Source organism: Pseudomonas juntendi, from assembly GCF_021560075.1.
In the GTDB taxonomy this organism is placed as follows: Bacteria; Pseudomonadota; Gammaproteobacteria; order Pseudomonadales; family Pseudomonadaceae; genus Aquipseudomonas; species Aquipseudomonas juntendi.
The window spans coordinates 1,136,372-1,247,780 of the sequence record NZ_CP091088.1; the positions used below are offsets into that span (position 1 = coordinate 1,136,372).

The following is a 111,409-nucleotide window of genomic DNA, read 5'->3' on the forward strand; positions in this document are numbered from 1 at the left end:
GGGGGCAGAGAACTGCACGCGGGTCTTGCGCCCGAGTATCAGTACGGTCAGCAGCCGCCGCAAACGCCCGGTCACTGCCCAACTGTCGGCAAACAGCAGTTTCCACGGGCTGGACTCGCTGGCCGGGGTCTGGCCCCAGAACACGCTGACTGGAATGATCTGCGCATCTTCCTCGGCATGCCGGGTAACGGCAGCTACCAGGCGCTCGAGGGTGGGCGGGGCGCCACGCTTGTCCTGGCGGCCCAGCCAGTCGGGGTCGGGGGTCAGGTAGAAGAACGCGGCGGGTTCCTGCAGCGGACCGACCGTTACCGGCAGCACCGGGCGCGGAAGCCCTGCCTTGGTGCACTCGTGGTCGAGTACGACCAGGTCGGTGAGCGCCGGCGTAGGCAAGGCGTAGATCACTGGCCGGCTGCGGTCCAGGTTCAACGACATGGCCGACTGGTTGATGGTTTCGGAGCGCACCCACAGGTACAACAGGCGACGCAGGGCGCCGAAAATCAGGCGGCGCAGGGGGGAACGGGTCATGGGGTGTGTGCCCTGGGTGTGATGTTCAGGTGAGTATCCAGTTAATTAGTCTGCCGTATGTGCGTAAGTTCAGCAAAAATCGGCCAACAGCGGGACCGTCATCAATTTTTTTTGTGCTGTGGCATATACTCGGCCTGCCACTTGCAGGTTATTTCGGCAAGCGGCGTTGGCACGGGGCAGGTAAGCCCATGCCTGCACGGCGATCTTCACAATAAAAAACCGGAGTAGTTCAGATGTCGTCTCGTGAGACTGGGAATGTAAAGTGGTTCAACGATGCCAAGGGTTATGGCTTCATTCAGCGCGAAGGTGGTGCGGATGTATTCGTCCACTATCGGGCGATTCGCGGTGAGGGGCATCGTACCCTGGTCGAAGGGCAGCGGGTTGAATACGCTTGCGTGCAGGGCCAGAAAGGCCTGCAAGCCGAAGACGTGGTAGGCCTCTGAGCCTTAAGCTATAAGCTTCAAGCTGCAAGTGACCGTGTACTTGCAGCCTGATGCGAGCCTTCTTGAAACTTGCAGCTTGAAGCTTCAAGCTCAAGACGTACGCCAGGTGATTTCCTCTTCACCGTCGGCGCTGATGCGGACCCAGCGGTCGGCATCTTCCTCGCCGTCTTCCTCGACCCAGCCACCCGGTGCGCAGCGTACTTCCACCCCCAGTGCGGCGAATGCAGCGCGGGCGCAGGCAATATCGTCGGCCCAGGGGGTCTGGTCGCTTTCCAGGTACAGGCTGTTCCATTTCCCTACAGCCTTCGGTAACCAAGTGACCGGAATGTTACCGGCCTGGCATTTGAAGGTCTGGCCTTTCTGCTTCCATTCGCTGCACGGGCCGATCGCCTGGGCAAGCCACCCGGCAATCTGTTTGTGGTCGACGTCGGCGTCCTTCAGGTAGATCTCGATATCAGGTTGGCGCATAAGGGCTCCGGGTGTGCTCAGTCTTGGCGCACAAAATAGTCATAACGCATGGAAACCGTTACCTCGAACGGCTCGGGCTGGTCGATTACCCGTGCACGTTTTTCGGCGCTGGCGCGCCAGCCGTGTGGGGTCATGGCCAGCAGGTCGGCGCGGGCCTTGGGGGCTGCCAGGCTCAGGCGCAACGCCAGGGTTTCGCTGTGGGCATGGACCATGCCCTCGGGGACCAGGGCCAGGTGCTTGTCGTCGGCGTAAGGGCGTACTTCATCGTAGAGCACTTCGCGCAGTTCCATCAGGTGGCCGCTGGTCGGGCCTACCCGCATCAGGCCACCGCCGGGGCTGAGCAGGCGTTTGGCTTCGGCCCAGTCCAGCGGGCTGAATACGCTGGCGATGAACTGGCAGCTGGCATCGGCCAGCGGCACCCGGGCCATGCTGGCGACCATCCAGGTGACAGCCGGTGCGCGGCGGCAGGCACGCTTGACCGCCTCGCGGGAGATATCCAGGGCGTAACCGTCGGCAGCAGGCAGGGCCTGGGCCAACTGCGCGGTGTAGTAACCCTCGCCGCAGCCAATGTCCAGCCACGCACCGGGCTGGCGCTCGGCGGCCAGTTCGGCCAGGCGCTGGGCCACCGGCGCGTAGTGGCCACCGTCGAGAAAGTCGCGACGCGCCTCGACCATGGCCTGGTTGTCACCCGGGTCACGGCTGTTCTTGTGCTGCACCGGCAGCAGGTTCAGGTAGCCCTGGCGGGCCCGGTCGAAGCGGTGGCCTGCCGGGCAGGCCACGCCGTTGTCGACTTGCGCCAGCGGCGCCTGGCAAAGGGGGCAGGCAAGCATCAGGCGAGCAACCGGACCAGGGTCTGGTAGTAGATTTCGGTCAGCAGGTCGAGGTCGCTGGCCAGAATCCGCTCGTCCACCTGGTGGATGGTGGCGTTGACCGGGCCCAGCTCGACCACCTGGGTGCCCAGGGTGGCGATGAAGCGGCCATCGGACGTGCCGCCGCTGGTCGACGGTTGGGTGTCGCGGCCGGTGACACTTTTGATGCTGGCCGAAACGGCACCCAGCAGCTCGCCCGGCTCGGTGAGGAACGGCAGGCCTGACAGCGCCCAGTCGATCGACCAGTCCAGTTCGTGCTTGTCGAGGATCGCCGACACCCGCGCCTGCAGGCCTTCGACGGTGGACTCGGTGGAGAACCGGAAATTGAACAGCGCAGTCAGCTCGCCCGGGACCACGTTGGTGGCACCGGTGCCGGAGTTGAGGTTGGAGATCTGGAAGCTGGTCGGCGGGAAGAATGCATTGCCTTCGTCCCAGTGCTCGGCTGCCAGCTCCGCCAGGGCCGGTGCGGCCAGGTGAATGGGGTTGCGCGCCAGGTGCGGGTAGGCCACATGGCCCTGTTTGCCGCGCACGGTCAGCTTGGCGCCCAGCGAGCCGCGGCGGCCGTTCTTGACCACGTCACCCAGCAGGGTGGTGCTGGACGGTTCGCCGACGATGCACCAGTCCAGGCGCTGGTTACGTGCTTTCAGGCGTTCGACCACAGCCTTGGTGCCGTGGTGGGCCGGGCCTTCCTCGTCGCTGGTGATCAGGAACGCGACCTTGCCGCGGTGGTCGGGGTAATCCTGCACGAAGCGTTCGCTGGCAACCACCATGCAGGCCAGGCTGCCTTTCATGTCGGCTGCGCCGCGGCCGCAGAGCATGCCGTCGGCGTCGATCAGCGCTTCGAACGGTTCATGCTGCCATTGCTGCACCGGGCCGGTGGGCACCACGTCGGTGTGGCCGGCGAAGCACAGTACCGGGCCTTCCTGCTGGCCATGGGTCGCCCAGAAATTGTCGACGTCTTCGATGCGCATCGGCTCGAGCTGGAAGCCCACGGCGCCGAGGCGGTTCATCATTTGCGCCTGGCAATCGGCGTCGACGGGGGTGACGGAGGGGCGACGGATCAGGTCGCAGGCCAGTTGAAGGGTAGGCGAGAGCTCGGCAGGGGCCGTCATGGGGAACTCCGGGGCAAGGCAAGGCGGGGAAATCTGAGGGGCGTTATCTTATAGCAAACCAGTCGCGAAAGGGGCGCCAAGCGCCCCCAACATCTCAAGCCTGCTGCGCCTCGGCAGCCTTGTGCGCAGGCTTGGGCAGCGACGACAGCAGCGCCATCACCAGTGCCGCCACGTACGGCAACGACTGCACCAGCAGCATGGCCATCCAGAAGCGCATGTCCGAACTCGGCAGCCCCTGCACCAGGTAGATACCCAGCGCTGCGCCCCACAACAGCAGCATGATGAACAGTTCCTCGCGCGCCTCGGCAATCGCCACCAGCAAGCCATGGCTGTCGGCATGCTTTGGCGTGCGGATGAACGGCATGCTGCTGGTGAAGAACCCGTACAGCACCGCTTTGGCGATGGTATGCGACAGCGCCAGCCCTGCCAGCGCCGCCGCGAAGGCATCCTTCATGTTCACCCCCACCGCACGCCGGTAGAGGAACAGGATCTTGCCGACCTTGAAGAAGAACAGCGCCAGCGGCGGGATGGCGAAAATCATCAGTGGCGGGTCGACCCGGTGCGGCACGATGATCATCGCGGCCGACCACAGCAGCGCGCCGATGGTGAAGAAAATGTTCATGCCATCGGCGATCCAGGGCAGCCAGCCGGCCAGAAAGTGGTAGCGCTGGCCGCGCGTCAGCTGGCTACCCGTGCCGCGCAGCAGGGCGCCGGCGTGGTGCTTGATGATCTGGATGGCACCGTATGCCCAGCGGAAGCGCTGTTTCTTGAAATCGATGAACGTGTCGGGCATCAAGCCCTGGCCATAACTGTTGTGGGCATAAGCGGCCGACAGGCCCTTTTCGAACACGCGCAGGCCCAGTTCGGCGTCCTCGCAGATACACCACTCGGCCCAGCCCAGTTCTTGCAGCACGCTGCGCCGGGTCATGGTCATGGTGCCATGCTGGATGATCGCGTCACGGTCGTTGCGGGTGACCATGCCGATGTGGAAGAAGCCCTTGTATTCGCTGTAGCACAGCTTCTTGAATGCACTTTCGTGTTGGTCGCGGTAGTCCTGCGGCGACTGCACCACAGCAATTTTCGGGTCGGCGAAGTGCGGCACCATGTGCTTGAGCCAGTTGCGGTCGACGCAGTAGTCCGAGTCGATCACCGCGATCACTTCGGCGTCTGGCGCGGTGTGCGGGATCAGGTAGTTCAGCGCGCCGCCCTTGAAGCCAGCCAAGGGCGCGACGTGGAAGAACTTGAACCGCTCGCCCAGTTTCTCGCAATGGGCCTTGAGCGGTTCCCACACGGCCGGGTCCTTGGTGTTGTTGTCGATCACCAGCACTTCATAATCGGGGTAATCCAGCGCGGCCAGGGCGTCGAGGGTCTGCTTGACCATTTCTGGCGGCTCGTTGTAGCACGGTACATGCACCGACACCTTGGGCCGGTAGGCGCTGTCGGCCTGTACCGGCAGGAACTCGCGGCGGCGCTTGTGGATCCACACCGCCTCGGCCAGTTCATGCGCCTCGGTGAGCAGCACGATGAACACCCCCAATGCGCCGAGCGCCAGCAACACGCCGACGGTCAGGCTGAACCAGGTGCTGTATTGCTGGCTGTAGTCGTAGGCGATCCACACCAGCACCGACCCGCACAGGAAGGTGATGAACGTCAGGAAGGTCCGGCCGCGTTGGCGCAAGGCCGAGCCGTCGATGAACAGCACCATCAGCGCGATCATGGCCAGCACCACCGACGCGACCGCCAGGGCGCGCCACTGCGGAATCGCCACCACGGGCCCCTCGAAGTTGAACTTCTGCTGGCGCTCGGCGTTGTAAACGCCCCAGTAAGCGCCTACCGAGCCTTCGTCACTGGCCTTCCAGGGCTGGTCATAGGCTTCGATGACGAAATAGTTGTAGCCACGGCGGTTGAGCGTGTTGACCAAGGTGCGCAGGTAGATGGCCTGATCGGCCTGGGTGGCATCGGCGCCCCCGCGCATGCGGCCATTGCTCGGCCAGCCGACCTCCGACAGCAGCAGCGGCTTTCGCGGGAACTGCTGCTTCAGCTCGCGGGCACGGTCGAGCACAAACTCCACCGAGTCTTTCATCGGCACGAATTCCCAATAGGGCAGGATGTGCGCGGCAATCAGGTCGACGTGCCTGGCCAGCTCCGGGTGTTCCTTCCAGATATGCCATTGCTCACTGGTGGTTACCGGGACCTTGACCGCGGCACGTACCCTGTCCAGGTACTTGATGAGGTTTTCCGGTGTCACTTCTTCGCGGAACAGCGCCTCGTTACCCACCACTACGCGCACCACGCTGCGCGAGGTATTGGCCAACTCGATGGCGGTGGCAATTTCCCGCTCGTTGCGTTCGAGGTCGGGGCTGATCCAGATGCCCAGTGTCACGCGCAGGCCGAACTCTTCGGCCAGCCGTGGGATGTCTGCCTGGGTGCCTTCCACGGTGTAGATGCGGATGCTGTCGGTCAGTTTGCTCAGTTGTTCCAGGTCCTGACGCATTTCTTCGTCACTGGGGTACTGGCCCTTTTGCGGGCTTTCACCCAGGCGGAACGGCGAATACGAGAAGCCAGAGATTTGTTCTGGCCAGGCGGGCGCGGAAACCGGGCGATTGATCAGCGCCCAGAAGCCGGTGAACAACGCAGCGATGGCCAGCACCACAACCAGGTTCAGGCCGAATTTACGTGAAGACATTGTCGTCCATTTCTGTCGAAGTGATAGGACATTAAAGCAGGGTTAGTAGTCCATTTCCTAACGGTGCAGGCCTTGGGCTCGCTGGCATATAATGCGCGCCGGTTTTTTGGGGTATGAACATGAGTACAGAAGATCCACGCTTCGCCGGCGTTGCCCGGCTGTACGGCGACCAAGGCCTGCAACGCCTGGGCCAGGCCCATGTGGCGGTGGTCGGGATTGGCGGGGTGGGTTCGTGGGTGGCCGAAGCGCTGGCGCGCAGTGGCGTGGGCGAAATCACCCTGTTCGACCTGGACGATGTCTGCGTCAGCAACACCAACCGCCAGGCCCACGCCCTGGAAGGGCAGGTGGGGCGCCCCAAGGTCGAGGTCATGGCCGAGCGCCTGCGGGCGATCAACCCGGCCTGCACGGTGCATGCAGTCGCCGATTTCGTCACCCGCGACACCATGGTCGAGTACATCACCGAACACCTGGACTGCGTGATCGACTGCATCGACAGCGTCATGGCCAAGGCCGCGCTGATCGCCTGGTGCCGCCGGCGCAAGATCGCCATCGTCACCACCGGGGGGGCCGGCGGGCAGATCGACCCCACGCAGATCCAGATCGCCGACCTCAACAAGACCTTCAACGATCCGCTGGCATCGCGGGTCCGCTCCACGTTGCGGCGTGACTACAACTTTTCGCGCAATGTCAGCCGCAACTATGGCGTGCCATGTGTGTTTTCCAGTGAGCAGCTGCGTTACCCCAAGGGCGATGGCAGCGTGTGCCTGCAGAAAAGCTTCGTTGGCGAAGGCGTGCGGCTGGATTGTGCCGGCGGCTTTGGCGCGGTGATGATGGTGACCGCCACCTTTGGCATGGTGGCAGCGAGCAAGGCGATAGAGAAACTGGTGGCCGGTGCGCGACGGCCATCGGAGCGGGTCAAGCCCGTGTAAATCCCTGTAGGAGCGGCCTCGTGTCGCGATGGGGCGCGCAGCGCCCCCAACGATGTTGGCCCCCACCCCAGTTAACGTTTGACCACCAGCTCTGCCATGCGCTGCAACACCGCATGTAGCCCGTTGCTGCGCGACGGCGACAGCTGGCGCTCCAGCCCCAGCTGGCTGAACCACCCCCGCAGGTCAAGCGCCAGCAGTTCACCGCTGGTCAAACCCTGCACCCGCACCAGCAACAAGGCCAGCAGCCCGCGTAACAAACGGGCATCGCTACCGGCCTTGAACCGCCATGCGCCATCGGCCTGCTCGGCCACCAGCCACACCAGGCTTTCGCAACCGTGCACCCGGTTGGCCTCGGTTTTTTCGTTGGCAGCCAGCGGCTCCAGCCGGTCGCCCCATTGCATCAGCAAGCGAGCACGCTGTTCCCAGCCCTTGCCCTGTTCGAACGCGGCCAGCGCCTTTAGCGCCTGTTCCGGCAGGCTCATCGCAACAACTCCAGGCCTTGGTCCAGCGCGTCGAAGAAGCGCTGCAGGTCGCTGCTGTCGTTGTACAAGCCCAACGACACACGGATCGCACCCTCCAGGCCCAGCCCCTTCAGCAGCGGCATGGCGCAGTGGTGCCCGGCACGCACGGCAATGCCCTGCTCGGTGAGCAGGTGGGCGATATCGGCATTGTGCACGCCCTCGATGACGAAACTGGCCAGCGCCGCCTGTGGCGTGCCCAGCACCCGGATACCCTCGCGGTCGGCCAGGCCGCGCAGCAGTTGTTGATGCAGGCTGGTTTCGTGGGCGGCGACCGCGTGGCCATCGAGGCTGGCCAGGTAGGCAAGGGTCGCGCCCAGGCCGATCACCCCGGCAATGGGCGGGGTGCCCGCCTCGAAACCCAACGGCGCCGGGCGGAAGCTGGCGCTATGGTAGTCGGCCAGTTGCACCATCTCACCGCCAAACTGCCAATGGCGCAGCAGCTCGAAAGCCTGGCTGCGGCCGTAGAGCACGCCGACACCGTCCGGGCCATACAGCTTGTGGCTGGAAAACACATAGAAGTCGCAGCCCAGCTGCTGCACATCATGGCGCCCATGGACCACGCCCTGGGCGCCGTCGACCACGGTCACGGCACCTTGCGCACGGGCATGGGCCAGCAGGGCAGGCAAGGGCTGCCAGGTGCCCAGCACGTTGGACAACTGGCTGACGGCCAGTACCCGGGTGCGTGGGCCTACCAACTGCAGGGCCTGGTCCAGGTCGATGTGGCCGTGAATGTCCAGCGGCAGTACCACCAGGCGCAGGTCGTGCCGCTGCGCCAGTTGCTGCCAGGGCAGCAGGTTGGCATGGTGCTCCAGCGCGCTGACGGCAATTTCGTCGCCCGCCTCGAAGCGGTGCTCCAGGCCATAGGCCAGCAGGTTCAACGCCGAAGTGGCGCCATGGGTGAACACGATTTGCTGGGCATCGGCGGCGTTGAGCCAGGCGGCCACCTTGTTGCGGCTGGTTTCGAAAGCCTGGGTCGCCAGTGCGCCGGGCAAGTGCTGGGCGCGGTGCACGTTGGCCGCGCCATGGGCGTAGTAATGGCCCAGGGCATCCAGCAAGGCTTGCGGCTTCTGGGTAGTGGCGGCGCTGTCCAGGTAGGTCTGGTGCTGCCGTTGCAGGGCGTCGATGGCGGGGAAATCGGCACGCCAGGGGGAGGGCTGGAACATGATCGCGGGGCCTGGAATGAAAAACGGGTCTGGCGTGTTGGCGCCAGACCCGATGTTAACACCTCAAACCGTGCAAGGTTCTCAGTTGTGGGCGTGCAATGCTTCGTTCAGCTCGATGGCCGACTTGTGGGTCTTGCATTCCACTGCGCCGTTCAGCGAGTTGCGGCGGAACAGCAGGTCGGTCTGGCCTGCCAGGTCACGCGCCTTGACCACCTTGACCAGTTCGTTGTTCTCGTCCAGCAGGTTCACCTTGGTGCCGGCAGTGATGTACAGGCCCGCTTCGACGGTGTTGCGGTCACCCAGCGGGATACCGATACCGGCGTTGGCGCCGATCAGGCAGCCTTCGCCGACCTTGATGACGATGTTGCCGCCACCGGACAGGGTGCCCATGGTCGAGCAGCCGCCGCCCAGGTCCGAGCCCTTGCCGACGAATACGCCAGCGGAAACCCGGCCTTCGATCATGCCCGGACCTTCGGTGCCAGCGTTAAAGTTGACGAAGCCTTCGTGCATGATGGTGGTGCCTTCGCCAATGTAGGCGCCCAGGCGCACACGGGCGGTGTCGGCGATACGCACGCCGGCGGGGACCACGTAGTCGGTCATTTTCGGGAACTTGTCCACCGAGAACACTTCTAGCAACTCGCCTTTGAGGCGTGCTTCGAGTTGCAGTTCGGCCAGTTCGCTCAGGTCGACCGCGCCTTGGTTGGTCCACGCCACGTTCGGCAGCAGCGGGAAGATGCCGGCCAGGCTCACGCCGTGTGGCTTGACCAGGCGGTGCGACAGCAGGTGCAGCTTGAGGTAGGCCTCCGGGGTCGAAGCCAGCGCAGCGTCTTCGGCCAGCAGGGTGGCGACCAGCGGCTTGTGGCTTTCGGCCAGGCGGGTCAGCAGCGCGGCCTGGGCGGCATCCACGCCTTTCACCGCTTCGGCCAGTTGGGCGGCCTGGGCGTTGCTGAAGGCGATGGCCTGGTTGCCACCCTGGTAACCAAGAACAGGCGCGACTGCGGCGACCAGTTCGGCGCTTGGGTTGAGCAGGGGTTGTGCGTAGAACACTTCCAGCCAGGCGCCCTGGCGATTCTGGGAGCCGACACCGAAGGCCAGGCTGAACAGGGTATTGGACATGTGATTACCTCGTGCGAAATAGGGTAGGGGCTCAGGCGAAGGCTGCGGCGTACAGGTCAGGCTTGAAGCCGACCAACGTGCGCGCGCCAAGGTCGAGCACCGGGCGCTTGATCATCGACGGCTGGGCCAGCATCAGCTCGACGGCCTTGGCCTGGTCGAGGTCTGCCTTGCTGGCGTCGTCCAGCTTGCGGAACGTGGTGCCGGCACGGTTGAGGATGACTTCCCAGCCGTGTTCGTCGCACCAGCGGTTCAGGCTGTCACGGTCGATGCCTTGGGTCTTGTAGTCGTGGAATTCGTAGGCGATGGACTGGTCTTCTAGCCAGGTACGCGCTTTTTTCATGGTGTCGCAGGCTTTGATGCCGTAGAGCGTGTAGGTCATTGTGTGCATTGGGGATCACAGGTTGCCCCAACCTCTCCGTTTTTCGATTTCAGTCGCGGGATTATGCGGGAAGCAACCTCGCGGCGCCACGCCTGAGACGTCCATGTCTATTGATCAAGGCGTGTTCAGGCGACCAGGCGCTGTACCGCCCCGATGATCTCTTCACCGTGTCGCTGTTCGGCGGTGCGCAGATCGAAGGCGGTCTGCAGGTTGAGCCAGAACTCGGGGGTAGTATCCAGGCAAATGGACAGACGCAGCGCCATATCGGCGGAAACACCGCCCCGTTCGCGCAGGATATTGTTGACGGTTGGAGTGGCGACGCCCAGCGCCCTGGCCAATGCCGCAGCACTGAAGCCCATTTCTTTCTGGAAGTCCTCACGCAGGACTTCACCGGGATGGATTGGACGCATACCGTTCTTGAGCATGATGCACCTCAGTGGTAATCGATAATTTCAACGTTGGCCGGCCCGTTGTCGGTCCAGGTGAAGCACAAGCGCCATTGGTCATTGACGCGAATGCTGTGCTGACCGGCACGGTTGCCGCTCAACGCCTCGAGGCGGTTGCCAGGTGGCGATCGCAGGTCTCGCAGCTCTGTTGCGGCATCGAGCATGGCCAGTTTGCGCTCCGCGACTGATTTGATATCTGACCAACGTCGCGTTTTTCCAGTAACAAATAGTGCTTCCGTGTCGGCACAGCTGAAGCTTTGAATCATGAGATTGAATGCATAACGTTATTCGTTACGCTTGATTATACGACTTCATCGCGGTAGTTCAAGGGCTTCGCTGCACGTTGCTCGGGTAACGCCGGCCATGATTGCTGGGTATCATCATGTTACATATTCATCCGCCACCTGCGACTATCGTGCAGCGGCCCTGGTTCGCCGATCGCCGCTAACATATTGTTTCAATGGCGATGTTTCGCCCTGTTGTCGTTTCTGGTTCACAAAGGAAGCCTTACCGGATGCAGTCCGCCTACACCGTCCTCATCCTGTTGACCTTGGTCAGCCTGTCGAAACTGGTCGGTCGCCTGATTCCGCTGCCCTTGCCGCTGGTGCAGATCGCCGCTGGCGCCTTGCTGGCGTGGCCGACCCTGGGCCTGCATGTGGCGCTGGACCCCGAGCTATTCCTGTTTCTGTTCCTGCCGCCACTGCTGTTCGCCGATGGCTGGCGGATTCCCAAGCGCGAACTGTGGCGCCTTCGAGGGCCGGTGGTAGCGCTGGCGGTAGGGCTGGTGCTGTTCACTGTGGTCGGAGCCGGTTACTTCATTCACTGGCTGATGCCCAGCATCCCGCTGCCGGTGGCCTTCGCCTTGGCCGCCGTGTTGTCGCCGACCGACGCCGTCGCCGTATCGGCCATTACCCAAGACCGCCTGCCCACCCCGCTGATGCATATGCTGCAGGGCGAGGCGCTGATGAACGACGCCTCTGGCCTGGTGACCTTCAAGTTCGCCCTGGCGGCGGCAATCACCGGGGCCTTCTCGCTGGCCGACGCCAGCTTCAGCTTCGTGCTGGTAGCACTGGGGGGCCTGGCAGTGGGCGTGGCCCTGAGCTGGCTGATCGGCCGCCTGCGCATGTGGATGATCACCCGGGGCTGGGACGACCCTGCGACCCATGTCGTGTTCATGCTGCTGTTGCCGTTCGCGGCTTATGTACTGGCCGAGCGCCTGGGCGTGTCGGGCATTTTGTCGGCAGTGGCCGCCGGCATGATGCAGAGCTGGCTCGACCTGCTGCCACGCCAGACCAGCACCCGCCTGCTCAACCGCAGCGTCTGGTCGCTGCTGGAGTTCGCCTTCAATGGCCTGATTTTCCTGCTACTGGGCCTGCAGTTACCGGACATCATCAAGGCTGTGGTCAGCCACGAAACCACCGTGTGGCCGACCCTGGCCTACCGCTGCCTGGATGTGCTGGCGATTTTTGCCGCGCTGATCCTGCTGCGTTTCATCTGGGTGCAGAGTATCTGGCGCGCGATCGGCGTGCTGCGCCGCTGGCGCGGTAAGCCGGCGCTGGTGCTGGTGCCTACGGCGCGCTCCTGCTGGCTGCTGACCTTCGGCGGCGTGCGGGGTGCAGTGACCCTGGCGGGTGTGATGTCGGTGCCATTGCTGATGGGGGCAGGCAAGGCGTTCCCGGAACGGGACCTGCTGATTTTCATCGCGGCAGGGGTGATCCTGCTATCGCTGGTCAGCGCCTGTATCGCCTTGCCGCTATTGCTGCGCGGGGTGACCAAAAGCGCCGACGAGCGCTTGCAACAGGAGGTGCAGGAAGCCTGGCGGCGCACGGCAGAAGCGGCGATCCATGCCCTGGAGGCGGAGGAAGTGATCGACAGCAATGCGCCGCAGGATGCAGACCAGGCAACCATGGCCACGGAACTGAAGGCGCGCCTGATGGCGGAGTACCGGGCTGAGCTGGACAGTTATAACGACACGGCCGAAGCCAAGGCACTGGCCGAGCAGATGGATTTGCTGGAGCGCCGCTTGCGCCTGCGGGCGCTAAGGGCGCAGCGGCTGGAGCTGTACAACCTGCATCGTCAGCACGAGGTGGGCGATGAAGTGGTACGGCAGGTGCTGGGCGAGCTGGACATGAGTGAGGCGAACCTGGGCCAGGTCAAATAAAGCGCTGGGGCTGCCTTGCAGCAACAGGTATCTCACCTACCCCGGTAGGAGCAACTGTTTTTACTGCAAATTTGAAAAGCCTGCGCGATTCACCTGTGGGAGCGGGCAAGCCCGCGAAGCAGGCGACGCGGTGTATGGCACCGGCTTTGCCGGTGTTCGCGGACATGCCCGCTCCCACAGGTCCTGCGCTGGCTTGGAGTTGCCGCCGTACTTGCAGGAGCAACTGTCTGGCTCAAAATTTGAAAAGCCTGCGCGATTCGTTGTGGGAGCGGGCTTGCCCGCGAAGCAGGCGACGCGGTGTATGGCACCGGCTGCGCCGGTGTTCGCGGGCACGCCCGCTCCCACAGGGCCTGCGCTGGCTTGGAGTTGCCGCCGTACTTGCAGGAGCAACTGTCTTGCTCAAAATTCGAAAAGCCTGCGCGATTCATTGTGGGAGCGGGCAAGCCCGCGAAGCAGGAGACGCGGTGTCTGGCACCGGCTGCGCCGGTGTTCGCGGGCACGCCCGCTCCCACAGGAACCGCGTACAAACCGCCCACCGATCCTGTCAGCGGCTTTGCAGAAACGCGCGAATGCGCTCGGCAGCTTCGATGCACTCGGCCAGCGGTGCAACCAAGGCCATGCGGACACGCCCGGCCCCCGGGTTCACACCATCCACTTCCCGCGAAAGGTAAGACCCCGGCACCACCGTCACATGCTGGGCTTCGAACAGGTCACGGGTGAACTCGGCATCGTCGCCAGGCACCTTGGCCCACAGGTAGAAGCTGCCGTCCGGGCGCTGTACGTCCAGTACCGGCTGCAGGATCTCCAGCACGGCATCGTATTTGGCGCGGTACTGGTCGCGGTTTTCGCGCACATGCGCTTCATCCTGCCAAGCGGCGATGCTCGCCAGTTGGGTTTGCACCGGCATGGCGCAGCCGTGATAGGTACGGTACAGCAGGAATGGCTTGATGATGTCGGCGTCGCCGGCAACGAAGCCCGAGCGCAGGCCCGGCAGGTTGGAGCGCTTGGACAGGCTGTGGAAGACCACGCAACGTTTGAAGTCGCTGCGGCCCAGCTCCGCGCAAGCGCTCAACAGGCCGGGCGGCGGGGCGTCTTCGTCGAAGTACAGTTCGCTGTAGCACTCATCGGCGGCGATCACGAAATCATGCTCGTCGGCCAGGGCAATCAGCGTTTTCAGGGTGTCCATGGGCACCAGCGCCCCGGTCGGGTTGCCCGGCGAGCACAGGAACAGGATCTGGCAGCGCTGCCAGACATCGGCCGGCACGGCGTCGAAGTCCGGGTTGAAGCCATTGGCCTCCAGGCACGGCAGGTAGTGTGGGGTGGCACCGGCCAGCAGGGCTGCGCCTTCATAGATCTGATAGAACGGGTTCGGGCTGACCACCAGGCCGTCATCGGCGCGGTTGACCACGGCCTGGGTGAAGGCGAACAGCGCCTCGCGGGTGCCATTGACCGGCAGGATATGACGGTCGGCGTCGAGCCAGCCGGCGGGCACGCCAAACCGCTGCTCGCACCACTGGCCAATAGCCTGGCGCAGCGCCGGCAGGCCGAGGGTGCTGGGATAGACAGCCAGCTTGTCGAGGTTGTCGGCCATGGCCTGGGCGACGAACGCCGGCGATTCGTGCTTCGGCTCACCGATCGACAGGGCGATGGCGCGTTTGTCCGCCGCAGGCTTCACGGCGCCCAGCAGGGCGCGGAGCTTCTCGAACGGGTAGGGCTGAAGCTGGGTCAAGGCATGGTTCATCGGCGCAAGGTCTCGTCAATCGTCTAATCGTTAAATGGTCAGGCGGCTCGGGCTGGTGTCGCTGCCTTGGCCGGCCTGCAGCTGCTGCACGATAGCTTCCTGCAGGCGGCTGCACAGTTGCGGGTCGGACAGCGGCTGGTTGTCGGCATCGGTGATGAAGAACACGTCTTCGACCCGTTCGCCGAGGGTGGCGATCTTGGCGTTCTGCAGTGACAGGTCGAACTCCAGGAAAATCCGCCCCAGCCGGGCCAGCAGGCCAGGGCGGTCGGGGGCCGTGATCTCCAGAATGGTCACCGGCCGTTGGGCATCGTTGAGGATGGTCACCTGTGGCGGGAAGTCGAAGTGCTTGAGCTGGCGGGGCACCCGGCGCTGAATGATGGTCGGGTAGTTCTCGGGGTTGCGCAAGGCTTCGCTCAGGCCGTCGCGAATCTGCCGCACCCGTTGCGGGTTGTCGCCAATCGAGCCGCCGTCGTTGTCCAGCACGATGTAGGTGTCGAGGGTGAACTGGCTGCTTGAGGTGATGATTCGCGCGTCGTGAATGTTCAGGTTCAGCTGCGACATGGCCGCTACTGTCACCGCAAAGAAGTCGTGCTGGTCCGGGGCGTAGATGAAGATCTGCGTGCCACCCTCGAACTCGCGCTGGGTAGTTTCCTTGATCAGCACCAGCGGGCCGCCATCGGCGGGCTGCTGCAGGATCGCATCACTGTGCCAGGCTACGTCGGCCGCAGTGTGCTTGAGGAAGTAGTCATCGCCCAGCTGCGACCACAATTGTTCGACGTCGTCCGGGTCGGTGCCCTCGCGCACCAGGATGTCCAGGGCGGCAGACTGGGTTTGGCGAATCTGCTCTTCGCGGTCCAGCGGGTTTTCCAGGCCACGGCGCAAGGCCCGCTTGGTCTCGGTGTAAAGCTGGCGCAACAGGCTGGCGCGCCACGAGTTCCACAAGCTGGGGTTGGTGGCATTGATATCGGCCACGGTCAGCACGTACAGGTAGTCCAGGCGCGTTTCGTCGCCCACGTGCAGGGCAAAGTCGTTGATCACCTGTGGGTCGGACAGGTCCTTGCGCTGGGCGGTGGTAGACATCACCAGGTGGTTGAGCACCAGCCAGACGATCAGCCGGCTGTCCCACGCGGGCAGTTGGTGGCGTTCGCAGAACTTCTGCGCGTCTACTGCACCGAGCTCCGAGTGGTCACCGTGGCGGCCCTTGCCGATGTCGTGGTACAGGCCGGCCAGGTAGATCAGCTCGGGTTTGGGCAGGCGCCCCATGAGCTTGCTGGCCAGCGGAAACTTCTCGGACACCGGTGTGTACTGCAGCTTGCGCAGGTGCTTGATGAGGTTGAGGGTGTGCGCATCCACGGTATAGATGTGGAACAGGTCGTGCTGCATCTGCCCGACGATCAGGCCGAACTCGGGCAGGTAACGCCCCAGGATGCCGTAGCGGTTCATTCGGCGCAGGTTGCGATGTATGCCGATCTCGCACTTGAACAGCTCGATGAACAGGCTGGTATTGCGGATGTCGGTGCGGAACGTGTCGTCGATCAGGTGCCGGTGTTCGCGCAGCAGGCGCACGGTATCGGCGCGTACACCCTTGATTTCCGGGTGCTGGGCCATCAGCACGAACATCTCCAGCATGGCGAACGGCGTGCGCTTGAACACGTTCGGCCGGGTGGCCTCGATATAGCCGTCATGCAGGCGGAAGCGCGCATTCAGCGGCTGGGTGCTGCCACTGTCCTCGTCGGCGAGGATGACCTCCTCGAAGTGCTGGATGATCAGGTCGCACAGCTGGCTGATGCTCATCACCACCCGGTAGTACTGGGTCATGAACTGCTCGATCGCCCGCTTGGGGTTCTCGTCGTGGTAGCCCAGCAGTTCGGCCAGGCTGCGCTGGTGGTCGAACAACAGGCGGTCTTCGGCGCGGCCGGCCAGCATGTGCAGGGCGTAACGCACCTTCCATAGAAAGTCCTGCGACGAGGCCAGCAGTTCGTTCTCGCTTTCCAGCAGGAAGCCTTCGCCAGCCAGTGCGAGCAGGTTCAAGGTGCCGTATTGGCGGCGCGCCACCCACAGTACGGTCTGGATATCGCGCAGGCCGCCAGGGGACCCTTTGACGTTGGGTTCCAGGTTGTACTCGGTGTCGTTGTACTTGTGGTGGCGGGCCTTGAGTTCGGCGCGCTTGGCCAGGAAGAACTCCTTGCTCGGCCACATGTGCGCGGTGCTGGTCACGTCCAGCATGCGTTGGCGCAACGGCTCCGGGCCGGCGATGGTGCGGCTTTCCATCAGGTTGGTGATCACCGTGAGGTCGGCGCGGGCCTGTTCGGCACACTCGTCCACGGTACGCACGCTCTGGCCGACTTCCAGGCCTATGTCCCACAGCAGGGTCAGAAACCGTTCGATGGCGTCGCGGTACTGTTCATGCTCGGCAGCGCCCAGGAGGATCAGCAGGTCGATGTCCGAATGCGGGTGCAGTTCACCGCGCCCGTAGCCACCCACCGCAACCAGGGCGATGCCGCTGTGGTCCCCCCAGTCGAACTGGTTCCAGGCCTGTTGCAGGATATTGTCGACCAGCCAGGCACGGGCCTCGATCAGCGGGCGAATGTCGCCGCCGGCGCGGAAACGCTTGTCGAGCACCTCGCCGGCCAGGCGGATGGCTTTCTTGAAAGCGGCGATAGGGCTCGCCTTGAGGGCCAGTTCCGCCTGGAACTGGCCGCGGTCGAACAGTTCGGGGTCCACCTGGGGCATCGCGTCACGTTCCTGTCGTGGGTTGGCCGGGCTCAGGCCGAGGTGCGCGGGATCGTATCGTCCTTGCGCAGGGTGAAGATCTCGTAGCCGGTCGCAGTCACCACCAGGGTGTGCTCCCACTGGGCCGAGAGCTTGCGGTCCTTGGTGATGGCGGTCCAGCCGTCGCCCAGCACCTTGGTGTCGGCCTTGCCCTGGTTGATCATGGGTTCGATGGTGAAGGTCATGCCTTCCTTCAGTTCCATGCCCGTGCCTGCGCGGCCGTAGTGGAGGATCTGCGGTTCTTCGTGGAACACCTTGCCGATGCCGTGGCCGCAGAATTCACGCACCACCGAGAAGCCGTTCTTTTCGGCGTGCTTCTGGATCACTTCACCGATGTCGCCCAGGCGGCACCCTGGCTTGACCAGTTCAATGGCCTTGTACATGCATTCCTGGGTCACCTTGGACAGGCGCTCGGCCCATGCCGGCACGGTGCCGACATGGAACATGCGGCTGGTATCGCCGTGGTAGCCGTCCTTGATCACGGTGACGTCGATGTTCAGCGTGTCACCGTCCTTGAGCGGCTTGTCATTGGGGATGCCGTGGCAGACCACATGGTTGATCGAGGTGCAGATCGACTTCGGGTAGCCTTTGTAGTTGAGCGGCGCCGGGATGGCCTGCTGAACATTGACGATGTAGTCGTGGCACAGGCGGTCCAGCGCTTCTGTGGTGACGCCGGGCTTGACGTGTTCCTCGATCATTTCCAGCACTTCGGCAGCCAGGCGGCCAGCGATGCGCATCTTTTCGATGTCTTCTGCGGTCTTGATGGTAACGGTCATTACAGGCTCTCTACGGCGCCGTGCACGGCGCGAACAAACGGGAAAGGGCTTATTCTATCAGAGCGTCAAGCTGCAAGCTGCAAGTGGCAAGTGGCAAGTGGCAAGTGGCAAGCTACAAGAAGAAGCGGATCGTGCGTCGGCTGCTTTTTGCTTTTTGCTTTTGCTTTTGCTTTTGCTTTTGCTTGCAGCTTGCAGCTTGCAGCTTGCAGCTTGCAGCTTGCAGCTTGCAGCTTGCAGCTTGCAGCTTGCAGCTTGCAGCTTGCAGCTTCCAGCTTCCAGCTGCTTCCACCGGGTTCCGTTTGCCCGCGGTCTGTGGTATAACATGCGCCGCTTTCGGGCACGACCCCGTCAGCATTTAACCCACACACGTGTCGACACGATGACCTGGGTGCCCCGAGTTGCAGAATTCGCGGGTTGGTCATTGGGATACGTGGAGGCCCAACCCGACTTATCAAGGAACTATCATGTCCCAAGTCAATATGCGCGATATGCTGAAGGCCGGTGTGCACTTCGGCCACCAGACCCGTTACTGGAACCCGAAAATGGGCAAGTACATTTTCGGCGCGCGTAACAAGATCCACATCGTCAACCTGGAAAAAACCCTGCCAATGTTCAACGACGCTCTGTCGTTCGTAGAGCGCCTGGCCCAGGGCAAGAACAAGATCCTGTTCGTCGGCACCAAGCGTTCCGCCGGCAAGATCGTCGCCGAGCAAGCTGCTCGTTGCGGTTCGCCATACGTTGACCACCGTTGGTTGGGCGGCATGCTGACCAACTACAAAACCATCCGCGCCTCGATCAAGCGTCTGCGCGACCTGGAAACCCAGGCCGAAGATGGCACTTTCGCCAAGCTGACCAAGAAAGAAGCCCTGATGCGCTCCCGCGACCTGGAAAAACTGGATCGCAGCCTGGGCGGCATCAAGGACATGGGTGGTCTGCCAGACGCTCTGTTCGTTATCGACGTTGATCACGAGCGCATCGCGATCACCGAAGCCAACAAACTGGGTATCCCGGTTATCGGCGTTGTCGATACCAACAGCAGCCCGGAAGGTGTTGACTACATCATCCCAGGTAACGATGACGCCATTCGCGCTATCGAGCTGTACATGACTTCGATGGCTGACGCTGTCATCCGCGGCCGCAACAACGTTGCCGGCGGCACTGAAGTCTACGCTGAAGAAGCGGCTGCACCTGCTGCTGAGTAATAGGCGCTAGCGTCTACTTGGCACGCGAAAAGGGGGCTCTGCCCCCTTTTTGCCACCTTGAAATCCTGCTGTCAGCATCGGCCCCGCATCATGGGCCTGCTGGAACACAAGCAGCGGATTTGCAGAATTTAACGCCCGTGACCAACGGGTGGAATGGTTGAAAAACTTTCCAAGAGGATTTTGAAATGGCAGCAATTACTGCAGCGCTGGTCAAAGAACTGCGCGAGCGTACCGGCGAAGGCATGATGGATTGCAAAAAGGCCCTGGAAAAGGCCGGCGGCGACATCGAAAAAGCCATTGACGACATGCGTGCCTCGGGCGCCATCAAGGCCGCCAAAAAGGCTGGCAACGTCGCTGCTGAAGGCGCTATCGCGGTCAAGACCGACGGTAAATCCGCCGTTCTGCTGGAAGTGAACTCGCAGACCGACTTCCTGGCCCTGCAAGACGACTTCAAGAACTTCGTTGCTGAAAGCCTCGAAGAAGCCTTCGCCCAGAAGCTGACCGACGCTGCGCCGCTGATCGCTTCGCGTGAAGCTGCTCGTGAAGCCCTGGTCGCCAAGTGCGGCGAGAACGTCAACATCCGCCGCCTGGTGCGCGTTGAGGGTGACGTTGTGGGTGCCTACCTGCACGGCAACAAGATCGGTGCCGTTGTTGTCCTGAACGGCGGCGACGTCGAGCTGGCCAAGAACATCGCCATGCACGTGGCTGCGTCGAACCCTGAGTTCCTGGATTCGTCGGAAATCTCCGCCGAGGCCATCGAGCGTGAGAAGGGCGTGTTCCTGCAGCTGAACGCTGACAAGATCGCCGGCAAGCCAGAGAACATCGTTGAGAACATGATCAACGGCCGTATCACCAAGTTCAAGGCTGAAGCCTCGCTGAAAGAGCAGGCTTTCGTCATGAACCCGGAAGTCAAAGTTGGCGAGCTGGCCAAGAAAGCCGGTGCTGAAATCGTTTCCTTCACCTACTTCAAAGTAGGCGAGGGCATCGAGAAGCCAGTCGACGACTTCGCTGCTGAAGTTGCCGCTCAGGTAGCTGCTGCCAAGCAGTAAGACAGCCCCGTCTGTCGCCCCAAAGAGGCTGCCCGCTCACGCGCGCAGCCTCTTTGTCAAAGCGGGAACGGTTTACAGAAACCGCTGCTCGCGGACGCAATCGTTGCGTCACGTTACAGTTACAAGCAGGCTCAAGCAGCCCGCAAGAATTTTACAAACGCCGCAGGAGAGATTCGCAATGGCTCAGCAGGGCAGTGGTCATCAGGCTCGCTATAAACGCATTCTACTCAAACTTAGCGGCGAGGCCCTGATGGGCTCGGAAGAGTTCGGGATCGACCCCAAGGTCCTGGATCGCATGGCGCTGGAAGTCGGCCAACTGGTCGGCATCGGTGTTCAGGTAGGCCTGGTGATCGGTGGTGGCAACCTGTTCCGTGGCGCGGCGCTCAGTGCAGCCGGCATGGACCGTGTTACCGGCGACCACATGGGGATGCTGGCCACCGTGATGAATGCCCTGGCCATGCGCGACGCGCTGGAGCGGGCGAACATCACTGCCATCGTCATGTCGGCGATCTCCATGGTGGGTGTTACCGATCATTACGACCGTCGCAAAGCCATGCGTCACCTCAACGCCAAGGAAGTCGTGATTTTCGCCGCCGGTACTGGCAACCCGTTCTTCACCACCGACTCTGCCGCTTGCCTGCGCGCCATCGAAATCGATGCCGACGTGGTATTGAAGGCAACCAAGGTCGATGGTGTATACACTGCAGATCCATTCAAGGACCCGCATGCCGAGAAGTTCGATCATCTGACCTACGATGAAGTGCTGGATCGCAAGCTGGGGGTAATGGATCTCACGGCAATCTGCCTGTGCCGCGACCACAAGATGCCGCTGCGCGTCTTCAACATGAACAAGCCCGGCGCCCTGCTGAACATCGTGCATGGCGGCGCGGAAGGAACTCTGATCGAGGAAGTCCAGAAATGATCAACGATATCAAGAAAGACGCGCAGGAGCGCATGACCAAGTCTCTCGAGGCCCTGGCTCGCAACCTGGCGGCCATCCGTACGGGTCGCGCTCACCCAAGCATCCTGGATACCGTCAGGGTCACTGCCTGGGGCAGCGAGATGCCGCTGAACCAGGTGGCTGCAATCACCGTCGAAGATGCCCGCACGCTGAAGATCGTCGCCCACGACAAGAACCTCAGCGCGGCTATCGAAAAAGCCATCCTCACCTCTGACCTGGGCCTGAACCCGTCCAGCGCCGGTACCACCATTCGCGTGCCGATGCCGGCCCTGACCGAGGAAACCCGCAAGGGCTATACCAAGCAGGCCAGCGCTGTTGCCGAAGACGCCAAGGTAGCCGTGCGCAACGTGCGCCGCGACGCCCTGGCCGACCTGAAGAAGCTGACCAAGGACAAGGAAATCAGTGAAGACGAAGAGCGTCGCGCCGCTGATGACATCCAGAAGCTGACCGACAAGTTCGTTGCCGAGGTCGATGCTGCCTTCAAGGCCAAGGAAAAGGACCTGATGGCCGTCTGAGGCCGGGGTTTTTTAATGGAAAAGACCAAGCCAGCGGTGCCGTCCTCGGTGCCGCGTCATGTCGCGATCATCATGGACGGCAACAACCGCTGGGCAAAAAAACGCCTGCTGCCCGGCGTTGCCGGGCACAAGGCGGGTGTCGACGCCGTTCGCGCGGTCATCGAAGTCTGTGCCCAGTCCGGGGTCGAGGTGCTGACCCTGTTCGCCTTCTCCAGTGAAAACTGGCAGCGCCCCGCCGAAGAAGTCGGTGCGCTGATGGAACTGTTCTTCTCGGCCCTGCGCCGTGAGGCCAAGCGCCTCAACGAAAACAATATCAGCCTGCGCATCATCGGTGACCGCTCGCGGTTCCACCCGGAGTTGCAGGCTGCCATGCGCGAGGCCGAGGCGCTGACCGCCGGTAACAACCGCTTCATCCTGCAAATCGCTGCCAACTACGGCGGCCAGTGGGACATTGCCCAGGCCGCGCAACGGCTGGCGCGGGAAGTGCAAGCCGGGCACCTGCGCCCGGACGACATCACCCCTGGCCTGCTGCAGACGTGCCTGGCAACCGGTGAGCTGCCGTTACCGGACCTATGTATCCGCACCGGTGGCGAGCATCGCATCAGCAATTTCCTGCTGTGGCAGCTGGCATATGCCGAGCTGTATTTCTCCGACCTGTACTGGCCGGACTTCAAACACGAGGCCATGCGTAAAGCCCTGGCCGATTTCGCTTCGCGCCAGCGCCGCTTCGGTAAGACCAGCGAGCAGGTCGAGGCTGGAGCTCGTGCTTAATGCTTAAACAACGCATCATTACCGCGCTGATCCTGCTGCCGATTGCGCTGGGTGGTTTCTTCCTGCTCAACGGTGGGGATTTTGCCCTGTTCATCGGCTTCGTAGTGACCCTCGGTGCCTGGGAGTGGGCGCGCCTGGCCGGCCTGATGGCCCAGCCGCTGCGCATTGCCTACGCCCTGGTGGTGGCCGGGGCGCTGATGCTGCTGTACATCCTGCCGGAGCTGGCCCCCTGGGTGCTCGGCGCCGCAGTGATCTGGTGGGGGTTGGCGACCTGGCTGGTGCTGACCTATCCACGCAGCAGCGAGTTGTGGGCCAGTGCTGCCTGCCGGCTGCTGATCGGCCTGCTGGTATTGCTGCCCGCCTGGCAGGGGTTGGTGCTGCTCAAGCACTGGCCGCTGGGCAACTGGCTGATTCTCTCGGTCATGGTGCTGGTGTGGGCTGCCGATATCGGCGCGTACTTCTCTGGCCGTGCATTCGGCAAGCGCAAGCTGGCCCCGCAGGTCAGCCCCGGCAAAAGCTGGGAAGGCGTGTATGGCGGGCTGGCGGTCAGCTTGTTGATCACCCTCGGTGTGGGCATAAGCCGCGACTGGGGCGTCGGCCAGGTGCTGCTCGGCCTGCTGGGTGCTGCGCTGCTGGTGATGGCCTCGGTGGTCGGTGACCTGACCGAGAGCATGTTCAAGCGCCGCTCCGGCATCAAGGACAGCAGCAACCTGCTCCCCGGCCACGGCGGTGTGCTCGACCGCATCGACAGCCTGACGGCAGCGATCCCGATCTTTGCCGTGTTGTTGTGGGCTGCCGAATGGGGTGTCATGTGACTCGCCCGCAACGTATCACCGTGCTCGGTGCCACCGGCTCCATCGGCCTGAGCACCCTGGACGTGATTGCCCGGCACCCTGATCGCTACCAGGCGTTCGCCCTCAGTGGCTATTCGCGTGTGGACGAACTGCTGGCCCTGTGCGTGCGCCACCGCCCGGCGTTCGCCGTGGTGCCGAGCAGTGAAGCGGCCATGCGGTTGCGTGCAGGTCTGGCGGCGGCCGGTTGTGCAACCGAGGTGCTCGAAGGCGACGCCGGGCTGTGCCAGGTGGCGTCGGCAAGCGAAGTGGACGCCGTGATGGCGGCCATCGTCGGGGCTGCCGGCTTGTGTCCCACCTTGGCGGCTGTCGAGGCGGGCAAGAAGGTCCTGCTGGCCAACAAGGAAGCGCTGGTGATGTCGGGGGCCCTGTTCATGGACGCCGTGCGGCGCCATGGCGCCGTGCTGCTGCCAATCGACAGCGAGCACAACGCTATCTTCCAGTGCATGCCTGGCGACTATGCCCGTGGCCTGAGTGCGGTGGGGGTGCGGCGGATCCTGCTGACGGCTTCCGGTGGCCCGTTCCGTGAAACACCCGTCGAAGCGCTGATGGGGGTGACCCCGGAGCAAGCCTGTGCGCACCCTAACTGGTCGATGGGGCGCAAGATCTCCGTGGATTCGGCCAGCATGATGAATAAAGGGCTGGAACTGATCGAAGCCTGTTGGCTGTTCGATGCTGCGCCGGCCAAGGTCGAAGTGGTGGTGCACCCGCAGAGCGTGATCCACTCGCTGGTCGACTACGTGGATGGCTCGGTCCTTGCCCAGCTGGGCAACCCGGACATGCGCACCCCGATCGCCAACGCCCTGGCCTGGCCCGAACGGATCGACTCCGGGGTGGCGCCGCTGGACCTGTTCGCGGTCGCCCGTCTGGATTTCCAGGCGCCCGACGAACAACGCTTCCCTTGCCTGCGCCTCGCGCGGCAGGCTGCCGAAGCCGGCAACAGTGCCCCTGCCGTGCTCAATGCCGCCAACGAAGTGGCGGTGCAAGCATTTCTCGAGCGGCGTATTCGCTTCCCGGAGATCGCGGGTATGATCGAACAGGTACTCGAGCAGGAACCTGTGGTGCCCCTGCCTTCCCTGGACGCGGTATTCGCCGCCGACCAGCGGGCCCGGGAGCTTTCCCGGGAGTGGCTGCGCCGCCACGGCCGCTGATGCAGGCTCGCTACGGTGCGTGGGGGGCAGGGTATTGCCCCGCCCCGCTGAATATCATTCGGAGATGGACATGACAGCGCTCTACATGATTATCGGCACCCTCGTGGCCCTGGGGGTGCTGGTGACCTTTCATGAATTCGGCCACTTCTGGGTCGCGCGCCGCTGTGGCGTGAAGGTGCTGCGTTTTTCGGTGGGTTTCGGCACGCCGCTGCTGCGCTGGCATGACCGCCATGGCACCGAGTTCGTCGTGGCGGCGATCCCGCTGGGCGGCTACGTGAAGATGCTCGACGAGCGCGAAGGTGATGTGCCGCCGGCGTTGCTCGGCCAGTCGTTCAACCGCAAACCGGTAGGCCAGCGTATCGCCATTGTCGCGGCCGGCCCGATCGCCAATTTCCTGCTGGCAATCGTGTTCTTCTGGCTGCTGGCGATGCTGGGTACCCAACAGGTTCGCCCGGTCATTGGTAGCGTCGATGCCGGCAGCCTGGCGGCGTCGGCCGGGCTGGCCGCAGGTCAGGAAATCGTCTCTGTGGACGGCAAGCCGACCAGCGGTTGGGCGGCGGTCAACCTGCAGCTGGTGCGGCGCCTGGGCGAGAGCGGCACCTTGCAGGTTGGCGTGCGCGACGATGGCGCCAGCGCCGAGCGCCAGTTGCAGGTCAAGCTGGACAGCTGGTTGAAGGGCGCCGATGAGCCAGACCCGATCCAGTCCCTTGGGCTGCACCCATGGCGCCCGGCGATTGCGTCGGTGCTGGCCGAGATCGACCCGAAAGGGCCGGCTGCCGCTGCGGGCCTCAAGAGCGGTGACAAGCTGCTGGCGGTCGACGGCGTTGCCGTGACCGAATGGCAGCAGGTGGTCGACAGTGTACGTGCCCGGCCGGATGCCAAGGTGCAGGTCCGCGTGGAGCGCGACGGTGCTGCCCTCGACGTGCCGGTGGTCCTGGCCCACAAGGGCGAGGGCAAGGCCGTTGCCGGCTACCTGGGTGCCGGGGTCAAAGGTGGCGAATGGCCTGCCAGCATGCTTCGCGAAGTCAGCTATGGCCCGCTGGAGGCGGTGGGCGAGGGCTTGTCACGCACCTGGAACATGAGTGTCCTTACCCTCGAATCGCTGAAGAAAATGCTGTTCGGGGAGCTCTCGGTAAAAAACTTGAGTGGACCGATAACCATTGCTAAAGTGGCGGGCGCTTCAGCCCAGTCCGGCATCGGGGATTTCCTGAATTTCCTCGCCTACCTGAGCATAAGCCTGGGGGTTCTTAACCTGCTGCCCATCCCGGTACTCGATGGGGGGCATTTGCTGTTTTATCTGGTCGAGTGGGCGCGCGGTCGTCCGCTGTCGGATCGGGTGCAAGGTTGGGGGGTCCAGATCGGTATCAGTTTGGTCATAGGGGTGATGTTGCTCGCCCTGATCAACGATCTGGGTCGACTATAAAGCTTCGCTCAATTGCGAACCCGCCGTTCTTTCACGGCGGGTTGTTTATTGCCAGTTGGAATAAAAGGACTTCATGAAACGTCTGCTGCTAACTGCGGTCATGTCCGCACTGATGATCGCTGAAGTTCACGCCGAGTCCTTCACCATCTCCGATATTCGCGTCAACGGCCTGCAGCGGGTTTCCGCCGGCAGCGTGTTCGGTGCCTTGCCGCTGAACGTCGGTGACCAGGCTGATGACCGCCGCCTGGTGGACTCGACCCGTTCCCTGTTCAAGACCGGGTTCTTCCAGGACATCCAGTTGAACCGCGATGGCAATGTGCTGATCATCAACGTGGTCGAGCGCCCGTCGGTGTCGAGCATCGAGATCGAAGGCAACAAGGCGATCAGCACCGATGACCTGATGAAAGGCCTGAAGCAATCCGGCCTGGCCGAAGGCGAGATCTTCCAGCGTGCCACCCTTGAAGGCGTGCGTAACGAACTGCAGCGCCAGTACGTGGCCCAGGGCCGCTACTCGGCCGAGGTCGACGCCGAGGTGGTGCCGCAGCCGCGCAACCGCGTGGCACTGAAGATCAAGATCAACGAAGGCACGGTCGCGGCCATCCAGCACATCAACATCGTCGGCAACAACGTGTTCGACGACGATACCCTGGGCCAGTTGTTCGAGCTGAAAACCACCAACTGGCTGTCGTTCTTCAAGAACGACGACAAGTACGCCCGCGAAAAGCTGTCCGGTGACCTTGAGCGCCTGCGTTCCTACTACCTGGACCGCGGCTACATCAACATGGACATCGCCTCGACCCAGGTGTCGATCACGCCAGACAAGAAGCACGTCTACATCACCGTCAACATCAACGAAGGCGAGAAGTACACCGTTCGCGACGTGAAGCTGTCCGGTGACCTCAAGGTGCCGGAAGACCAGGTCAAGTCGCTGCTGCTGGTGCAGCCTGGCCAGGTATTCTCGCGCAAGGTGATGACCACCACGTCCGAGCTGATCACCCGCCGCCTGGGCAACGAGGGCTACACCTTCGCCAACGTCAACGGCGTGCCACAGCCGAACGAACAGGACCACACGGTAGACATCATGTTCGTGGTCGACCCGGGCAAGCGTGCCTACGTCAACCGCATCAACTACCGCGGTAACACCAAGACCGAAGACGAAGTGCTGCGTCGCGAAATGCGCCAGATGGAAGGCGGGTGGGCGTCGACCTACCTGATCGACCAGTCCAAGACCCGCCTCGAGCGCCTGGGCTTCTTCAAGGAAGTCAACGTCGAGACCCCACCGGTGCCCGGCACCGATGACCAGGTCGACGTCAACTACAGCGTGGAGGAGCAAGCCTCCGGTTCGATCACCGCCAGCGTCGGTTTCGCCCAGAGCGCGGGCCTGATCCTGGGTGGTTCGATCAGCCAGAGCAACTTCCTCGGCACCGGTAACAAGGTGTCCATCGGCTTGACCCGGTCGGAATACCAGACCCGCTACAACTTTGGCTTCGTGGACCCCTACTTCACTGCCGACGGCGTGAGCCTGGGCTACAACGCCTTCTACCGCAGCACCAACTACGATGACCTCGATGTCGACGTGGCCAGCTATGCGGTGGACAGCCTCGGTGCAGGTGTGAGCCTGGGCTACCCGATCAGCGAAACTTCGCGCCTGACCTACGGCCTGAGCGTGCAGCAGGACAAGATCAAGACCGGCAAGTACACCGTGGACGAGATCTTCGATTTCCTCGACCAGGAAGGCGACAACTTCCTCAACTTCAAGGCGTCGATCGGCTGGTCCGAGTCGACCTTGAACAAAGGTGTGCTGGCGACCCGCGGTCACTCGCAAAGCCTGACCCTGGAATCGACCATTCCAGGCAGCGACCTGTCGTTCTTCAAGCTCGACTACCGTGGCCAGCTGTTCCAGCCGATCAACAATGACTACACCCTGCGCCTGCACACCGAGCTGGGCTATGGTGATGGTTATGGCAGCACCTCCGGCCTGCCGTTCTACGAGAACTACTTCGCGGGTGGCTTCAACTCCGTCCGCGGCTTCAAAGACAGCAGCCTGGGCCCACGCAGTACCCCAAGCCGCGGTGAGAACAATGGGGGTAAACCGGGGACTATTGCGGATCCGGACAAGGATCCACTACCGTTCGGCGGTAACGTCCTCGTACAAGGTGGCGTCGAGCTCCTGTTCCCGCTGCCGTTCGTCAAGGACCAGCGTTCGCTGCGCACCTCCGTGTTCTGGGATGTGGGTAACGTGTTCGACACCAACTGCGGCAAGAAGCCTGATTGCGAGAAGGTCGGTTTCTCGGGCATGGCCAGTTCGGTCGGCCTGGGCGTGACCTGGATTACTGCACTGGGCCCGCTGAGCTTCAGCCTGGCAATGCCGGTCAAGAAGCCGGACGATGCCGATACCCAGGTGTTCCAATTCTCTCTGGGCCAGACCTTCTAAGGTCGGCCCTTGCTTAACGACAACGGTTTATCCAGGAGTGCATCGTGCGTAAATTGGCTCAACTGGCCGTAGTGGCCGCGGCGCTGGTCGCCACCCCGGCTTTCGCCGAAATGAAGGTTGCCGTGCTGAACTATCAGATGGCCCTGCTGGAATCGGACGCCGCCAAGAAATACGCGGTGGATGCCGAGAAGAAATTCGGCCCGCAACTGACCAAGCTGAAAAGCCTGGAAAGCAGCGCCAAGGGTATCCAGGACCGCCTGATCAAGGGCGGCGACAAGATGCAGCAGCAGGAGCGTGAGCGCCTGGAGCTCGAGTTCAAGCAAAAAGCCCGCGACTTCCAGTTCCAGTCCAAGGAGCTGAACGAAGCCAAGGCCGTTGCCGACCGTGACATGCTCAAGCAGCTGAAGCCGAAGCTGGATGGCGCTGTCGAGGAAGTGATCAAGAAAGGCGGTTACGACCTGGTTCTCGAGCGTGGCGCGGTCATCGATGTCAAACCTCAGTACGACATCACCCGCCAGGTCATCGAGCGCATGAACCAAGCCCGTTGATATGAGTGTGACCATGACGCTAGGCCAGCTGGCCGAGGCCCTCGGTGCCACCCTGAAGGGGCCCGAGGCGCTGCAGATTACCGGGCTGGCCACCTTGCAAGAGGCTGGCCCCGGGCAGTTGACCTTCCTGGCCAACCCGCAGTACCGCAAGTACCTGGATAACTGCCAGGCCGGCGCGGTGCTGCTCAAGGCCGCGGACGCCGAAAGCTTTGCCGGCAATGCCCTGGTCGTGGCCGACCCGTACCTGGCTTATGCGCGCATTTCCCACCTGTTCGATCCGAAACCCAAGGCTGTGGCGGGAATCCATCCCAGCGCCGTGGTGGCCGAGGATGCCCAGGTAGATGCCAGCGCCAGCATCGGGCCGTTCGCGGTCATCGAAAGTGGCGCCCGTATCGGCGCCAACGTGAGCATTGGTGCACATTGCTTCATTGGTGCCCGTTGCGTGGTGGGTGAAGGCGGCTGGCTGGCACCGAGGGTCACGTTGTATCACGACGTCACCATCGGCAAGCGCGTGGTCATTCAGTCGGGTGCGGTGATCGGCGGCGAGGGCTTTGGCTTCGCCAACGAGAAGGGCATCTGGCGCAAGATCGCCCAGATTGGCGGCGTTACCATCGGCGATGATGTGGAAATCGGCGTCAACACGGCGGTCGACCGTGGCGCGCTGTCGGACACGCGCATCGGCGATGGGGTCAAGCTGGATAACCAGATCCAGATCGCCCACAACGTGCAGATCGGCGACCACACCGCCATGGCTGCGTGTGTCGGTATTTCCGGCAGCACGCGCATTGGCAAGCACTGCATGCTGGCGGGTGGCGTGGGGCTGGTGGGGCACATTGATGTTTGCGATAACGTATTCATTTCCGGAATGACCATGGTTACCCGCTCGATCACCGAGCCGGGCTCCTATTCTTCCGGTACGGCCATGCAGCCATTGGCTGACTGGCGCAAGAGCGCCGCGCGTATCCGCCACCTGGACGATATGGCCAAGCGCCTCCAGCAGCTGGAAAAACGCGTCGATACCGTGACCTCAGGTGGCCAGCCGGCATCAGAAGGCTGATACCATTCCCTGAGCAAGAGTGAACAGTCGCTAGCTGGCTCCTCTTTGGATTGCAAAAGGAGCGTGCGGTCAGCACCTGCGCTCCCTATTCTTATTACAGGCTTCCCCCCCGAAATGATGGACATCAACGAGATTCGCGAATACCTGCCTCACCGTTACCCGTTCCTGCTGGTGGACCGCGTGACGGAGCTGGACTACGAGGCCCAGAGCATTCGTGCCTACAAGAATGTCAGCATCAACGAGCCGTTCTTCAATGGCCACTTCCCGGCGCACCCGATCATGCCGGGCGTCCTGATCATCGAAGCCATGGCCCAGGCGGCCGGTATCCTGGGTTTCAAGATGCTCGATGCCAAGCCTGCCGATGGCACCCTGTATTACTTCGTCGGCTCCGACAAGCTGCGTTTCCGCCAGCCGGTGCTGCCGGGTGACCAGTTGGTACTGGAAGCCAAGTTCCTCAGCCGCAAGAGCATGATCTGGAAGTTCGAATGCCGCGCCCTGGTCGACGGCAAGCCGGTGTGCTCGGCAGAAATCACCTGCGCGGAACGCTCCCTATGAATTCGATTGATCCTCGGGCCATCATCGATCCCTCGGCCAAGCTCGCCGACGGTGTCGAGGTGGGCCCTTGGTCGATCGTGGGCCCCGATGTCGAGGTCGGGGAGGGCACCGTTATCGGCCCGCATGTTGTGTTGAAGGGGCCGACCCGCATCGGCAAGCACAACCGTATCTTCCAGTTTTCGTCGATTGGCGAAGACACCCCGGACCTCAAGTACAAGGGTGAGCCGACGCGCCTGGTGATTGGCGACCACAACGTGATCCGCGAAGGGGTGACCATTCACCGTGGGACCATTCAGGACCGTGCCGAAACCACCCTGGGTGACCACAACCTGATCATGGCCTATGCCCACATCGGCCACGACAGCGTCATCGGTAACCACTGCATTCTGGTCAACAACACGGCCCTTGCCGGGCATGTGCATGTGGGCGACTGGGCGATCCTGTCCGGCTACACCCTGGTGCACCAGTACTGCCATATCGGTGCCCACGCGTTTTCCGGCATGGGTACGGCGATCGGCAAGGACGTGCCGGCCTTCGTGACCGTGTTCGGTAGCCCGGCCGAAGCCCGTAGCATGAACTTCGAGGGCATGCGCCGGCGCGGTTTCAGTGCCGAAGTGATCCACGTGCTGCGCCGCTGCTACAAGATTGTCTATCGTCAGGGCCTTACCGTCGAAGACGCACTCAAGGAGCTGGCCGAGCCTGCTGCGCTGCACCCTGAGGTCGAGCTGTTCCGCCAGTCGATCGTGAACTCCGCTCGCGGCATCACCCGCTGACATGGCCCGGCTTTGCGTAGCGCTGGTGGCCGGTGAGGCCAGCGGCGATATTCTGGGTTCAGGCCTGATGCGTGCCCTCAGGGAGCGCCACCCCGACATACGCTTTATCGGGGTGGGCGGCCCCTTGATGGAAGCCGAAGGCCTGCAATCCTATTTCCCTATGGAACGCCTGGCGGTCATGGGCCTGGTGGAGGTGCTGGGGCGCCTGCGCGAGCTGCTCAAGCGGCGCAAACTGCTGATCCAGACCCTGATCGATGAAAGGCCGGATGTGTTCATCGGTATCGATGCGCCTGACTTTACCCTCAACATCGAGCTGAAACTGCGGCAGGCCGGGATCAAGACTGTGCACTATGTCAGCCCGTCGGTCTGGGCCTGGCGGCAGAAGCGGGTGCTGAAGATCCGCGAAGGCTGCGACCTGATGCTGACCCTGCTGCCGTTCGAGGCGCGGTTCTATGAAGAGCAGGGCGTGCCGGTGCGCTTTGTCGGCCACCCGCTGGCCGACACCATCCCGCTGCAGGCCGACCGCGCAGCTGCGCGTGCCACACTGGGCCTGGGCGAGGGCCCGGTGGTGGCCCTGATGCCGGGCAGCCGCGGCGGCGAGGTTGGCCGCCTGGGGGCGTTGTTCCTCGATGCTGCCGAGCGCCTGTGCCACCACGTACCGGGCGTGCGCTTCGTACTGCCGTGTGCCAATGCAGCGCGGCGCGCTCAGGTCGAGCAGATGCTCGAAGGGCGGCAGTTGCCGCTGATGCTGCTCGATGGCCAGTCGCACCAGGCCCTGGCCGCCTGCGATGCGGTGTTGATCGCTTCGGGTACCGCCACCCTCGAAGCCTTGCTGTACAAGCGGCCGATGGTGGTGGCTTACCGCCTGGCGCCGCTGACCTACTGGATTCTCAAGCGGCTGGTGAAAAGCCCCTACGTGTCGTTGCCAAACCTGTTGGCGCAGCGTGAGCTGGTACCTGAACTGCTGCAGGACGCTGCCACCAGCGAGGCGTTGGCCAATACCCTGGTACCGTTGTTGCGCGATGGGAGCCGGCAGACCGAACGTTTCGACGAAATTCACCGCACCCTGCGCCGCGACGCCTCCAATCAGGCGGCCGAGGCGGTGCTGGCCCTGCTCAAGGACCGCTGACATGCAATTTGGACTGGACTTCAACCTGGTCGAAGACCTGGTCGCCGGCGTTGACGAAGTGGGCCGTGGCCCGCTGTGCGGTGCGGTGGTAACGGCAGCGGTGATCCTCGACCCAACCCGGCCGATTCTCGGCCTGAACGATTCGAAAAAACTCACGCAAGCCAAGCGCGAGGCTCTTTTCGACGAGATTTGCGAAAAGGCCCTGAGCTTTTGCATCGCCCGTGCCGAGGTCGAGGAAATCGACCGGCTCAATATCCTGCAGGCCACCATGCTGGCCATGCAGCGCGCGGTCGAAGGCCTGCACGTTACACCGAAGCTTGCGCTGATCGACGGCAACCGCTGCCCGAAACTGGCCGTGCCGGCAGCGCCGGTGGTCAAGGGCGATAGCCAGGTCCCGGCGATTGCGGCAGCCTCGATTCTGGCCAAGGTCAGCCGTGACCGTGAAATGAGCGCGTTCGAGCTGATCTACCCCGGTTACGGTATCGGCGGGCACAAGGGCTACCCCACGCCGGTACATCTGGAGGCCTTGGCCCGGCTTGGGCCTACGCCCATTCATCGGCGTTCGTTCGCACCGGTGCGGGCCGCCTGGGACGCGCGTGAGGGCGTCATCGGTTCGCTGGTCTGACCAATGGGCCGTTATCCGGGGCCCTTGCAGGCGCTTTAGCCGCGAACACCGGCACAGCCGGTGCCGTGCACCGCGTCGCCTGGTTCGCGGGTAAACCCGCTCCTACACGCAGCCCCAAAACCCCCGCGCAATTAAGCTACAATCCCGCCCTTGTCGTTCAGCACTGCTACAGGATCTCCCATGTCGGTTCCCTTCGTTCACCTGCGCGTCCACTCTGAATTCTCGCTGGTTGACGGCCTGGTGCGGATCAAGCCGCTGGCCAAGGCGCTGGCCGGGATGAACATGCCAGCAGTGGCCATCACCGACCAGAGCAACATGTGCGCGCTGGTGAAGTTCTACAAGACGGCCATGGGCGCCGGCATCAAACCGATCTGTGGTGCAGACCTGTGGCTGGCCGGCGCCGACCCGGAAGCGCCGCTGTCGCGCATCTGCCTGCTGGCCATGAACCCCAAGGGCTATCGCAACCTCACCGAGCTGATCTCGCGCGGCTGGACCGACGGCCAGCGCAACGGCCTGGTGATCCTGCAGCGTGAATGGATCGCGCCGGCCAGCGAAGGCCTGATCGCCTTGTCGGCCGGCAAGGAAGGTGACATCGGCATGGCCCTGCTGGCCGGCCGTGACGACGAAGCCCAGGCCCTGCTGCAAGACTGGATGGGCATGTTCCCCGAGCGCTTCTACGTAGAAGTGCAGCGCACCAACCGCGCCCGCGACGAGGAATATGTGCATGCTGCCGTGGCCCTGGCCGACAGGCTCGGCGCGCCGCTGGTGGCCACCAACGACGTGCGTTTCATCAAGCAGTCCGATTTCGACGCCCATGAAACCCGGGTTTGCATCGGTGAAGGCTGGACCCTCGACGACCCCCGCCGGCCGCGTTGCTACAGCGACCAGCAGTACCTCAAGTCGTCCGAGGAAATGGCCGAGCTGTTCAGCGACCTGCCCGATGCCATCGCCAACACCGTCGAAATCGCCAAGCGTTGCAACATCCAGGTGCAGTTGGGCAAGTACTTCCTGCCCGACTTCCCCACGCCCAACGGCATGGGCATCGACGACTACCTGCGGCACGTGTCCCACGAGGGCCTGGAAGAGCGCCTGGCGGTCCTGTGGCCGAAGGAGACCACGCCCAATTACGAAGAGAAGCGCCAGGTTTACCTTGACCGGCTGAAGTTCGAACTGGACATCATCATCCAGATGGGCTTCCCCGGTTACTTCCTGATCGTGATGGACTTCATCAAGTGGGCCAAGAACAACGACGTGCCGGTAGGCCCTGGCCGTGGTTCGGGCGCAGGTTCGCTGGTGGCCTATGTGCTGAAGATCACCGACCTCGACCCGCTGGCCTATGACCTGCTGTTCGAGCGCTTCCTCAACCCTGAACGTATTTCCATGCCCGACTTCGACGTCGACTTCTGCATGGATGGCCGTGACCGGGTGATCGACTATGTGGCCGAGGCTTATGGCCGCAACGCGGTCAGCCAGATCATCACCTTCGGCACCATGGCTGCCAAGGCGGTGGTGCGTGACGTGGCACGGGTTCAGGGCAAGTCCTACGGCCTGGCCGACCGCCTGTCGAAGATGATTCCGTTCGAAGTGGGCATGACCCTGGAGAAGGCCTACGAGCAGGAAGAGATCCTGCGTGACTTCCTCAAGGGTGACGAGGACGCCCGCGAAATCTGGGACATGGCGTTGAAGCTCGAAGGTGTGACCCGGGGTACCGGCAAGCACGCTGGTGGCGTGGTGATCGCCCCGACCAAGCTCACCGACTTCTCACCGATCGCCTGTGACGAAGAAGGCGGCGGCCTGGTAACCCAGTTCGACAAGGATGACGTCGAGGCGGCGGGGCTGGTGAAGTTCGACTTCCTTGGCCTGCGTACCCTGACCATCATCAAGTGGGCCATGGAGATCATCAACCGCGAGCAGGCCAAGAAAAACCTGCCCGACGTGAATATCGACTTCATCCCGCTGGACGACCGCAAAACCTACGAGCTGTTGCAGAAGGCCGAAACCACGGCGGTATTCCAGCTTGAATCGCGTGGCATGAAGGAGCTGATCAAGAAGCTCAAGCCCGACTGCCTGGAAGACCTCATCGCACTGGTGGCACTGTTCCGCCCCGGCCCGCTGCAATCGGGCATGGTGGACGACTTCATCAACCGCAAGCACGGCCGTGCCGAGCTGGCCTACCCGCACTCCGACTACCAGTACGACGGCCTCAAGCCAGTGCTGGCCCCCACCTACGGCATCATCCTGTACCAGGAGCAGGTGATGCAGATTGCCCAGGTGATGGCCGGCTACACCCTCGGTGGCGCCGACATGCTGCGCCGGGCCATGGGCAAGAAAAAGCCCGAGGAAATGGCCAAGCAGCGCGGTGGTTTCATCGAAGGCTGCGTGGCCAACAATATCGATGCGGACCTGGCAGGCAACATCTTCGACCTGGTAGAGAAGTTCGCCGGTTACGGCTTCAACAAATCCCACTCCGCGGCCTACGGCCTGGTGTCGTACCAGACCGCCTGGCTGAAAACCCACTACCCGGCACCGTTCATGGCGGCGGTGCTGTCGGCGGACATGCACAACACCGACAAGGTAGTGGTGCTGGTGGAGGAGGTGCGCAGCATGAAGCTGCGCCTGGATGCGCCGGACGTGAACTTCTCCGATTTCAAGTTCACCGTGAACGACGACGGCCGTATCGTCTACGGCCTGGGCGCCATCAAGGGCGTCGGCGAAGGCCCGGTAGAGGCCATCGTCGAAGCCCGTGCCCAGGGCGGGCCGTTCAAGGACCTGTTCGACTTCTGTGAGCGCATCGACCTCAAACGGGTCAACAAGCGCACCCTCGATGCGCTGGTGCGCAGTGGCGCGCTGGACCGGTTGGGCCCGCATTTCCATGACGAAATCAAGGCCTACCATGCCCATATCGACATCAACCGGGCGACCTTGCTTTCGGCACTGGGTGAGGCCATCAAGGCCGCCGAGCAGGCCGCGCATACCGCGGACAGTGGCCATGTCGACTTGTTCGGGGGCATGTTCGACGCGGCGGATGTCGATGTTTACGCCAACCACCGCAAGGTGCGCGAGCTGACCCTGAAGGAACGCCTGAAAGGCGAAAAGGACACCTTGGGGCTGTACCTGACCGGCCACCCGATCGACGAGTACGAAACCGAGATTCGCCGCTTCGCCCGCCAGCGCATCATCGACCTCAAACCGTCGCGTGAAACCCAGACCATCGCCGGCATGATCATTGCGCTGCGGGTGATGAAGAACAAGAAGGGTGACAAGATGGGCTTCGTCACCCTGGATGACCGCTCCGGGCGGATCGAGGCCTCGTTGTTCGCCGACGCCTATATCGCGGCGCAGTCGTTGCTGCAGACCGACGCCATGGTGGTGGTCGAAGGGGAGGTCAGCAATGACGACTTCTCCGGTGGCTTGCGCCTGCGGGTCAAGCAGGTCATGACCATGGAAGACGCGCGCACCAAGCTGGCCGAAAGCCTGCGCCTGAAGGTGGCGCACGAAGCGTTGAAGGGCGACCGGCTGAAATGGCTGGGCGAACTGATCACCCGCCACCGCGGTGCCTGCCCGATCACGCTGGAGTACACCGGCAGTGACGCCAAGGCCATGTTGCAGTTTGGCGAGCAGTGGGCTATCGACCCTGCCGATGGGCTGATTCAGGCACTGCGTGACCAGTTCGGACGTGAGAACGTCTTCCTGCAATATCGTTGAACCGACAAAAATTTAATCTCGACCTGAATGCGCCTGATCCCTTAAGGTATGGCGCCAAACGGATCAACCGGCCGGCCGCCTGGCCGTAGACCCAAGACGGATGACTATGAACCCGAATTTTCTCGATTTCGAACAGCCGATTGCCGACCTGCAAGCCAAGATCGAAGGCCTGCGCCTGGTGGGTAACGACAATTCGCTGAACATCAGCGATGAAATTGCCCGTCTGCAAGACAAGAGCAACACCCTGACCGAAAGCATCTTCGGCAACCTGACCAGCTGGCAGATTGCACGCCTGGCGCGTCACCCACGTCGTCCCTACACCCTGGACTACCTGGAGCACATCTTCACCGAGTTCGAAGAGCTGCACGGCGATCGCCACTTCTCCGATGATGCTGCCATCGTCGGCGGCACTGCGCGCCTGGATGGCAAGCCGGTCATGGTTATCGGCCACCAGAAAGGCCGCGAAGTACGCGAAAAGGTGCGCCGCAACTTCGGTATGCCGCGCCCTGAAGGTTACCGCAAGGCCTGCCGCCTGATGGAAATGGCCGAGCGCTTCAAGATGCCGATCCTGACCTTCATCGACACCCCGGGTGCCTACCCGGGCATCGACGCCGAAGAGCGCAACCAGAGCGAAGCCATCGCCTGGAACCTGCGGGTGATGGCGCGCCTGAAAACCCCGATCATCGCCACCGTGATCGGTGAAGGTGGGTCGGGCGGTGCACTGGCCATTGGTGTCTGCGACCAGCTGAACATGCTGCAGTACTCCACCTATTCGGTGATCTCGCCAGAAGGTTGCGCCTCGATCCTGTGGAAGACCGCCGACAAGGCTGCCGATGCTGCCGAAGCCATGGGCATTACCGCCGAGCGTCTGAAGAGCCTGAACATCGTCGACAAGGTCATCCAGGAGCCGCTGGGCGGCGCCCACCGTGACCCGGCTGCGATGTCGGAAAGCATCCGCGCTGACCTGGTGCAGCAGCTGGACATGCTCGGCAAGTTCGACAATGACGCGCTGCTGGCCCGTCGTTACGAGCGCCTGATGAGCTACGGTCTCTGATTCCGTGATGTGATCCGGGGGCCGCTTTGCGGCCCATTCGCCGGCAAGTCCGCGCTCTCATGGTGTGGGAGCTGGCTTGCCGGCGAATGGAGTGCAAAGCACCCCCGGCGATCTCAAGCCATGTGAGGCCTTCATGATCAACCTCACCCCCTGGCGCAACGCCCCCACCTGGTACATCGCCTTCTCCGGCGGCCTCGACTCTACCGTCCTCCTGCACCTGCTGGCCGACTACGCCCGCAGCCACGCAGCGCCGCCCTTGCGTGCGGTTCATGTCCACCATGGCCTGCAAGCCGCCGCTGACGCCTGGCCCGCCCATTGCCAGGCCGTCTGCGCCAACCTCGGCATCGCACTTGAGGTAATCCACGTTCAGGTCAGCCCCGGCGCCAGCCTGGAACAGGCGGCCCGCGACGCCCGCTATGCGGCTTTCCAGCAAACCCTCGGTCCGGGCGAAATTCTGTTCACCGGCCAGCACTGTGACGACCAGGCTGAAACCCTGCTGTTGCGCTTGCTGCGCGGTGCCGGTTTGCGTGGCCTGGCGGCCATGCCGGGGCAGCGGCCGCTAGGGCAGGGCAGCCTGGTCAGGCCGTTGCTGGGCTGTGCCCGGCAGCAGTTGCAGGCCTATGCGCAGGCCCGCGGGCTCGCCTGGATCGACGACCCTTCCAACGCTGACACCCGTTTTGCCCGCAACTTTCTGCGCCGGGAGATGATGCCGCAGTTGCAGCAGCGCTGGCCACAGGTTGGCCAGAATTTCGCCCGTGCCGCCGAGCATCTGGGCGAGGCGCTGGGCCTGCTCGACGAACTGGCCCAGGGCGATCTGGTGACCGCGCAGCAGGGGGCGCCTGCCGCCTGGCCGGGGCTGGCCTCCCTCGACCTGGCTACCCTGATGGCGCTGTCGCCGGCGCGCCAGCGCAACGCCTTGCAGTACTGGCTGAGCCAACGCACGCGGCTGCCCGATACCCGCCATTGGGCCGGTTGGGCAGACCTGCGCGATGCCGCCGCCGATGCCCAGCCGGTGTGGCGGCTGACCGACGGGCAGTTGCAGCGTAGCCAAGGGCGCATCTGGTGGCTGAGTGGCGACTGGCTGCAGCCAGCCGCCGGTCAGCTGGCCTGGCCGGATCCAGGCGTGCCGTTGCCACTGCCGGGCAACGGTAGCGTGCGGCTTGTTGGCGCAGGGGGGGGGGGCGGGCTGCGGGTTGGCTACCGCGAGGGCGGCGAAATACTGGAGGTGCCCGGGCGCGGCCGGCGCGACCTCAAACGCCTGCTCAACGAGCAGCAGGTGCCGCATTTCCTGCGTGCGCGCCTGCCCTTGCTGTACCAGGGCGAGCGCCTGCTGGCAGTGGCCAATTTGCCCGGGCTGGGGCAGGCGGGTTGGCAGTTGCACTGGCAGTTACCGACGAACGCGCAAGGTTTGAGCTGAAGGGTACATTCGGGTAGACTACCCTCCCTTCTTGATACAGCTTCTGTGGGTTCCGCGAAAACACAGGAGTTGCCGATTACCAAGCAGTTTTTTGCTGGGCTGATTCTGAAATGACGAGCGAGCTCCATGCCGGGGATACCCCTGGTCTGTACAGACGCGGCAGTTGTTCGAGATGCACTGTGATTGACGCAGGTGATCGGGGGCTTCGGCCTTCCTTCGCTTTCTCCGGCGGCGCTGGCCGCCTTAACGCAGACTTCTAGGGTTTTTCATGACGCGCTACATATTCGTCACGGGCGGTGTTGTTTCTTCATTGGGGAAAGGCATTGCCTCGGCTTCCCTGGCGGCCATCCTGGAAGCGCGGGGCCTGAAGGTCACCATGCTCAAGCTGGATCCGTACATCAACGTCGACCCGGGCACGATGAGCCCGTTCCAGCATGGTGAAGTGTTCGTCACCCACGATGGCGCCGAGACCGACCTCGACCTGGGCCACTACGAGCGGTTCATCCGCACCACCATGACCCAGAACAACAACTTCACCACCGGCCGTATCTACGAGCACGTGCTGCGCAAGGAGCGCCGTGGTGATTACCTGGGCGCGACCATCCAGGTCATTCCGCACATCACCGACGAAATCAAGCGCCGCATCATCAAGGGTGCTGGCGACGCCGACGTGGCCCTGGTGGAAATCGGCGGTACCGTGGGCGACATCGAGTCGCAGCCATTCCTCGAGGCCATTCGCCAGTTGCGCGTCGAAGTGGGTTCCAAGCGCGCGATGCTGATGCACCTGACCCTGGTCCCGTACATTGCCACTGCTGGCGAAACCAAGACCAAGCCGACCCAGCACTCGGTCAAGGAACTGCGCTCCATCGGCCTGCAGCCAGACGTGCTGATCTGCCGTTCCGACCACCCGGTCGATGCTTCCTCGCGCCGCAAGATCGCGCTGTTCACCAACGTTGAAGAGCGTGCGGTGATTTCGCTGGAAGACGTCGACACCATCTACAAGATCCCGGGTGTGCTGCACGCACAGGGCCTGGACGACTTCGTCGTCGAGCGCTTCGGCCTGCAATGCAACGGTGCCGACCTGTCCGAGTGGGACAAGGTGGTCGATGCCAAGCTCAACCCTGAGCACGAAGTGACCATCGCCATGGTCGGCAAGTACATGGAACTGCTGGATGCGTACAAGTCGCTGATCGAAGCGATGAGCCACGCCGGTATCACCAACCGTACCAAGGTCAACCTGCGCTACATCGACTCGGAAGACATCGAGAACCAGGGCACCAGCCTGCTCGAGGGTGCCGATGCCATCCTGGTCCCCGGCGGTTTCGGCCTGCGCGGCGTGGAAGGCAAGATCACTGCGGTTCAATATGCCCGTGAGAACAAGGTGCCGTACCTGGGCATCTGCCTGGGCATGCAGGTCGCGGTGATCGAATTCGCCCGTAACGTCATGGGCTGGAAAGACGCCAACTCCACCGAGTTCGACCGCAACAGCGGCCACCCGGTCGTCGGCCTGATCACCGAGTGGGCCGACGCCACCGGTGCGGTCGAAACCCGTGACGAGGCCTCCGACCTGGGCGGCACCATGCGTCTGGGTGCACAGGACTGCCAACTGGCGGCCGGCTCCAAGGTGCACGATTGCTATGGCAAGGACGTGATCACCGAGCGCCACCGCCACCGTTACGAGGTCAACAACAACCTGCTGCCACAGCTGGTTGACGCCGGCCTGGTGGTTTCCGGCCGTTCCGAAGACGGCGCGCTGGTCGAAGTGGTCGAGTCCAAGGACCACCCATGGTTCGTTGCCTGCCAGTTCCACCCGGAGTTCACCTCCACCCCGCGTGACGGTCATCCGCTGTTCAGCGGCTTCGTCAAGGCGGCCCTGGCGCAGAAGAACAAGGCCTGATTTTTTCGGGTCTTTGGTGAGTTTTCCGACGGTTAAGTCCGCGCGAGGCTCATTTCTCGGGTAAAGTACGCCCCGATCTACCCCTGACCACTCGGTCAGGGGTTGCTTTTGCCAGGCCTGCCTGCTGCGTCCCTGCCTGGTGAAAGGCAAGAATTCCCTAAAGCTGCGTTGTTTTCGTCAATTCTGGAGTGCTTACAACAATGGCAAAAATCGTCGACATCAAAGGTCGTGAAGTTCTCGACTCGCGTGGCAACCCCACCGTGGAAGCCGATGTACTGCTCGACAACGGCATCATCGGCAGCGCTTGCGCGCCGTCCGGTGCTTCCACCGGCTCGCGCGAAGCGCTGGAGCTGCGTGATGGCGACAAGAGCCGTTACCTGGGCAAGGGCGTGCTGAAGGCTGTCGCCAACATCAACGGCCCTATCCGCGACCTGCTGCTGGGCAAGGACCCGGCTGACCAGAAGGCCCTGGACCGCGCCATGATCGAGCTGGACGGTACCGAGAACAAGGCCAAGCTGGGCGCCAACGCCATCCTGGCTGTTTCCCTGGCTGCCGCCAAGGCCGCTGCCCAGGACCAGGACCTGCCGCTGTACGCGCACATCGCCAACCTGAACGGCACCCCAGGCCAGTACTCCATGCCGGTTCCGATGATGAACATCATCAACGGCGGCGAGCACGCCGACAACAACGTCGACATCCAGGAGTTCATGGTTCAGCCGGTTGGCGCCAAGACCTTCTCCGACGGCCTGCGCATGGGCACCGAAATCTTCCACCACCTCAAGGCTGTGCTCAAGGCCCGTGGCCTGAACACTGCCGTGGGTGACGAAGGTGGCTTCGCCCCTAACCTGGCCTCCAACGAAGATGCCTTGGGTGCAATCGCCGAAGCCGTCGAAAAAGCCGGCTATAAACTGGGCACCGACGTGACCCTGGCACTGGACTGCGCCGCTTCCGAATTCTACGAAGACGGGAAGTACAGCCTGTCCGGCGAAGGCAAGTCCTTCGATGCCGAAGGTTTCGCAGACTACCTCAAAGGCCTGACCGAGCGCTTCCCGATCATCTCCATCGAAGATGGCCTGGACGAGTCGGACTGGGCTGGCTGGAAAATCCTCACTGACAAGATCGGTGAAAAGGTTCAGCTGGTTGGCGACGACCTGTTCGTGACCAACACCAAGATCCTCAAGGAAGGCATCGAGAAGGGCATCGGTAACTCGATCCTGATCAAGTTCAACCAGATCGGCTCGCTGACCGAAACCCTCGAAGCCATCCAGATGGCCAAGGCTGCCGGCTACACCGCGGTGATTTCGCACCGTTCCGGTGAAACCGAAGACTCGACCATTGCCGACCTGGCCGTAGGTACCGCTGCGGGCCAGATCAAGACCGGTTCGCTGTGCCGTTCCGACCGCGTATCCAAGTACAACCAACTGCTGCGTATCGAAGAGCAACTGGGCGCCAAAGCGGTTTACCGTGGTCGTGCCGAGTTTCGCGGCTAAGCAAGAGATGGTAAAAAGGCAGCAGCCGGAGTTGTAGGAACGTTCTTACTGAACTTTCCTTCTTCCCAACGGGTTTCTGTCAACGAAGCCTGGCCTCGGCCAGGCTTCGTGCTATTCGAGCTCCCGTAAAATGCGCGGCAGCCTTTTTGACCTGGATAACGTGATGCGCAGTCCCTATTGGGTGTTCCTTATTCTGCTCCTGCTGCTGGGTGGCCTGCAGTATCGTCTGTGGGTCGGCAATGGCAGCCTGGCGCAAGTGACCGAGCTGAAGCAGCAGATCGCTGAGCAGCACGCCGAAAACGAGCGCCTGCTGGAGCGTAATCGCGTGCTCGATGCTGAAGTGCTGGAGCTGAAAAAAGGCATGGAGACCGTTGAAGAGCGGGCTCGCCATGAATTGGGGATGGTCAAGGAGGGTGAAACCCTCTTCCAGTTGCCACAGAAATGATCGATACCTTACCGGCCTTCTGGGCCGTGATTCCAGCGGCGGGCGTAGGCGCCCGCATGGCTGCCGACCGCCCCAAGCAGTATCTGGAGCTGGCAGGGCAGACCCTTCTCGAGCACAGCCTCGACTGTTTTCTTGGCCACCCGACGCTTAACGGCGTGGTGGTCAGCATTGCCGAACACGACCCTTACTGGCCTGCCCTGGGCTGTGCCAGCGACCCGCGTATCCAGCGCGCGGCGGGCGGGCGCGAGCGCGCCGATTCGGTACTCAATGCCTTGCTGCTGCTGCATGCCCAAGGGGCGGCGGACAGCGACTGGGTGCTGGTGCACGATGCTGCGCGGCCCAACCTGGCGCGTAGCGACCTGGACAAGCTGCTGGCTGAGTTGGCGGATGACCCGGTGGGTGGCCTGCTGGCGGTGCCGGCGCGCGACACGCTCAAACGTGCCGATGGCAAAGGCCGGGTCAGCGCCACCGTTGACCGCAGCACCATCTGGCAGGCCTACACGCCGCAGATGTTCCGCCTGGGGGCGTTGCACCGGGCGCTGGCCGAGTGTTTGGTCTCGGATGTCGTCGTAACCGATGAAGCTTCTGCCATCGAATGGTCCGGGCAGGCGCCGCGGCTGGTCGAAGGGCGCAGCGACAACATCAAGGTGACCCGGCCGGAAGACCTGGAGTGGTTGCGCCAGCGCTGGGCAGGTCGACGCTGAGATCGCCGGGTCCGCTGCGCGGCCCATTCGCAGGCAAGCCAACTCCCACAGGGATCGCATCAGGGCTGATAGGTGTTTGTCACAAGATATGCAGTGCCTGTGAGATCGAGCGCCGCCCGCGCGGCGCAATCGCGAGCTGCGCTCGCTCCTACGTTTGTTTCGGGCCAGTAACGCCTGTGACAGGCGCGCGCGGCCGCCTTGTTTGTACGGCGCGATATTGAGGCATGCACCAAGGCGTTCGCGCGCGAATCCCACAGGAATAATTGGCCCGAAACAAACGTAGGAGCGAGCGCAGCTCGCGATTGCGCCGCGCGGGCGGCGCTCGATCTCACAGGCGCTGGATATCTTCTGACAAACACCTGTCAGCCCTGATGCGATCCCTGTGGGAGCTGGCTTGCCGGCGATTGGGCCGCGCAGCGGACCCCTTTGCAATCAGGCCCCGCGATACTCCGGCAACCCCGCCAACCCTTCCTTTAGATAGTCCACCAACCGCCGCACCTTCGGCGACAGGTGCCGCTGTTGCGGGTACAGCGCCCAAACCGCGGTATTGGGCGGTTGGTGCCCCTCCAGCAACGACACCAGTGCGCCGCTGTGCAGGTGCTCCAGCACGTAATAGTCCGGCAACTGGCACAGGCCCATGCCTTGCAAGGCTGCATCCAGAACCGCCTGACCACTGTTGCAACGCCAGTTGCCCTGCACCCGCTGGCTGATCTCGCGGCCGTCCTGCTGCAGTGCCCACGCATCCGAGCTGCCGATCAGGCAATTGTGCCGCGCCAGTTCCGACAGGCTGTGCGGCCGGCCATAACGCTCCAGATAGGCTGGCGATGCGCACAGGTACATGCGCCGCGGCGCCAGGCGGGTCGCCACCAGTCGCGAATCGGCCAGCCTGCCCAGGCGGATGGCCAGGTCCATGCCTTCATGCAGCAGGTCAAGGGTGTGGTTGTTCAACTCCACATCCACGCGCAACTGGGGGTACAACGCCATGAAGCGTGTGACCAACGGCACGATGAAGCGCTCGCCATAGGCCACCGCGCAGGTCATGCGCAGCAGGCCCTTGGGCTCGCTGGCCAGGTCACCCATGGCGCGCAGGGCTTCTTCACGGCCATCCTGCAGGCGCTGGCAATGCTGCAGAAAGGTCTGCCCGGCTTCACTCAAGGTCACGCGGCGGGTACTGCGGTACAGCAGGCGGGTCTGCAAGCGTTCTTCCAGCCGGGCGATCTGCCGGCTGATGTGTGACGACGAAACCCCCAGGCGCTCGGCGGCAGCCGTGAACTGCCCCGATTCGGCGACAGCCACGAATTCATCGATGCCTTCCCAGCGGTTGTTCATGATTATCCCTGCACAGCAATAATGTTTTGTCTTTGCCTGGATTATTCATCAAAAGTCAGTGAATTACACTGGTGGTCTGAACTGACACCCTGTCTGGAGACACTCGATGATCAAGTCCCGTGCTGCTGTAGCCTTCGAAGCCAAGAAACCCCTGGAAATCGTCGAAGTCGACGTGGCCATGCCCAAGGCCGGTGAAGTGCTGCTGCGCGTGGTCGCCAGCGGTGTCTGCCACACCGACGCCTACACCCTGTCGGGTGCCGACCCGGAGGGCATCTTCCCATCCATTCTTGGCCATGAAGGCGGTGCGATCGTCGAAGCCGTAGGCGAGGGCGTGACCTCGCTGGCCGTGGGCGACCACGTGATCCCGCTGTACACCCCGGAATGCGGCAAGTGCAAGTTCTGCCTGTCGGGCAAGACCAACCTGTGCCAGGCGATCCGTGCTACCCAAGGCAAGGGCCTGATGCCGGACGGCACCACGCGCTTCTCCTACAAAGGCCAGCAACTGTTCCACTACATGGGCACCTCGACCTTCTCCGAGTACACGGTGTTGCCGGAAATCTCGGTGGCCAAGATCCAGAAAGAAGCCCCTCTGGAAAAGGTCTGCCTGCTGGGCTGCGGCGTGACTACCGGTATCGGTGCCGTGCTCAACACCGCCAAGGTCAAGCCGGGTGACACCGTGGCCATCTTCGGCCTCGGCGGCATCGGCCTGTCGGCAGTGATCGGTGCGGTGAAGGCCAAGGCCTCGCGCATCATCGCCATCGACATCAACCCGGCCAAGTTCGAGATCGCCCGTCAACTGGGCGCCACCGACTGCATCAACCCGAAAGACTACGACCGCCCGATCCAGGAAGTGATTGTCGACCTGACCGACGGTGGCGTGGACTTCTCCTTCGAATGTATCGGTAACGTGCAACTGATGCGTGCTGCCCTGGAATGCTGCCACAAAGGGTGGGGCGAGTCGGTGATCATCGGCGTGGCCGGTGCCGGCCAGGAAATCGCTACCCGGCCGTTCCAGCTGGTGACCGGCCGGGTCTGGCGTGGCTCTGCGTTCGGTGGCGTGCGTGGCCGCAGCGAGTTGCCGAGCTACGTGGAAATGTCCGAGAAAGGCGAGATTCCGCTGGATACGTTCATCACCCACACCATGGGCCTGGAAGACATCAACAAGGCCTTCGACCTGATGCATGAAGGCAAGAGCATTCGCAGCGTCATCCACTTCTGAGGTGCGCCATGAGCCTGGATAACATCTCTTGCCAGAAAAGCTTCGGCGGCTGGCACAAGCGCTACCGGCACCATTCCAGCGTGCTGGGTTGCGACATGGTGTTCGCCGTGTACCTGCCGCCACAGGCCGAGCAGGGTGCCAAGCTGCCGGTGCTGTACTGGCTGAGCGGCCTGACCTGTACCGACGAAAACTTCATGCAGAAGGCCGGCGCCCAGCGCCTGGCTGCCGAACTGGGGTTGATCATCGTTGCGCCGGACACCAGCCCGCGTGGCGAGCAGGTGCCTGGCGACCCGGACGGCGCCTGGGACTTTGGCCTGGGGGCCGGCTTCTACCTCAATGCCACCCAGCAGCCTTGGGCCAAGCACTACCGCATGCATGACTATGTGGTAGAGGAGCTGCCGGCGTTGATCGAGGCGCATTTCCCGGCCTCGGCCGAGCGCAGCATCAGCGGCCATTCCATGGGTGGGCACGGTGCGCTGGTGTGCGCTTTGCGCAACCCGGGGCGTTATCGCTCGGTGTCGGCGTTTTCGCCGATCAGCAACCCCATGGATTGCCCGTGGGGCGAGAAAGCCTTCAGCCGCTACCTGGGTGACGACCGCGCGCGCTGGCGTGAGTGGGATGCCAGCGTACTGCTGGCCGAGACGGCCGCTGGCGAGTGCCCACCGTTGCTGGTGGACCAGGGCGACCGTGACGACTTCCTCGAAAAGCAACTCAAACCTGAAGCGCTGGAGCAGGCAGCACGCAAGGGTGGCCACGAGCTGACCCTGCGCCTGCAGCCAGGCTATGACCACAGCTACTACTTCATTGCCAGCTTCATCGAAGAGCACCTGCGCCACCATGCGGTGGCGCTGGGGCGGGTGTAGGGCTTTGCTTTTTCGGGGGCTGTGAGATCGAGCGCCGCGCGGGCGGCGCTCGATCGCATGGGCGCTAAAAATCTTGAGGCGATCACCTCCAGCCCCAATGGCAGCCAAAGCAGGTAGAATCACGCCCTGACTCATTCAGGGCGTTTTCTTATGCGTATTGGCCACGGCTACGATGTGCATCGTTTCTGCGACGGTGATTTCATTACCTTGGGCGGGGTGCGTATCCCGCACACATTCGGCCTGCTGGCCCATTCCGACGGCGACGTGCTGCTGCACGCCCTGAGCGATGCCTTGCTTGGCGCTGCAGCGCTGGGTGACATCGGCAAGCACTTCCCCGACACCGACCCACAGTTCAAGGGTGCCGACAGCCGCGTGCTGTTGCGGCACGTGGTGGGCATCGTCCACGCCAAGGGCTGGAAGGTCGGCAACGTCGACGCCACCATCGTCGCCCAGGCGCCGAAAATGGCCCCGCACGTTAACACCATGCGGCAGTTGATCGCCGAAGATCTGCAAGTCGAACTCGACCAGGTCAACGTCAAGGCCACTACCACCGAAAAACTCGGTTTCTGCGGCCGCGAGGAGGGCATTGCCGTGCATTCGGTTGCCCTGCTGCTGCCAGCATGACGGAACTGCAACTGCTGGGCCCGCGTGCATCGGGCGAAGTATTGGGCACCGCCGTGCTCAAGGCAGTGGCCGAGGACTTCCAGGTCGACGAGGTGTTGGATATCCCGTTGTCGGGCCAGGGCGAGCACCTGTGGTTGTGGGTCGAAAAGCGTGACCTCAATACCGAAGAAGCCGCCCGCCGCCTGGCCCGCGCCGCAGGCGTGCCGGTGCGCAGCATCAGCTATGCCGGGCTGAAGGACCGCCAGGCGCTGACCCGCCAGTGGTTCAGCCTGCACCTGCCAGGCAAGGCCGACCCGGACCTGTCACGCGCCGAAGATGCCACCCTGCGCGTGCTCAAGCAGGTGCGCCACCAGCGCAAGCTGCAGCGTGGTGCGCATTCGGCCAACGGCTTCACCTTGCGCCTGACCGCGCTGAACGCCGATCACCAGGCGCTGGATGCGCGGCTGCAACTGCTCAAGCAACACGGCGTGCCCAACTATTTCGGCAGCCAACGCTTCGGTCACGGCGGTGGCAATGTCCATGACGCCCTGGAGTGGGCGGCGCGCAAGGCCTTGCCCGAGCAACGCAACACGCGCTCACGGCTGCTGTCGGCCGGGCGCAGCTACCTGTTCAACCAGGTGCTGGCGGCGCGTGTCGCCGACGGCAGCTGGAACCGGGCTCAGGTCGGCGATCTGCTGGCGTTCACCGACAGCCGCAGTTTTTTCCCTGCAGGTGAAGCGGAATGTACCGACCCGCGCCTGGCCATTCTCGACCTGCACCCGACTGGCCCGATGTGGGGCGCGGGCGGTTCGCCCGCCGCCGCCGCGCCCGCGCAGCTGGAAAATGCCGTAGGCGACCAGCAACCGGCGCTGTGCCAGTGGCTGGCCCTGGCGGGCATGGATCACGAACGGCGTATTCTGCGGCTCCCTATTGGCGGCCTTACGTGGCATTATCCCGAGCCTGATATCCTGCAACTGGAATTCGTCCTGCCGGCCGGATGCTTCGCCACCGTGGTGGTGCGTGAAGTCGTGGATCTGGTGTCGGCAGGGCAGACGGACAGCCCATGCGTATTCTGATTTCGAACGACGACGGTGTTACCGCACCCGGGATCGCCGCGCTGCACGCTGCGCTGGCGGATTACGCCGAGTGCGCGGTAATTGCCCCGGAGCAAGACAAGAGCGGCGCCAGCAGTTCGCTGACGCTGGACCGGCCCCTGCACCCGCAGACCTTGGCCAACGGCTTCATCAGCCTCAACGGTACGCCGACCGACTGCGTGCACCTGGGGCTCAACGGGCTGTTGCCGTACACCCCGGACATGGTCGTGTCGGGGATCAACCTGGGTGCCAACCTGGGGGACGACGTACTGTATTCGGGTACGGTCGCCGCGGCGCTGGAGGGGCGCTTCCTTGGGGGGACGTCGCTGGCGTTCTCGCTGCTCTCGCGCCAGCCCGACAACCTGCCGACCGCTGCGCATATCGCCCGGCGCCTGGTCGAGGCGCAGTCGCGCCTGGCACTGCCCCCGCGTACCGTGCTCAACGTCAACATTCCCAACCTGCCGCTGGCGCACATCCGCGGCATCCAGCTGACCCGCCTGGGGCACCGCGCGCGGGCTGCCGCGCCAACGAAGGTGGTCAACCCGCGCGGCAAGGAAGGCTACTGGATCGCCGTTGCCGGCGATGCCGAGGACGGCGGCCCAGGCACCGACTTCCATGCGGTGATGCAGGGTTACGTGTCGATCACCCCGCTGCAACTCGACCGCACCTTCAGTGATGCCTTCGAGCAGCTCGATGGTTGGCTGGAGGGCCTGCTCTGATGCGCGAGGACGATATGCTGCGGCGGGGCATCGGCATGACCTCCCAACGGACCCGGGAGCGGCTGATCCAGCGCCTGTGCGAAGAGGGCGTCTCGAACACCCAGGTGCTCGACGTGATCCGCCGCACCCCGCGCCACCTGTTCGTCGACGAAGCGCTGGCGCACCGCGCCTACGAAGACACCGCACTGCCAATCGGCCACAACCAGACCATCTCGCAGCCATTCATGGTTGCCCACATGAGCGAGTTGCTGCTTGAAGCCGGGCCGCTGGACAAGGTGCTGGAGATCGGCACCGGGTCCGGCTACCAGACGGCGGTGCTGGCGCAGTTGGTCGAGCGGGTATTCTCGGTGGAGCGCATCAAGGTGCTGCAAGACCGTGCCAAGGAGCGTTTACTGGAGCTGAACCTGCGCAACGTGGTGTTCCGCTGGGGCGACGGGTGCGAGGGCTGGCCGGCGCTGGCACCGTACAACGGCATTATCGTCACTGCCGTGGCACCGGAAGTGCCCCAGGCGCTGCTTGACCAACTGGCTCCCGGTGGCCGGCTGGTCATACCGGTAGGGCCTGCGGGCGAAGCGCAGCAATTGATGCTGATCGTCCGCGAAGAGCATGGCTTCTCGCGTCGCGTACTCGGTGCGGTGCGTTTTGTCCCGTTGCTGAACGGGCCGCTGGCCTGAGCAGCACTGGTGCGCGGCCCGGGGTATTTTTGCGTGGGCGGCGAATTCTCGCGGCGCCGCCCTGTCTATCAGGCGGGCGTGGCGTAAACGCATCGCTTGCAGTAACGCTGCGCTACAGCCTGGCGGCGGCCTGCCAATCCCGGCTCGCTTGGTTATAATTGCAACAATATTGCATTTCTTGTCTTCATATCGTTTTTCGGCACCATGAGGGGAGCGCGGGTGGGTCACACAGTCATTCGGCAGCGCAAGGACGGTTCGGGCTTCAAGCTTCTGGTGATTGCATTGGCCATGGGCACGCTACTGGTGGGTTGCTCGAGCACCGGCAGCAACAGCGCGCGCGTGGTCGACCGCAACAGCAGTGCGCCCAAGCGCCCGACGGTGACCTCTGGGCAATACGTCGTCAAGCCTGGCGATACCCTGTTCTCCATCGCCTTCCGTTATGGCTGGGATTACAAGGAGCTGGCGGCCCGTAATGGTATCGCGCCGCCTTACACCATCCGCCCGGGCCAAGCGATTCGTTTCAGCAGCGGCTCCGGCAGCAGCACCACAGTGGTGTCCGGCCCGTCCTCTTCAAGCCGCACCACGGTCACGCGGCGGCCTGTCACAGCGCCCGCCAGTTCCAGCAAACCCGCTACCCCGGCTGGCACCACCAGCGCGCCGGTGGTCGCCACTGTGCCTGCCGCAGAGCGCGCGGTGGGGGGGTGGACCTGGCCCGCCAATGGGGTGCTGATTGGAAAATTTGCTTCAAACGGTAGTTTGAATAAAGGCATTGATATCGCCGGTGATTTGGGACAGCCTGTTTTTGCTGCGTCTGATGGTGCAGTGGTTTACGCCGGGAGTGGATTAAGGGGCTACGGCGAGCTGATCATCATCAAGCACAGCGATACCTACGTCAGTGCCTACGGTCACAACCGCAGGCTGTTGGTTCGGGAGGGGCAGCAGGTCAAGGCAGGGCAGTCGATTGCTGAAATGGGGTCCACGGGCACTGATCGGGTGAAGCTGCATTTCGAGATTCGCCGCCAGGGCAAACCCGTCGATCCGCTCCAGTTCCTGCCACGTCGTTGACCGTTGTACCCGGCCTGTTCCTGTGATGTAGAGGGGACAGGCTCAAGCGCTGCCAGGGATAAAGGTGCCGCTCGAGTCTGAGTTCGAACTCAGCAAAGGACTATAACAATGGCTCTCAGTAAAGAAGTGCCGGAGTTTGACATCGACGATGACGTCCTCCTGATGGAGACGGGCATCGTTTTGGAAACGGATGTGGTGTCAGACGAACCTGCTGTATCTTCGGTTCGGACGAGGGCCAAATCGGGCTCTTCGCTCAAGCAACACAAGTATATCGATTACACCCGGGCGCTAGACGCCACCCAGCTGTACCTCAACGAGATCGGTTTCTCGCCACTGCTGTCGCCGGAAGAAGAAGTCCATTTTGCGCGTCTGTCGCAAAAAGGTGATCCTGCCGGCCGCAAGCGCATGATCGAAAGCAACCTTCGCCTGGTTGTGAAAATTGCCCGTCGTTACGTCAACCGTGGCCTGTCGTTGCTCGACCTGATCGAGGAAGGCAACCTGGGCCTGATCCGTGCGGTGGAGAAGTTCGACCCGGAGCGCGGTTTCCGTTTTTCGACCTATGCGACCTGGTGGATTCGCCAGACCATCGAACGGGCGATCATGAACCAGACCCGCACCATCCGCCTGCCGATCCACGTGGTCAAGGAGCTCAACGTCTACCTGCGCGCTGCGCGCGAGTTGACGCAGAAGCTGGACCACGAACCCTCGCCGGAAGAAATCGCCACCTTGCTGGAAAAGCCCGTTGCCGAGGTCAAGCGCATGCTCGGCCTGAACGAGCGGGTGTCGTCGGTAGACGTTTCGCTCGGCCCGGATTCGGACAAGACCCTGCTCGATACCTTGACCGACGACCGTCCCACCGACCCCTGCGAACTGCTGCAGGACGACGACCTGTCGCAGAGTATCGACCAGTGGCTGGGCGAGTTGACCGACAAGCAGCGTGAGGTGGTGGTACGCCGCTTCGGGCTGCGCGGGCACGAAAGCAGCACCCTGGAGGATGTTGGGCTGGAGATTGGCCTGACCCGCGAACGGGTGCGGCAGATTCAGGTAGAAGGCCTGAAGCGCCTGCGCGAGATCCTGGAGAAAAACGGCTTGTCCAGCGAGTCTTTGTTCCAGTAGCCAAAGCAGTCGCTCACGAACGCCCCGATAACATCGGGGCGTTTTTGTTGTGCGCCAGGCATGGCGCGTTGCGCGTAAGCGCAACCTGCTTGGCTGTGGTGGCCAAGCGGGTGACTTGGAGGTGAAAGTCCTCTACACACCCGGCAAGGGGAAGTGTTAGCCGGAGGCAAGGGTGTCGCGGGCGACTGCGAATCTGAAGGAAGCCCGAGGCAAAATGCTGGCCTGACGAACAGGAAGCGGATCAGGCGGCACAGCGGGGTTAGGCGGCAACAATCGCCAAAGCCCAATACTTGCACGGAACGCTGTGACGTAAATCCGACAGGCATAAGCAGGAAGGTCACGCGAATTACCCTGGGAGATCTGTACGTTTGCCATTGTGCTACCGCGCGTCGAAAGGCGACGGGATGAGCGTGCAGAAGTCAGCCGAAGCCGTAGTAAGTGGCGGATAACCGCGCCACCAAGGGCCGAACAGGTTATGCCGCTAGTAGGCGTCACTGTCTCGTTGGTAGCCGTAATGCAGAAATTTCCCACAGCGGAAACTGTCATCCCGAATCCCGGCCAGAAGCCGAGGGTGATGCCTGACAGTGCAAAGGTGCCGGCGGCGTCAGCGACGTGGACGAACGCGGAGCCGGACACGCTGATGGAGCGGGTGCTTGCACCGGCCAACCTCAGACGTGCGTATCAACGCGTGGTCAGCAACAAGGGAGCGCCGGGTGCCGATGGCATGACGGTCGCTGACTTGGCGGGCTACATGAAACAGTATTGGCCAACCCTCAAGGCCAGGCTACTGGCCGGTGAATACCATCCACAAGCAGTGCGAGCGGTTGAAATTCCCAAGCCGCAGGGCGGCACACGGCAACTGGGAATCCCCAGCGTCGTGGATCGCTTGATCCAGCAAGCCTTGCAGCAACAGCTCACGCTCATCTTCGACCCACTGTTCTCGGACTACAGTTATGGCTTCCGTCCGGGCAGAAGCACACATCAAGCTGTCGAGATGGCCCGTGCCCATGTGGCATCGGGACATCGGTGGTGCGTGGAAATCGATCTGGAAAAGTTCTTCGATCGAGTCAACCACGACATCCTCATGGCCTGTATCGAGTGCCGGGTCAAAGATAAGTGCGTACTTAGGCTTATCCGTCGCTACCTTGAAGCGGGAGTCATGTCAGGTGGTGTCGTTAGCCCACGGCAGGAAGGGACGCCGCAAGGCGGCCCGCTCTCGCCGCTGCTGTCGAATATCCTGCTCGATGAATTTGACCGCGAACTGGAGCGGCGGGGCCATCGCTTCGTGCGCTATGCCGATGACGCGAACATTTATGTGCGCAGTCCTCGGGCTGGCGAGCGAGTACTGGTCAGTGTCGAGCGCTTCCTGAACCAACGTTTGAAACTGACGGTGAATCAGAAGAAGAGTCGAGTCGCGAGAGCCTGGAAGTGTGACTACTTGGGCTATGGGATGAGCTGGCATCAGCAGCCAAGGCTGCGGGTGGCAACGATGAGCCTGGGTCGCCTGCGCGACCGGCTCGCAGAGCTGCTACGCGGTGCACGGGGTCGCAAGATGGCAAATACCATCGAGCGGATAAACCCTGTATTACGAGGCTGGGCGGGTTACTTCAAGCTCAGCCAGAGCAAACGGCCACTTGAGGAACTGGATGGCTGGCTCAGGCACAAACTCCGCTGTGCCATCTGGCGCCAATGGAAGCAGCCCTCTACGAGGGTGCGCAACCTGATGCGCCTGGGTCTAAGTGAAGAGCGTGCCTGCAAATCAGCCTCTAATGGTCGAGGCCCATGGTGGAACTCGGGAGCATCTCATATGAATCAGGCGCTGCCGAAGAAGCTATGGGATCGACTCGGACTGGTCTCGATACTGGATACGATCAACCGGCTTAGCCGCATAGCCTGAACCGCCGTGTACGGAACCGTACGCACGGTGGTGTGAGAGGACGGCGGGTGTGAACCCGCCTCCTACTCGATTGTGCGCTGAAGCACAGCGAAAGCTGCCTCAGAACTGCCCGGCAAGAAACCTGTCAAATATGTATTGCGCTACCCCGCTAACACCTGCTGTAAGCCTTTGCTTACTCGTGCTGTAAGCCATTCTAGCGAGCGGCAGTAAATCAATGTCGTTTTCAGATACTGGTTTTTCATAACCTGTTGAAAAACAAGGGTTATCTTCAAGTGAGTAAATGTTTCCCCGGCAATATCCGGCAAACTCCGGCGCTTGCCCACGCTGTTGAACCCGCTAGTATTCGAACTGTGCACAGGGACATGCACAGGCTTTCAGGATGAAGGCCAAGGACATCGCAAGACGCGATTTCATCAGGATGATGTTTGGGACAAGCAGGGACTACGGAAAAAAATGTGGGCGGGTCAAACCGCCCCTTTTTTGTCCGCAGTTTTGCCGGCACAAAAAAAGGCCCCGCAGGGCCTTTTGGCATTTCAGCGCTATCAGCGCTCCAGGTCGGCAATCTTGCCAGTCTTGCCATCCCACTCTTCGGCGTTTGGCAGGGCATCCTTACGCTCGGTAATGTTCGGCCAGATTTCCGCCAACTCGGCGTTCAGCTCGATGAAGTTTTCCATGCCCGCGGGCACTTCGTCTTCCGAGAAAATCGCTTGCGCTGGGCACTCCGGCTCGCACAGGGCGCAGTCGATGCACTCGTCCGGGTGGATAACCAGGAAGTTCGGGCCTTCGTAGAAGCAGTCCACCGGACAGACTTCCACGCAGTCGGTGTATTTGCATTTGATGCAGTTGTCGGTGACAACGAAGGTCATTTTTAATTCTCTCCTCAGGCGACGGCGGCGGCCCTTCCTCTCGGGGCCGCGCGGTTTACGGGCATGTGGCTGCAGGCCAGGCTAATAACCTGCAGCACCAGCAAACCGCGGCGGATTCTACCAGCTTGTAATGGGCGCCGTTATAACAGGTTCTTTAGTTGATATAGCATTTCGATAGCTTGACGCGGGGTCATGTCGTCCAGCTGCAGTTTGCCCAGCTTTTCGATGGCCGGGTGTGGCAGGCTGGCGAACAGGTCGCTCTGGTGCGGCACCTGCGGCGCGTCCTTGGCCTTTTGGGCCACAGGCTGCTCATGGGGCAGGCTGGTGGTTTCCAGCCGGCCAAGGTGTTCGCGGGCACGTTGGATCACCACGGCCGGCACGCCCGCCAGTTGTGCCACCGCCAGGCCGTAGCTCTGGCTGGCAGGCCCAGGCAGTACGTGGTGCAGGAACACGATGCGTTCGTTGTGCTCGGTGGCGTTCAGGTGCACGTTGGCCACCAGTGGCTCGCTTTCCGGCAGCACGGTGAGTTCGAAATAGTGGGTGGCGAACAGCGTGTAAGCGCGCAGTTCGGCCAGCCGCTCGGCGGCGGCCCAGGCCAGCGACAGGCCGTCGAAGGTGCTGGTGCCCCGGCCCACTTCGTCCATCAGCACCAGGCTGCGGTCAGTGGCATTGTGCAGGATGTTGGCGGTTTCGCTCATCTCGACCATGAATGTGGAGCGCCCGCCGGCCAGGTCGTCACTGGAGCCGATACGGGTGAAGATGCGGTCGACCAGCGACAGCTCGCAGCTGGCAGCCGGTACGAAACTACCGATGTGAGCCAGCAGCACGATCAGGGCGGTCTGGCGCATGTAGGTGGACTTACCGCCCATGTTCGGGCCGGTGATGATCAGCATGCGCGTGTTGTTGTCCAGGCCCAGGTCGTTGGCCACGAACGGCGTGGTCAGTACCTGCTCGACGACCGGGTGACGGCCTTGCTCGATCCGCAGGCAGGGCTCGTCGACAAAGCGTGGGCAGTTCAGGTCGAGGTTCAGCGCGCGCTCGGCCAGGTTGCTGAGTACGTCCAGTTCGGCCAGGGCGGCAGCGCTGTCCTGCAGCGGCGCCAGGTGGCTGATCAGGGTCTCCAGCAGGGCGTCGTAGAGCATCTTCTCGCGGGCCAGGGCGCGGCTCTTGGCCGACAATGCCTTGTCCTCGAAGGCCTTCAGCTCCGGCGTGATGAAGCGTTCGGCACCTTTGAGGGTCTGGCGACGAATGTAGTCGCCGGGGGCCTGTTCGGCCTGCTTGGTCGGCAGCTCGATGAAGTAGCCGTGCACCCGGTTGTAGCCGACCTTCAGGTTGGCCAGGCCGGTGCGCGCCTTTTCGCGGGCTTCGAGGTCGATCAGGAACTGCCCGGCGTTTTCGCTGATGGCCAGCAGGTCGTCCAGTTCGTTGTCGTAACCGGCCTTGAGCACGCCCCCATCGCGGATGACCGCCGGCGGGTTGTCGATGATCGCCCGTTCCAGCAGGCTGGCCAGCTCGGGGTAGGTACCGGTGATCGCAGCCAGGCGTGCCAGGTGCGGCGCTTCGAGCTCGGTCATGGCGTTCTGCAACTCGGGCAGCGCGCCCAGGGCGTCGCGCAGCCGGGCCAGGTCACGCGGGCGGGCGTTACGCAGGCCGATACGCGCCAGGATGCGCTCGATGTCGCCAATTTCTTTCAGCTGTGGCTGCAGCTTTTCGAAACGGTAGCCGTCGAGCAGGCAGCGAATCGAGTCCTGGCGTGCCTGGAGTACCTTGAGGTCGCGCAGCGGGCGGTTCAGCCAGCGGCTCAGCAGGCGGCTGGCCATGGCCGTCTGGCAGCGGTCGACCACCGATTGCAGGGTATTGTCGCGCCCGCCGGCCAGGTTGATGTCCAGTTCCAGGTTACGCCGGCTGGCGCCATCGAGGATGACCGTATCGTCCAGGCGCTCATGGCGCAGGCTGCGCAGGTGCGGCAGCGCCGTGCGCTGGGTTTCCTTGGCGTAGGTCAGCAGGCAGCCAGCGGCACCGATGGCCAGGGTCAGCTTGTCGCAGCCGAAGCCCTTCAGGTCCTTGGTTGCGAACTGCTGGCACAAGGCCTTGCGCGCTGAGTCGCGGTCGAAGTCCCACGGTGCACGGCGCCGCGCGCCCGGGCGCTTCTCGGCGGGCAGGTCGCGTGGCCAGTCGTCGGGGATCAGCAGCTCGACCGGGTTCAGGCGCTCGAGTTCGGCCAGCAGGTTTTCCCAGCCCTTGATCTCCTGCACGCTGAAGTTACCGCTGGTGATGTCCAGTACGGCCAGGCCGAACAGGCGCTCGTCACCGAGCAGCGCGGCAATCAGGTTGTCGCGGCGTTCGTCGAGCAGGGCTTCATCGCTGACCGTGCCGGGGGTGATGATGCGCACCACCTGGCGCTCGACCGGGCCCTTGCTGGTCGCCGGGTCGCCGATCTGCTCGCAGATCACCACCGATTCGCCCAGTTTGACCAGCTTGGCCAGGTAACCTTCCAGCGAATGGAACGGAATCCCGCACATGGGGATGGACTGGCCGGCCGACTGGCCGCGCGCGGTCAGCGTGATGTCCAGCAGTTTGGCGGCTTTTTTCGCATCTTCGTAGAAGATCTCGTAGAAGTCGCCCATGCGGTAGAACATCAACTGCTCCGGGTGCTGATTCTTCAGCTTCCAGTACTGTTGCATCATCGGGGTGTGTGCGGAGAGATCAGACATTCAGGGCCTTACAGCGGATGATCTGGTTGGCGGTAAACCGGCAATGGTACAGGCTTTTTTCGCGAGATGCAGGCACGCACGGAACACTGGCCGGCGGCCGCCGCAGGCCGCTGCGGTGCTGCAGTTTTCCTGAGCCAGGTTGCCGGCAGGGTGGTAGGGTAGAGGGCCGCCCTGGAGGAGCCCGACATGGACCCGATCACCCTGCTTGCCGCCCGTTTGGGTGAACATCTGCGCCGTTTGGATGCCCAAGTGACCACTGCCGAGTCCTGCACGGGTGGCGGCATCGCGCAAGCCATCACACGCATCCCCGGTAGCTCCGCCTGGTTCGAGGCCGGTTACGTGACGTACTCCAACGCCCAGAAAACCCGCCAGCTGGGGGTGCCCGAGGCGCTGTTCGGGCAGGTGGGGGCGGTCAGCCAGGAGGTGGTCGAGGCCATGGTCCGCGGCGCCCAGGCGGCCAGCGGCGCGCGCTTTGCGGTGGCGGTAAGCGGGGTGGCGGGGCCGGATGGCGGCTCGCCGGCCAAACCCGTGGGTACCGTGTGGCTGGCCTGGGGCGACGGCAGTCGGGTGATCAGCCAGCGGCGGCAGTTCGACGGCGACCGCGAAGCGGTGCGCCGACAGACGGTGAGCGCCGCGTTAGACGGCTTGTTACAGCTTGCTGGCGAGGAATTCGAAGACAGGGGTTTGCGCCAGCGCTAGCCTGTGGAATAATACTGGCTACTTATACAGGTATTGCGGCCGTCAGGGCCCGTCGAACACGTGAGGATTTCAATGGACGACAACAAGAAGCGCGCCTTGGCTGCGGCCCTGGGTCAGATCGAACGTCAATTCGGTAAAGGCGCGGTAATGCGCATGGGCGACCACGAGCGCCAGGCTATCCCGGCCATCTCTACCGGCTCTCTGGGCCTGGACATTGCCTTGGGCATTGGTGGTCTGCCAAAGGGCCGTATCGTCGAAATCTACGGTCCGGAATCGTCGGGTAAGACCACGCTGACCCTGTCGGTCATCGCCGAAGCCCAGAAGAATGGCGCCACCTGCGCCTTCGTCGACGCCGAGCACGCACTCGACCCTGAATATGCCGGCAAGCTGGGCGTCAATGTCGACGACCTGCTGGTCTCGCAGCCGGACACGGGTGAGCAGGCCCTGGAAATCACCGACATGCTGGTGCGTTCCAACGCAGTTGACGTGATCATCGTCGACTCGGTGGCCGCGCTGGTACCCAAGGCCGAGATCGAAGGCGAAATGGGCGACATGCACGTGGGCCTTCAGGCTCGCCTGATGTCCCAGGCGCTGCGCAAGATCACCGGTAACATCAAGAACGCCAACTGCCTGGTCATCTTCATCAACCAGATCCGCATGAAGATCGGCGTCATGTTCGGTAGCCCGGAAACCACCACCGGTGGTAACGCCCTGAAGTTCTACGCCTCTGTGCGTCTGGACATCCGCCGCACCGGCGCTGTCAAGGAAGGCGACGAGGTGGTCGGCAGCGAAACCCGCGTCAAGATCGTCAAGAACAAGGTCTCGCCTCCGTTCCGTCAGGCCGAGTTCCAGATCCTCTACGGCAAGGGTATCTACCGTAACGGTGAGATCATCGACTTGGGCGTTGCCCAAGGCCTGGTCGAGAAGTCCGGTGCCTGGTATGCCTACCAGGGCAACAAGATCGGCCAAGGTAAAGCCAACGCGGCCAAGTACCTGGCGGAAAACCCGGCTATCGGTACCGAGATCGAGAGGCAGATCCGTGAGAAGCTGCTGAACGCTGGCGCTGTAGCCGCAGCCGGTAAAGCTGCCGCTGTCGAAGCGGGTGCCGACGACATGGCCGACGCTGAAGCCGGTTATTGATCGCGTGGTTTATAGCTGAACATGTCCGCCGTACTCGACACCCCCGTCGCCATTCGGCGGACAGCCATGGACCTGCTTGCGCGACGTGAGCATGGTCGCGTCGAGCTGACGCGCAAGTTGCGTCAGCGCGGTGCCTCCGATGAGCTGATCGAGCCAGAGCTCGACCGGCTCACCGAAGAGGGTCTGCTGAGTGAAGCCCGTTACCTCGAGAGCTTCATTCGTTACCGTTCCGGATCTGGCTATGGCCCAGCACGTATTCGTGAAGAGCTGGGGCAGCGTGGTTTGCTGCGCGCCGACATTGAGCAGGCGCTGCGTGAAAGCGGCGTGGATTGGGCCGAACGTATGCGGGATGTATGGCAGCGCAAGTTCGCCGGGCAACGCCCGCAGGACCCACGCAGCCGCGCCCAGCAAACCCGTTTTCTCGCCTATCGGGGCTTCACCATGGACATGATCGGCCGCTTGCTCAGCGGGCGAGACCTCGACGATTACTAGCCGCCGCAGACCTCGCAACAATCCCCGTAGCAGCGGCCTCAGCCGCGAACATCGGCAACGCCGGTACTCTCCAGCGCGCTGCCCCCAAGTGCCTGATCAGCTGGCCTTCAACGCCTCCCTGGCCCGCTGCGTGGTATGCATGGGCTGTGGCTTGGCCCAGTTCTCCGGCAGGTTGATGAAGTCCACCAGTTCGCGCAGGCGCCCTTGGTTTCGGCCATTGAAGGCGAACGACAAACGGGTCAGGTGGCTGTAGTCCCCCAACTCATGTTCGGCGCTGCTGTCTGCTTGCTGGTGGTACTTGCCGCTCAGGCGCAGGTCAGCAAAGCCTTCCTCGATGTCAGACAGCGCCGCCTCGCTCAGGGCGTGATGCATGCGGATCACGAACTGGCTGTTCAACCAGCGGCTGGAGTGATAGTTGCGGTAGAACTGGTTGATTTCCTCCACCGCCTCCTCGGCACTGTGCACCAGGCGCACCAGCTTCAGGTCGCTGGGCTGAATGTAATGGTTGTCCTCCAGTTGGCGGCTGATGAAGCCCAGGCAATCACGCCAGAAGCTACCGCCCGGTGAGTCCAGCAATACCACGGGGACCAGCGGGCTTTTGCCGGTCTGGATCAGGGTCAGCACTTCCAGCGCCTCATCGAGGGTGCCGAAGCCGCCCGGGCACAGCACCAGGGCGTCGGCCTCCTTGACGAAGAACAGTTTGCGGATGAAGAAGAAGTGGAAAGGCAGCAGCTTGTCGGTGCCGTCCACCGTAGGGTTGGCATGCTGTTCAAAAGGCAGGGTGATGTTGAAGCCCAGGCTGTGGGCGCTGCCGGCGCCTTCGTGGGCTGCAGCCATGATGCCGCCGCCTGCGCCGGTGATGACCATCAGGTCCGAGCGCGCCAGGGTAGCGCCCAGTTCACGGGCCAGTGCATACATCGGGTGTTCCAGCGGCGTACGCGCCGAGCCGAACACGGTCACCTTGCGGCGGCCCTTGTAGCGCTGCAGGGTGCGGAACGACTGGTCCAGTTCGCGCAAGGCCTGCAGGGTGATCTTGGCGCTCCAGCGGTCACTGTCATCGTGGGCCATGCGCAGGATGGTCAGCATCATGTCACGGTACAGCGGCAGGTTAGGGCTGTCGGGTGCAACCAGTTGCAATTGGGCGTCGATGTGGCTCAGGTCGATATGGTTGTCCTGGAAGTGGCTGAACAGCGATTCGTTCGATTGGTAAGGCATGCAACGTCTCCTTCTGCACCAATACCTCTAAACCTCAATCTAGACCGTGGCGGCCGATCGTGCCGGGGGGATTGCCAGCGCCACCCGTCGGCACGTGGCCAATGGCGGCAGGGGTTTGGTTAACTGGTAAAGCGAAACGTATCGATGCGGGAGGTGGCGGTATGCATCGCTTGGTCATCGAAGTGGACCTGCAGCTCTACCAGCAATTGGAACGTGCCGCCCAGGTACATCACCTAAGCCTGGAGGCCGAGTGCCAGCGCCGGCTCGCAGGCCTGGAATGCCAGTCGCGCTACGTGCAGGCGCTATTGGCCGAGATGCGCGCCGAAGCTGCCGAGGGGCACTGGCGCGCACGGGAGGAAAACCAGGTCTAGCCTGGGCGCGGCGTTTACTTCTTCTTGTTGCCGGCTACGCAGCTGGCATTGTCGAAGGCCTGGTCCATGATCGGCTGGTTGGTTTTGTAGACGGTGAACCGGTAAACCATCACCGCGCCCTTGGACATCAGGTTGCGGAAGCCGTTGTTGCGGCACACGCTGTCGCCCAATTGGCTGCGCACCTGTGCAGGGTTGGCCTGCATGCGCTCGGCGTGGCTCTGGCGCACGCTGAGGTGGTTGACCAGCGCCTTGCCTTCCACGGTGTAACCCTGGTCGAGGATGTCTTCATTGATGGCACGTGGGGTGCCGACGCTGCTCTCTTTGGCGACCTTTTCCAGCATCTTGTTCAGGTCGTAGTCCTGTTTGGAAGCCGCCTGGGCTGCCAGGGGCAGGGCGAGCATCAGGCTCAGGGCGGGGGCGATAAGGCGCAGCATGGGTATCTCCTGGTTCGATGACTGGCGCTTTGACATGCGCGGGTCGACGGCGTTCCGTCAACCCTGGGCTGGCGGTAGCCCAAGGGTACGGGAAAGCCCGATTATAAGGATTCTGGTAAACTGGCGCCCTTGTTTTCCCAGAGCCATCCTTGTGCCCATTTCCCATCTTTCCACAGGCCTGCCGGCATGAGCCATGCGGTAGCGCGCCTGCGTGCCGAGCGCCTGGCCCGCAGCAACAAGCCTTTCATTGCCCGAGGGTCGCGGGCCGAGCGTTGCCCGGATTGCCGGGTCATTGCCAGCCATTGCCTGTGCGCCTGGAAGCCCCGCGTGCAGGCCGACGCCGGCATGTGTCTGCTGATGCACGACACCGAGCCACTGAAACCCACCAATACCGGCTGGCTGATTGCCGACCTGATCGAAGATACCTCGGCGTTCGGCTGGCTGCGCACCTCGGTTGACGAGCGCCTGCTGGCCCTGCTCGACGACCCGCACTGGCAGCCCTATATCGTTTTCCCAGGTGAGTTCGTCGCCCCGCAGCGGGTGGTCAGCGAGGTGGTGCGTGAGCCGGGCAAGCGCCCGCTGTTCATCCTGCTGGATGCCACTTGGACCGAGGCGCGCAAGATGTTCCGCAAAAGCCCCTACCTGGACCGGTTCCCGGTGTTGAGCCTGCAGGCCGAACAGATGTCACGCTACCGCCTGCGCCGTTCCAAGCGCGATGATCACTTCTGCACCGCAGAAGTTGCAGCCATGTGCCTGGAGCTGGCCGGCGATAGCCTGGCGTCGCAGGCACTGGATGCCTACCTGGATGTATTCAGCCTGCATTACCTCAGTGGCAAGCGGCGCCTGCCGCTGGACGAGCAGGACGAGACCCATCAGCGTTTGCATACCTTCCTATAGTCCAAGGGGCACCCACCCGGCTTTGGTTCATAATGACAGGGCTGGCAGCCAGGGTGGGCGAGGCGGCAAGGCGGTTGGCTTGACCACCCTTGACCGTGCTCGGCATCCTTGGCGCCGATTCCCCGTCGGGCACTTGGCAACCCCCAGTGCCCGGGACAGAACAGGATCCTTAGATCGATGGCCACTTACGAAATCCTGATTGCCGATGACCACCCGCTGTTTCGCGGCGCCCTGCGCCAGGCCGTTACCCTCGGCCTTGGCCCGGACGTTCGCCTGGTCGAGGTCGCGAGCATTGCCGAGCTGGAGGTGCGGTTGAGCGAAAAAGCCGACTGGGACCTCGTGCTCCTCGACCTGAACATGCCGGGTGCCTACGGTTTTTCCGGGCTGGTGCTGCTGCGCGGGCAATACCCGCAAATTCCCGTGGTGATGGTTTCGGCGCAGGAGGAGGCCGCCGTGGTGGTCAAGTCCCGCGAGTTTGGCGCCAGTGGCTTCATTCCCAAGTCCAGCCCGCTGGAAGTGATCCAGGATGCGGTGCGCAAAGTGCTCGACGGCGAAGTCTGGTGGCCGCCGCAGGCGTTCGAGAAGGTCGATGTTTCGGCCGAGGCCAAGGCCGCCAGTGAAGGCCTGGCCAGCCTCACGCCGCAGCAGTTCCGGGTGCTGACCATGGTCTGCGAAGGCCTGCTGAACAAGCAGATTGCCTATGAGCTGAATGTCTCGGAGGCCACCATCAAGGCCCACGTCACGGCGATTTTCCGTAAACTGGGGGTGCGCACCCGCACCCAGGCTGCGCTGCTGTTGCAACAACTTGAATCAGTTGCCAGCCACTGACGCGTGCGGCTTCACGCTTTTTTGACCTGAGCCGGTCTAGCCTGCCGGCCTTCTGTTGTGAAATGACTCACATGACATCGCCATTCAAAGGCCAGACCGGCCTCAAACGTATCTTCAACGCCGCTGGCTATTCGCTGGACGGCCTGCGCGCGGCCTTCAAGGGCGAGGCGGCATTCCGCCAACTGGTGCTGCTCAACGTGCTGCTGATCCCGGTGGCGTTCTGGCTGCCGGTCAGCCGTGCAGAGCGAGCGATCATGATCGCCGTGTGCCTGCTGGGGTTGATTGTCGAGCTATTCAACTCTGCGATCGAGGCTGCTATCGATCGCATTTCGCTGGAGCGCCACCCGCTGTCGAAAAACGCCAAGGACATGGGCAGCGCCGCACAGCTGGTGGCGCTGAGCATGGTGGCGCTGGTGTGGGGGGTGATCCTGCTTTAAGCGATCGGCGGCAACACGATTTCGTCGCTGCGGGTGAAGCCCGCGGTGAAGTTGCGGCAGAGCTCCAGAAATTCGCGCATGGCCGACGTCTGGTACTTCTGCTTGTGCCAGATGAAGTAGAACTGGCGCATCAGGTCCAGCTCCGGGGTTTCCACCGGTACCAGGCTGCCACGGCGAAAGGCGTCCCGCAGGGCCAGGCGTGAAATGCAGCCGATACCCAACCCCGATTCCACTGCACGCTTGATCGCCTCGGTGTGCTCCAGTTCCAGGCGGATGTTGAGGTTGGCGCGGTGGTGGCGCATGGCCTGGTCGAAGGTCAGGCGCGTCCCCGAGCCTTGTTCGCGCAGGATCCACGCTTCCTGCGACAGGCTTTCGATATCGGCACGGCCCAGCTTGGCCAGCGGGTGCTGGGGCGCGCAGAACACCACCAGTTCGTCCTCCACCCAAGGCTGGACCTCCAGGTCGGGGTGGTTGCAGTCACCTTCGATCAGACCCAGATCAATTTCGTAATGAGCAACCTGCTGCACGATATGCACGGTGTTCTGGACATGCAGCTTCACCTGGCTCTCAGGGTGGGTCTGCATGTAGCTGCCGATCAACAGGGTGGCCAGGTAGTTGCCAATGGTGAGCGTGGCGCCGACCGCCAGTGAGCCGAAACCGGACTTGCCATTGAGCAGGTCTTCGATTTCCTTGGCCTGGTCGAGCAGCGCGACCGCCTGCGGCAACAACTGGTGGCCGAGGGCGTTGAGGGCCAGGCGTTTGCCGGCGCGGTCGAACAGTTGGCAGCTCGATTGCCGCTCCAGTTCGGTGATGGAGGTGCTGGCGGCCGATTGCGACAAGGCCAGCAGGCTAGCGGCGCGAGAGACGCTCTGGTGCTGGGCTACCGCGACGAAGACTTGCAGTTGACGAAGTGTAAATCGCATATCGATATAACCGATAACACATATCTTGATAATCCAGTTAACAGATATTGTCGCTGCCCCTAAACTATCGCGCAACTGTGCGTGCTGCACGCGCTGCGTTTTTCTTCAGGAGCCCCATCGATGAGCAACATGAACCACGAACGTGTCCTCAGTGTGCACCACTGGAACGACACCCTGTTCAGCTTCAAGTGCACCCGCGACCCGGGGCTGCGCTTCGAGAACGGTCAGTTCGTGATGATCGGCCTGCAGCAGGAAAGCGGCCGCCCGCTCATGCGTGCCTACTCCATCGCCTCGCCGAACTGGGAAGAGCACCTGGAGTTCTTCAGCATCAAGGTGCCGGACGGCCCGCTGACTTCGCAGTTGCAGCACCTGAAGGAAGGCGATGAGATCATCATCAGCAAGAAGCCTACCGGCACGCTGGTACTGGACGACCTGAACCCAGGCAAGCACCTGTACCTGCTGAGCACCGGCACTGGCCTGGCGCCGTTCATGAGCGTCATCCAGGACCCGGAAACCTACGAGCGCTTCGAAAAAGTGATCCTGGTGCACGGCGTGCGTTACGTGAACGAAGTGGCCTACCGCGAATTCATCACCGAGCACCTGCCACAGAACGAGTTCTTCGGTGAGGCGGTGCGCGAAAAACTGATCTACTACCCGACCGTGACTCGCGAGCCGTTCGAGAACCAGGGCCGCCTGACCGACCTGATGCGCAGCGGCAAGCTGTTCAGCGACATCGGCCTGCCGCCGATCAACCCGCAGGACGACCGTGCGATGATCTGCGGTAGCCCGAGCATGCTCGACGAGACCAGCGAAGTGCTGGACAGCTTCGGCCTGAAGATCTCCCCGCGCATGCGCGAGCCGGGCGACTACCTGATCGAGCGTGCCTTCGTCGAGAAATAAGGCGCAGGTAGGTACGAAGAAGGCGACCCTCGGGTTAATGCCTGTCAGTTAAGCGTTACTGGGGCTGCTTTGCAGCCCTTCGCGGGCACGCCCGCTCCCACAAGTGATCGCGCATTTCTTGATTTCAGCGCCAAACGAGTGGGAGCGGGCGTGCCCGCGAAGGGTCGCAAAGCGGCCCCAAATTACTTAACTGACAGGCATTTATCCATTGGCTGTTCCGGCCTATTCAACCCGGGTCTCGCCGCTGTACACCAGAATCTCCCGGCAACGCTTGCACAGGTAACGGCGGCCCTGGCGTACCAGCTTGTGCCGCTGGGCGGTAAACGGGAAGTCACTCTGCGGGCAAGGGCAGCGGTAGATGTAACGGGTCACCACGCGCCGTTGCACCTCGTAGTTATGGCAGCGGTTTGGCGGCAGTTCGTATACGCCGCGCATGATCAGTTGCCATTCCTCGCCATGGGCCTGGATGCGGTCACCGAACAATTGGTGGGCCACCAGGTGCGCCACTTCGTGCGCGACCGTCTGGCGCAGAAAGTCCTCCTGATTGTCACGGTACAACTGCAGGTTGAAACGCAGCAGGTTCTCGTGCAGGTGGGCGACGCCGGCTTTTTGCCCGCGCAGCTTGAAGCTGATTTCCGGGCGCGGGAACTGGCGTTTGAAGAAGGTTTCGGCTTGCTGGTAACAGGTTTCGACGCGTTGCTTGAGCAGCTCGGGCATGGCGGGGTGGTTCTCCTGACCCGATCATTATGCCGCAACCTCGGGCCATGTGCCGAGCCACCGGTCAGCGCTCAGCCAAGGGCCGCCTTGCGGCGGCCCCTGGTTGATGCCCCGGTGTTGGTCGAGTCTGTTCTAGTTGGTGTAGACCGGCCCCACGCCCAGTCCCCAGATGATCACCGTGGCGGCCATGATCGCCACCAGCACTACCAGGCCCACCGCCAGCACCGAGCTGGAGAACAGGAAGCCTTCGTCAGCGGGTATGTTCATGAAGGTCGGCAAGCCGACGTACAGCAGGTACACCGTGTAACAGACCGCCGCGGTGCCGATCAGCATGCCCAGCCACAAGTGCGGGTACAGCGCCGCCAGGCCGCCGATGAACAATGGGGTGGCCGTATAGGTGGCGAAGGCTATGCACTGGGCCATGGATGGGTTGGCATCGTAGGTGCGGGCCATCCAGTGGATGAACGCGCCCATTACCGCCACGCCTGCCAGCATCGCCAGGTATGACATGATGCTCATCCACAGGGCACTCTCCATGGTCAGCATCACGGCTGGCCGGTCGCCGATCACCCAGCCGACCTGGGTGGTGCCGATGAACGCGGACACTGCGGGGATCGCCGCAAGGATCAGGGTGTGCGTCAGGTACATGTGGCTGATGGATTCTTCTTCGCCACGGATTTCCCGCCATTCCTGGTCGGGATGGGTAAACAGCCCCACAACGTGATGAATCATGCCGTCACTCCTCTCAATGTTGCCAAACGCCCCCAAATGGAGCGCAAGCGGCCCGAGGCCGAACACCGAAGCAAGCGGTAATGTGGCCTTATGTCGCAGTATAGGAAGCGGTTACCCGCACAAACCGTGCTTTTTAGAGCAAATTGCGCTGTCGCCCGCCCCGTTGATTACATTGAAGTCTTTGTCGGAATGCCTACAGCACGCGCGCGTTTGTGCGTAAAATAGCCGCCTTTTGTCACACCTCGCGGATTCAAGCGCTATGGGCACCCTCTCGGTCAACCAGAACAAACTGCAAAAACGCCTGCGTCGTCTCGCTGGCGAAGCCATCACCGACTACAACATGATCGAGGATGGCGACAAGGTCATGGTCTGCCTGTCCGGCGGCAAGGACAGCTACACCATGCTCGATGTTCTGTTGCACCTGCAGAAGGTGGCGCCGATCACCTTCGAGATCGTTGCGGTGAACATGGACCAGAAGCAACCAGGGTTCCCCGAGCACGTGCTGCCGGCGTACCTGAAGGCGCTGGGGGTCGAGTACCACATCGTCGAGAAGGACACCTACTCGGTGGTCAAGGAGCTGGTGCCCGAGGGCAAGACCACCTGCTCGCTGTGCTCGCGCCTGCGCCGCGGCACGCTGTACACCTTCGCCGACGAAATCGGTGCGACCAAGATGGCGCTGGGGCACCACCGCGACGACATCGTCGAAACCTTCTTCCTCAACATGTTCTTCAACGGCGCGCTCAAGGGCATGCCGCCGAAGCTGCGTGCCGACGATGGCCGCAACGTGGTGATCCGCCCGTTGGCCTACTGCAGCGAGAAGGATATCCAGGCCTACTCGGACATGAAGGCCTTCCCGATCATCCCGTGCAACCTGTGCGGCTCGCAGGAAAACCTGCAGCGCCAGGTGGTCAAGGACATGCTGGTGGAGTGGGAGCGCAAGCACCCGGGCCGTACCGAGAGCATTTTCCGTGCATTGCAGAACGTGGCGCCGTCGCAGCTGGCCGACCGCAACCTGTTCGACTTCACCAGCCTGAAGATCGATGAAAACGCGGCGCCGCGCTTCCTGGACGTGGTGAACATCTAGGCCTATGCGCGATTATCAGTGGCTGCATGAGTACTGCCTGAACCGCTTCGGCTCTGCCCAGGCGCTGGAAGCCTTCCTGCCGCAGCCGCGCACGCCGGCGCAACTGCGCCAGATCAGCGACGACCGCTACTTGTCGACCTTGGCCCTGCGTGTATTTCGCGCTGGCCTTAAGCACAGCCTGGTGGATGCCAAGTGGCCGGCCTTCGAGCAGGTGTTTTTCGGCTTCGACCCGGAAAAAGTGGTGTTGATGGGCGCCGAACACCTGGAGCGGCTGATGCAGGATCAGCGCATCATCCGCCACCTGGGCAAACTCAAGAGCGTGCCACGCAATGCACAGATGGTGCTGGACATCGCCAAGGTGCATGGCAGTTTTGGCGCGTTCATTGCCGACTGGCCGGTGACCGACATTGTCGGGCTGTGGAAGTACCTGGCCAAGCATGGCAACCAGCTCGGCGGTTTGTCGGCGCCACGGTTCTTGCGCATGGTTGGCAAGGATACCTTTGTCCCGACCGAGGACATGGCGGCGGCGCTGATTGCCCAAAAAGTGATCGACAAGCAGCCGACCAGCCAGCGCGACCTGGCGCTGGTGCAGCAGGTGTTCAACCAGTGGCACGCCGAAAGCGGGCGGCCGCTGTGCCAGTTGTCGGTGATGCTGGCGCATACCGTCAACCATTGAGCATGCCGGGGCCGCTGTGCGGCCCAATCGCCGGCAAGCCAGCTCCCACGGGGATCGCATCAGGGCTGACAGGTGTTTGCCACAAGGTATGCAGCGCCTGTTAGAGCGAGCGCCGCCCGCGCGGCGCATCGCGAGCTGCGCTCGCTCCTACGTTTGTTTCGGGCCAATTATTTCTGTGGGATTTGCGCGCGAACGCCTTGGCGCATGCCTCAAAATCGCGTCGTACGAACAAGGCGGCCGCGCGCATCTGTCACAGGGGTTACTGGCCCGAAACAAACGTAGGAGCGAGCGCAGCTCGCGATGCGCCGCGCGGGCGGCGCTCAATCTCACAGGCACTGAAGATGCAGCGGCTACCCTTGCCAGGAACCATAGAATCTCCCACCTCGACCGCATCAGCCTCAAGCCATGTGCAGACCTGCGCTGGCTTGCCGGCGATTGGGCTGCAAGGCAGCCCCTTGACTCAACTGCCTTCGCCGGCCATGCGCCGCTCATGCTGGAACTTCCAGCGCACATACAGCAGCCCGGCAATGAACAGCCCCAGGCTGACCAGCACTTCAACCCAGCCAAACACCGCCCGCGCCGGGTCGAAGGCTGCCAGCACGCCCTTGATGAAGTAGATATTCACCACGAAGCAGGTCCAGGCATGCGCCCGGGCGCTGCCCAGCAGCATGCCCGGCAGCAGCAATAGCAGCGGCACCAGTTCGATCGCCAGGATCACCTCGACCCGAGCCCCATGCAGGTTGGCGAACCACAGGTTGTTCACCACCAGCAGGGCAATCAGGCCAAAGAAAAATGCCAGGCTAAGCGCCCGCGTCAGGCGCAAGCGCGGTGCCAGCCAAGCCAGCGGCGGCAACACCTTGGGCTTCCTAGCCACGCGCGGCCTCCAGGGCCTTGGCGGTGCTCGCCAGGCGTTGGCCAAGGGCGCGGCACAGGGCGATCTCGTGCGGGTCGAGTTCACGCTTGCCGTCTGCCCCGGCATGGTGGCTGGCGCCATAAGGGGTGCCACCACCGCGGGTTTCCAGCAGTGCCGATTCGCTGTAGGGCAGGCCCATTACCAGCATGCCGTGGTGCATCAGCGGCAGCATCATCGACAGCAGCGTGGTTTCCTGGCCACCGTGCAGGCTGGCGGTAGACGTGAACACACCGGCGGGCTTGCCTACCAGTTCACCGCCCAGCCACAGACTGCTGGTGCCATCGAGGAAGTACTTGAGCGGTGCCGCCATGTTGCCGAAGCGGGTCGGGCTACCCAGCACCAGGCCGGCGCAGTGGCGCAGGTCGTCGAGGGTGGCGTACAGCGCGCCGCTGGCCGGAATGTCCGGGGCCACGGCTTCGCATTCGGTGGAAATCGCCGGCACCGTGCGCAGGCGCGCTTCCATGCCGGCCAGCTCGATGCCGCGGGCGATGTGCCTGGCCATTTCGCTGGTGGCGCCATGGCGGCTGTAGTAAAGCACCAGGATGTAGGGTTGGCTCACGGCAGGATCTCCAGCACTTTTTCCGGCGGGCGACCGATCACCGCCTTGTCACCGGCAACCAGGATCGGCCGCTCGATCAGCTTGGGGTGCTGGACCATGGCCTCGATCAGCTGTGCGTCGGTCAGTGCAGGGTCGGTCAGGTTCAATGCCTTGTATTCATCCTCACCCGTGCGCAGCAGCTGCCGTGGGGCCAGGCCCAGCTTGCCGAGCAAGGTCTTGAGCGTGGCGGCGTCTGGCGGGGTCTCGAGGTAGCGCACGATGACCGGGGTTAGGCCACGGGCTTCGAGCAGTTCCAGCGCGCCGCGGGATTTTGAGCAGCGCGGGTTATGATAGAGCGTGAGGTCAGTCATGTGGGGTCGCATCCAGCTGGTTGTGGCGGCTATTCTAACCGCAGCGACTGACCAGTTTGCTTTAAAACTCGAGAAGGATTGATCCATGGCAAGGCGTCTGGCAGCAGTACTGGCCATCACCGCGAGCCTGATGCTCGGTGGTTGCGGTGCCGATTATGGCGTAGACCAGCACGGCAATACGGTTAAGGCCGAACAGATCGACGGGCACTGGCTGGTGCTCAATTACTGGGCGGAATGGTGCGGCCCGTGCCGCACTGAAATCCCGGAACTCAATACCGCGGCCAAGCAGTGGGCGGCCGAGGGTATCAAGGTGGTGGGGGTGAATTTCGATGGTTTGCAGGGCCAGGACCTGAAGCAGGCCGCCGAAACCCTGGGCATCGGGTTCACCGTACTGGCCCAGGACCCGGCCGAGCGCTATGACCTGCCGCGCAGCGAGGCGTTGCCGGTAACCTACATCATCGATGACAAGGGCAAGGTGCGTGAGCAGTTGCTGGGCGAACAGACCCTCGAAGGGCTGCAGGCCAGGATCAAGGCCCTGAAGCAGGGGTGACAAGCGACAAGAGACAAGCTACAAGCTACAAGCTACAAGAAAAGCAGACCGGTGCTAGGATCTGCTTTTTCTTGAAGCTTGAAGCTTGAAGCTTGAAGCTTGCAGCTTGCAGCTGCGCTCAGCCTTCTTCAGGCCAGAAGCGCAGCGGCTTGCCCTCGGCCGGCCAGAAGCGCAGTTGCTCGATGGGCGACACATCCCAGCGCTGCACCGTTTCCAGCGCCTGCAGGAAGCGTTTTTCCTGCTCCATCAGCGCCGGCGCACACAGCTTGCGGGTCTTGCCGACCTTGCCGAAGCTCAGATGCTCGCCGTCCAGCGTGTAGGGCGCAAACCAGTGGTTGCACCCGGCATTGCCATAGGCACGGCCATCGCTGGCCAAGGTCAGGGTCAGGTGGCTGTAGTCGATCAACGGGCGCTCACCAATCCACTCCAGCACATAGCTGCGCTCCTGCTGCAACTTCAAAGGTTGTGCAGCGCAGCCGAGCAGGCCGGTGGCAATCAGCGCGCCGGTCAGCAGATTCTTCACTCGGCGCTCTCCTGGCAACGCGGGCACACATGCTTGTCGCCACGGCTGGCCCAGCCCAGCTCGGCGATACGTGCGCTGGCAGCAGGCTGGCGGGCTTGCTTGCCCAGCTTGGCGTCTACGGCGAACTCGAAGTCCAGGGCGGCGTCACAGTTGTCGCACTCAACCTTCCAGTTGAGGATTTCCAGCGCGTTGAACACTGGGCCAGTGGCCACGGCAACCCACTGGCCGCGCGGGTTGATCAGGTGGCGCACGCTCTCCACGGTCAGGCGCATGGCCAGGTCCTTGCTGCCTTTGAGGGTCACCAGCAGGGTATCGCCTTTGTGCATCGAACCGCCGTTGCCAGTGACCTGATAGCGGCCTGGCACCAGGGCGCGGCACTCGATCAGGGTGTGTTGCGGGTTGAAAAGGGTATAGCGGAAATCGTGCTCGACCATGGGTCCTCCAGAAATGCCGCGTATCCTAGCATTAACCCATGACCAGATTCTGTGGATTGCCTGCCGCCCAGCAGTTGATGTTGTCCAGCGTGGTAGTGGCGATCGCAGCCAGCGCCTCGCGGGTCAGGAACGCCTGATGTGCGGTGATGATGACATTTGGGAAGGTCAGCAGGCGCGCCAGCACATCGTCTTGCAGCGGCTGGTCGGAGCGGTCCTCGAAGAACAGCTGGGCTTCCTCTTCATAGACATCCAGCCCCAGGTAGCCGAGCTGGCCGCTTTTCAGCGCGTCGATCAGTGCCGGGGTGTCGACCAGTGCGCCGCGGCCGGTGTTGATCAGCATGGCGCCATGCTGGACTTCGGCCAGGCTCCGGGCGTTGATCAGGTGCCGGGTGTGTTCGGTCAACGGGCAGTGCAGGCTGATGATGCGCGCTTCGCGTAGCAGTTCGGGCAGTGGCAGGTAGCGCGCGCCGAGGGCCAGCAGTTCCGGGTTGGGGTAGGGGTCGTAGGCCAGCAACTGGCAGCCGAAACCGGCCATGATGCGGGCGAAGGCTGCGCCGATCTGGCCGGTACCCACGACTCCAACCGTTTTACCATGCAGGTCGAAGCCGGTCAGGCCATGCAGGGTAAAGTCCCCTTCACGGGTGCGGTTGTAGGCCCGGTGCAGGCGCCGGTTGAGCGCCAGGATCAGCGCCACGGCGTGCTCCGCCACCGCGTGCGGTGAGTAGGCGGGTACGCGCACCACGGCCAGGCCCAGGCGTTGCGCAGCGGCCAGGTCGACGTGGTTGTAGCCGGCCGAACGCAGGGCGATCAGGCGCGTGCCGCCGTCGGCCAGGCGCTGCAGCACCGGGGCGTCCAGTTCGTCATTGATGAAGGCGCAGACAACCTCGTAGCCGTCGGCCAGCGCTGCGGTGTCGAGGCTCAGGCGGGCAGGCTGGAAATGCAGCTCCAGGGGGTTACCGCTGGCGGCTCGGGTGAAGCTTTCCTGGTCGTAATGCTGGCTGCTGAACACTAGCGCGCGCATGGTCAGGGTTCCTTTGTCGGGCGTGTCCGGGGTAGCTGTTGGCAGTGAGTTCAAGCGCTCGACCGCGCCTGGGCTGCCAGGCGGCTGATCGCCGCATCCAGTTCATCCAGTGCCTGCTGGGCCTGCGGGCTGTCCTGCTTGAGCAAGGTTTCACTGCGCTGGCACGCCGCGCGCAACTGCGGCACGCCGCAATAGCGTGAAGCCCCGTTCAGGCGGTGTACCTGTTCGATCAGGCCCTCATGGTCATTGGCCAGGCGCGCGGCGCGGATGGCTTCGCGGTCGGCCTCCAGCGAGGCCAGCAGCATGTTCAGCATATCGGCGGCAAGGTCCGCTTTTCCGGCTGCCAGGCGTAGGCCTTCTTGCGGATCGAGCACCTTGAGTTCATCGCCGTTGCCGGTGGGTTCAGCCGGCGCCTGCTGCGGCGTGCCCAGGCTGAGACCGGTCCATTTCATCACCACCTGTGCCAGTTGCCGTTCACTGATCGGCTTGGTCAGGTAGTCATCCATGCCGCCGTGCAGCAATGCGCGTTTCTCGTTGGCCATGGCATGGGCGGTGAGGGCGACGATCGGCAATGGGTTGCCACTTTGGGTGTTTTCCCAGCGGCGAATCTGTTCGGTACAGGCGCGGCCGTCCATGCCGGGCATCTGCACATCCATCAGCACCAGGTCGAAGGGTTCCTGCTGCACGGCCTGCAGTGCCGCATAGCCATTGTCGACCGCCAGTACTTCGGCACCCAGGTCCTCGAGCAGCGTCTGCACCAGCAGCAAATTCGCAGGGTTGTCGTCGACACACAGTATTTTCGGCCGCCGCGGGCCGTTGCGGCTGTTCACCTCGCCCTGCAGGCGGCGGGGCTGGACCAGCTCCAGCAGCAGCCGGCGCAATTTGCGCGTGCAGGTAGGCTTGGACAGCAACTGGCCATGGCCATTGGGCAGGAAGGGGTGGTACAGCGCCTGCTCGGTGGTCGGGCACAGCACCACGCACTGGCAATGGTAGCGTTCGAGCTGTTGATGGTAGCGGCCCAGTTGTTCTGGCGACAGGTTGCCCAGGTTGGCGCCCAGCACCGCCAGCTCGAATGGCTGCCCGGCCTGGCTGGCGGCCTGCACGGCTTGCAGCAACTGGTCGTAGGTGGCGAACAGGCTGACACTCAGGCCACAGTCTTGCAGTTGGTGCTCCAGGGCCTGCCGGGCCAGTTCATGGTTATCGACGATGGCGGCACGGCGACCCAGCAGCGCTTGCAGCGGTAGTTCCTCGATATCGTCGTGCGCCTTGGGCAGGTTCAGGCTGATCCAGAACTGCGAGCCCTCGCCCGGGGTGCTGTCGACGCCGATTTCGCCACCCATCTGCTCGATCAGGCGCTTGGAAATCACCAGGCCCAGGCCGGTACCACCTGGCTGCCGGGCCAGCGAGTTATCGGCCTGGCTGAAAGCCTGGAACAGTGTACGCACGTCCTGCGGTGACAGGCCGATGCCGGTATCCTGCACGCTGATGCGCAGTTGGGCATGATCCTCATGCTCATCGTCGAGCATGGCGCGCACGACAATGGTGCCCTCGCGGGTGAACTTGATGGCGTTGCTGACCAGGTTGGTGAGGATTTGCTTGAGCCGCAGCGGGTCACCGACCAGCGACGTGGGCGTGTCGCGGTAGACCAGGCTGAGCAGTTCCAGCTGCTTGGCATGGGCGGCCGGGGCCAGAATGGTCAGGGTGTCCTGGATCAGGTCGCGCAGGTTGAACGGGATGCTGTCCAGCACCAGCTTGCCGGCCTCGATCTTGGAGAAATCGAGAATTTCGTTGATGATGCCCAGCAGGTTGTCGGCAGACTTTTCGATGGTGCTCAGGTAGTCCAGCTGGCGCGGGGTCATCTCGCTTTTCTGCAGCAGGTGGGTAAAGCCGAGAATGCCGTTGAGCGGGGTGCGGATCTCATGGCTCATGTTGGCCAGGAACTCCGACTTGATGCGGCTGGCCTCCAGTGCCTCCTTGCGCGCCATGTCCAGCTCGATGTTCTGGATTTCGATGGTTTCCAGGTTCTGGCGCACGTCTTCGGTGGCCTGGTCGATGCTGTGCTGCAGTTCTTCATGGGCGTTGTGCAGGGTTTCGGCCATGCGGTTGATGCCGCGCGCCAGTTCGTCCAGCTCATGGCTGCCCATGGTCGGCAGGCGCTCTTCGAGGTGGCCGTCCTTGAGCTGGTTGACCGCGTGCTTGATACGTTCGATGGGGTCGTTGATCGAGCGGCTCATGCGCAATGCCAGCAGGCCGCTGAGCACCAGGCAGGCGAGGATCAGCAACAGGCTGGTGAACAGGTTGCGGTAGCCGCGCAGCAGGGTGCCATCGTGGGACAGCTCGATCTCGACCCAGCCCAGCAGCCGCTCGGCTTCGGCAGGCACGGCCTCGGTGGCCAGGTCCCGGTGGTGGCCGAACACGGGCATCAGGTAGCGGGTGGCGTCATTGCCGCTGCGCTGCAGCAACTGGGTGCCGGTGCCGCCGCTGGGTGGCTGGTTGAGCATGCTCGGCCCGGCATGGGCCAGGCGCGTGCGGTCCGGCGCCAGGAAGGCAACCGAGCGCACGTCGCTCTGCTCCAGGGTTTGCGCGGCGATGCGCTCCAGCTGCGCAGGCGCCAACCGGGCCATGGCCGGGGCGGCCAGCGGCGCCAGCTGTTCGGCGATCATCTTGCCGCGCTGCAGTAACTGGGTGCGCAGGTCGTTTTGTTGCAGCCAGGTGAAATAACTGCCCAGCACCAGCGCCATCAGGCCTGCCGGTAACAGTGCCAGCAGCAGGACCCGGCTGCGGATTCCCAAACGATCGAGCACACTCGCCTCCTGTGATGTGCCTGGCCACCGTCAGTGGGTGACGGCCAAGACGCGACGTTACTCTGCCTGGCACGCCATTGCATCTGTTTAGTCGGTGTTTTGCGCCGATCCTGCGGCACGGGTCGTATCGCGGTTGCCTGGCAGGGCGCACATACACAATAATCGCGTAATTGAGAATGCATGGCAGTTGCCAATGAGTCCTGTAGCTATTCACAACTCCAGTGTCCTCGCCATCGAGGACGACCCGGTGCTGGGCGCCTACCTGCATGAAGAGCTGCAGCGCGGTGGCTTCCACGTCACCTGGTGCCGCAGTGGCCTGGAGGGCCTGGAAACGGCAGGCCGCCAGGTCTTCGACGTGGTGCTCATGGATATTCTGCTGCCTGGGTTGAATGGTCTGGATGCGCTGGCCCAGTTGCGCCAGCGCAGTACCACACCGGTGATTCTGATGTCGGCGCTGGGCGCCGAGGCAGACCGCATCAGCGGCTTTCAGCGCGGGGCCGACGACTACCTGCCCAAACCCTTCAGCATGGCTGAGCTGCAAGTGCGCATTGAAGCGATCCTGCGCCGTGTAGCGCTCGAACGCCGCTACCAGGCGCCGCAGCCGCCGGCAGAGGCGGGCGCGCTGCACTTCGACGAGGGCCTGTGCGATGTGCGCCTTGATGGCCGTCTGGCCGGGCTGACCCCCAGCGAGTTTCGCCTGCTCGACACCCTTTACCGCAACCAGGAGGAAGTGCTGAGCAAGGCGTTCCTGTACCAGCAGGTGTTGCAACGCGGCTATTCGCGGCACGACCGCAGCCTGGACATGCATGTCAGCCAGATCCGCCGCAAGCTCAAGGGCATCGGTTATCAGGGGTTGCAGATCCGCACCGTATGGGGCAAGGGCTACGTGTTCGGCGTGGGTGAGGCGCAATAGCATGCTCGACCGCCATTCGCTGTTCTGGAAACTGGCCATCCTGCTGGTCGGCTTCTGCCTACTGATGATCGGCCTCAGCTACACCTGGGGCCAGCGCATGGAGCTGCAGAACGCCTTCTTGTCGGAGCCGGCGCGCCAGACCTTGCGCGGCTATGCCAGCGAGGCCGAGCAGGCCTGGCGCAGCGGTGGTCGGGCCGGGCTGGACCAGTGGGTGGCGGCGATGCACCAGCGTGAACATGGCTGGGTGGGTGTGCTCGATATCAACCTGAAACCGCTCGACAGCGCGGCCCTCAACCCGCAGATCATGCAGCGGCTGACCCGCCTGCGTGGGGTCGACTGGCCGATGAGCCGGCGCAGCGTCGAGCAGCCGTGGCTACGCATCCCGTTCCCCGGTGCGCCCGAGCAGGGCATGCTGGTGATCGAACTGCCCAAGCGCTTCAACCCGGACCAGCACCGCGTGCTGTGGCGCATCATCACCAACGGCATCATCCCGGGCCTGTTCACCTTGCTGCTGTGCGTGGGCCTGTACCGCATGCTGATCGTGCCGTTGAACCAACTGCGCGAGCAGGCCCGGGCCTGGCGTGCCGACCAGCTTTCGGCTCGCCTTGATTCGCGGCTCATCGCCCGGCACGACGAGCTGGGGGAACTGGCCCGCGCCTTCGACCAGATGGCCGAGCGGCTACAGGGCACCGTCACCCTGCAACAACAGCTGCTGCGCGACTTGTCCCATGAAATGCGCACCCCCCTGAGCCGTTTGCGCGTGGCTTGCGACGGGGAAACCGATCTGCAACGCCTGCGCGAGCGCCTCGGCCGGGAACTGGACGGCATGCAGCAACTGGTCGAGGCAACCCTGCAACTGGCCTGGCAGGACGCCGAGCGTGCGCCGATGAACCTGGAGCCGATCGAGGTTCACGCCTTGTGGGACCTGCTGGCCGAGAATGCCTGCTATGAAAGTGGCTGGGCGCCCACGCGGCTGCGTTGCGAGGTACCAGACGGTTGCTGGGTGCAGGGTAACCTCAACCACTTGGCCCAGGCGCTGGAGAACCTGCTGCGCAATGCCATTCGGTATTCGCCGGCCGACGGTGTCGTGCGCTTGGGTGGGCAGCGCGAAGGTGGCTACTGGTGCCTGTGGCTGGAAGACGAGGGCGGTGGCGTGGGCGACGATGAGCTGGAGCGGATTTTCGCGCCGTTCTTGCGCCTGGAAGGTTCGCGGCCCGGCATGGGTGGCTTTGGCCTGGGGCTGAGCATTGCCCGCAGCGCCATCCAGCGCCAGGGTGGCACGCTGTGGGCGCAGAACGGCAAGCGCGGGTTACGCCTGTGCATGAGGTTGCCGGTGCAGCAGCCCCCATCATATAGCCTGTAGCTATATCCACTACAGATTGCGTGATATGGCGGGGAAGGGTTTGCCGGTATGATAGGCGCCCCTGCCGTCCGGATTGTGAAATACACCATGACCTCGCAGTACCCAACCATCGCCGATTGCGTCGGCAATACGCCACTGGTTCGCCTGCAGCGCATTGCTGGCCAAACCAGCAATACCCTCCTGCTCAAGCTCGAAGGTAACAATCCCGCCGGCTCGGTGAAGGACCGCCCGGCCCTGTCGATGATCACCCGCGCCGAACTGCGTGGCCAGATCAAGCCCGGTGACACCCTGATCGAAGCCACCTCCGGCAACACCGGCATCGCCTTGGCGATGGCGGCGGCGATCAAGGGCTACAAGATGATCCTGATCATGCCGGACAACTCCACCGCTGAGCGCAAGGCGGCCATGACCGCCTACGGCGCCGAGCTGATTCTGGTGACCAAGGAAGAGGGCATGGAAGGTGCCCGCGACTTGGCCGACAAGCTGCAGCGTGAAGGCCGCGGCCTGGTGCTGGACCAGTTCGCCAACGGTGACAACCCGGTGGCCCACTACAACAGCACCGGCCCGGAAATCTGGCAGCAGACACAGGGCAGCGTCACCCATTTCGTCAGCTCCATGGGGACCACCGGCACCATCATGGGCTGCTCGCAGTACCTCAAGGAGCAAAACCCGGCCGTGCAGATCATCGGCCTGCAACCGATGGAAGGTTCGGCCATCCCGGGTATCCGCCGTTGGCCGCAGGAGTACCTGCCAAAGATCTTCGACGCCACGCGCGTAGACCGCGTGGTCGACATGTCGCAGCAGGAAGCCGAAGACACCACCCGCCGCCTTGCCCGCGAAGAGGGCATTTTCTGCGGCGTGTCTTCCGGTGGTGCGGTTGCCGCCATGCTGCGCCTGTCCCGTGAGGTGGAGCATGCAGTAATGGTGGCGATCATTTGCGACCGCGGTGACCGTTACCTGTCCACCGGCCTGTTCGATCCCAGTTAAATGACCAAGAAAAAAACCAACAGCGGCCTGCGCTTCCAGCCGGCCGGCGGTAGCCGCAGCCCCCAGGTCCCCGTGGGCAAGAAGCAGCGCCTGGACATCGAGCGCCTGGCCGGCGACGGCCGCGGCATTGCCTTCCATGAAGGGCGTACCTGGTTCGTCAGTGGCGCCCTGGCCGGTGAGGCCGTGGAAGCGCGGGTGCTCAATGCACGCGGCAAGGTGGTCGAGGCCCGCCTGGAGCGTGTGCTGCAGGCCAGCCCCGAGCGCCGTGAAGCGCCCTGTCGGCACTATAGCCGCTGTGGTGGCTGCACCCTGCAGCACCTGCCGCACGAGGCGCAACTGGCGTTGAAGCAGCGGACCTTGGCCGAACAACTGCAACGGGTGGCCGGTGTGCAGCCCGACGCCTGGGCGCCGCCGCTCAGCGGGCCGGCGTTCGGCTACCGGCGCCGTGCTCGCGTGGCAGTGCGCTGGGACGTCAAGGCGCGCCAGCTGCAGGTCGGCTTCCGTGCCGAAGCCAGCCAGGACATCATCGCCATCGACGATTGCCCGGTGCTGGTACAGCCCTTGCAGTCGATTCTGCGCCACCTGCCGACCGTGCTGCGTTCGCTGGAAAAACCGCAGGCCCTGGGCCATGTGGAGCTGTTCAGCGGCTCTGCCGAAGCGCTGCTGGTCCGCCATGTGGCGCCATTGCCGGCGCAGGACCTGGCCCGGTTGCAGGCGTTCTGCGAGCAGGCCAACGCGCAGTTATGGCTGCAAGGCGAAGGTGAACCGGCGCCCGTCGAACCTGCGGCGCCATTGGGCTTTGCCCTGGCGCCGTGGCAGCTTGAGCTGGCCTGGCGCCCTGGCGACTTCGTGCAGGTCAACGCCCAGGTCAATACGGCGATGATCGAGCAGGCGCTGGCCTGGCTTGCGCCGCAGGCCGATGAGCGGGTGCTCGACCTGTTCTGCGGCCTGGGCAACTTCGCCCTGCCGCTGGCACGCCAGGCGCGTGAAGTGGTGGCAGTGGAAGGTGTGCAAGCCATGGTCGATCGGGCCGCGGCCAACGCCAGAAACAACAATGTGCATAACGCACGGTTTTTTCAGGCCGATTTATCGCAGCCATTGGCCGGCACCGGATGGGCCGCCGAGGGCTTTTCTGCGGTACTCTTGGACCCACCGCGCGACGGTGCTTACGAGGTGGTGCAAGGCATCGCCCGCCTCAAGGCCAGCAGGCTGGTCTATGTATCGTGCAACCCGGCCACACTGGCGCGAGACGCCCAGGTGCTGGCCGGCCAGGGGTACCGGTTAACACGGGCCGGGATTCTCGACATGTTTCCTCAAACGGCGCATGTCGAGGCCATGGCGTTATTCGAAGCGGGCTAGCTGACTGGCCCCTTGGTGCGGCCGCCACGGAAGGGTGGCTGTACGGTGATCGCCAGCGCCGCCGTGAGTGCAGCGCTGTATGGAAAGGTAAAACAAGATGGTACAGGTGAGAGTGCACCAGCCGGTCAACACGGACGGCAGTATCAATCTCGATGCATGGCTGGATCATGTGGTAAGTGTCGATTCGGCACTGGATCGCGCAGCGCTGAAAGAAGCCTGCGAGTTTGCTCACGAGGTCGAAAAAAAGGGCAACCCCGCCAAGCATTCCTGGGCGGACGGCACGTCCAGCTTTCAGGCAGGGCTGGAAATTGCCGAAATCCTCGCCGACCTCAAGCTCGACCAGGATTCGCTGGTGGCCGCGGTCATCTACCGTTCGGTGCGCGAGGGGAAGGTCACGCTGGCCGAGGTCAGCCAGCGCTTTGGGCCGGTGGTCTCGAAGCTGATCGACGGCGTGCTGCGCATGGCCGCCATCAGCGCCAGCCTCAGCCCGCGGCAGTCGCTGGTGTTGGGCTCGCAGGCGCAGGTCGAAAACCTGCGCAAGATGCTTGTGGCCATGGTCGACGACGTACGCGTGGCGCTGATCAAGCTGGCCGAGCGGACCTGCGCCATCCGTGCGGTCAAGGCGGCCGACGATGAGAAACGCCTGCGTGTCGCGCGTGAGGTGTTCGACATCTATGCGCCGTTGGCGCACCGCCTGGGTATCGGCCATATCAAGTGGGAGCTGGAGGACTTGTCCTTCCGCTACCTGGAGCCCGAGCAGTACAAACAGATCGCCAAGTTGCTGCACGAGCGCCGGCTGGACCGCGAACGGTTCATCAGCGACGTGATGAACCAGCTGCAGAACGAACTGCTGGCCACCGGGGTGAAAGCCGACATCAGCGGGCGGGCAAAACACATTTATTCGATATGGCGCAAGATGAAGCGCAAAGGCCTGGAATTCAGCCAGATCTACGATGTGCGCGCAGTGCGTGTGCTGGTGCCGGAAATTCGCGACTGCTATACCGCACTGGGCATCGTCCACACCTTGTGGCGGCACATCCCCAAAGAGTTCGACGACTACATCGCCAACCCCAAGGAGAACGGCTATCGCTCGTTGCACACGGCGGTAATCGGGCCTGAGGGCAAGGTGCTGGAAGTGCAGATCCGTACCCACGGCATGCACGAGGAAGCCGAGCTTGGCGTGTGCGCCCACTGGCGCTACAAAGGCACCGACGTCAAGCCAAGCTCCAACCACTACGAAGAAAAGATCTCCTGGCTGCGCCAGGTGCTGGAATGGCACGAAGAGCTGGGCGACATCGGTGGCCTGGCCGAGCAACTGCGGGTCGACATCGAGCCGGACCGGGTTTATGTGTTTACCCCGGACGGGCATGCCATCGACCTGCCCAAGGGTGCGACACCGCTGGACTTCGCCTACCGCGTGCACACCGAAATCGGCCACAACTGCCGCGGCGCCAAGATCAACGGCCGGATCGTGCCGCTGAACTACAGCCTGCAGACGGGCGAGCAGGTCGAGATCATCACCAGCAAGCACGGCAACCCGAGCCGTGACTGGTTGAACTCCAACCTGGGCTATGTCACCACGTCGCGGGCCCGGGCCAAGATCGTGCACTGGTTCAAGCTGCAGGCGCGCGACCAGAACGTGGCCGCCGGCAAGACCTTGCTCGAACGGGAGCTCAGCCGCCTGGGCCTGCCGCAGGTGGACTTCGAGCGCCTGGCGGAGAAAACCAACGTCAAGACCGCCGAAGACATGTTCGCTTCGCTCGGTGCTGGCGACCTGCGCCTGGCGCACCTGGTCAACGCTGCCCAGCAGTTGCTGGAGCCCGAGCGCATCGAGCAGATCGAACTGGTGCCGCGCAAGCCTGCCGGGCCGCGTTCCGGCAAGCGTGGCGACATCCAGATCCAGGGGGTTGGCAACCTGCTGACGCAGATGGCCGGCTGCTGCCAGCCACTGCCGGGCGATGCCATCGTCGGTTACATCACGCAAGGCCGTGGCGTGAGCATTCACCGCCAGGATTGCGCCTCGGTGCTGCAACTGGCAGGCAAGGAACCGGAGCGCATGATCCAGGTGAGCTGGGGGCCGATACCGGTGCAGACCTACCCGGTCGACATCGTCATCCGTGCCTACGACCGCCCGGGGTTGCTGCGCGATGTGTCGCAGGTGCTACTGAACGAGAAGATCAACGTGCTGGCGGTGAACACCCGCTCGAACAAGGAAGACAACACCGCGCTGATGTCGCTGACCATCGAAATTCCAGGCCTGGACGCGCTGGGGCGGTTGTTGGGGCGCATCTCGCAGTTGCCGAACATCATCGAGACGCGGCGTAACCGTACCCCTTGAGATCGCGGCGCCTGCTTCGCGGGCTTGCCCGCTCCCACAGGTACGGTGCAGTTTTCGAAACCTGCATCCACCCTGTGGCAGCGGGCAAGCCCGCGATGAAGCCACCACCGAAGGACCTGCCTGAATGACCTACACCCTCGAAGACCTGCTGCACCTCATGGCCCGCCTGCGCGACCCGCAGTACGGTTGCCCATGGGACCTGCAGCAGAACTACGCGAGCATCGTCCCGCATACCCTCGAAGAGGCCTACGAAGTCGCCGACACCATCGAGCGCGGTGACTTCGAGCACCTGCAAGGTGAGCTGGGCGACTTGCTGTTCCAGGTGGTCTACTACAGCCAGCTGGCCAGGGAGGAGGGGCGTTTCGAGTTCGATGGCGTGGTCGACAGCATCACCCGCAAGCTCATTCGGCGCCACCCGCATGTGTTCCCCACGGGTGAGCTGTATGCGCCGCTGGACACCCCCCGCTTGAGCGAGGCCCAGGTCAAGTCGCGCTGGGAAGAAATCAAGGCCCAGGAACGGGCGGAAAAAAGCCTGCCTGAGCAGTTGTCCCTGCTCGACGACGTACCCACGACCTTGCCGGCGCTGTCGCGGGCGGCCAAACTGCAAAAGCGTGCGGCCACGGTCGGCTTCGACTGGCCTGCAGCGCTGCCGGTGCTGGACAAGGTCCGTGAAGAACTGGACGAAGTGCTACAGGCCATGGCCGATGGCGATGCCGATGCGCTCGAAGATGAGGTCGGTGACCTGCTGTTCGCGGCCGTGAACCTGGCGCGCCACCTCAAGCTAGATCCGGAACATGCCCTGCGCCGCGCCAATCGCAAGTTCGAGCGGCGTTTCCGCTTTATCGAACAGGCATTGCGCGACAGCGGTCGCCCTATTGAAGCGTGTAACCTTGACGAGCTGGACGCCCTGTGGGGCGAAGCCAAGCGTCAGGAAAAGAACCTGCCCAGCTGCGGCTGAGCTGTTGCATAAGTGAGTGAACATTCATGAGCCTTTCCCTTCGCGACCAATTGCTCAAAGCCGGTCTGGTCAACCAGAAACAGGTCTCGCAGACCAACAAAGCTGAAAAGAAACAGAAGCGCATGGAGCACAAAGGCCAGGTCGACGTCGACGACAGCCAGCAGCGTCTGGCCAAGGAAGCCATGGCCGAAAAGGTCAAGCGCGACCAGGAGCTGAACCGCCAGCAGCAGGAAAAGGCGGAGCAGAAGGCCCGTGCCGCACAGATCAAGCAACTGATCGAAGCCACGCGCCTGCCCAAGCTGAGCACAGAGGACTATTACAACTTCGTTGACGACAAGAAGGTCAAGCGTATCGCCGTCAACGCGCTGATGCGTACCAAGCTGAGCAACGGTTCGTTGGCGGTGGTGGCCCATGCCGGCGGTTACGAGGTGATCCCGCGCGAAGCAGCGGTGAAGATCCAGGAACGCGACCCCAGCCGTATCCTGTTGCTGAACACCCATGTTGAGGAAGCGGACGAAGATGACCCGTACGCGGCCTACAAGATCCCTGACGATCTGATGTGGTAAAAACGAAAAACCCCGCTTCGGCGGGGTTTTTCATGACGAATGGGGTCATTGCGTGGTGCGCTGGTTTTCCAGGTTCTCGAGCTCTGCCCGATACTGGTGGGCCTCGTGTTCATTGTGGAACATGCCGACGAGTTGACCTTGCTGGTGCACATCCCAGATGCGTACGCCAGCGGCCACGCCTTCGTGGGACATTTTCGATTCGTCGCGTTCGGTTACTTGGACTGTCATCGTTAAACTCCACTTCTTGAGAGGGCTGCGACACTCTGTCGCACACCTTCTTTATAGGGTTTGTTAGCAGCCTAAGTAAATAAAATGGGCATGAAACAAGTTTCATGAAGGCCGAACGCGGTCAAAAAATGTGGGAGCGGCCTTGTGCAGGCACAAAAAAGCCCCGCACTAGGCGGGGCTATCGGATGTCACTGGCAACGCGGGCTCAGTTACCCTTCACCGGCTTGCCATCGACCGTACCATCCTGCAGTACGATCACATACTCCTTGCCATCGGTCTCCACTTGGCGCAGTTGCACCAGCAGGTAGTCCCAGTTCTTGGCAAACCACAGCTCGGTGATACGCTTGCTCTGGCTTGGGTCGCGCACGCGCTCGACCTTCACCGCATCGACCTGGCCGGTCTTGGTGGTGACTTTTTCAGTGCCCAGCACGCGGAAGTCGTAATTGTCGATCTCGTCGCCAACGACTACCTGGTAAGTCATGCTCTTCTTGCCTGCCGCCACGTCATGCTGCAAGGCCAGCTGGTAGGAAGACTTGTCCAGTACCCCGCGGTTGAGCGGCAGGGTAATGGCGTCGCCCCGGTCGCTACCGGTGATTTTCTTGGTGTTCCAGTCGAAGTTCAGGTCGACCTTCTTGGCCTTGCCCAGGCCACCACGCTCAAAGTGGTACTTCTGTGGCAGCAGGGTGTCGTTTTCCAGGCGCAGGGTGCTTTGCTCGGTCAGGCTGGCGATCATCATGGAAGCCTTGAAGTTAAGGTCCCAGGTACCGTTGGCATTTTTGACCAGGCTGCGCTCGGCGGTGCCGCTCATGGGCAGCTGCTTCCAGTCGGCGGTGTAGCTGGCCGAGAAGGGCTTCAGATCAGCTGCCTGGAGCGGCAGGGCGAGCACGGCAAGAGCCAAGAGCAGGGCACGACGCATAGTTTCTCCTAGGATCGAATCAAGTGACCGCTGGCCGCCAGCGGCTGGCCGTCCAGTAATGCACCCTGTTCAGCAAGGCGCAAGCGGCCTTCGGCAAACCAGCGCACTGCCAGCGGGTAGATCAGGTGTTCCTGCTGGTGAACCCGCTGGGCCAGGCTTTCGACGGTGTCGTCTGGCGCCACCGGCACTACTGCCTGTACGACCAGTGGGCCGCCATCGAGTTCCTCAGTCACGAAGTGTACGCTGCAGCCATGCTCGGCGTCGCCTGCCTCCAGCGCCCGGCGGTGGGTATGCAGGCCTTTGTACTTGGGCAGCAACGACGGGTGGATGTTGAGCAGGCGGCCCTGATAGTGGCGCACGAAGTCGCCACTGAGGATGCGCATGAACCCGGCCAGCACTACCAAGTCCGGGGCAAAGCCGTCGATGCGCGCCATCAGCGCTGCATCGAAGGCTTCACGGCCGTCGAACCGGGTGTGGTCAAGCACGGCGCTTTCAATGCCGGCGGCTGCGGCGCGTTGCAGGCCGAAGGCATCGGCGCGGTTGGAGACCACCGCACGAATGCGCACCGGGCTGTCCTGGCCTTGGCAACTGTCGATCATGGCTTGCAGGTTGCTGCCGGAACCCGACAGCAGTACCACTACATTGCAGGTCTTGCTCGGCATCAGTGTGCCTTGAGGTTCTGCAGCTCGACCTGGGCGGCGCCTTCGGCGGCTTCGGCGATGTGGCCGATGACCCATGGCTGTTCACCGGCGGCGCGCAGTTCGTTCAGGGCCGCTTCGACCTGGTCTTGGGCGACGCAGATGACCATGCCAACGCCACAGTTCAGCACGCGGTGCATTTCGTGCTCGTCGACGTTGCCTTTTTCCTGCAGGAAGTCGAACACCGCCGGGCGCTGCCAGCTGGCCACGTCTACCACGGCCTGGGCGTTTTTCGGCAGTACGCGCGGGATGTTGTCGAGCAGGCCGCCACCGGTGATGTGGGCCATGGCTTTGACTGCGCCAGTGTTCTTGATCAGCTGCAGCAGCGGCTTGACGTAGATGCGGGTCGGGGCCATCAGCAGGTCGGTCAGCGGGGTGCCGCCCAGCTGGGTGTTCTCGATGTCGGTGGCCGACACTTCGAGGATCTTGCGGATCAGCGAGTAGCCGTTGGAGTGCGGGCCGGAGGACGGCAGGGCGATCAGTGCATCGCCGGTGGCAACCTTGGAACCGTCGATGATGTCGGCCTTTTCCACCACGCCCACGCAGAAACCGGCCAGGTCGTAGTCTTCGCCTTCGTACATGCCAGGCATTTCGGCGGTTTCACCACCGACCAGCGAGCAGCCGGCCAGTTCGCAACCGGCACCGATGCCGGTGACCACGGTGGCAGCCACGTCGACATTGAGCTTGCCGGTGGCGTAGTAGTCGAGGAAGAACAGCGGCTCGGCGCCGCACACCACCAGGTCGTTGACGCACATGGCGACCAGGTCCTGGCCGATGCTGTCATGCTTGTTGAGGTTCAGCGCCAGGCGCAGCTTGGTGCCGACGCCGTCGGTGCCGGAGACCAGCACCGGCTGCTTGTAGCCGGCCGGGATCTCGCAAAGGGCGCCGAAGCCGCCCAGGCCACCCATGACTTCAGGGCGTGCGGTGCGTTTTGCCACGCCCTTGATGCGTTCGACCAGTGCTTCGCCGGCGTCGATGTCTACACCGGCGTCCTTGTAGCTCAGGGAGGGTTGCTTGCTCATTGATCCAGGCCTTTAGGAGGGAGGGATTCTTAAAAACGACCATGGCGGCCAAGGCCGGCGGGTGAGCGACGGCTGCCTGAAACGTCAGTGGTCTGTGAAGGCGCGCGATTTTATCAGGGTTGCCGGGCAGCGGCCATCCTCAGGCCGACGGGCAGGCCGGTAAATTGCTGAAAAATGGCCCGGGGTGGTTGATGGGGTTGCATATGTATAAGCTGCAACCAGCGAGCCTCAGGCCGCAAGAAAATGCAGCGCCGCGTTGGCGCTGCATTAAGCTTGTAGCGTGAAGCTCACGGCTTGAAGCACGACTGGACGGAATCCTCGATGCGCTTGATCTCTATTCTGGCAGCCGGTTGCCTGGCCCTTGTGTCGGCCGCCGCCATGGCTGAAAACGTCTCCGACCTTTACCAGGTGCACGAACCGTTTGCGGGGCAGGGCGCCGAAGCGCGTACAGCCGCTACCGGCAAGGCCCTCGAAACCCTCATCCTGCGCCTGACCGGTGACCCCAAGGCGGTGCAAAGCCCAGGGTTGGCGGGCCTGCGCAAAGACCCGCAGCAAATCATCAACCAGGTCGGCACCGAGGCGGGCCCGCCGGAATCGGTTGTGGTCGAGTTCGACCCGGGCAGTACCGAGCGCGCACTGCGCAAGGCTGGCCTGGCCTTGTGGGGGAGCAACCGGCCGTCGATCCTCAGCTGGTGGCTCAATGACAGTGTCGAAGGCAGCAGCCTGGTCGGTGATGGCCAGCCCAGTGCCCAGCCACTGCGGCGTGCCGCCCAGCACCGCGGTTTGCCGCTGCGCCTGCCGCTGGCCGACCTGCAGGAGCAATTGGTGGCCAATGCCAAGCAACTCGAAGGCAGCGACCCGGCGCCGCTGCGCGAGGCCGCCGAGCGTTACGGCGCCGACGCCATGCTGGCGGTGCATGCCCAGGAAGCCGATGGCAAGTGGCAAGGTAAATGGCAACTGTGGCTGGGTGACCAGCGCGAGCAGGGCACTGCCGAGGGCACCGACCAGGCCGCACTGGCTGATGCCGTGATGCTGGCGGTGGGCAACCGCCTTGCACCGCGTTATGTCACCCGGCCGGGGGCCAGCAGCCAGTTGCAGGTGCAGGTGCAGGGGATGAACCTGCAGCGCTACGCCGAGTTGGCTCGGGTGCTGGAACCCTATGGCCCACGCTTGCAGTTGGCTGATGGCACCACCCTGACCTACGGCGTGACCGGCAACCGTGAGCAATTGCGTGCCCAGCTGGGCCTGGCCAAGTTGCAGGAGCTGCCGGTGGAACAAACCGCCGCAGTACCGGCCACGCCGGTGCCTACGGGTGGCCAGGCCCCGGCTACCGAGCCTCAACCTACACCCCCGCCGTTCGACGGCCTGCGTTTTCGTTGGTAAGGAGTACTGACATTGACTGACCTGCGTCGCTGGATCTGGCTCGGCGCCATACTACTGGTTGTCGTGCTGCTCTATAGCTTGCACAACATTCTCACGCCCTTTCTGATCGGTATTCTGCTGGCCTACCTGGCCGACCCGCTGGTTGATTGGCTGGAGCGCCGCGGGCTGTCGCGGACATGGGGTGTGGTGGTGGTGTTCGCGCTGTTCACCTTGCTGTTCATGGCGTTGTTGCTGGTGCTGGTGCCGATGCTGGCCAAGCAGCTGGTGCGCTTGTACGAGCTGGCGCCGCAGATGCTTGACTGGTTGCAGCACGTGGCCTTGCCGTGGGTGCAGCAGCGGCTTGGCCTGGCCGATGGTTTCTGGAAGTTCGACAAGATCAAGTCGGCTATCAGCGAGCACATGGGCCAGACCACCGACATTGTCGGGGTGGTGTTGTCGCAGGCGACCGCTTCGAGCCTGGCGCTGATCGCCTGGCTGGCCAACATGGTGATGATTCCGGTCGTGGGCTTCTACCTGCTGCGGGACTGGGACCTGATGATGGCCAAACTGCGCAGCCTGTTGCCCCGCCAACACGAACCCCAGATAGTCGGCCTGGCTGGCGAGTGCCATGAAGTACTGGGGGCCTTCGTTCGCGGGCAGCTGCTGGTGATGGTGGCGTTGGGCATCATCTATTCGGTGGGGCTGATGCTGGTGGGCCTGGAACTGGGCCTGCTGATCGGCATGCTCGCCGGCCTGGCGGCCATCGTGCCGTACATGGGTTTCATCATCGGCATCGGCGCGGCGCTGGTGGCCGGGCTGTTCCAGTTTGGCGGCGACCTGTACCCGATGCTGGGCATTGTCGCGGTGTTCGTCATCGGGCAGGCACTGGAAGGCATGGTGCTGACTCCGTTGCTGGTGGGTGACCGCATCGGCTTGCACCCGGTGGCGGTGATCTTCGCCATCCTCGCGGGGGGCGAGCTGTTCGGTTTTACCGGGGTATTGCTGGCGTTGCCGGTGGCGGCGGTGATCATGGTGCTGCTGCGGCATGTGCATGATCTTTATAAAGAGTCGGACATGTATGCCGGGGAGGTCGACCCAGAGCTGTAACCCCAGCCACCGCGTCGCGGCTTCATGAGGGGCGCTCCTGGCGTGGCGCAGTGTCGGGCGTTGCAGCGCAACCTGTTGATTTTGCTTGCGCTATCGGTTGCCGCGATTGTGCGCCCCGCGTTGCGGGTATAGACTTTGCAGATTGTTCACCTAAGGCCCCCTGCGGTCTCATCGACTGCCCGCGAGCATGAAACCACCGATCCAGTTGCCCCTGGGTGTGCGCCTGCGCGATGACGCCACCTTCATCAACTACTATCCGGGCGCCAATGCTGCGGCATTGGGCTACGTCGAGCGGTTGTGCGAAGCCGACGCCGGCTGGACCGAAAGCCTTATCTACCTGTGGGGCAAGCAGGGTGTCGGCCGCAGCCACCTGCTGCAGGCCGCCACGCACCGTTTCCAGCAGCGCGGTGAGCCCGCGGTCTACCTGCCACTGGCGCAACTGCTCGAGCGTGGCGTAGGGCTGCTCGACTACCTGGCGCAGTATGAACTGGTCTGCATAGACGATCTGCATGTGATCGCCGGCAAGCCAGACTGGGAAGAGGCCATGTTCCACCTGTTCAACCGCCTGCGTGACAGCGGCCGACGCCTGTTGCTGGCCGCTTCGGCATCACCGCGCGAATTGCCGGTGAAATTGCCGGACCTGAAGTCGCGGCTGACCCTGGCCCTGGTGTTCCAGATGCGTGGCCTGTCCGATGAAGACAAGCTGCGTGCGCTACAACTGCGTGCCTCGCGCCGCGGCCTGCACCTCACCGACGAAGTCGGGCATTTCATCCTTACCCGCGGTGCACGCAGCATGAGTGCGCTGTTCGACCTGCTCGAGCGCCTCGACCAGGCATCGCTGCAGGCCCAACGCAAGCTCACCATCCCTTTCCTCAAGGAAACCCTCGGCTGGTAACCCCCTGAAATCCTTGGGCCAGAGCAGCAAAACGAAAAAGTCACATCTTTTTCGATAAAATTTGCAAATGGCCATGATAGAGGGCATAGTTTCCCCCTTCTAAAGGATTACAGACACGGTCGTGCCCATGCTGAAGCGCTTTGCACCCCTCGTGCCACTCGCACTCGTGACCCTGCTTTTTGGCTGCGCGGCCCAAGGCCCGGTTTCCCAGCCCCAGGATCACACCCCTGTCGCCGCTCAGGCGGCAGTTAAAACCCAAGCCTCGCCTTCGTCGGTATTCGGCGAACCGGAAGAGCTGGCTACCGAAGATGACCTGGCGTCGTTCTCCAGCAGCAAGCCTTACCAGCTGCCGGTTCTGGCCGACAGCATCCTGGAACGCGGCATGTCGTTGATCGGCACCCGTTATCGCTTCGGCGGTACCTCGGAAAAGTCCGGCTTCGACTGCAGTGGCTTCATCGGCTACCTGTTCCGCGAAGAGGCGGGCATGACCCTGCCGCGCTCCACGCGTGAAATGATCAACGTCGATGCCCCGAAAGTGGCGCGCAATAAACTCAAGCCAGGTGACCTGCTGTTCTTCAGCACCAATGGCCGCGGTCGCGTCAGCCATGCCGGCATCTACCTGGGTGACAACCAGTTCATCCACTCCAGCAGCCGCCGCAGCGGTGGCGTGCGCATCGACAGCCTCGGTGACCGCTACTGGAGCAAGACCTTCATTGAAGCCAAGCGCGCCTTGGCCATGGCGCCGACCAACATCGCGCGCAACTGATGGCAAAATGCTGTACCCTGCCACGGCGGCGGTGCTTTTGAAAAAAAGCTCGCCGCCGTGCGCATTTACAGAAAGCGTCTAATCTAATTTCTCAACTCTTTTCAGCTGCGGCGCAGCGGTCTCAGACAGGAAGTTATGGCCATGGCAACGATGGCGCGCTTCGCATTCTTCTCCTTGGCAACCTTGCTGGCTGCCTGTTCCAGCCGTGCCCCAGCGCCGGCCCCTGTGATAAAACCCCAGGTCACCTCCTATAGCCAGGCCAGCCCTTCGCCGGTTGCCGATGACGTGTTGATTCGCGCCATTGGTCTGGTGGGCACGCCCTACCGCTGGGGTGGCAATACGCCGGATTCCGGCTTCGATTGCAGCGGCCTGATCAAGTACGTTTACCGGGATGCCGCCGGCATCAGCCTGCCGCGCTCGACGCGGGAGATGATCGTCATGCGGGCGCCCACCGTAAACCTCAACGCGTTGCAGTCCGGTGACCTGGTGTTCTTCGCTACTAGTGGCGGCTCGCAAGTCAGCCATGCAGGTATCTACGTAGGTGATGGGCGCTTTGTGCATGCCCCTTCCACGGGTGGCACCGTGCGCTTGGACTACCTGTCCAACAGCTACTGGGCCAAAGCCTACCTGCAGGCCAAGCGGGTGATTCCACAAGGGCACCTGGCGCAGAACCCCTGATAGCAGGGGATCGGGGCTACGGCGCGGTGGCGGCTGCCTTGCTCACCCGCCAGACCACGTTGCCCACATCGTCTGCCACCAGCACCGCTCCGCGTCCGTCGTTGATGACACCGACCGGGCGCCCCTTGGCCTGGCCCTGTTCATCCAGGAAGCCGCTCAGCAGGTCCACCGGGCTCCCTGCAGGTTTGCCTGCGCGGTCGAACGGCACGAAAATGACCTTGTAGCCACTGTGAGGCTTGCGGTTCCAAGAGCCATGTTGCCCGACGAACGCGCCGCGCTGGAATGGCGCAGGCAGCGCGCCCGGTTCGGCGAACGCCAGCCCCAGCGAGGCGGTGTGCGGCCCCACGGCATAATCGGGGACCAGCGCCTGGGCTACCTTTTGCGGCGCGGGCGGTTGCACACGGCTGTCCACATGCTGGCCGTAGTAACTGTAGGGCCAGCCATAAAAGCCGCCGTCCTTCACGGAGGTGATGTAATCGGGCACCAGGTCGCTGCCGATTTCGTCGCGTTCATTGACGGCAGTCCACAGGCTGCCGGTGTTCGGCTCCCAGGCCAGGCCGTTGGGGTTGCGCAGCCCGGTGGCGAACAACCGGTGCTGGCCGTTGGCCGGGTTCACTTCCCAGATCGCTGCCCGCCCTTGTTCCTTGTCCATTCCGTTCTCGGCGACATTGCTGTTTGAACCGACTGTCACGTAAAGGTGTTTGCCGTCGGCGCTGGCGATCACGTTCTTTGTCCAGTGGTGGTTCAGCGGGCCGCCGGGTAGCGCGGTTACCACCTGGCCTTTGTCGGTGATGTGGGTTGCGCCGCTTTGGTAATGAAAGCGCAGCAGCTTGTCGGTGTCGGCGACGTAGAGGTCATCGCCTATCAAGGCCATGCCGAACGGTGAGTTCAGCCCCTCGATGAACGGCACCTGGGTTTCTGCCGAACCATCGTGATCGGCATCGCGCAGTAAGGTGATGCGGTTGGCGCTGGGTACGCCAGCCCCTGCACGCGCCATGACCTTTTTCATGGCCCAGCCGCGCAGGCTCTTGGCGTCATCCGGCTTGGGTGGGGCATTGGTCTCGGCCACGAGAACGTCGCCGTTTGGCAGCAGGTACAGCCAGCGGGGGTGGTCGAGGCCGCTGGCGAACGCGTTCACCTGAAGGCCGGGGGCTGCCGTGGGTTTTGCATGTTCCGGCCAGCCTACTGCTGGGGCGATGTTCACGGTGGGCAGGGGCGTGCGTACGGGGGCGGGTAGCTGGGGGGAAGGGCCGGTGCCGTCGTTTACACTCAGCAGGGCGGTGTCGCCGCAGGCGGTCAGGCTGGTGGCCAGCAGCCATGGTATGAGGTGTTTCATGGGCGGCGTTCTCCGCAGCGGGCTCATGAGGGTGAGAGGTCGGCCGGGCTTGCAGGGTTCCCGATGGTTTATCGCGGCCTCTGCTACGCGGACGAATACCTATGCGTCGCCTACGCGAACGAATACCCATGCGGTGTAAACGCCCACACCTTTGCAGCGCTTGAAATCCTGAGCGCTGGTTTTGATAGCGCGAAAACTCCAGCTGCAATAGCGACGCATAGTCACCTTTTCGCCCTTACGGCGAGTCACTTTTTGTCAGACGCGACAAAAAGTAACCAAAAAACGCTGCGCTCCCGTCATCCGGCCCCTGCGCTGCGCTCCGCTCGGCCTCCTGAAGTCGCGAAGATCAAGATCAAGATCAAGATCAAGATCAACAGCCAGATCAAAGGCTGTGCGGGGGTTGGTTGCGTGGTGCGAAACCCACGAAAGCGCTGCTGTTGCTTCTGCTTTTTGCTTTTGCTTCTAAGCGCGCGGTAGCACAGGCGACGCAGATTGCGACTTCAGGAGGCCGAGCGAAGGGCATGCGGAGGGAGGTGACGGGCATGGATGCCCGTCAAGCGCTGAGGCCCCAGGGACGGGGCCTGCAGCGCGTACTCCCGGGAGCATGCCCGTAGCGAGGGGACCCCGGAGCGAAGCGTAGGGGCCGGATGACGGGAGCGGGCGGCTTTGGTTACTTTGGCCAAGACCAAAGTAACCCGCCGTAAGGGCGGAAAGGTGACTCGGCGCCGCCTACGCGAACGAATACCCATGCGGTGTAAACGCCCACACCTTTGCAGCGCTTGAAATCCTGAGCGCTGGTTTTGATAGCGCGAAAACTCCAGCTGCGATAGCGACGCATAGTCACCTTTTCGCCCTTACGGCGAGTCACTTTTTGTCAGACGCGACAAAAAGTAACCAAAAAACGCTGCGCTCCCGTCATCCGGCCCCTGCGCTGCGCTCCGGGGTTCCCTCGCTACGGGCATGCTCCCGGGAGTACGCGCTGCAGGCCCCATCCCTGGGGCCTCAGCGCTTGACGGGCATCCATGCCCGTCACCTCCCTCCGCATGCCCTCCGCTCGGCCTCCTGAAGTCGCGAAGATCAAGATCAAGATCAAGATCAAGATCAACAGCCAGATCAAAGGCTGTGCGGGGGTTGGTTGCGTGGTGCGAAACCCACGAAAGCGCTGCTGTTGCTTCTGCTTTTTGCTTTTGCTTCTAAGCGCGCGGTAGCACAGGCGACGCAGATTGCGACTTCAGGAGGCCGAGCGAAGGGCATGCGGAGGGAGGTGACGGGCATGGATGCCCGTCAAGCGCTGAGGCCCCAGGGACGGGGCCTGCAGCGCGTACTCCCGGGAGCATGCCCGTAGCGAGGGGACCCCGGAGCGAAGCGTAGGGGCCGGATGACGGGAGCGGGCGGCTTTGGTTACTTTGGCCAAGACCAAAGTAACCCGCCGTAAGGGCGGAAAGGTGACTCGGCGCCGCCTACGCGAACGAATACCTATGCGGTGTAAACGCCCACACCTTTGCAGAGCTTGAAATCTTGAGCGCTGGTTTTTGGTGGCGTGATAACTCCAGCTGCGATAGCGACGCGTAGTCACCTTTTCGCCCTTACGGCGAGTCACTTTTTGTCAAACGCGACAAAAAGTAACCAAAAAACGCTGCGCTCCCGTCATCCGGCCCCTGCGCTGCGCTCCGGGGTTCCCTCGCTACGGGCATGCTCCCGGGAGTACGCGCTGCAGGCCCCGTCCCTGGGGCCTCAGCGCTTGACGGGCATCCATGCCCGTCACCTCCCTCCGCATGCCCTCCGCTCGGCCTCCTGAAGTCGCGAAGATCAAGATCAAGATCAAGATCAAGATCAAGATCAAGATCAAGATCAACAGCCAGATCAACAGCCAGATCAAAAGCTGGGCAGGGTTTGGTTGCGTGGTGCGAAACCCACGAAAGCGCAGTTGTTGCTTCTGCTTTTTGCTTTTGCTTCTTAGCGCGCGGTAGTTCAGGCGCTGCAGATTGCGACTTCAGAAGCATGCCCGTAGCGAGGGGAACCCGGAGCGCAGCGTAGGGGCCGGATGACGGGAGCGGGCGGCTTTGGTTACTTTGGCCAAGACCAAAGTAACCCGCCGTAAGGGCGGAAAGGTGACTCGGCGCGGCCTACGCGAACGAATACCTATGCGGTTTCAACGCCCACGTTGTTTCAAGCCTGCTTCAGCAACAACGCCACCCCCGGAAAGTACTGCCCCAGCTCGTTATGTAACTTGCGGTACGCATACGGGAAGTACCAGGCCACCGCGCACGCGCTGTGTTTCTGCAAGTCGTCGACCATGTCCTGCAACTCTTCAGGGCTGGCGTGCTGGCCAGCTTTCCATGGGCTGATGAACAAAGCCCCCGCCTTCAACTGGCTGGGGTAGGCCACCTGCCGGGCGCGCACAGCGGTTTCCTGCAATGCAGCTGCCATGTCCAGCTTCGCCAGCCTTGGCCACCGCTGACCCACGCTCAGGTACAGCACTTGGTCAGCACTGCTGATCGACAGATCGCAGCGCCCCTCATGGTCACCTTCATCGCGCTGCTTCTTGCCGGCAAACTGCTGTAACGCCGCCAGCTCAGCCTCCCACGCCGCGGCTGCCAGCACCCCGGCATTGGCAGCCGCGCCGTGCCAGTAAGGTGCCTCGCCATCGCCGTAAAACTGGTTGCAACGGTCAATGCAGTCGACCCAGCGTTCCAGCACCGGGCCAAGGAACTCCAGGTTCGGGTTGTTGATGAGGTGGCCTCGCATGCTGCACTCTCCTTTTGTCATTGTAGTGGCGTACAGTCGCGCGTGATGGCTATGTGCTATCAGTGTGGCACAGCCTGGAGAATTGGCCAGCGTCGCCGCTTTGCAAGTTCGCACTCCCTGCCCACTCCGATTGACGCTCCCGGTACAACCCTCTAACCTTCGCGCGTGTTTCAGGTGCCCTGCCAGCCCCGACTGGGCAGGGTGAAACTGGGAAGCCGGTGGGCGCCAGCAAGGCGCGAGTCCGGCGCTGCCCCCGCAACGGTAGGTGAGTCGCGGCCGCGCAGGGCCACTGGGTGTTTACCCGGGAAGGCGCGCAGGCCAGGGCCAAGGCCCCCTCACAAGCCCGGAGACCGGCCTGATATCTGCCAACGGCATCACGGAGGGTGATGCGCGGTGCACCGTGGCCCCTTGCCATGGCCCCTGCGCGTTCTCCGTCTGCCTGCCTACTCTTTATTGCCGCGCGTTGCCGTGGTGACAGCCAGCGGAGAACCCTGATGAGCGAACCCACCGAACGCGACGAACGCCACTTGGCGCGCATGCTGCGCAAGAAGGCAGTCATCGACGAACGTATCGCCAACTCCCCCAACGAATGCGGCCTGCTGCTGGTGCTGACTGGCAATGGCAAAGGCAAGAGCAGCTCGGCCTTCGGCATGCTTGCGCGGGCCCTGGGCCATGGCATGCAGTGTGGTGTGGTGCAGTTCATCAAAGGCCGCAACAGCACCGGTGAAGAGCTGTTCTTCCGCCGCTTCCCCGAGCAGGTGCGCTACCACGTGATGGGCGAAGGCTTCACCTGGGAAACCCAGGACCGCCAGCGCGACATCGTCGCCGCCGAAGCCGCCTGGGCGGTGTCCCGTCAGCTGCTGCAGGACCCCAGCGTGCAGTTCGTGGTGCTGGACGAGCTGAACATCGCCCTCAAGCACGGCTACCTCGACCTTGACCAGGTCCTGTCCGACATCCAGGCCCGGCCGCCGATGCAGCATGTGATCGTCACTGGCCGCGGGGCCAAGCCTGAAATGGTCGAGCTGGCCGACACCGTGACCGAGATGGGCATGCTCAAGCACGCCTTCCAGGCCGGCATCCGCGCACAGAAAGGCGTAGAGCTGTGAGCCAGGCGCGCCACTGCCCAGCCGTGCTGATCGCGGCTCCCGCCTCCGGCCAGGGCAAGACCACCGTCACCGCCGCACTGGCCCGCCTGCACCGTAACCGCGGGCGCAAGGTGCGGGTGTTCAAGTGCGGGCCGGACTTTCTTGACCCCATGATTCTGGAGCGGGCCAGTGGCGCACCGGTGTACCAGCTGGACCTGTGGATGATCGGCGCGGAGGAAAGCCGCCGGCTGTTGTGGGAAGCGGCAGGGGAGGCCGACCTGATCCTGATCGAAGGGGTGATGGGGTTGTTCGATGGCACCCCCTCCAGTGCCGACCTGGCACGCCATTTCGGTGTGCCGGTGCTGGCAGTGATCGACGGCACGGCCATGGCCCAGACCTTCGGCGCGCTGGCCCTGGGCCTGGCGCGCTACCAGGCCGACCTGCCGTTTGCCGGGGTGCTGGCCAACCGGGTCGGCAGCCTGCGCCACGCACAGCTGCTGGAAGGCAGCCTGACCGAAGGCTTGCGCTGGTATGGCGGGTTGTCCCGCGAGCGTGGCATCGAATTGCCCAGCCGGCACCTGGGCCTGGTCCAGGCCAGCGAACTGAACGATCTCGATGCCCGCCTGGACGCCGCCGCCGAAGCATTGGGGGCCAGTTGCGATGCGGCGCTGCCGCCACCGGTGTGCTTTGCCGAGCCGGCAGTACACGCCTGCGCAGCCTCGCTGGCCGGTGTGCGTATCGGCGTGGCACGCGACGAGGCTTTTGCCTTCACCTACGGTGCCAACCTCGACCTGCTGCGCAGCCTGGGTGCCCAACTGGCCTTCTTCTCGCCGCTGCACGACCGCGAACTGCCTGCGGTGGACAGCCTGTACCTGCCAGGTGGCTACCCCGAATTGCACCATCACGGGCTGGCGGCGAACGCGCCGATGTGCGCAGCGATCCGCGCCCACCATGCCCAGGGCAAGCCGCTGCTGGCCGAATGTGGCGGCATGCTGTACCTGCTCGAGGCGTTGACCGACGTGGCCGGCGAGCGCGCCGAACTGCTCGGCCTGCTGCCAGGGGAGGCGACCATGCAGAAGCGCCTGGCGGCCTTGGCCTTGCAGGCAGTGGAGTTGCCGGAAGGCACCTTGCGCGGGCACACCTACCACCATTCCCTGACCACGACCGGGCTGGACCCGATTGCCCGCGGCCTGAGCCCCAACGGCGGCCGCGGCAATGAAGCGGTGTACCGGATCGGGCGGCTGACCGCCTCCTATGTGCATTTCTATTTCCCCTCCAACCCGCCTGCGGCGGCGGCACTGTTACGGCCATGAGCGAACACGCCTTTAGCGCCGCCGAGCGCGCTGCCATCTACCGGGCCATCGGCGAGCGCCGCGATATGCGCCATTTCGCGGGTGGGGACGTGGCGCCGGCTGTGCTGGCTCGCCTGCTGGCCGCTGCCCACCAGGCGCCGAGCGTCGGGCTCATGCAGCCCTGGCGTTTCATTCGTATCACCCGGCGTGAACTGCGCGGGCAGATCCAGGCCTTGGTCGAGGCGGAGCGGGTGCGCACTGCCCAGGCCCTGGGCGAGCGCTCCGACGCGTTCATGAAACTGAAGGTGGAAGGCATCAACGACTGTGCCGAGGTGCTGGTGGCGGCCTTGATGGACAACCGCGAGCCGCACATCTTCGGTCGCCGTACCCTCCCTGAAATGGACCTGGCGTCGCTGGCCTGTGCCGTTCAGAACCTGTGGCTGGCAGCACGTGGTGAAGGCCTGGGCATGGGCTGGGTGTCGCTGTTCGACCCGCAGGCCCTGGCGGACCTGCTGGGTATGCCGGCGGGGGCCAAACCGGTGGCAGTGCTGTGCCTGGGGCCGGTTACGGCGTTCTACCCGGCGCCCATGCTGGTCCAGGAAAACTGGGCCCAGCAGCGGCCCTTGAGTGAAATGCTGTTCGAAAACCAATGGGGAGAGTGCCAATGAGCGTGGCTATGCTGACCGTGGCTGGCGTGGCCCTGGATGCGTTGCTGGGCGAGCCGCAGCGCCGCCACCCACTGGTGGCTTTCGGCAACATGGCCAATCACCTGGAGCGGCGCCTGAATGCCGGTGGCCGCGGTTGGCGCAGCCACGGTGTCAGCGCCTGGTTTCTGGCCGTGGTGCCGCTGACCCTGGTGGCGCTGGTGCTGTCCTGGCTGCCCTGCATTGGCTGGCTGGTTGATGTGCTGGCGTTGTACTGCGCTGTGGGGCTGCGCAGCCTGGGCGAACATGTGCTGCCAGTGGCTCAGGCGTTGCGCCAGGGCGACCTGGACGAAGCGCGGCGCCGGGTAGGTTTTCTGGTCAGCCGTGAAACCCGCGAGCTGGACGCGCCTGCGGTAGCGCGGGCAGCCACCGAGTCGGTGCTGGAAAATGGCAGCGACGCTGTATTCGCTGCGCTGTTCTGGTTCGTGGTGGCCGGTGCGCCGGGCGTGGTGTTGTACCGCCTGAGCAATACCCTCGATGCCATGTGGGGTTACCGCAATGCGCGTTTCGAGCGCTTTGGCTGGTGCGCAGCGCGCATCGACGACGTGCTCAACTATATTCCCGCCAGGCTGGTGGCGCTGACTTATGCGCTGCTCGGCAAAACCCGTGTGGCCCTGGCCTGCTGGCGCAAGCAGGGCCCCTTGTGGGACAGCCCCAACGCCGGCCCGGTCATGGCGGCCGGTGCAGGTGCGTTAGGTGTCGAACTCGGCGGCCCGGCGGTGTACCACGGCGAGCTGCACGAGCGGCCACGCCTGGGCGAGGGGCCGGCGGCCGATGCCGACGCCATCGAGCGTGGCTGGAACCTGGTGCAGCGCGGCGTATGGCTGTGGTTGCTGGTGATTTGCCTGGGGGCCTACCTGGATGCTTGAACACGGCGGTCGCCTGCTGCGTGCAGTGCACCAATACGGGATTGCCCGTGAGCACTGGCTCGACCTGTCCAGCGGCATCGCGCCGTGGGCGTTTCCCATTCCGCCCATTCCCGTTGAAGCCTGGGCCCGCTTGCCGGAAACCGAGGACGGCCTGGAAGCGGCCGCGCGCCGCTATTACGGCGCCAGCCAGGTATTGCCAGTCGCTGGCTCGCAGGCCGCGATCCAGGCCTTACCGCTGCTGCGTGCCAGCGGACGGGTCGGGGTGCTGGGCCCCTGCTATGCCGAGCACCCCCATGCCTGGCAAAGAGCGGGGCACCAGTTGCTCGAGCTGGACGAAACACAGGTCGAGGCCGCACTCGACGGCCTCGACGTGCTGGTGCTGGTCAACCCCAACAACCCCACAGGGCGCCGCGTGCCCCGTGAGCAGCTGCTGGCCTGGCACGCCCGGCTGGCTGCGCGCGGTGCCTGGCTGCTGGTGGATGAAGCCTTCATGGACAATACCCCCGCAGACAGCGTGGTGGATTGCAGCGCACGCCCTGGTCTGATCGTATTGCGCTCGTTCGGTAAGTTCTTCGGCCTGGCCGGCGTGCGCCTCGGTTTCGTGGCGGCCGAGCACAGCCTGCTGTTGCGCCTGGCCGAGTTGCTTGGCCCGTGGACCGTCAACGGCCCGACCCGGGTGTTGGCCCAAGTCAGCCTGGCTGACCAGGCCGCGCAGCGTGCCCAAACCGAACGCTGTGCCGCCGCCAGCCAGCGACTGGCGGCAATGCTGCACAGCGCAGGCCTGACGCCCACCGGCGGCTGTGACCTGTTCCAGTATGTACGCAGCCCAGGCGCAGCCCACCTGCACGACTTTCTCGCCCGTCGCGGCATTCTGGTGCGGCTGTTCGAGCAGCCTGCCGCAGTACGCCTGGGGCTGCCCGCCAGCCTGGCAGATGAGCAACGCCTGGCCCAGGCCCTGGCGGCCTACCAAAAGGAAACGGCATGACCACCCTCATGGTGCAAGGCACCACCTCCGACGCTGGCAAAAGCACGCTGGTAACTGCATTGTGCCGCTGGCTGTTGCGCCAGGGTGTGGGTGTGGTGCCGTTCAAACCGCAGAACATGGCGCTGAACAGTGCCGTAACCGCCGATGGCGGTGAAATTGGCCGCGCCCAGGCGGTGCAGGCCCAGGCGTGCCGGCTGGCGCCGCACACCGACATGAACCCGGTATTGCTCAAGCCCAACAGTGATACCGGCGCCCAGGTGATCATCCATGGGCGTGCCGTCACCAGCATGAACGCGGTGGCCTACCACGACTACAAAGCTGTCGCCATGCAGGCAGTGCTGGCCTCGCACCAGCGCCTGAGCGCTGCCTGGCCGGTGGTCATGGTCGAGGGCGCGGGGTCGCCGGCAGAAATCAACCTGCGCGCGGGCGACATCGCCAACATGGGCTTTGCCGAAGCGGTCGACTGCCCGGTGATCCTGGTCGCGGACATCAACCGTGGTGGCGTGTTCGCCCACCTGGTGGGCACGCTGGAACTGCTGTCGCCCAGTGAGCAGGCGCGGGTGCAGGGCTTTGTGATCAACCGCTTCCGTGGCGACATCGCGCTGCTGCAACCAGGGCTGGACTGGCTGGAGGCACGCACCGGCAAGCCGGTGCTGGGCGTGTTGCCCTACGTCACCGACCTGCACCTTGAAGCCGAAGATGGCATCGACATGCGCCAGGGCCGCAAGCAGGACCGCGTGCTCAAGGTGATCGTGCCGGTGCTGCCGCGTATCAGCAACCACACCGACTTCGACCCTTTGCGCCTGCATCCGCAGGTAGACCTGCAATTTATCGGCCCTGGCCAGGCGATTCCGGCTGCCGACCTGATCATCCTGCCTGGCTCGAAAAGCGTCCGCGGCGATCTGGCACAGCTGCGCGAGCGCGGTTGGGACAAGGCGATCGAACGCCACCTGCGCTATGGCGGCAAACTGATCGGAATTTGTGGCGGCCTGCAGATGCTCGGCCATGAAGTGCATGACCCGCTGGGGCTTGAAGGGGCTGCCGGTTCAAGCCGCGGGTTGGGCCTGTTCGACTACGCCACCGTGCTCGAAGCCCAGAAGCAGTTGCGTAATGTCACCGGCACGCTGAACCTCGAGGCTGCGGCGGTGAGCGGTTATGAGATCCATGCGGGTGTCACCCGCGGCCCGGCCCTGGCGCAGCCTGCCGTGCAGTTGGCCGATGGCCGCAGCGACGGTGCCATCAGCGACGACGGGCAGGTGCTGGCCACGTACCTGCATGGGCTGTTCGAAGGCAGCCATTCATGTGCCGCCCTGCTGCGCTGGGCGGGCCTGGACGATGTGCAGGTCATTGACTACGAAGCCCTGCGTGAACGTGACATCGAGCGCCTGGCCGACCTGGTGGACGCGCACCTGAACACCACCTTGTTGCGCCAACTGTGCGGGGTGGCCTGACATGCGCAGCCTGATCCTCGGCGGTGCCCGTTCGGGCAAAAGCCGCCTGGCCGAGCAATGGGCCACTGCCAGCGGCCTGCCCGTGACCTACATTGCCACCAGCCAGCCGCTGGACGGTGAAATGAACGAGCGGGTAGCGCTGCACCGGCAACGACGCCCTGCCGCCTGGGGTTTGATCGAAGAGCCCCTGGCATTGGCGGCGGTATTGCGCGCAGAAGCGGCCGAGGGGCGTTGCCTGCTGGTGGATTGCCTGACCCTGTGGCTGACCAACCTGCTGATGCTGGAGGATGACCAACGGCTGGCCCACGAGCGTGATGCGCTGCTCGATTGCCTCGAGCAACTGCCTGGCACGATTATCCTGGTCAGTAACGAAACCGGCCTGGGGGTGGTGCCCATGTGCGAGCTGACCCGGCGTTATGTCGACCTGGCCGGCTGGATGCATCAGGCGGTGGCCGAGCGCTGTCAACGCGTGGTGTTGACGGTTGCCGGGTTGCCATTGGTGCTCAAGGGCGCCGCGCCATGACCCAGCCATGCACCGTGCAACCCCCACTACCCATTGTCCAACCCTGAACAGGCTTCCCCCGATGATCCAACCCTGGTGGCAAACCCCCTGCCAACCCCTCGACAACGCCGCCATGGACCAGGCCCGCGCGCGTCAGCAGCAACTGACCAAGCCTGCCGGCTCGCTTGGCCAGCTGGAAGGCCTGGCCATTCAGCTGGCCGGTTTGCAGGGGCAGGAACGCCCCGTGCTGGACCAGCTGGCCATCACCATTTTTGCTGGTGACCACGGTGTGGTCGAGGAAGGCATCTCGGCCTACCCGCAGGCGGTAACCGGGCAGATGCTGTGCAATTTCGTCGGCGGTGGCGCGGCAATCAGTGTGCTGGCGCGGCAACTGCACGCCAGCCTGGAGGTGGTCGATCTCGGCACCGTCGACCTACAGCTGGAACTGCCCGGCGTGCGCCATTTGCGCCTGGGGGCCGGTACCGCGAACTTTGCCCGGCAGCCGGCGATGACCGAAGACCAGCTGCTGGCAGCCCTGCAGGCGGGCCGCGACAGCGCCTTGCGCGCGGCCGAACAGCGTGCGCAGTTGTTCATTGGTGGCGAGATGGGCATCGGCAACACGACTGCCGCGGCTGCCGTGGCCAGCGCCTTGCTGGGCTGCCCGGCGGCACAGCTGAGCGGGCCTGGTACCGGCCTGGACAACGCGGGTGTGCGGCACAAGGCGCAGGTCATCGAACAGGCGTTGCGTCTGCATGGCCTGCGGGCTGACGCGCCGTTGCAGGCATTGGGGTGCGTTGGCGGGTTCGAGATCGCTGCCCTGGTCGGCGCCTATATCGGCTGCGCGCAGTCGGGTATCGCAGTACTGGTCGATGGCTTCATCTGCAGTGTTGCTGCGCTGGTGGCGGTGCGCCTGAACCCGCAGTGCCGGGCCTGGCTGCTGTTCGCTCACGAAGGTGCCGAGCCTGGGCACAAGGCCCTGCTCGCGGCGCTGCAGGCCGAGCCGTTGCTGGCCCTGGGCCTGCGCCTGGGCGAGGGCAGTGGCGCCGCATTGGCGGTACCGCTGTTACGCCTGGCGTGTGCGCTGCATGGGCAAATGGCGACCTTTGCCGAAGCCGCTGTGGCGGACCGCCCGGCATGATCCTCGACCTGCTGCGCCACGGCGAAACCGAGCAGGGCGGGCTGCGTGGCAGCCTGGATGACGCGCTGACCGACCAAGGCTGGGCCCAGATGCGCAGTGCCGTGGCCGGTGCCGGCCCGTGGCAGGTGTTGGTCAGCTCGCCGCTGCAGCGCTGTGCGCGGTTTGCCGATGAGCTGGGTGCGCACCTGAATTTGCCGGTGTGCCGGGTGCCTGCCCTGCAAGAACTGCACTTTGGTGACTGGGAAGGCCGCAGCGCCGCACAGATCATGCAAGACCAGGCCGATGCGCTGGGGCAGTTCTGGGCAGACCCCTACGCCTTCACGCCGCCTAACGGCGAGCCGGTGCACGCCTTTGCGGCACGGGTGCTGGCGGCGGTCGAGGGGTTGTACCAGCAGCACGCCGGCAAGCGTGTGCTGCTGGTCACCCATGGTGGGGTGATGCGCCTGCTGCTGGCGCGTGCTCGCGGCTTGCCCAGGCACCAACTGTTGCAGGTCGAGGTCGGGCATGGTGCCTTGGTCCGCTTGTTGGTGAGTGAGGGCGGGCTATTGGTCGAGGAAGGTTGAGATGCTGCCGTTGCCGTTCTGGATTGCCTTGCAGTTTCTCAGCAGCTTGCCGGTGAGCCTGCCGGGCATGCCCGCCGCCCGTGAGGTGGGCCGTTCGCTGCTCTATTACCCGCTGGTCGGGCTGCTGTTCGGGTTGCTGTTGTGGCTGGCAAGCCACCTGCTGCAGGGCACGCCGGCGCCGCTGCACGCGGCGTTGCTGTTGGCACTGTGGGTGCTGCTCAGCGGGGCCTTGCACCTGGACGGGCTGGCCGACAGTGCGGACGCCTGGCTGGGCGGCTTTGGCGACCGCGAGCGCACGTTGCGGATCATGAAAGACCCACGCAGCGGGCCAATGGCCGTGGTAACCCTGGTACTGGTGCTGTTGCTGAAGTTCTGTGCCCTTTGGGTGCTGGTCGAGCAGGGCGTCACTGCCCACCTGCTGCTGGCGCCGCTGCTGGGGCGGGCGGCGATGCTGGGTTTGTTTCTGTGCACCCCATACGTGCGGCCAGGTGGCCTGGGGCAGGCATTGGCGGAGCATCTGCCACGGCGCGCCGCGGGCTGGGTACTGCTGGGTTGTGCGCTGTTTTGCCTGTGGCTGGGCGGGTGGAGCGTGGTGCTGGCGCTGGCGGTATTTGCCTGGCTGCGGCAGCTCATGCGCCGACGCCTGGGTGGCACAACGGGCGATACGGCCGGGGCGCTGCTGGAACTGCTTGAGCTGGCGGTGGTGCTTGGCATGGCGCTGGGGCTCTGAGCATCGTGTCACCCAAGCGTCGCCTCGCCCGGCGCCATGAAACTTCTTGCAACAGGCAACACGCGGGTATATACACGTATCCATGCTGACCAGTGAATGCCTTTGTATCCATTTGCGCCGTGCTGCCCGTGGGGTGACCCGGCATTACGACGAAGCCCTTGCCGGCTTCGGGGTGAATGTCGCCCAGTTTTCGCTGTTACGGCACCTGCAGCGCCTTGAGCGTCCCAGCATCACAACCCTGGCCGAGGCCATGGGGCTGGAGCGCAGTACGTTGGGCCGCAACCTGCGTGTGCTGCAGGCTGAGGGCTTGGTAGCCCTGGCCGAGGGCGATGACCAGCGTAACCGTGAGGTGTTGCTGACCGCAGCCGGCAAGCAGTTGCTGCAAGCTGCCCACCCTGCCTGGGAGCAGGCGCAAGCCGATTTGGTGGAACGCCTGGGGGGCGGGCAGCGTGATCAACTGGTGCGCCTGCTGAACCAGCTGGCCTGAAATGATACGACCATAAGCGGGTATATACCCGTAAACCTTGCGATGTGCTGGAGATAACGATAATGACATCGGTGTGGCGAACCAGCGGATGGGTATTGGTGGGGGCAGCGTTGATTCTGGCGTTGTCATTGGGTGTTCGGCACGGTTTCGGCCTGTTCCTGGCGCCCATGAGCGCCGATTTTGGCTGGGGCCGTGAGGTGTTTGCCTTTGCCATTGCCTTGCAGAACCTGATCTGGGGGCTGGCGCAACCCTTTGCCGGCGCCTTGGCCGACCGCCTGGGCGCGGCCCGGGTGGTGATCATCGGCGGTATTCTTTATGCCGTGGGGTTGGTCCTGATGGGCACGGCCGACTCGGCCTGGTCGTTGTCGCTGAGTGCGGGCTTGCTGATTGGTATCGGCCTCTCCGGCACTTCGTTTTCGGTGATCCTCGGTGTGGTCGGGCGGGCTGTGCCGGCCGACAAGCGCAGCATGGCCATGGGCATCGCCAGCGCCGCAGGTTCGTTCGGCCAGTTCGCCATGTTGCCGGGTACCCTGGGCCTCATCCAGTGGCTGGGTTGGTCGGCGGCCCTGTTGGTATTGGGGCTGCTGGTGGCATTCATCGTGCCTTTTGTGGGCCTGCTGCGCGACCGCCCATTGCCCAGCCATGGTGCCGAGCAGACGCTGGGCCAGGCGTTGCGTGAAGCGTGTTCGCATCCTGGGTTCTGGCTCCTGGCGTTGGGCTTCTTCGTCTGCGGTTTCCAGGTGGTATTCATCGGCGTGCACCTGCCGGCCTACCTGGTTGACCAGCATCTGCCCGCGAGTACCGGTACCACGGTGCTGGCGCTGGTTGGGCTGTTCAACATTATCGGCACCTTCACGGCTGGCTGGCTGGGTGGGCGTATGTCCAAACCGCGCTTGCTGACCGGGCTTTACCTGCTGCGGGCGGTGGTGATCGTGCTGTTCCTGTGGGCGCCGGTGACTCAGTTCAGTGCCTACCTGTTCGGTATCGCCATGGGGCTGCTGTGGTTGTCTACCGTGCCGCTGACCAATGGCACCGTGGCGACCGTGTTCGGGGTGCGCAACCTTTCCATGCTGGGCGGTATCGTGTTCCTGTTCCACCAGCTGGGTGCGTTCCTGGGGGGCTGGCTGGGTGGGGTGGTGTACGACCGCACGGGCAGCTATGACCTGGTGTGGCAGATCTCCATCCTGCTCAGCGTGTTGGCTGCCGCCCTGAACTGGCCGGTACGCGAACGCCCGGTCGCCCGCTTGCAGGCGCAGGCAGCATGAGCCGCTATTGGGTTCGCGGGCTGCTGGCTGTTGCCGGAATATTGCTGCTGGCGCTGGTGTGGTGGGGCTGGCACCGCGGGGGCTTGGCGTTGATGCAGTTGGGCATGAGCGTCTGTTAGGCGCTACCCTGCAAGCTCAAGGCTTGGATTGCGGGAGCAACAGACATGCGTATACAGGGGTTGACGGTGACGGTGCTGGGCTTGCTGGCCAGTGCGTCGAGCTGGGCGGCCGATTGCCCGGCGTTATTGCAGGGCAGCTTGCCGGAATTGCGGGGCAAGGGGCAGATCGAGCTGTGCGAGCGGTTTGCCGGTAAGCCTCTGGTGGTGGTGAACACCGCCAGTTACTGTGGTTTTGCGCCGCAGTTCGAGGGGCTTGAAGCAACGTACAAGGCGTATCACGAACAGGGCCTGGAGATGTTGGGTGTGCCGTCCAATGACTTCAAGCAGGAAGACGCCGATAGCGAGAAGACGGCCAAGGTGTGCTATGCCAACTACGGTGTGACGTTCACCATGACCAAGGCCCAGCCGGTTCGGGGCAAGGATGCGATTCCGTTGTTCGTTGAATTGGCCAACCAGAGCAGTGCGCCGAAGTGGAACTTCTACAAATATGTGGTTGATCGCAAGGGCAAGGTGATTGGTAATTTTTCCAGCCTGACCAAGCCGGATGATCCGGCGTTCCGGGCGGCTATCGAGAAGGCTATTGCGTCGCAGTGATGGGGGGGTTATTGCCTAGCTTGAAAGCTTTTTGGCGCTGGTTTTGGTGGCGCGAAAACTCCAGCTGCGATAGCGACGCATAGTCACCTTTTCGCCCTTACGGCGAGTCACTTTTTGTCAGACGCGACAAAAAGTGACCAAAAAACGCTGCGCTCCCGTCATCCGGCCCCTGCGCTGCGCTCCGGGGTTCCCTCGCTACGGGCATGCTCCCGGGAGTACGCGCTGCAGGCCCCATCCCTGGGGCCTCAGCGCTTGACGGGCATCCATGCCCGTCACCTCCCTCCGCATGCCCTCCGCTCGGCCTCCTGAAGTCGCGAAGATCAAGATCAAGATCAAGATCAAGATCAGGATCAAGATCAAGATCAACAGCCAGATCAAAAGCCAGATCAAAAGCTGTGCGGGGGTTGAAGAGGTGGGCCAGCGCCACCTGTGCCAGCGGTAGGCGACCTCACTTGGCATGCACCGTGATCGCCACCAGCCGTACAACCACCGGCCTCACCATCAATACACAGACAAACGCCACCGGCATCGCCAACTGATAGGCCTTCAATACATTGCTCAGGTAGTCCGGGGTAACCCCAGCGTTCGCTGCTGTAATAACAAAGCTCATCAATAACGCCATGATCGAAGACATGTAGAACGCGAAAACATAGGGCGTGGCAACGGGGTGCAATTTGCGGCGGCGGCGGGTGGGGGACAGATCGTTCATGCGTACTCCTTGAAGTTAAGTGAAGCCGTAGGCTAGCAACCCTCGCAATGGCAGCAGTAGACCAGCAATACTGAGTTCTTTATAAAGAGATGCTTACGAATCAAGGGCCACTGCATGGACCTGCTCAACGCCATCCGTTGCTTCATCAAGGTCGTCGAAGCCGGCAGCATTGCCGCTGGCGCCCGTAACCTCGGCCTCACCCCGGCCGCGGTCAGCCAGAACCTCGCCCGCCTGGAAAGCCACCTGCAAGTGCGCCTGCTTACCCGCACAACCCGTAGCATGTCCCTGACACCCGCAGGCAACCAGTACTACCAACGTGTCAGCCATATCGAACGTGACCTTGCCGAAGCCGAGCAGGCCATCACCACCCCAGACAGTGAACCCCAGGGCCGACTGTGCATTGCTTCGACCTCGGCCTTCGGTCGCCATGTACTGGCTCCCCTGATACCCGCATTCAGCGCCCGTTATCCACTGCTTTCGATAGAATTGGTAACGACCGATCGCCGCGTCAACCATGCCCGTGAAGATGTCGATGTGAGCCTGCGCATCACCCCGCAGTTGGAAGAGCAGCTGCTGGCCCGGCACATCGCCCGTATCCCGTTCATTTGCTGCGCCTCCCCCGGCTACTTGCGAAGCGCCGGCCTACCAAGCACGCCTGAGGCTCTGCGCGATCACCGGTGCCTGGTGTTCCGCTACCCGGTGGACGGCCGCCTGCTACGGTGGGGGTTTATGCGCGACGGGCTGCGCTTCGAGCCGGTGTTCGGCAACGTGCTCATCAGCGACGACATCGATGCGCTGACCCACATGGCCGTGCATGATGGTGGTATTACCCGCCTGGCCGAATTCATCGTGCGGCCACATCTGGCTTCAGGTGCGCTGGTGCCGTTGTTTGAATACAGCGACAACGGCCAGGCATACGCCCAGACCGAGCCGATGGACATCTACCTGTGCCTGGCGGACCGCTTTGCCATGACGCCTGCTGTGCGCGTGTTCACGGCGTACCTGCGTGAACACCTGGCTGACACCTGGCAAGTCCAGACGTGAAAAACCGCCACGAGGGTAATGCCAGTCAGTTAAGTAATTTGGGGCCGCTTTGCGACCCTTCGCGGGCACGCCCGCTCCCACAGGGAATCGCGCTTTTCTTGAGTTCAGCGCCAAACCTGTGGGAGCGGGCGTGCCCGCGAAGGGCTGCAAAGCAGCCCCAGTAACGCTTAACTGACAGGCATCAACCGCGAGGGCGGTTTGTTTCAGGCAGCGCGTACCGTCAGAAACGATAGGTAAGCGACGCACCAACACCGTGCGCGCTGTTCTCGTACTTGGCCTGGTAGCTGCCCTTGGTTGCGCTGACCTGGTTGACCTTGGTGTCTTCTTCCCAAAGGTAGGAATACGCCACGTCAATAGTCATGTCGTCATTCGGGCTCCAGCCTGCGCCCAGGCTGAACACCTTGCGATCACCTGTCGGGATGCGCGGCGAACGGTCGTGGTTGTTGGTTGGCGATTGGTCAACGGTAAAGCCGGTACGCAGTACCCACTCCTTGTTGACCTTGTACGATGCACCAATGGCGTGTGCCCAGGTATCGTGCCAGTTCTGCTCCTCGGTAATGGTCTGGAATGCCGAACCTGCCAGTGGCGCAGGCACATCGTTCTGCACGGTGATGTTTTCCAGGCGGCTCCAGCGCGTCCAGGTGCTGCCCGCGTACAGGGTCCACTGGTCATCGAGTTCGTGTGTAACCGAAAGGTCGACCGATTCCGGCGTCTTGATCTTCAGGCTGGCATCGAACTTGTTGCCGTTAAACGGCCCGATCAGCGGGGTGCTGACGCGGGTCTTGCCTTCCAGCTTGTAATCGACCATCGAGTGGTAGGTCAGGCCGACGCGGGTGCGGTCGGTGGCCTGCACCATAAGGCCGATGTTGTAACCAACGGCAGTATCGTCACCCTTGATTTTCACTTCACCA

The 111,409-nt window shown here is 63.3% G+C and carries 112 protein-coding genes and 1 riboswitch (2 of these 113 cut by a window edge); of the genes, 74 read left to right on the forward strand and 38 right to left on the reverse strand.

Translation table 11 applies throughout. The features are described 5' to 3' along the window. Nucleotides 1-525 carry the beginning of a glycerol-3-phosphate 1-O-acyltransferase PlsB gene (gene plsB / locus L1P09_RS05155; RefSeq protein ID WP_235768550.1) on the reverse strand. The gene continues 1,962 nt to the left of window position 1, outside the view, so 525 of the gene's 2,487 nt are visible here — the first part of the coding sequence; the start codon lies at nt 523-525; the stop codon falls past the left edge of the window. A gap of 233 nt (nt 526-758) precedes the next feature. Between plsB and L1P09_RS05160 the strand changes: the two genes are divergently transcribed. Beyond that, nucleotides 759-968 (forward strand): cold-shock protein, encoded by a 210-nt coding sequence (locus L1P09_RS05160; RefSeq protein WP_003252255.1) that lies wholly within the window; start codon nt 759-761, stop codon nt 966-968. Nucleotides 969-1,058: 90 nt separating this feature from the next. On the opposite strand, the gene L1P09_RS05165 is transcribed toward L1P09_RS05160, so the two are convergent. The 4 genes from L1P09_RS05165 to L1P09_RS05180 all read right to left on the reverse strand — a co-directional run bounded on the left by L1P09_RS05165 (nt 1,059) and on the right by L1P09_RS05180 (nt 6,103). Beyond that, the gene (locus L1P09_RS05165; protein WP_009686969.1) at nt 1,059-1,436 is read right to left on the reverse strand and encodes a hypothetical protein; all 378 of its coding nucleotides are present in this window, start codon (nt 1,434-1,436) and stop codon (nt 1,059-1,061) included. A 17-nt stretch (nt 1,437-1,453) separates the two neighbouring features. After that, on the reverse strand, nt 1,454-2,266 hold the full coding sequence (locus L1P09_RS05170) for a putative RNA methyltransferase (RefSeq protein ID WP_047150000.1): 813 nt from the start codon (nt 2,264-2,266) through the stop codon (nt 1,454-1,456). Beyond that, nucleotides 2,266-3,417: a succinyl-diaminopimelate desuccinylase gene (gene dapE / locus L1P09_RS05175; RefSeq protein ID WP_029885085.1), complete on the reverse strand. Its 1,152-nt coding sequence runs from the start codon at nt 3,415-3,417 to the stop codon at nt 2,266-2,268. The genes L1P09_RS05170 and dapE overlap by 1 nt, the downstream gene beginning before the upstream one ends. 94 nt (nt 3,418-3,511) lie before the next feature. Next, nucleotides 3,512-6,103 (reverse strand): glycosyltransferase, encoded by a 2,592-nt coding sequence (locus tag L1P09_RS05180; protein ID WP_029885084.1) that lies wholly within the window; start codon nt 6,101-6,103, stop codon nt 3,512-3,514. 119 nt (nt 6,104-6,222) lie between these two features. On the opposite strand from L1P09_RS05180, the gene tcdA reads away from it, so the two are divergent. Beyond that, nucleotides 6,223-7,032 carry a tRNA cyclic N6-threonylcarbamoyladenosine(37) synthase TcdA gene (gene tcdA, locus L1P09_RS05185; protein ID WP_009686964.1) on the forward strand — a complete coding sequence of 270 codons (810 nt, stop codon included), beginning with the start codon at nt 6,223-6,225 and terminating at the stop codon, nt 7,030-7,032. Nucleotides 7,033-7,103: 71 nt separating this feature from the next. On the opposite strand, the gene L1P09_RS05190 is transcribed toward tcdA, so the two are convergent. The 6 genes from L1P09_RS05190 to L1P09_RS05215 form a co-directional block, all read right to left on the reverse strand. Continuing rightward, nucleotides 7,104-7,514, reverse strand: coding sequence for a SufE family protein (locus L1P09_RS05190; RefSeq protein ID WP_054881203.1), 411 nt, complete (start codon nt 7,512-7,514; stop codon nt 7,104-7,106). After that, entirely contained in the window at nt 7,511-8,716 is a 1,206-nt protein-coding gene (locus L1P09_RS05195; RefSeq protein ID WP_029885081.1) for a cysteine desulfurase, read from the reverse strand. Before L1P09_RS05195 ends, L1P09_RS05190 begins: the two co-directional genes overlap by 4 nt. An 81-nt stretch (nt 8,717-8,797) precedes the next feature. Beyond that, complete coding sequence (dapD, locus tag L1P09_RS05200; RefSeq protein ID WP_009686960.1) at nt 8,798-9,832, reverse strand: 2,3,4,5-tetrahydropyridine-2,6-dicarboxylate N-succinyltransferase; 1,035 nt, start codon at nt 9,830-9,832, stop codon at nt 8,798-8,800. A 31-nt stretch (nt 9,833-9,863) separates the two neighbouring features. Next, nucleotides 9,864-10,211 carry an ArsC family reductase gene (locus tag L1P09_RS05205; RefSeq protein ID WP_054881204.1) on the reverse strand — a complete coding sequence of 116 codons (348 nt, stop codon included), beginning with the start codon at nt 10,209-10,211 and terminating at the stop codon, nt 9,864-9,866. A gap of 125 nt (nt 10,212-10,336) precedes the next feature. Beyond that, the gene (graA, locus tag L1P09_RS05210; protein ID WP_029885078.1) at nt 10,337-10,636 is read right to left on the reverse strand and encodes a type II toxin-antitoxin system antitoxin GraA; all 300 of its coding nucleotides are present in this window, start codon (nt 10,634-10,636) and stop codon (nt 10,337-10,339) included. Nucleotides 10,637-10,644: 8 nt separating this feature from the next. Continuing rightward, nucleotides 10,645-10,923, reverse strand: a complete 279-nt coding sequence (locus tag L1P09_RS05215; RefSeq protein WP_029885077.1) for a type II toxin-antitoxin system RelE/ParE family toxin — start codon at nt 10,921-10,923, stop codon at nt 10,645-10,647. A gap of 248 nt (nt 10,924-11,171) precedes the next feature. Between L1P09_RS05215 and L1P09_RS05220 the strand changes: the two genes are divergently transcribed. Next, nucleotides 11,172-12,818, forward strand: a complete 1,647-nt coding sequence (locus tag L1P09_RS05220) for a Na+/H+ antiporter (RefSeq protein ID WP_029885076.1) — start codon at nt 11,172-11,174, stop codon at nt 12,816-12,818. Between the two features lie 544 nt (nt 12,819-13,362). Here the strand turns inward: L1P09_RS05220 and dapC are convergent. The 4 genes from dapC to L1P09_RS05240 form a co-directional block, all read right to left on the reverse strand. After that, complete coding sequence (gene dapC, locus L1P09_RS05225; protein ID WP_029888073.1) at nt 13,363-14,559, reverse strand: succinyldiaminopimelate transaminase; 1,197 nt, start codon at nt 14,557-14,559, stop codon at nt 13,363-13,365. Nucleotides 14,560-14,589: 30 nt separating this feature from the next. Further along, entirely contained in the window at nt 14,590-17,292 is a 2,703-nt protein-coding gene (locus L1P09_RS05230) for a [protein-PII] uridylyltransferase (RefSeq protein WP_009686956.1), read from the reverse strand. 32 nt (nt 17,293-17,324) lie between these two features. After that, nucleotides 17,325-18,107 carry a type I methionyl aminopeptidase gene (map, locus tag L1P09_RS05235; protein WP_009686955.1) on the reverse strand — a complete coding sequence of 261 codons (783 nt, stop codon included), beginning with the start codon at nt 18,105-18,107 and terminating at the stop codon, nt 17,325-17,327. Nucleotides 18,108-18,219: 112 nt separating this feature from the next. Continuing rightward, nucleotides 18,220-18,396, reverse strand: a complete 177-nt coding sequence (locus L1P09_RS05240; RefSeq protein WP_235768551.1) for a hypothetical protein — start codon at nt 18,394-18,396, stop codon at nt 18,220-18,222. A gap of 175 nt (nt 18,397-18,571) precedes the next feature. Here L1P09_RS05240 and rpsB point away from each other — a divergent pair, with 175 nt between their 5' ends. The 22 genes from rpsB to ispD all read left to right on the forward strand — a co-directional run bounded on the left by rpsB (nt 18,572) and on the right by ispD (nt 43,863). After that, a complete protein-coding gene (gene rpsB / locus L1P09_RS05245; protein WP_003252287.1) occupies nt 18,572-19,309 on the forward strand; it encodes a 30S ribosomal protein S2 in 738 nt (245 codons plus the stop codon). A gap of 185 nt (nt 19,310-19,494) precedes the next feature. Then, complete coding sequence (tsf, locus tag L1P09_RS05250) at nt 19,495-20,358, forward strand: translation elongation factor Ts (protein WP_009686951.1); 864 nt, start codon at nt 19,495-19,497, stop codon at nt 20,356-20,358. 178 nt (nt 20,359-20,536) lie between these two features. Beyond that, nucleotides 20,537-21,280, forward strand: a complete 744-nt coding sequence (pyrH, locus tag L1P09_RS05255) for a UMP kinase (protein WP_009686950.1) — start codon at nt 20,537-20,539, stop codon at nt 21,278-21,280. Continuing rightward, nucleotides 21,277-21,834, forward strand: coding sequence for a ribosome recycling factor (frr, locus tag L1P09_RS05260; RefSeq protein ID WP_029886984.1), 558 nt, complete (start codon nt 21,277-21,279; stop codon nt 21,832-21,834). The genes pyrH and frr overlap by 4 nt, the downstream gene beginning before the upstream one ends. Nucleotides 21,835-21,849: 15 nt before the next feature. Beyond that, nucleotides 21,850-22,605: a polyprenyl diphosphate synthase gene (uppS, locus tag L1P09_RS05265; protein WP_009686947.1), complete on the forward strand. Its 756-nt coding sequence runs from the start codon at nt 21,850-21,852 to the stop codon at nt 22,603-22,605. After that, a complete protein-coding gene (locus L1P09_RS05270) occupies nt 22,605-23,420 on the forward strand; it encodes a phosphatidate cytidylyltransferase (protein ID WP_029886983.1) in 816 nt (271 codons plus the stop codon). The genes uppS and L1P09_RS05270 overlap by 1 nt, the downstream gene beginning before the upstream one ends. Beyond that, a complete protein-coding gene (ispC, locus tag L1P09_RS05275) occupies nt 23,417-24,607 on the forward strand; it encodes a 1-deoxy-D-xylulose-5-phosphate reductoisomerase (RefSeq protein WP_235768552.1) in 1,191 nt (396 codons plus the stop codon). Before L1P09_RS05270 ends, ispC begins: the two co-directional genes overlap by 4 nt. Nucleotides 24,608-24,677: 70 nt before the next feature. Then, nucleotides 24,678-26,030 carry an RIP metalloprotease RseP gene (gene rseP, locus L1P09_RS05280; RefSeq protein WP_054881206.1) on the forward strand — a complete coding sequence of 451 codons (1,353 nt, stop codon included), beginning with the start codon at nt 24,678-24,680 and terminating at the stop codon, nt 26,028-26,030. Between the two features lie 73 nt (nt 26,031-26,103). After that, nucleotides 26,104-28,464: an outer membrane protein assembly factor BamA gene (bamA, locus tag L1P09_RS05285; RefSeq protein ID WP_235768554.1), complete on the forward strand. Its 2,361-nt coding sequence runs from the start codon at nt 26,104-26,106 to the stop codon at nt 28,462-28,464. A gap of 44 nt (nt 28,465-28,508) precedes the next feature. Then, entirely contained in the window at nt 28,509-29,012 is a 504-nt protein-coding gene (locus L1P09_RS05290) for an OmpH family outer membrane protein (RefSeq protein ID WP_003252311.1), read from the forward strand. A 1-nt stretch (nt 29,013) separates the two neighbouring features. After that, the gene (gene lpxD / locus L1P09_RS05295; RefSeq protein ID WP_029886979.1) at nt 29,014-30,069 is read left to right on the forward strand and encodes a UDP-3-O-(3-hydroxymyristoyl)glucosamine N-acyltransferase; all 1,056 of its coding nucleotides are present in this window, start codon (nt 29,014-29,016) and stop codon (nt 30,067-30,069) included. Nucleotides 30,070-30,183: 114 nt separating this feature from the next. Next, nucleotides 30,184-30,624, forward strand: coding sequence for a 3-hydroxyacyl-ACP dehydratase FabZ (gene fabZ / locus L1P09_RS05300; protein ID WP_004375427.1), 441 nt, complete (start codon nt 30,184-30,186; stop codon nt 30,622-30,624). After that, nucleotides 30,621-31,397 (forward strand): acyl-ACP--UDP-N-acetylglucosamine O-acyltransferase, encoded by a 777-nt coding sequence (gene lpxA / locus L1P09_RS05305; RefSeq protein WP_009686941.1) that lies wholly within the window; start codon nt 30,621-30,623, stop codon nt 31,395-31,397. The genes fabZ and lpxA overlap by 4 nt, the downstream gene beginning before the upstream one ends. A 1-nt stretch (nt 31,398) precedes the next feature. Beyond that, nucleotides 31,399-32,526, forward strand: a complete 1,128-nt coding sequence (lpxB, locus tag L1P09_RS05310; RefSeq protein WP_192439740.1) for a lipid-A-disaccharide synthase — start codon at nt 31,399-31,401, stop codon at nt 32,524-32,526. A gap of 1 nt (nt 32,527) precedes the next feature. After that, complete coding sequence (gene rnhB, locus L1P09_RS05315; protein ID WP_029886977.1) at nt 32,528-33,151, forward strand: ribonuclease HII; 624 nt, start codon at nt 32,528-32,530, stop codon at nt 33,149-33,151. A gap of 180 nt (nt 33,152-33,331) precedes the next feature. Further along, on the forward strand, nt 33,332-36,856 hold the full coding sequence (dnaE, locus tag L1P09_RS05320) for a DNA polymerase III subunit alpha (RefSeq protein ID WP_235768556.1): 3,525 nt from the start codon (nt 33,332-33,334) through the stop codon (nt 36,854-36,856). 106 nt (nt 36,857-36,962) lie between these two features. Further along, nucleotides 36,963-37,910 carry an acetyl-CoA carboxylase carboxyltransferase subunit alpha gene (locus tag L1P09_RS05325; protein WP_009686937.1) on the forward strand — a complete coding sequence of 316 codons (948 nt, stop codon included), beginning with the start codon at nt 36,963-36,965 and terminating at the stop codon, nt 37,908-37,910. A 133-nt stretch (nt 37,911-38,043) separates the two neighbouring features. Continuing rightward, nucleotides 38,044-39,327 (forward strand): tRNA lysidine(34) synthetase TilS, encoded by a 1,284-nt coding sequence (gene tilS, locus L1P09_RS05330; protein ID WP_235768558.1) that lies wholly within the window; start codon nt 38,044-38,046, stop codon nt 39,325-39,327. Between the two features lie 268 nt (nt 39,328-39,595). Then, nucleotides 39,596-41,224: a CTP synthase gene (locus L1P09_RS05335; RefSeq protein WP_012270851.1), complete on the forward strand. Its 1,629-nt coding sequence runs from the start codon at nt 39,596-39,598 to the stop codon at nt 41,222-41,224. A gap of 200 nt (nt 41,225-41,424) precedes the next feature. After that, nucleotides 41,425-42,714, forward strand: a complete 1,290-nt coding sequence (gene eno, locus L1P09_RS05340) for a phosphopyruvate hydratase (protein WP_029886974.1) — start codon at nt 41,425-41,427, stop codon at nt 42,712-42,714. A 163-nt stretch (nt 42,715-42,877) separates the two neighbouring features. Then, nucleotides 42,878-43,159 carry a cell division protein FtsB gene (gene ftsB, locus L1P09_RS05345; RefSeq protein ID WP_009686932.1) on the forward strand — a complete coding sequence of 94 codons (282 nt, stop codon included), beginning with the start codon at nt 42,878-42,880 and terminating at the stop codon, nt 43,157-43,159. Next, nucleotides 43,156-43,863 (forward strand): 2-C-methyl-D-erythritol 4-phosphate cytidylyltransferase, encoded by a 708-nt coding sequence (gene ispD, locus L1P09_RS05350; protein WP_009686931.1) that lies wholly within the window; start codon nt 43,156-43,158, stop codon nt 43,861-43,863. Before ftsB ends, ispD begins: the two co-directional genes overlap by 4 nt. A gap of 432 nt (nt 43,864-44,295) precedes the next feature. Here ispD and L1P09_RS05355 read toward each other — a convergent pair whose 3' ends face one another. Then, a complete protein-coding gene (locus L1P09_RS05355) occupies nt 44,296-45,192 on the reverse strand; it encodes a LysR substrate-binding domain-containing protein (RefSeq protein WP_029887673.1) in 897 nt (298 codons plus the stop codon). A 106-nt stretch (nt 45,193-45,298) separates the two neighbouring features. Here L1P09_RS05355 and L1P09_RS05360 point away from each other — a divergent pair, with 106 nt between their 5' ends. From L1P09_RS05360 to ltrA, 9 genes are all read left to right on the forward strand, one after another. After that, nucleotides 45,299-46,411: an S-(hydroxymethyl)glutathione dehydrogenase/class III alcohol dehydrogenase gene (locus tag L1P09_RS05360; protein ID WP_009686067.1), complete on the forward strand. Its 1,113-nt coding sequence runs from the start codon at nt 45,299-45,301 to the stop codon at nt 46,409-46,411. A gap of 8 nt (nt 46,412-46,419) precedes the next feature. After that, nucleotides 46,420-47,274 (forward strand): S-formylglutathione hydrolase, encoded by an 855-nt coding sequence (gene fghA, locus L1P09_RS05365; protein WP_029887672.1) that lies wholly within the window; start codon nt 46,420-46,422, stop codon nt 47,272-47,274. A 150-nt stretch (nt 47,275-47,424) separates the two neighbouring features. Further along, nucleotides 47,425-47,898, forward strand: coding sequence for a 2-C-methyl-D-erythritol 2,4-cyclodiphosphate synthase (gene ispF, locus L1P09_RS05370; RefSeq protein ID WP_154211912.1), 474 nt, complete (start codon nt 47,425-47,427; stop codon nt 47,896-47,898). Beyond that, complete coding sequence (truD, locus tag L1P09_RS05375) at nt 47,895-48,953, forward strand: tRNA pseudouridine(13) synthase TruD (RefSeq protein WP_154211911.1); 1,059 nt, start codon at nt 47,895-47,897, stop codon at nt 48,951-48,953. The genes ispF and truD overlap by 4 nt, the downstream gene beginning before the upstream one ends. Beyond that, nucleotides 48,941-49,690 (forward strand): 5'/3'-nucleotidase SurE, encoded by a 750-nt coding sequence (gene surE / locus L1P09_RS05380; RefSeq protein WP_009686063.1) that lies wholly within the window; start codon nt 48,941-48,943, stop codon nt 49,688-49,690. The genes truD and surE overlap by 13 nt, the downstream gene beginning before the upstream one ends. A gap of 35 nt (nt 49,691-49,725) precedes the next feature. Then, entirely contained in the window at nt 49,726-50,364 is a 639-nt protein-coding gene (locus tag L1P09_RS05385; protein WP_009686062.1) for a protein-L-isoaspartate(D-aspartate) O-methyltransferase, read from the forward strand. A gap of 219 nt (nt 50,365-50,583) precedes the next feature. Then, nucleotides 50,584-51,429, forward strand: a complete 846-nt coding sequence (locus L1P09_RS05390) for a peptidoglycan DD-metalloendopeptidase family protein (protein WP_054881999.1) — start codon at nt 50,584-50,586, stop codon at nt 51,427-51,429. Between the two features lie 108 nt (nt 51,430-51,537). Next, a complete protein-coding gene (gene rpoS / locus L1P09_RS05395) occupies nt 51,538-52,545 on the forward strand; it encodes an RNA polymerase sigma factor RpoS (RefSeq protein ID WP_009686059.1) in 1,008 nt (335 codons plus the stop codon). Between the two features lie 475 nt (nt 52,546-53,020). Then, nucleotides 53,021-54,442 (forward strand): group II intron reverse transcriptase/maturase, encoded by a 1,422-nt coding sequence (gene ltrA / locus L1P09_RS05400; RefSeq protein ID WP_222186725.1) that lies wholly within the window; start codon nt 53,021-53,023, stop codon nt 54,440-54,442. A gap of 542 nt (nt 54,443-54,984) precedes the next feature. Here ltrA and fdxA read toward each other — a convergent pair. Both fdxA and mutS read right to left on the reverse strand, forming a co-directional pair. Further along, nucleotides 54,985-55,308, reverse strand: coding sequence for a ferredoxin FdxA (gene fdxA, locus L1P09_RS05405; protein ID WP_235768560.1), 324 nt, complete (start codon nt 55,306-55,308; stop codon nt 54,985-54,987). A 140-nt stretch (nt 55,309-55,448) separates the two neighbouring features. Beyond that, a complete protein-coding gene (gene mutS, locus L1P09_RS05410; RefSeq protein ID WP_154211909.1) occupies nt 55,449-58,022 on the reverse strand; it encodes a DNA mismatch repair protein MutS in 2,574 nt (857 codons plus the stop codon). A gap of 186 nt (nt 58,023-58,208) precedes the next feature. On the opposite strand from mutS, the gene L1P09_RS05415 reads away from it, so the two are divergent. From L1P09_RS05415 to recX, 3 genes are all read left to right on the forward strand, one after another. Then, a complete protein-coding gene (locus L1P09_RS05415; RefSeq protein WP_029887665.1) occupies nt 58,209-58,721 on the forward strand; it encodes a CinA family protein in 513 nt (170 codons plus the stop codon). Between the two features lie 72 nt (nt 58,722-58,793). After that, nucleotides 58,794-59,861 (forward strand): recombinase RecA, encoded by a 1,068-nt coding sequence (gene recA / locus L1P09_RS05420; protein ID WP_009686047.1) that lies wholly within the window; start codon nt 58,794-58,796, stop codon nt 59,859-59,861. A 21-nt stretch (nt 59,862-59,882) separates the two neighbouring features. Continuing rightward, on the forward strand, nt 59,883-60,353 hold the full coding sequence (gene recX / locus L1P09_RS05425; protein ID WP_009686046.1) for a recombination regulator RecX: 471 nt from the start codon (nt 59,883-59,885) through the stop codon (nt 60,351-60,353). A gap of 96 nt (nt 60,354-60,449) precedes the next feature. Here recX and L1P09_RS05430 read toward each other — a convergent pair whose 3' ends face one another. Then, complete coding sequence (locus tag L1P09_RS05430; protein WP_235768561.1) at nt 60,450-61,568, reverse strand: LOG family protein; 1,119 nt, start codon at nt 61,566-61,568, stop codon at nt 60,450-60,452. A 161-nt stretch (nt 61,569-61,729) separates the two neighbouring features. Between L1P09_RS05430 and L1P09_RS05435 the strand changes: the two genes are divergently transcribed. Next, nucleotides 61,730-61,939, forward strand: a complete 210-nt coding sequence (locus L1P09_RS05435) for a hypothetical protein (protein ID WP_009686044.1) — start codon at nt 61,730-61,732, stop codon at nt 61,937-61,939. A gap of 14 nt (nt 61,940-61,953) precedes the next feature. Here L1P09_RS05435 and L1P09_RS05440 read toward each other — a convergent pair whose 3' ends face one another. Next, the gene (locus tag L1P09_RS05440; protein WP_009686043.1) at nt 61,954-62,373 is read right to left on the reverse strand and encodes a quorum-sensing-regulated virulence factor family protein; all 420 of its coding nucleotides are present in this window, start codon (nt 62,371-62,373) and stop codon (nt 61,954-61,956) included. Nucleotides 62,374-62,559: 186 nt separating this feature from the next. On the opposite strand from L1P09_RS05440, the gene L1P09_RS05445 reads away from it, so the two are divergent. From L1P09_RS05445 to L1P09_RS05455, 3 genes are all read left to right on the forward strand, one after another. After that, nucleotides 62,560-63,270 carry a tRNA-uridine aminocarboxypropyltransferase gene (locus L1P09_RS05445; RefSeq protein WP_009686042.1) on the forward strand — a complete coding sequence of 237 codons (711 nt, stop codon included), beginning with the start codon at nt 62,560-62,562 and terminating at the stop codon, nt 63,268-63,270. Between the two features lie 177 nt (nt 63,271-63,447). Further along, nucleotides 63,448-64,098 carry a response regulator transcription factor ErdR gene (gene erdR, locus L1P09_RS05450; RefSeq protein ID WP_009686041.1) on the forward strand — a complete coding sequence of 217 codons (651 nt, stop codon included), beginning with the start codon at nt 63,448-63,450 and terminating at the stop codon, nt 64,096-64,098. Between the two features lie 71 nt (nt 64,099-64,169). Further along, on the forward strand, nt 64,170-64,535 hold the full coding sequence (locus L1P09_RS05455; RefSeq protein WP_009686040.1) for a diacylglycerol kinase: 366 nt from the start codon (nt 64,170-64,172) through the stop codon (nt 64,533-64,535). On the opposite strand, the gene finR is transcribed toward L1P09_RS05455, so the two are convergent. After that, on the reverse strand, nt 64,532-65,458 hold the full coding sequence (gene finR / locus L1P09_RS05460; protein WP_009686039.1) for a LysR family transcriptional regulator FinR: 927 nt from the start codon (nt 65,456-65,458) through the stop codon (nt 64,532-64,534). The two genes, L1P09_RS05455 and finR, sit on opposite strands and share 4 nt — an antisense overlap. 120 nt (nt 65,459-65,578) lie before the next feature. Between finR and fpr the strand changes: the two genes are divergently transcribed. Continuing rightward, entirely contained in the window at nt 65,579-66,358 is a 780-nt protein-coding gene (fpr, locus tag L1P09_RS05465) for a ferredoxin-NADP reductase (protein ID WP_054890398.1), read from the forward strand. A 222-nt stretch (nt 66,359-66,580) separates the two neighbouring features. On the opposite strand, the gene L1P09_RS05470 is transcribed toward fpr, so the two are convergent. Beyond that, on the reverse strand, nt 66,581-67,075 hold the full coding sequence (locus tag L1P09_RS05470) for a SprT family zinc-dependent metalloprotease (protein WP_009686036.1): 495 nt from the start codon (nt 67,073-67,075) through the stop codon (nt 66,581-66,583). A gap of 132 nt (nt 67,076-67,207) precedes the next feature. Beyond that, on the reverse strand, nt 67,208-67,807 hold the full coding sequence (locus L1P09_RS05475; RefSeq protein WP_009686035.1) for a Yip1 family protein: 600 nt from the start codon (nt 67,805-67,807) through the stop codon (nt 67,208-67,210). 259 nt (nt 67,808-68,066) lie between these two features. Here L1P09_RS05475 and ttcA point away from each other — a divergent pair, with 259 nt between their 5' ends. Together ttcA and L1P09_RS05485 are read left to right on the forward strand one after the other, a co-directional pair. Beyond that, nucleotides 68,067-68,891, forward strand: a complete 825-nt coding sequence (gene ttcA / locus L1P09_RS05480; RefSeq protein ID WP_009686034.1) for a tRNA 2-thiocytidine(32) synthetase TtcA — start codon at nt 68,067-68,069, stop codon at nt 68,889-68,891. Between the two features lie 4 nt (nt 68,892-68,895). Then, nucleotides 68,896-69,567, forward strand: coding sequence for a DNA-3-methyladenine glycosylase I (locus L1P09_RS05485; protein ID WP_029887431.1), 672 nt, complete (start codon nt 68,896-68,898; stop codon nt 69,565-69,567). Between the two features lie 460 nt (nt 69,568-70,027). Here the strand turns inward: L1P09_RS05485 and L1P09_RS05490 are convergent, their stop codons facing one another. Genes L1P09_RS05490 through arsC form a run of 3 tightly spaced genes read right to left on the reverse strand, consistent with a single transcriptional unit; the run spans nt 70,028 to nt 71,389 of the window. Continuing rightward, nucleotides 70,028-70,441, reverse strand: a complete 414-nt coding sequence (locus L1P09_RS05490) for a DUF2069 domain-containing protein (RefSeq protein WP_029887454.1) — start codon at nt 70,439-70,441, stop codon at nt 70,028-70,030. Then, on the reverse strand, nt 70,434-71,039 hold the full coding sequence (wrbA, locus tag L1P09_RS05495) for an NAD(P)H:quinone oxidoreductase (protein WP_029887453.1): 606 nt from the start codon (nt 71,037-71,039) through the stop codon (nt 70,434-70,436). Before wrbA ends, L1P09_RS05490 begins: the two co-directional genes overlap by 8 nt. Next, entirely contained in the window at nt 71,036-71,389 is a 354-nt protein-coding gene (gene arsC, locus L1P09_RS05500) for an arsenate reductase (glutaredoxin) (protein WP_154211880.1), read from the reverse strand. The genes wrbA and arsC overlap by 4 nt, the downstream gene beginning before the upstream one ends. Nucleotides 71,390-71,474: 85 nt before the next feature. On the opposite strand from arsC, the gene L1P09_RS05505 reads away from it, so the two are divergent. Beyond that, entirely contained in the window at nt 71,475-71,939 is a 465-nt protein-coding gene (locus tag L1P09_RS05505; RefSeq protein WP_009684283.1) for a TlpA disulfide reductase family protein, read from the forward strand. A 118-nt stretch (nt 71,940-72,057) separates the two neighbouring features. Here the strand turns inward: L1P09_RS05505 and L1P09_RS05510 are convergent, their stop codons facing one another. From L1P09_RS05510 to L1P09_RS05525, 4 genes are read right to left on the reverse strand one after another with little or no spacing between them, the layout of a single operon-like run. Beyond that, a complete protein-coding gene (locus L1P09_RS05510; RefSeq protein WP_009684284.1) occupies nt 72,058-72,462 on the reverse strand; it encodes an META domain-containing protein in 405 nt (134 codons plus the stop codon). Further along, a complete protein-coding gene (locus L1P09_RS05515; RefSeq protein ID WP_029887452.1) occupies nt 72,459-72,896 on the reverse strand; it encodes a hypothetical protein in 438 nt (145 codons plus the stop codon). The genes L1P09_RS05510 and L1P09_RS05515 overlap by 4 nt, the downstream gene beginning before the upstream one ends. Nucleotides 72,897-72,927: 31 nt before the next feature. Continuing rightward, complete coding sequence (locus L1P09_RS05520) at nt 72,928-73,917, reverse strand: 2-hydroxyacid dehydrogenase (protein ID WP_029887451.1); 990 nt, start codon at nt 73,915-73,917, stop codon at nt 72,928-72,930. A gap of 50 nt (nt 73,918-73,967) precedes the next feature. Further along, on the reverse strand, nt 73,968-76,721 hold the full coding sequence (locus L1P09_RS05525) for a response regulator (protein ID WP_054881989.1): 2,754 nt from the start codon (nt 76,719-76,721) through the stop codon (nt 73,968-73,970). Between the two features lie 193 nt (nt 76,722-76,914). Here L1P09_RS05525 and L1P09_RS05530 point away from each other — a divergent pair, with 193 nt between their 5' ends. The 7 genes from L1P09_RS05530 (at nt 76,915) to L1P09_RS05560 (ending at nt 85,205) form a co-directional block, all read left to right on the forward strand. Next, nucleotides 76,915-77,634 (forward strand): response regulator transcription factor, encoded by a 720-nt coding sequence (locus tag L1P09_RS05530; RefSeq protein WP_054890450.1) that lies wholly within the window; start codon nt 76,915-76,917, stop codon nt 77,632-77,634. 1 nt (nt 77,635) lies between these two features. Further along, complete coding sequence (locus L1P09_RS05535) at nt 77,636-78,997, forward strand: sensor histidine kinase (RefSeq protein ID WP_235768562.1); 1,362 nt, start codon at nt 77,636-77,638, stop codon at nt 78,995-78,997. Between the two features lie 87 nt (nt 78,998-79,084). Beyond that, the gene (gene cysM / locus L1P09_RS05540; RefSeq protein ID WP_125855525.1) at nt 79,085-79,984 is read left to right on the forward strand and encodes a cysteine synthase CysM; all 900 of its coding nucleotides are present in this window, start codon (nt 79,085-79,087) and stop codon (nt 79,982-79,984) included. Beyond that, a complete protein-coding gene (gene rlmD / locus L1P09_RS05545) occupies nt 79,985-81,343 on the forward strand; it encodes a 23S rRNA (uracil(1939)-C(5))-methyltransferase RlmD (RefSeq protein WP_235768564.1) in 1,359 nt (452 codons plus the stop codon). It abuts the gene before it with no gap. Nucleotides 81,344-81,440: 97 nt separating this feature from the next. Next, nucleotides 81,441-83,681, forward strand: coding sequence for a GTP diphosphokinase (gene relA, locus L1P09_RS05550; RefSeq protein ID WP_009684292.1), 2,241 nt, complete (start codon nt 81,441-81,443; stop codon nt 83,679-83,681). 124 nt (nt 83,682-83,805) lie between these two features. After that, nucleotides 83,806-84,639: a nucleoside triphosphate pyrophosphohydrolase gene (mazG, locus tag L1P09_RS05555; protein WP_232893046.1), complete on the forward strand. Its 834-nt coding sequence runs from the start codon at nt 83,806-83,808 to the stop codon at nt 84,637-84,639. A gap of 26 nt (nt 84,640-84,665) precedes the next feature. Further along, nucleotides 84,666-85,205, forward strand: a complete 540-nt coding sequence (locus L1P09_RS05560; protein ID WP_054881991.1) for a DUF2058 domain-containing protein — start codon at nt 84,666-84,668, stop codon at nt 85,203-85,205. 45 nt (nt 85,206-85,250) lie between these two features. Here the strand turns inward: L1P09_RS05560 and L1P09_RS05565 are convergent, their stop codons facing one another. The 4 genes from L1P09_RS05565 to purM form a co-directional block, all read right to left on the reverse strand. Continuing rightward, nucleotides 85,251-85,433: a hypothetical protein gene (locus L1P09_RS05565; protein ID WP_029886605.1), complete on the reverse strand. Its 183-nt coding sequence runs from the start codon at nt 85,431-85,433 to the stop codon at nt 85,251-85,253. 205 nt (nt 85,434-85,638) lie between these two features. Beyond that, the gene (locus L1P09_RS05570) at nt 85,639-86,349 is read right to left on the reverse strand and encodes a DUF3108 domain-containing protein (protein ID WP_235768566.1); all 711 of its coding nucleotides are present in this window, start codon (nt 86,347-86,349) and stop codon (nt 85,639-85,641) included. A gap of 8 nt (nt 86,350-86,357) precedes the next feature. Beyond that, the gene (gene purN / locus L1P09_RS05575; protein ID WP_029886607.1) at nt 86,358-87,011 is read right to left on the reverse strand and encodes a phosphoribosylglycinamide formyltransferase; all 654 of its coding nucleotides are present in this window, start codon (nt 87,009-87,011) and stop codon (nt 86,358-86,360) included. Further along, nucleotides 87,011-88,069, reverse strand: coding sequence for a phosphoribosylformylglycinamidine cyclo-ligase (gene purM / locus L1P09_RS05580; RefSeq protein ID WP_009683953.1), 1,059 nt, complete (start codon nt 88,067-88,069; stop codon nt 87,011-87,013). Before purM ends, purN begins: the two co-directional genes overlap by 1 nt. A 321-nt stretch (nt 88,070-88,390) precedes the next feature. Here purM and L1P09_RS05585 point away from each other — a divergent pair, with 321 nt between their 5' ends. The 5 genes from L1P09_RS05585 to L1P09_RS05605 all read left to right on the forward strand — a co-directional run bounded on the left by L1P09_RS05585 (nt 88,391) and on the right by L1P09_RS05605 (nt 92,877). Further along, nucleotides 88,391-89,452 carry a DUF2066 domain-containing protein gene (locus L1P09_RS05585; protein WP_029886608.1) on the forward strand — a complete coding sequence of 354 codons (1,062 nt, stop codon included), beginning with the start codon at nt 88,391-88,393 and terminating at the stop codon, nt 89,450-89,452. A gap of 12 nt (nt 89,453-89,464) precedes the next feature. After that, nucleotides 89,465-90,538 carry an AI-2E family transporter gene (locus tag L1P09_RS05590; protein ID WP_029886609.1) on the forward strand — a complete coding sequence of 358 codons (1,074 nt, stop codon included), beginning with the start codon at nt 89,465-89,467 and terminating at the stop codon, nt 90,536-90,538. Between the two features lie 187 nt (nt 90,539-90,725). After that, on the forward strand, nt 90,726-91,433 hold the full coding sequence (gene hda / locus L1P09_RS05595; RefSeq protein WP_009683956.1) for a DnaA regulatory inactivator Hda: 708 nt from the start codon (nt 90,726-90,728) through the stop codon (nt 91,431-91,433). 127 nt (nt 91,434-91,560) lie between these two features. Further along, complete coding sequence (locus tag L1P09_RS05600) at nt 91,561-92,199, forward strand: C40 family peptidase (RefSeq protein ID WP_009683957.1); 639 nt, start codon at nt 91,561-91,563, stop codon at nt 92,197-92,199. 141 nt (nt 92,200-92,340) lie between these two features. Next, nucleotides 92,341-92,877 carry a C40 family peptidase gene (locus tag L1P09_RS05605; protein WP_029886610.1) on the forward strand — a complete coding sequence of 179 codons (537 nt, stop codon included), beginning with the start codon at nt 92,341-92,343 and terminating at the stop codon, nt 92,875-92,877. Between the two features lie 16 nt (nt 92,878-92,893). Here the strand turns inward: L1P09_RS05605 and L1P09_RS05610 are convergent, their stop codons facing one another. Continuing rightward, nucleotides 92,894-94,213, reverse strand: coding sequence for a PQQ-dependent sugar dehydrogenase (locus L1P09_RS05610; protein WP_235768568.1), 1,320 nt, complete (start codon nt 94,211-94,213; stop codon nt 92,894-92,896). A 1,754-nt stretch (nt 94,214-95,967) separates the two neighbouring features. Here L1P09_RS05610 and L1P09_RS05615 point away from each other — a divergent pair. Then, a complete protein-coding gene (locus L1P09_RS05615; protein WP_232893112.1) occupies nt 95,968-96,183 on the forward strand; it encodes a hypothetical protein in 216 nt (71 codons plus the stop codon). A gap of 199 nt (nt 96,184-96,382) precedes the next feature. Here L1P09_RS05615 and L1P09_RS05620 read toward each other — a convergent pair whose 3' ends face one another. Next, nucleotides 96,383-96,961: a hypothetical protein gene (locus L1P09_RS05620; protein WP_029887556.1), complete on the reverse strand. Its 579-nt coding sequence runs from the start codon at nt 96,959-96,961 to the stop codon at nt 96,383-96,385. A gap of 155 nt (nt 96,962-97,116) precedes the next feature. After that, a riboswitch (cobalamin riboswitch) is annotated at nt 97,117-97,334 on the forward strand. A 121-nt stretch (nt 97,335-97,455) separates the two neighbouring features. Here L1P09_RS05620 and cobO point away from each other — a divergent pair. The 15 genes from cobO to L1P09_RS05690 all read left to right on the forward strand — a co-directional run bounded on the left by cobO (nt 97,456) and on the right by L1P09_RS05690 (nt 109,187). Beyond that, a complete protein-coding gene (gene cobO, locus L1P09_RS05625) occupies nt 97,456-98,067 on the forward strand; it encodes a cob(I)yrinic acid a,c-diamide adenosyltransferase (protein ID WP_235768569.1) in 612 nt (203 codons plus the stop codon). Further along, the gene (locus tag L1P09_RS05630; RefSeq protein ID WP_029887558.1) at nt 98,064-99,359 is read left to right on the forward strand and encodes a cobyrinate a,c-diamide synthase; all 1,296 of its coding nucleotides are present in this window, start codon (nt 98,064-98,066) and stop codon (nt 99,357-99,359) included. The genes cobO and L1P09_RS05630 overlap by 4 nt, the downstream gene beginning before the upstream one ends. After that, the gene (bluB, locus tag L1P09_RS05635; protein WP_029887559.1) at nt 99,356-100,006 is read left to right on the forward strand and encodes a 5,6-dimethylbenzimidazole synthase; all 651 of its coding nucleotides are present in this window, start codon (nt 99,356-99,358) and stop codon (nt 100,004-100,006) included. The genes L1P09_RS05630 and bluB overlap by 4 nt, the downstream gene beginning before the upstream one ends. Further along, the gene (cbiB, locus tag L1P09_RS05640) at nt 100,003-100,911 is read left to right on the forward strand and encodes an adenosylcobinamide-phosphate synthase CbiB (protein WP_029887560.1); all 909 of its coding nucleotides are present in this window, start codon (nt 100,003-100,005) and stop codon (nt 100,909-100,911) included. Before bluB ends, cbiB begins: the two co-directional genes overlap by 4 nt. Continuing rightward, entirely contained in the window at nt 100,904-101,896 is a 993-nt protein-coding gene (gene cobD / locus L1P09_RS05645; RefSeq protein ID WP_029887561.1) for a threonine-phosphate decarboxylase CobD, read from the forward strand. Before cbiB ends, cobD begins: the two co-directional genes overlap by 8 nt. Continuing rightward, nucleotides 101,893-103,347 carry a cobyric acid synthase gene (locus tag L1P09_RS05650; RefSeq protein ID WP_029887562.1) on the forward strand — a complete coding sequence of 485 codons (1,455 nt, stop codon included), beginning with the start codon at nt 101,893-101,895 and terminating at the stop codon, nt 103,345-103,347. Before cobD ends, L1P09_RS05650 begins: the two co-directional genes overlap by 4 nt. Before the next feature lies 1 nt (nt 103,348). Beyond that, nucleotides 103,349-103,870 carry a bifunctional adenosylcobinamide kinase/adenosylcobinamide-phosphate guanylyltransferase gene (gene cobU, locus L1P09_RS05655; RefSeq protein ID WP_235768571.1) on the forward strand — a complete coding sequence of 174 codons (522 nt, stop codon included), beginning with the start codon at nt 103,349-103,351 and terminating at the stop codon, nt 103,868-103,870. Between the two features lie 61 nt (nt 103,871-103,931). Further along, nucleotides 103,932-104,987 (forward strand): nicotinate-nucleotide--dimethylbenzimidazole phosphoribosyltransferase, encoded by a 1,056-nt coding sequence (gene cobT / locus L1P09_RS05660; protein ID WP_110680033.1) that lies wholly within the window; start codon nt 103,932-103,934, stop codon nt 104,985-104,987. Beyond that, nucleotides 104,984-105,550: a histidine phosphatase family protein gene (locus L1P09_RS05665; protein WP_029887565.1), complete on the forward strand. Its 567-nt coding sequence runs from the start codon at nt 104,984-104,986 to the stop codon at nt 105,548-105,550. Before cobT ends, L1P09_RS05665 begins: the two co-directional genes overlap by 4 nt. 1 nt (nt 105,551) lies before the next feature. After that, on the forward strand, nt 105,552-106,280 hold the full coding sequence (locus L1P09_RS05670; protein WP_029887566.1) for an adenosylcobinamide-GDP ribazoletransferase: 729 nt from the start codon (nt 105,552-105,554) through the stop codon (nt 106,278-106,280). Nucleotides 106,281-106,362: 82 nt separating this feature from the next. Then, complete coding sequence (locus tag L1P09_RS05675; RefSeq protein ID WP_009686204.1) at nt 106,363-106,767, forward strand: MarR family winged helix-turn-helix transcriptional regulator; 405 nt, start codon at nt 106,363-106,365, stop codon at nt 106,765-106,767. A 62-nt stretch (nt 106,768-106,829) separates the two neighbouring features. Continuing rightward, the gene (locus L1P09_RS05680; protein ID WP_290129258.1) at nt 106,830-108,032 is read left to right on the forward strand and encodes an MFS transporter; all 1,203 of its coding nucleotides are present in this window, start codon (nt 106,830-106,832) and stop codon (nt 108,030-108,032) included. Then, on the forward strand, nt 108,029-108,151 hold the full coding sequence (locus L1P09_RS26150) for a hypothetical protein (RefSeq protein WP_256217120.1): 123 nt from the start codon (nt 108,029-108,031) through the stop codon (nt 108,149-108,151). Before L1P09_RS05680 ends, L1P09_RS26150 begins: the two co-directional genes overlap by 4 nt. A 45-nt stretch (nt 108,152-108,196) precedes the next feature. Then, the gene (locus tag L1P09_RS05685; protein ID WP_110680030.1) at nt 108,197-108,745 is read left to right on the forward strand and encodes a glutathione peroxidase; all 549 of its coding nucleotides are present in this window, start codon (nt 108,197-108,199) and stop codon (nt 108,743-108,745) included. A 265-nt stretch (nt 108,746-109,010) separates the two neighbouring features. Continuing rightward, nucleotides 109,011-109,187, forward strand: coding sequence for a hypothetical protein (locus L1P09_RS05690; protein ID WP_235768572.1), 177 nt, complete (start codon nt 109,011-109,013; stop codon nt 109,185-109,187). A gap of 6 nt (nt 109,188-109,193) precedes the next feature. Here L1P09_RS05690 and L1P09_RS05695 read toward each other — a convergent pair whose 3' ends face one another. Next, a complete protein-coding gene (locus L1P09_RS05695; RefSeq protein WP_009686210.1) occupies nt 109,194-109,454 on the reverse strand; it encodes a DUF2798 domain-containing protein in 261 nt (86 codons plus the stop codon). 114 nt (nt 109,455-109,568) lie between these two features. Here L1P09_RS05695 and L1P09_RS05700 point away from each other — a divergent pair, with 114 nt between their 5' ends. Continuing rightward, on the forward strand, nt 109,569-110,498 hold the full coding sequence (locus tag L1P09_RS05700; protein ID WP_029888088.1) for a LysR family transcriptional regulator: 930 nt from the start codon (nt 109,569-109,571) through the stop codon (nt 110,496-110,498). A gap of 220 nt (nt 110,499-110,718) precedes the next feature. On the opposite strand, the gene L1P09_RS05705 is transcribed toward L1P09_RS05700, so the two are convergent. Next, on the reverse strand, nt 110,719-111,409 hold the 3' portion of the coding sequence (locus tag L1P09_RS05705; RefSeq protein ID WP_029886693.1) for an OmpP1/FadL family transporter. The gene runs 575 nt beyond the window's last position; only the last 691 of its 1,266 coding nucleotides appear in the window; its start codon lies beyond the right edge, outside the window; it ends in the stop codon at nt 110,719-110,721.

Bases quoted from the DNA above. Each gene is read 5' to 3' on its own strand.
- L1P09_RS05440 (WP_009686043.1), bottom strand. From the start codon at position 62,373: ATGCTGCGCCTTATCGCCCCCGCCCTGAGCCTGATGCTCGCCCTGCCC.
- fpr (WP_054890398.1), top strand. From the start codon at position 65,579: ATGAGCAACATGAACCACGAACGTGTCCTCAGTGTGCACCACTGGAAC.
- tsf (WP_009686951.1), top strand. From the start codon at position 19,495: ATGGCAGCAATTACTGCAGCGCTGGTCAAAGAACTGCGCGAGCGTACC.
- rpoS (WP_009686059.1), top strand. From the start codon at position 51,538: ATGGCTCTCAGTAAAGAAGTGCCGGAGTTTGACATCGACGATGACGTC.
- tcdA (WP_009686964.1), top strand. From the start codon at position 6,223: ATGAGTACAGAAGATCCACGCTTCGCCGGCGTTGCCCGGCTGTACGGC.
- relA (WP_009684292.1), top strand. From the start codon at position 81,441: ATGGTACAGGTGAGAGTGCACCAGCCGGTCAACACGGACGGCAGTATC.
- rpsB (WP_003252287.1), top strand. From the start codon at position 18,572: ATGTCCCAAGTCAATATGCGCGATATGCTGAAGGCCGGTGTGCACTTC.
- recA (WP_009686047.1), top strand. From the start codon at position 58,794: ATGGACGACAACAAGAAGCGCGCCTTGGCTGCGGCCCTGGGTCAGATC.
- ttcA (WP_009686034.1), top strand. From the start codon at position 68,067: ATGGGCACCCTCTCGGTCAACCAGAACAAACTGCAAAAACGCCTGCGT.
- L1P09_RS05215 (WP_029885077.1), bottom strand. From the start codon at position 10,923: ATGATTCAAAGCTTCAGCTGTGCCGACACGGAAGCACTATTTGTTACT.
- truD (WP_154211911.1), top strand. From the start codon at position 47,895: ATGACGGAACTGCAACTGCTGGGCCCGCGTGCATCGGGCGAAGTATTG.
- bluB (WP_029887559.1), top strand. From the start codon at position 99,356: ATGAGCGAACACGCCTTTAGCGCCGCCGAGCGCGCTGCCATCTACCGG.
- cbiB (WP_029887560.1), top strand. From the start codon at position 100,003: ATGAGCGTGGCTATGCTGACCGTGGCTGGCGTGGCCCTGGATGCGTTG.
- dapE (WP_029885085.1), bottom strand. From the start codon at position 3,417: ATGACGGCCCCTGCCGAGCTCTCGCCTACCCTTCAACTGGCCTGCGAC.
- L1P09_RS05615 (WP_232893112.1), top strand. From the start codon at position 95,968: ATGCCCGTCACCTCCCTCCGCATGCCCTCCGCTCGGCCTCCTGAAGTC.
- mutS (WP_154211909.1), bottom strand. From the start codon at position 58,022: ATGTCTGATCTCTCCGCACACACCCCGATGATGCAACAGTACTGGAAG.
- eno (WP_029886974.1), top strand. From the start codon at position 41,425: ATGGCAAAAATCGTCGACATCAAAGGTCGTGAAGTTCTCGACTCGCGT.
- L1P09_RS05180 (WP_029885084.1), bottom strand. From the start codon at position 6,103: ATGTCTTCACGTAAATTCGGCCTGAACCTGGTTGTGGTGCTGGCCATC.
- L1P09_RS05430 (WP_235768561.1), bottom strand. From the start codon at position 61,568: ATGCCTTACCAATCGAACGAATCGCTGTTCAGCCACTTCCAGGACAAC.
- L1P09_RS05520 (WP_029887451.1), bottom strand. From the start codon at position 73,917: ATGCGCGCGCTAGTGTTCAGCAGCCAGCATTACGACCAGGAAAGCTTC.
- hda (WP_009683956.1), top strand. From the start codon at position 90,726: ATGAAACCACCGATCCAGTTGCCCCTGGGTGTGCGCCTGCGCGATGAC.
- L1P09_RS05570 (WP_235768566.1), bottom strand. From the start codon at position 86,349: ATGCGTCGTGCCCTGCTCTTGGCTCTTGCCGTGCTCGCCCTGCCGCTC.
- recX (WP_009686046.1), top strand. From the start codon at position 59,883: ATGTCCGCCGTACTCGACACCCCCGTCGCCATTCGGCGGACAGCCATG.
- rnhB (WP_029886977.1), top strand. From the start codon at position 32,528: ATGCAATTTGGACTGGACTTCAACCTGGTCGAAGACCTGGTCGCCGGC.
- cobD (WP_029887561.1), top strand. From the start codon at position 100,904: ATGCTTGAACACGGCGGTCGCCTGCTGCGTGCAGTGCACCAATACGGG.
- L1P09_RS05165 (WP_009686969.1), bottom strand. From the start codon at position 1,436: ATGCGCCAACCTGATATCGAGATCTACCTGAAGGACGCCGACGTCGAC.
- L1P09_RS05685 (WP_110680030.1), top strand. From the start codon at position 108,197: ATGCGTATACAGGGGTTGACGGTGACGGTGCTGGGCTTGCTGGCCAGT.
- L1P09_RS05475 (WP_009686035.1), bottom strand. From the start codon at position 67,807: ATGATTCATCACGTTGTGGGGCTGTTTACCCATCCCGACCAGGAATGG.
- cysM (WP_125855525.1), top strand. From the start codon at position 79,085: ATGACCTCGCAGTACCCAACCATCGCCGATTGCGTCGGCAATACGCCA.
- L1P09_RS05325 (WP_009686937.1), top strand. From the start codon at position 36,963: ATGAACCCGAATTTTCTCGATTTCGAACAGCCGATTGCCGACCTGCAA.
- L1P09_RS05335 (WP_012270851.1), top strand. From the start codon at position 39,596: ATGACGCGCTACATATTCGTCACGGGCGGTGTTGTTTCTTCATTGGGG.
- L1P09_RS05530 (WP_054890450.1), top strand. From the start codon at position 76,915: ATGAGTCCTGTAGCTATTCACAACTCCAGTGTCCTCGCCATCGAGGAC.
- uppS (WP_009686947.1), top strand. From the start codon at position 21,850: ATGGAAAAGACCAAGCCAGCGGTGCCGTCCTCGGTGCCGCGTCATGTC.
- L1P09_RS05610 (WP_235768568.1), bottom strand. From the start codon at position 94,213: ATGAAACACCTCATACCATGGCTGCTGGCCACCAGCCTGACCGCCTGC.
- arsC (WP_154211880.1), bottom strand. From the start codon at position 71,389: ATGACTGACCTCACGCTCTATCATAACCCGCGCTGCTCAAAATCCCGC.
- L1P09_RS05695 (WP_009686210.1), bottom strand. From the start codon at position 109,454: ATGAACGATCTGTCCCCCACCCGCCGCCGCCGCAAATTGCACCCCGTT.
- L1P09_RS05445 (WP_009686042.1), top strand. From the start codon at position 62,560: ATGAGCCATGCGGTAGCGCGCCTGCGTGCCGAGCGCCTGGCCCGCAGC.
- L1P09_RS05565 (WP_029886605.1), bottom strand. From the start codon at position 85,433: ATGACAGTCCAAGTAACCGAACGCGACGAATCGAAAATGTCCCACGAA.
- lpxB (WP_192439740.1), top strand. From the start codon at position 31,399: ATGGCCCGGCTTTGCGTAGCGCTGGTGGCCGGTGAGGCCAGCGGCGAT.
- pyrH (WP_009686950.1), top strand. From the start codon at position 20,537: ATGGCTCAGCAGGGCAGTGGTCATCAGGCTCGCTATAAACGCATTCTA.
- L1P09_RS05170 (WP_047150000.1), bottom strand. From the start codon at position 2,266: ATGCTTGCCTGCCCCCTTTGCCAGGCGCCGCTGGCGCAAGTCGACAAC.
- L1P09_RS26150 (WP_256217120.1), top strand. From the start codon at position 108,029: ATGAGCCGCTATTGGGTTCGCGGGCTGCTGGCTGTTGCCGGAATATTG.
- cobO (WP_235768569.1), top strand. From the start codon at position 97,456: ATGAGCGAACCCACCGAACGCGACGAACGCCACTTGGCGCGCATGCTG.
- finR (WP_009686039.1), bottom strand. From the start codon at position 65,458: ATGCGATTTACACTTCGTCAACTGCAAGTCTTCGTCGCGGTAGCCCAG.
- surE (WP_009686063.1), top strand. From the start codon at position 48,941: ATGCGTATTCTGATTTCGAACGACGACGGTGTTACCGCACCCGGGATC.
- L1P09_RS05515 (WP_029887452.1), bottom strand. From the start codon at position 72,896: ATGGTCGAGCACGATTTCCGCTATACCCTTTTCAACCCGCAACACACC.
- ispD (WP_009686931.1), top strand. From the start codon at position 43,156: ATGATCGATACCTTACCGGCCTTCTGGGCCGTGATTCCAGCGGCGGGC.
- L1P09_RS05680 (WP_290129258.1), top strand. From the start codon at position 106,830: ATGACATCGGTGTGGCGAACCAGCGGATGGGTATTGGTGGGGGCAGCG.
- ispF (WP_154211912.1), top strand. From the start codon at position 47,425: ATGCGTATTGGCCACGGCTACGATGTGCATCGTTTCTGCGACGGTGAT.
- mazG (WP_232893046.1), top strand. From the start codon at position 83,806: ATGACCTACACCCTCGAAGACCTGCTGCACCTCATGGCCCGCCTGCGC.
- L1P09_RS05690 (WP_235768572.1), top strand. From the start codon at position 109,011: ATGCCCGTCACCTCCCTCCGCATGCCCTCCGCTCGGCCTCCTGAAGTC.
- L1P09_RS05675 (WP_009686204.1), top strand. From the start codon at position 106,363: ATGCTGACCAGTGAATGCCTTTGTATCCATTTGCGCCGTGCTGCCCGT.
- ltrA (WP_222186725.1), top strand. From the start codon at position 53,021: ATGCCGCTAGTAGGCGTCACTGTCTCGTTGGTAGCCGTAATGCAGAAA.
- L1P09_RS05585 (WP_029886608.1), top strand. From the start codon at position 88,391: ATGCGCTTGATCTCTATTCTGGCAGCCGGTTGCCTGGCCCTTGTGTCG.
- L1P09_RS05670 (WP_029887566.1), top strand. From the start codon at position 105,552: ATGCTGCCGTTGCCGTTCTGGATTGCCTTGCAGTTTCTCAGCAGCTTG.
- graA (WP_029885078.1), bottom strand. From the start codon at position 10,636: ATGCTCAAGAACGGTATGCGTCCAATCCATCCCGGTGAAGTCCTGCGT.
- L1P09_RS05270 (WP_029886983.1), top strand. From the start codon at position 22,605: ATGCTTAAACAACGCATCATTACCGCGCTGATCCTGCTGCCGATTGCG.
- L1P09_RS05650 (WP_029887562.1), top strand. From the start codon at position 101,893: ATGACCACCCTCATGGTGCAAGGCACCACCTCCGACGCTGGCAAAAGC.
- L1P09_RS05505 (WP_009684283.1), top strand. From the start codon at position 71,475: ATGGCAAGGCGTCTGGCAGCAGTACTGGCCATCACCGCGAGCCTGATG.
- map (WP_009686955.1), bottom strand. From the start codon at position 18,107: ATGACCGTTACCATCAAGACCGCAGAAGACATCGAAAAGATGCGCATC.
- L1P09_RS05435 (WP_009686044.1), top strand. From the start codon at position 61,730: ATGCATCGCTTGGTCATCGAAGTGGACCTGCAGCTCTACCAGCAATTG.
- cobT (WP_110680033.1), top strand. From the start codon at position 103,932: ATGATCCAACCCTGGTGGCAAACCCCCTGCCAACCCCTCGACAACGCC.
- L1P09_RS05360 (WP_009686067.1), top strand. From the start codon at position 45,299: ATGATCAAGTCCCGTGCTGCTGTAGCCTTCGAAGCCAAGAAACCCCTG.
- L1P09_RS05700 (WP_029888088.1), top strand. From the start codon at position 109,569: ATGGACCTGCTCAACGCCATCCGTTGCTTCATCAAGGTCGTCGAAGCC.
- fdxA (WP_235768560.1), bottom strand. From the start codon at position 55,308: ATGACCTTCGTTGTCACCGACAACTGCATCAAATGCAAATACACCGAC.
- tilS (WP_235768558.1), top strand. From the start codon at position 38,044: ATGATCAACCTCACCCCCTGGCGCAACGCCCCCACCTGGTACATCGCC.
- dapC (WP_029888073.1), bottom strand. From the start codon at position 14,559: ATGAACCATGCCTTGACCCAGCTTCAGCCCTACCCGTTCGAGAAGCTC.
- L1P09_RS05160 (WP_003252255.1), top strand. From the start codon at position 759: ATGTCGTCTCGTGAGACTGGGAATGTAAAGTGGTTCAACGATGCCAAG.
- dnaE (WP_235768556.1), top strand. From the start codon at position 33,332: ATGTCGGTTCCCTTCGTTCACCTGCGCGTCCACTCTGAATTCTCGCTG.
- L1P09_RS05605 (WP_029886610.1), top strand. From the start codon at position 92,341: ATGGCAACGATGGCGCGCTTCGCATTCTTCTCCTTGGCAACCTTGCTG.
- L1P09_RS05385 (WP_009686062.1), top strand. From the start codon at position 49,726: ATGACCTCCCAACGGACCCGGGAGCGGCTGATCCAGCGCCTGTGCGAA.
- L1P09_RS05560 (WP_054881991.1), top strand. From the start codon at position 84,666: ATGAGCCTTTCCCTTCGCGACCAATTGCTCAAAGCCGGTCTGGTCAAC.
- L1P09_RS05665 (WP_029887565.1), top strand. From the start codon at position 104,984: ATGATCCTCGACCTGCTGCGCCACGGCGAAACCGAGCAGGGCGGGCTG.
- L1P09_RS05485 (WP_029887431.1), top strand. From the start codon at position 68,896: ATGCGCGATTATCAGTGGCTGCATGAGTACTGCCTGAACCGCTTCGGC.
- L1P09_RS05620 (WP_029887556.1), bottom strand. From the start codon at position 96,961: ATGCGAGGCCACCTCATCAACAACCCGAACCTGGAGTTCCTTGGCCCG.
- rlmD (WP_235768564.1), top strand. From the start codon at position 79,985: ATGACCAAGAAAAAAACCAACAGCGGCCTGCGCTTCCAGCCGGCCGGC.
- L1P09_RS05190 (WP_054881203.1), bottom strand. From the start codon at position 7,514: ATGAGCCTGCCGGAACAGGCGCTAAAGGCGCTGGCCGCGTTCGAACAG.
- dapD (WP_009686960.1), bottom strand. From the start codon at position 9,832: ATGTCCAATACCCTGTTCAGCCTGGCCTTCGGTGTCGGCTCCCAGAAT.
- L1P09_RS05355 (WP_029887673.1), bottom strand. From the start codon at position 45,192: ATGAACAACCGCTGGGAAGGCATCGATGAATTCGTGGCTGTCGCCGAA.
- erdR (WP_009686041.1), top strand. From the start codon at position 63,448: ATGGCCACTTACGAAATCCTGATTGCCGATGACCACCCGCTGTTTCGC.
- rseP (WP_054881206.1), top strand. From the start codon at position 24,678: ATGACAGCGCTCTACATGATTATCGGCACCCTCGTGGCCCTGGGGGTG.
- L1P09_RS05230 (WP_009686956.1), bottom strand. From the start codon at position 17,292: ATGCCCCAGGTGGACCCCGAACTGTTCGACCGCGGCCAGTTCCAGGCG.
- L1P09_RS05600 (WP_009683957.1), top strand. From the start codon at position 91,561: ATGCTGAAGCGCTTTGCACCCCTCGTGCCACTCGCACTCGTGACCCTG.
- bamA (WP_235768554.1), top strand. From the start codon at position 26,104: ATGAAACGTCTGCTGCTAACTGCGGTCATGTCCGCACTGATGATCGCT.
- purN (WP_029886607.1), bottom strand. From the start codon at position 87,011: ATGCCGAGCAAGACCTGCAATGTAGTGGTACTGCTGTCGGGTTCCGGC.
- L1P09_RS05205 (WP_054881204.1), bottom strand. From the start codon at position 10,211: ATGACCTACACGCTCTACGGCATCAAAGCCTGCGACACCATGAAAAAA.
- purM (WP_009683953.1), bottom strand. From the start codon at position 88,069: ATGAGCAAGCAACCCTCCCTGAGCTACAAGGACGCCGGTGTAGACATC.
- L1P09_RS05470 (WP_009686036.1), bottom strand. From the start codon at position 67,075: ATGCCCGAGCTGCTCAAGCAACGCGTCGAAACCTGTTACCAGCAAGCC.
- lpxD (WP_029886979.1), top strand. From the start codon at position 29,014: ATGAGTGTGACCATGACGCTAGGCCAGCTGGCCGAGGCCCTCGGTGCC.
- lpxA (WP_009686941.1), top strand. From the start codon at position 30,621: ATGAATTCGATTGATCCTCGGGCCATCATCGATCCCTCGGCCAAGCTC.
- L1P09_RS05455 (WP_009686040.1), top strand. From the start codon at position 64,170: ATGACATCGCCATTCAAAGGCCAGACCGGCCTCAAACGTATCTTCAAC.
- ftsB (WP_009686932.1), top strand. From the start codon at position 42,878: ATGCGCAGTCCCTATTGGGTGTTCCTTATTCTGCTCCTGCTGCTGGGT.
- L1P09_RS05195 (WP_029885081.1), bottom strand. From the start codon at position 8,716: ATGTTCCAGCCCTCCCCCTGGCGTGCCGATTTCCCCGCCATCGACGCC.
- L1P09_RS05220 (WP_029885076.1), top strand. From the start codon at position 11,172: ATGCAGTCCGCCTACACCGTCCTCATCCTGTTGACCTTGGTCAGCCTG.
- cobU (WP_235768571.1), top strand. From the start codon at position 103,349: ATGCGCAGCCTGATCCTCGGCGGTGCCCGTTCGGGCAAAAGCCGCCTG.
- L1P09_RS05415 (WP_029887665.1), top strand. From the start codon at position 58,209: ATGGACCCGATCACCCTGCTTGCCGCCCGTTTGGGTGAACATCTGCGC.
- fabZ (WP_004375427.1), top strand. From the start codon at position 30,184: ATGATGGACATCAACGAGATTCGCGAATACCTGCCTCACCGTTACCCG.
- fghA (WP_029887672.1), top strand. From the start codon at position 46,420: ATGAGCCTGGATAACATCTCTTGCCAGAAAAGCTTCGGCGGCTGGCAC.
- L1P09_RS05535 (WP_235768562.1), top strand. From the start codon at position 77,636: ATGCTCGACCGCCATTCGCTGTTCTGGAAACTGGCCATCCTGCTGGTC.
- frr (WP_029886984.1), top strand. From the start codon at position 21,277: ATGATCAACGATATCAAGAAAGACGCGCAGGAGCGCATGACCAAGTCT.